Annotated in this window: 93 protein-coding genes, 1 tRNA gene and 1 riboswitch (2 of these 95 cut by a window edge); of the genes, 64 read left to right on the top strand and 30 right to left on the bottom strand. The window is 45.5% G+C overall.

Going from position 1 to position 115,343, the window contains the following annotated elements:
- On the top strand, positions 1-617 hold the final stretch of the coding sequence (locus AC0VYE_RS08695; RefSeq protein WP_076267838.1) for a dicarboxylate/amino acid:cation symporter. The gene continues 739 nt to the left of window position 1, outside the view; 617 of the gene's 1,356 nt are visible here — the last part of the coding sequence; its start codon lies off the left edge, out of view; its stop codon occupies positions 615-617.
- A gap of 171 nt (positions 618-788) precedes the next feature.
- Here the strand turns inward: AC0VYE_RS08695 and AC0VYE_RS08700 are convergent, their stop codons facing one another.
- Complete coding sequence (locus AC0VYE_RS08700) at positions 789-1,067, bottom strand: hypothetical protein (RefSeq protein WP_076267837.1); 279 nt, start codon at positions 1,065-1,067, stop codon at positions 789-791.
- 50 nt (positions 1,068-1,117) lie between these two features.
- Complete coding sequence (locus tag AC0VYE_RS08705) at positions 1,118-1,414, bottom strand: DUF3055 domain-containing protein (protein ID WP_179089790.1); 297 nt, start codon at positions 1,412-1,414, stop codon at positions 1,118-1,120.
- Between the two features lie 125 nt (positions 1,415-1,539).
- On the opposite strand from AC0VYE_RS08705, the gene AC0VYE_RS08710 reads away from it, so the two are divergent.
- From AC0VYE_RS08710 to AC0VYE_RS08740, 7 genes are all read left to right on the top strand, one after another.
- Positions 1,540-2,226 carry a GntR family transcriptional regulator gene (locus tag AC0VYE_RS08710; protein ID WP_475447300.1) on the top strand — a complete coding sequence of 229 codons (687 nt, stop codon included), beginning with the start codon at positions 1,540-1,542 and terminating at the stop codon, positions 2,224-2,226.
- Positions 2,227-2,383: 157 nt separating this feature from the next.
- Positions 2,384-3,538 (top strand): Gfo/Idh/MocA family protein, encoded by a 1,155-nt coding sequence (locus AC0VYE_RS08715; protein ID WP_076267835.1) that lies wholly within the window; start codon positions 2,384-2,386, stop codon positions 3,536-3,538.
- Between the two features lie 13 nt (positions 3,539-3,551).
- Positions 3,552-4,793 carry a DUF6807 domain-containing protein gene (locus AC0VYE_RS08720; RefSeq protein ID WP_475447302.1) on the top strand — a complete coding sequence of 414 codons (1,242 nt, stop codon included), beginning with the start codon at positions 3,552-3,554 and terminating at the stop codon, positions 4,791-4,793.
- A gap of 135 nt (positions 4,794-4,928) precedes the next feature.
- On the top strand, positions 4,929-7,145 hold the full coding sequence (locus AC0VYE_RS08725; protein ID WP_475449489.1) for a helix-turn-helix domain-containing protein: 2,217 nt from the start codon (positions 4,929-4,931) through the stop codon (positions 7,143-7,145).
- A gap of 261 nt (positions 7,146-7,406) precedes the next feature.
- Positions 7,407-8,300 (top strand): ABC transporter permease, encoded by an 894-nt coding sequence (locus AC0VYE_RS08730; protein WP_475449491.1) that lies wholly within the window; start codon positions 7,407-7,409, stop codon positions 8,298-8,300.
- Between the two features lie 10 nt (positions 8,301-8,310).
- Positions 8,311-9,183: a carbohydrate ABC transporter permease gene (locus tag AC0VYE_RS08735; protein ID WP_076267832.1), complete on the top strand. Its 873-nt coding sequence runs from the start codon at positions 8,311-8,313 to the stop codon at positions 9,181-9,183.
- Between the two features lie 124 nt (positions 9,184-9,307).
- Positions 9,308-10,894, top strand: coding sequence for an extracellular solute-binding protein (locus AC0VYE_RS08740; protein WP_475449493.1), 1,587 nt, complete (start codon positions 9,308-9,310; stop codon positions 10,892-10,894).
- Between the two features lie 73 nt (positions 10,895-10,967).
- Here AC0VYE_RS08740 and AC0VYE_RS08745 read toward each other — a convergent pair whose 3' ends face one another.
- A complete protein-coding gene (locus AC0VYE_RS08745) occupies positions 10,968-12,119 on the bottom strand; it encodes a family 8 glycosyl hydrolase (protein WP_475447304.1) in 1,152 nt (383 codons plus the stop codon).
- A gap of 370 nt (positions 12,120-12,489) precedes the next feature.
- On the opposite strand from AC0VYE_RS08745, the gene AC0VYE_RS08750 reads away from it, so the two are divergent.
- Entirely contained in the window at positions 12,490-13,488 is a 999-nt protein-coding gene (locus tag AC0VYE_RS08750; RefSeq protein WP_475447306.1) for an HRDC domain-containing protein, read from the top strand.
- Between the two features lie 43 nt (positions 13,489-13,531).
- Here AC0VYE_RS08750 and AC0VYE_RS08755 read toward each other — a convergent pair whose 3' ends face one another.
- Positions 13,532-14,542: a zinc dependent phospholipase C family protein gene (locus tag AC0VYE_RS08755; RefSeq protein WP_475447308.1), complete on the bottom strand. Its 1,011-nt coding sequence runs from the start codon at positions 14,540-14,542 to the stop codon at positions 13,532-13,534.
- 166 nt (positions 14,543-14,708) lie between these two features.
- Here AC0VYE_RS08755 and AC0VYE_RS08760 point away from each other — a divergent pair, with 166 nt between their 5' ends.
- From AC0VYE_RS08760 to AC0VYE_RS08800, 9 genes are all read left to right on the top strand, one after another.
- Positions 14,709-15,170 carry a chemotaxis protein CheX gene (locus AC0VYE_RS08760; RefSeq protein ID WP_054028542.1) on the top strand — a complete coding sequence of 154 codons (462 nt, stop codon included), beginning with the start codon at positions 14,709-14,711 and terminating at the stop codon, positions 15,168-15,170.
- 77 nt (positions 15,171-15,247) lie between these two features.
- Positions 15,248-16,021 (top strand): SDR family NAD(P)-dependent oxidoreductase, encoded by a 774-nt coding sequence (locus tag AC0VYE_RS08765; RefSeq protein ID WP_076267828.1) that lies wholly within the window; start codon positions 15,248-15,250, stop codon positions 16,019-16,021.
- Between the two features lie 25 nt (positions 16,022-16,046).
- Positions 16,047-17,465, top strand: coding sequence for a DEAD/DEAH box helicase (locus tag AC0VYE_RS08770; RefSeq protein ID WP_076267827.1), 1,419 nt, complete (start codon positions 16,047-16,049; stop codon positions 17,463-17,465).
- A gap of 112 nt (positions 17,466-17,577) precedes the next feature.
- Positions 17,578-18,816, top strand: a complete 1,239-nt coding sequence (locus tag AC0VYE_RS08775) for an S-layer homology domain-containing protein (RefSeq protein WP_475449495.1) — start codon at positions 17,578-17,580, stop codon at positions 18,814-18,816.
- 227 nt (positions 18,817-19,043) lie between these two features.
- Positions 19,044-19,123, top strand: a riboswitch (ZMP/ZTP riboswitch).
- A gap of 60 nt (positions 19,124-19,183) precedes the next feature.
- Positions 19,184-19,897, top strand: coding sequence for an IMP cyclohydrolase (locus AC0VYE_RS08780; RefSeq protein ID WP_475447310.1), 714 nt, complete (start codon positions 19,184-19,186; stop codon positions 19,895-19,897).
- 256 nt (positions 19,898-20,153) lie between these two features.
- Positions 20,154-20,885 (top strand): hypothetical protein, encoded by a 732-nt coding sequence (locus AC0VYE_RS08785; protein WP_475447312.1) that lies wholly within the window; start codon positions 20,154-20,156, stop codon positions 20,883-20,885.
- A gap of 162 nt (positions 20,886-21,047) precedes the next feature.
- Complete coding sequence (locus tag AC0VYE_RS08790) at positions 21,048-24,722, top strand: S-layer homology domain-containing protein (protein WP_475447314.1); 3,675 nt, start codon at positions 21,048-21,050, stop codon at positions 24,720-24,722.
- Between the two features lie 172 nt (positions 24,723-24,894).
- On the top strand, positions 24,895-25,644 hold the full coding sequence (locus tag AC0VYE_RS08795; protein WP_076267822.1) for an ABC transporter ATP-binding protein: 750 nt from the start codon (positions 24,895-24,897) through the stop codon (positions 25,642-25,644).
- Positions 25,644-26,894: an ABC transporter permease gene (locus AC0VYE_RS08800; RefSeq protein ID WP_475447316.1), complete on the top strand. Its 1,251-nt coding sequence runs from the start codon at positions 25,644-25,646 to the stop codon at positions 26,892-26,894. The genes AC0VYE_RS08795 and AC0VYE_RS08800 overlap by 1 nt, the downstream gene beginning before the upstream one ends.
- A 108-nt stretch (positions 26,895-27,002) precedes the next feature.
- Here the strand turns inward: AC0VYE_RS08800 and AC0VYE_RS08805 are convergent, their stop codons facing one another.
- The gene (locus AC0VYE_RS08805; RefSeq protein ID WP_076267820.1) at positions 27,003-28,307 is read right to left on the bottom strand and encodes an aminotransferase class I/II-fold pyridoxal phosphate-dependent enzyme; all 1,305 of its coding nucleotides are present in this window, start codon (positions 28,305-28,307) and stop codon (positions 27,003-27,005) included.
- 206 nt (positions 28,308-28,513) lie between these two features.
- Between AC0VYE_RS08805 and AC0VYE_RS08810 the strand changes: the two genes are divergently transcribed.
- Positions 28,514-29,299 carry a helix-turn-helix domain-containing protein gene (locus AC0VYE_RS08810; RefSeq protein ID WP_076267819.1) on the top strand — a complete coding sequence of 262 codons (786 nt, stop codon included), beginning with the start codon at positions 28,514-28,516 and terminating at the stop codon, positions 29,297-29,299.
- Positions 29,300-29,377: 78 nt separating this feature from the next.
- On the opposite strand, the gene asd is transcribed toward AC0VYE_RS08810, so the two are convergent.
- Positions 29,378-30,166 (bottom strand): archaetidylserine decarboxylase, encoded by a 789-nt coding sequence (gene asd / locus AC0VYE_RS08815; RefSeq protein ID WP_475447319.1) that lies wholly within the window; start codon positions 30,164-30,166, stop codon positions 29,378-29,380.
- Positions 30,167-30,241: 75 nt separating this feature from the next.
- On the bottom strand, positions 30,242-31,012 hold the full coding sequence (locus tag AC0VYE_RS08820; protein WP_475447321.1) for a TspO/MBR family protein: 771 nt from the start codon (positions 31,010-31,012) through the stop codon (positions 30,242-30,244).
- A gap of 153 nt (positions 31,013-31,165) precedes the next feature.
- On the opposite strand from AC0VYE_RS08820, the gene AC0VYE_RS08825 reads away from it, so the two are divergent.
- Together AC0VYE_RS08825 and AC0VYE_RS08830 are read left to right on the top strand one after the other, a co-directional pair.
- Positions 31,166-31,462: a hypothetical protein gene (locus tag AC0VYE_RS08825; protein ID WP_083681909.1), complete on the top strand. Its 297-nt coding sequence runs from the start codon at positions 31,166-31,168 to the stop codon at positions 31,460-31,462.
- Positions 31,463-31,578: 116 nt separating this feature from the next.
- Entirely contained in the window at positions 31,579-32,256 is a 678-nt protein-coding gene (locus tag AC0VYE_RS08830; RefSeq protein ID WP_475447323.1) for an HAD family hydrolase, read from the top strand.
- Between the two features lie 115 nt (positions 32,257-32,371).
- Here the strand turns inward: AC0VYE_RS08830 and AC0VYE_RS08835 are convergent, their stop codons facing one another.
- Genes AC0VYE_RS08835 through AC0VYE_RS08860 form a run of 6 tightly spaced genes read right to left on the bottom strand, consistent with a single transcriptional unit; the run spans position 32,372 to position 39,141 of the window.
- Complete coding sequence (locus AC0VYE_RS08835) at positions 32,372-33,550, bottom strand: YheC/YheD family endospore coat-associated protein (RefSeq protein ID WP_076267815.1); 1,179 nt, start codon at positions 33,548-33,550, stop codon at positions 32,372-32,374.
- On the bottom strand, positions 33,507-34,004 hold the full coding sequence (locus AC0VYE_RS08840; RefSeq protein ID WP_076267814.1) for a GNAT family N-acetyltransferase: 498 nt from the start codon (positions 34,002-34,004) through the stop codon (positions 33,507-33,509). The genes AC0VYE_RS08835 and AC0VYE_RS08840 overlap by 44 nt, the downstream gene beginning before the upstream one ends.
- A gap of 1 nt (position 34,005) precedes the next feature.
- Entirely contained in the window at positions 34,006-35,160 is a 1,155-nt protein-coding gene (locus tag AC0VYE_RS08845; protein ID WP_076267813.1) for a YheC/YheD family endospore coat-associated protein, read from the bottom strand.
- The gene (locus AC0VYE_RS08850) at positions 35,160-36,539 is read right to left on the bottom strand and encodes a YheC/YheD family endospore coat-associated protein (RefSeq protein WP_076267812.1); all 1,380 of its coding nucleotides are present in this window, start codon (positions 36,537-36,539) and stop codon (positions 35,160-35,162) included. Before AC0VYE_RS08850 ends, AC0VYE_RS08845 begins: the two co-directional genes overlap by 1 nt.
- On the bottom strand, positions 36,536-37,759 hold the full coding sequence (locus AC0VYE_RS08855; protein ID WP_076267811.1) for a YheC/YheD family endospore coat-associated protein: 1,224 nt from the start codon (positions 37,757-37,759) through the stop codon (positions 36,536-36,538). The genes AC0VYE_RS08850 and AC0VYE_RS08855 overlap by 4 nt, the downstream gene beginning before the upstream one ends.
- Positions 37,760-37,770: 11 nt before the next feature.
- Positions 37,771-39,141, bottom strand: a complete 1,371-nt coding sequence (locus tag AC0VYE_RS08860) for a YheC/YheD family endospore coat-associated protein (RefSeq protein ID WP_475449497.1) — start codon at positions 39,139-39,141, stop codon at positions 37,771-37,773.
- Between the two features lie 236 nt (positions 39,142-39,377).
- Here AC0VYE_RS08860 and AC0VYE_RS08865 point away from each other — a divergent pair, with 236 nt between their 5' ends.
- Both AC0VYE_RS08865 and AC0VYE_RS08870 read left to right on the top strand, forming a co-directional pair.
- The gene (locus AC0VYE_RS08865; protein WP_076267809.1) at positions 39,378-39,713 is read left to right on the top strand and encodes a YlbF family regulator; all 336 of its coding nucleotides are present in this window, start codon (positions 39,378-39,380) and stop codon (positions 39,711-39,713) included.
- A 90-nt stretch (positions 39,714-39,803) separates the two neighbouring features.
- Positions 39,804-40,088: a hypothetical protein gene (locus AC0VYE_RS08870; RefSeq protein ID WP_076267808.1), complete on the top strand. Its 285-nt coding sequence runs from the start codon at positions 39,804-39,806 to the stop codon at positions 40,086-40,088.
- A gap of 78 nt (positions 40,089-40,166) precedes the next feature.
- On the opposite strand, the gene AC0VYE_RS08875 is transcribed toward AC0VYE_RS08870, so the two are convergent.
- Positions 40,167-40,520 (bottom strand): helix-turn-helix domain-containing protein, encoded by a 354-nt coding sequence (locus tag AC0VYE_RS08875; RefSeq protein WP_076267807.1) that lies wholly within the window; start codon positions 40,518-40,520, stop codon positions 40,167-40,169.
- Positions 40,521-40,751: 231 nt separating this feature from the next.
- Here AC0VYE_RS08875 and AC0VYE_RS08880 point away from each other — a divergent pair, with 231 nt between their 5' ends.
- Both AC0VYE_RS08880 and AC0VYE_RS08885 read left to right on the top strand, forming a co-directional pair.
- On the top strand, positions 40,752-41,225 hold the full coding sequence (locus AC0VYE_RS08880) for a hypothetical protein (protein ID WP_076267806.1): 474 nt from the start codon (positions 40,752-40,754) through the stop codon (positions 41,223-41,225).
- 71 nt (positions 41,226-41,296) lie between these two features.
- Complete coding sequence (locus AC0VYE_RS08885; protein ID WP_256710874.1) at positions 41,297-42,676, top strand: DRTGG domain-containing protein; 1,380 nt, start codon at positions 41,297-41,299, stop codon at positions 42,674-42,676.
- 8 nt (positions 42,677-42,684) lie between these two features.
- Here AC0VYE_RS08885 and AC0VYE_RS08890 read toward each other — a convergent pair whose 3' ends face one another.
- The 3 genes from AC0VYE_RS08890 to AC0VYE_RS08900 form a co-directional block, all read right to left on the bottom strand.
- Positions 42,685-42,981, bottom strand: a complete 297-nt coding sequence (locus AC0VYE_RS08890) for a YtpI family protein (protein ID WP_076267805.1) — start codon at positions 42,979-42,981, stop codon at positions 42,685-42,687.
- A gap of 89 nt (positions 42,982-43,070) precedes the next feature.
- Positions 43,071-43,586, bottom strand: coding sequence for a sporulation membrane protein YtrI (locus AC0VYE_RS08895; RefSeq protein WP_076267804.1), 516 nt, complete (start codon positions 43,584-43,586; stop codon positions 43,071-43,073).
- A 3-nt stretch (positions 43,587-43,589) separates the two neighbouring features.
- Positions 43,590-43,916, bottom strand: a complete 327-nt coding sequence (locus AC0VYE_RS08900) for a YtrH family sporulation protein (protein WP_076267803.1) — start codon at positions 43,914-43,916, stop codon at positions 43,590-43,592.
- 141 nt (positions 43,917-44,057) lie between these two features.
- Between AC0VYE_RS08900 and AC0VYE_RS08905 the strand changes: the two genes are divergently transcribed.
- The 9 genes from AC0VYE_RS08905 (at position 44,058) to ppk1 (ending at position 56,070) form a co-directional block, all read left to right on the top strand.
- Complete coding sequence (locus AC0VYE_RS08905; RefSeq protein WP_475447329.1) at positions 44,058-47,729, top strand: DNA polymerase III subunit alpha; 3,672 nt, start codon at positions 44,058-44,060, stop codon at positions 47,727-47,729.
- A gap of 422 nt (positions 47,730-48,151) precedes the next feature.
- Positions 48,152-48,643 carry a phosphatidylglycerophosphatase A family protein gene (locus tag AC0VYE_RS08910; protein WP_076267801.1) on the top strand — a complete coding sequence of 164 codons (492 nt, stop codon included), beginning with the start codon at positions 48,152-48,154 and terminating at the stop codon, positions 48,641-48,643.
- A gap of 95 nt (positions 48,644-48,738) precedes the next feature.
- A complete protein-coding gene (locus AC0VYE_RS08915) occupies positions 48,739-48,930 on the top strand; it encodes a glutamate decarboxylase (protein WP_076267800.1) in 192 nt (63 codons plus the stop codon).
- 40 nt (positions 48,931-48,970) lie between these two features.
- On the top strand, positions 48,971-49,840 hold the full coding sequence (gene accD / locus AC0VYE_RS08920; RefSeq protein ID WP_076267799.1) for an acetyl-CoA carboxylase, carboxyltransferase subunit beta: 870 nt from the start codon (positions 48,971-48,973) through the stop codon (positions 49,838-49,840).
- Positions 49,830-50,900 (top strand): acetyl-CoA carboxylase carboxyltransferase subunit alpha, encoded by a 1,071-nt coding sequence (locus AC0VYE_RS08925; RefSeq protein ID WP_475447331.1) that lies wholly within the window; start codon positions 49,830-49,832, stop codon positions 50,898-50,900. Before accD ends, AC0VYE_RS08925 begins: the two co-directional genes overlap by 11 nt.
- 97 nt (positions 50,901-50,997) lie before the next feature.
- On the top strand, positions 50,998-52,752 hold the full coding sequence (gene pyk / locus AC0VYE_RS08930) for a pyruvate kinase (protein WP_076267797.1): 1,755 nt from the start codon (positions 50,998-51,000) through the stop codon (positions 52,750-52,752).
- 124 nt (positions 52,753-52,876) lie between these two features.
- Positions 52,877-53,344, top strand: coding sequence for an acyl-CoA thioesterase (locus tag AC0VYE_RS08935; RefSeq protein WP_475447334.1), 468 nt, complete (start codon positions 52,877-52,879; stop codon positions 53,342-53,344).
- A gap of 97 nt (positions 53,345-53,441) precedes the next feature.
- Positions 53,442-53,834, top strand: coding sequence for an FxsA family protein (locus tag AC0VYE_RS08940; RefSeq protein WP_076267795.1), 393 nt, complete (start codon positions 53,442-53,444; stop codon positions 53,832-53,834).
- Positions 53,835-54,003: 169 nt separating this feature from the next.
- Complete coding sequence (ppk1, locus tag AC0VYE_RS08945; protein ID WP_076267794.1) at positions 54,004-56,070, top strand: polyphosphate kinase 1; 2,067 nt, start codon at positions 54,004-54,006, stop codon at positions 56,068-56,070.
- On the opposite strand, the gene AC0VYE_RS08950 is transcribed toward ppk1, so the two are convergent.
- On the bottom strand, positions 56,042-57,589 hold the full coding sequence (locus tag AC0VYE_RS08950; protein WP_475447337.1) for a Ppx/GppA phosphatase family protein: 1,548 nt from the start codon (positions 57,587-57,589) through the stop codon (positions 56,042-56,044). The two genes, ppk1 and AC0VYE_RS08950, sit on opposite strands and share 29 nt — an antisense overlap.
- Positions 57,590-57,895: 306 nt before the next feature.
- On the opposite strand from AC0VYE_RS08950, the gene citZ reads away from it, so the two are divergent.
- The 7 genes from citZ (at position 57,896) to AC0VYE_RS08985 (ending at position 66,469) form a co-directional block, all read left to right on the top strand.
- Entirely contained in the window at positions 57,896-59,008 is a 1,113-nt protein-coding gene (gene citZ / locus AC0VYE_RS08955) for a citrate synthase (protein WP_076267792.1), read from the top strand.
- A 124-nt stretch (positions 59,009-59,132) separates the two neighbouring features.
- Positions 59,133-60,428: an NADP-dependent isocitrate dehydrogenase gene (gene icd, locus AC0VYE_RS08960; protein ID WP_076267791.1), complete on the top strand. Its 1,296-nt coding sequence runs from the start codon at positions 59,133-59,135 to the stop codon at positions 60,426-60,428.
- Between the two features lie 384 nt (positions 60,429-60,812).
- Positions 60,813-61,754: a malate dehydrogenase gene (gene mdh, locus AC0VYE_RS08965; protein WP_076267790.1), complete on the top strand. Its 942-nt coding sequence runs from the start codon at positions 60,813-60,815 to the stop codon at positions 61,752-61,754.
- A 126-nt stretch (positions 61,755-61,880) separates the two neighbouring features.
- Positions 61,881-64,034, top strand: coding sequence for a DNA helicase RecQ (gene recQ, locus AC0VYE_RS08970; protein ID WP_475447339.1), 2,154 nt, complete (start codon positions 61,881-61,883; stop codon positions 64,032-64,034).
- A gap of 221 nt (positions 64,035-64,255) precedes the next feature.
- The gene (locus AC0VYE_RS08975) at positions 64,256-64,678 is read left to right on the top strand and encodes a hypothetical protein (protein WP_076267788.1); all 423 of its coding nucleotides are present in this window, start codon (positions 64,256-64,258) and stop codon (positions 64,676-64,678) included.
- 49 nt (positions 64,679-64,727) lie between these two features.
- Entirely contained in the window at positions 64,728-65,684 is a 957-nt protein-coding gene (locus AC0VYE_RS08980; protein ID WP_475447341.1) for a sugar kinase, read from the top strand.
- Positions 65,685-65,686: 2 nt separating this feature from the next.
- Positions 65,687-66,469, top strand: a complete 783-nt coding sequence (locus tag AC0VYE_RS08985; protein WP_076267786.1) for a DeoR/GlpR family DNA-binding transcription regulator — start codon at positions 65,687-65,689, stop codon at positions 66,467-66,469.
- A gap of 69 nt (positions 66,470-66,538) precedes the next feature.
- Here AC0VYE_RS08985 and nagA read toward each other — a convergent pair whose 3' ends face one another.
- Both nagA and nagB read right to left on the bottom strand, forming a co-directional pair.
- Entirely contained in the window at positions 66,539-67,735 is a 1,197-nt protein-coding gene (gene nagA, locus AC0VYE_RS08990) for an N-acetylglucosamine-6-phosphate deacetylase (protein WP_475447344.1), read from the bottom strand.
- Entirely contained in the window at positions 67,736-68,461 is a 726-nt protein-coding gene (gene nagB / locus AC0VYE_RS08995; protein WP_076267784.1) for a glucosamine-6-phosphate deaminase, read from the bottom strand.
- Between the two features lie 491 nt (positions 68,462-68,952).
- Here nagB and fni point away from each other — a divergent pair, with 491 nt between their 5' ends.
- On the top strand, positions 68,953-70,008 hold the full coding sequence (gene fni, locus AC0VYE_RS09000) for a type 2 isopentenyl-diphosphate Delta-isomerase (protein ID WP_475447346.1): 1,056 nt from the start codon (positions 68,953-68,955) through the stop codon (positions 70,006-70,008).
- 73 nt (positions 70,009-70,081) lie between these two features.
- On the opposite strand, the gene AC0VYE_RS09005 is transcribed toward fni, so the two are convergent.
- Genes AC0VYE_RS09005 through AC0VYE_RS09015 form a run of 3 tightly spaced genes read right to left on the bottom strand, consistent with a single transcriptional unit; the run spans position 70,082 to position 73,598 of the window.
- Positions 70,082-71,173 (bottom strand): Ger(x)C family spore germination protein, encoded by a 1,092-nt coding sequence (locus tag AC0VYE_RS09005; protein WP_475447348.1) that lies wholly within the window; start codon positions 71,171-71,173, stop codon positions 70,082-70,084.
- Positions 71,170-72,270 carry a GerAB/ArcD/ProY family transporter gene (locus AC0VYE_RS09010; RefSeq protein WP_076267781.1) on the bottom strand — a complete coding sequence of 367 codons (1,101 nt, stop codon included), beginning with the start codon at positions 72,268-72,270 and terminating at the stop codon, positions 71,170-71,172. Before AC0VYE_RS09010 ends, AC0VYE_RS09005 begins: the two co-directional genes overlap by 4 nt.
- Positions 72,267-73,598 (bottom strand): spore germination protein, encoded by a 1,332-nt coding sequence (locus tag AC0VYE_RS09015; RefSeq protein WP_076267780.1) that lies wholly within the window; start codon positions 73,596-73,598, stop codon positions 72,267-72,269. The genes AC0VYE_RS09010 and AC0VYE_RS09015 overlap by 4 nt, the downstream gene beginning before the upstream one ends.
- A gap of 186 nt (positions 73,599-73,784) precedes the next feature.
- On the opposite strand from AC0VYE_RS09015, the gene AC0VYE_RS09020 reads away from it, so the two are divergent.
- Together AC0VYE_RS09020 and AC0VYE_RS09025 are read left to right on the top strand one after the other, a co-directional pair.
- Positions 73,785-74,534: a class I SAM-dependent methyltransferase gene (locus tag AC0VYE_RS09020; protein ID WP_475447350.1), complete on the top strand. Its 750-nt coding sequence runs from the start codon at positions 73,785-73,787 to the stop codon at positions 74,532-74,534.
- Positions 74,531-75,571, top strand: coding sequence for an MBL fold metallo-hydrolase (locus AC0VYE_RS09025; protein WP_256710873.1), 1,041 nt, complete (start codon positions 74,531-74,533; stop codon positions 75,569-75,571). The genes AC0VYE_RS09020 and AC0VYE_RS09025 overlap by 4 nt, the downstream gene beginning before the upstream one ends.
- Here the strand turns inward: AC0VYE_RS09025 and AC0VYE_RS09030 are convergent.
- Both AC0VYE_RS09030 and AC0VYE_RS09035 read right to left on the bottom strand, forming a co-directional pair.
- A complete protein-coding gene (locus AC0VYE_RS09030) occupies positions 75,568-77,181 on the bottom strand; it encodes a response regulator (protein WP_475447353.1) in 1,614 nt (537 codons plus the stop codon). The genes AC0VYE_RS09025 and AC0VYE_RS09030 overlap by 4 nt on opposite strands.
- A gap of 186 nt (positions 77,182-77,367) precedes the next feature.
- Positions 77,368-79,101 carry a sensor histidine kinase gene (locus tag AC0VYE_RS09035; protein WP_475447355.1) on the bottom strand — a complete coding sequence of 578 codons (1,734 nt, stop codon included), beginning with the start codon at positions 79,099-79,101 and terminating at the stop codon, positions 77,368-77,370.
- 268 nt (positions 79,102-79,369) lie between these two features.
- Between AC0VYE_RS09035 and AC0VYE_RS09040 the strand changes: the two genes are divergently transcribed.
- The 7 genes from AC0VYE_RS09040 to AC0VYE_RS09070 all read left to right on the top strand — a co-directional run bounded on the left by AC0VYE_RS09040 (position 79,370) and on the right by AC0VYE_RS09070 (position 94,675).
- Positions 79,370-80,224, top strand: coding sequence for an ABC transporter permease (locus tag AC0VYE_RS09040; protein WP_475449499.1), 855 nt, complete (start codon positions 79,370-79,372; stop codon positions 80,222-80,224).
- Positions 80,225-80,247: 23 nt separating this feature from the next.
- Positions 80,248-81,126, top strand: a complete 879-nt coding sequence (locus AC0VYE_RS09045) for a carbohydrate ABC transporter permease (protein ID WP_076267776.1) — start codon at positions 80,248-80,250, stop codon at positions 81,124-81,126.
- Between the two features lie 127 nt (positions 81,127-81,253).
- The gene (locus tag AC0VYE_RS09050) at positions 81,254-82,987 is read left to right on the top strand and encodes an extracellular solute-binding protein (protein WP_076267775.1); all 1,734 of its coding nucleotides are present in this window, start codon (positions 81,254-81,256) and stop codon (positions 82,985-82,987) included.
- 164 nt (positions 82,988-83,151) lie between these two features.
- Complete coding sequence (locus AC0VYE_RS09055) at positions 83,152-91,713, top strand: carbohydrate binding domain-containing protein (RefSeq protein WP_475447357.1); 8,562 nt, start codon at positions 83,152-83,154, stop codon at positions 91,711-91,713.
- Positions 91,714-91,963: 250 nt separating this feature from the next.
- Positions 91,964-92,935 carry a class II fructose-bisphosphatase gene (gene glpX, locus AC0VYE_RS09060; RefSeq protein ID WP_076267774.1) on the top strand — a complete coding sequence of 324 codons (972 nt, stop codon included), beginning with the start codon at positions 91,964-91,966 and terminating at the stop codon, positions 92,933-92,935.
- Between the two features lie 499 nt (positions 92,936-93,434).
- On the top strand, positions 93,435-93,764 hold the full coding sequence (locus AC0VYE_RS09065) for a transposase (RefSeq protein WP_475446268.1): 330 nt from the start codon (positions 93,435-93,437) through the stop codon (positions 93,762-93,764).
- A 5-nt stretch (positions 93,765-93,769) separates the two neighbouring features.
- Positions 93,770-94,675: an IS3 family transposase gene (locus AC0VYE_RS09070; RefSeq protein WP_475449501.1), complete on the top strand. Its 906-nt coding sequence runs from the start codon at positions 93,770-93,772 to the stop codon at positions 94,673-94,675.
- Between the two features lie 1,948 nt (positions 94,676-96,623).
- On the opposite strand, the gene AC0VYE_RS09075 is transcribed toward AC0VYE_RS09070, so the two are convergent.
- Positions 96,624-97,304, bottom strand: coding sequence for a TIGR00266 family protein (locus tag AC0VYE_RS09075; protein ID WP_076271638.1), 681 nt, complete (start codon positions 97,302-97,304; stop codon positions 96,624-96,626).
- 174 nt (positions 97,305-97,478) lie between these two features.
- Positions 97,479-98,018 carry a phosphatidylglycerophosphatase A family protein gene (locus tag AC0VYE_RS09080; RefSeq protein WP_076271639.1) on the bottom strand — a complete coding sequence of 180 codons (540 nt, stop codon included), beginning with the start codon at positions 98,016-98,018 and terminating at the stop codon, positions 97,479-97,481.
- A 131-nt stretch (positions 98,019-98,149) separates the two neighbouring features.
- Here AC0VYE_RS09080 and AC0VYE_RS09085 point away from each other — a divergent pair, with 131 nt between their 5' ends.
- The 3 genes from AC0VYE_RS09085 (at position 98,150) to rdgB (ending at position 100,890) form a co-directional block, all read left to right on the top strand.
- A complete protein-coding gene (locus AC0VYE_RS09085; RefSeq protein ID WP_441875698.1) occupies positions 98,150-99,202 on the top strand; it encodes a GerMN domain-containing protein in 1,053 nt (350 codons plus the stop codon).
- A 292-nt stretch (positions 99,203-99,494) separates the two neighbouring features.
- Entirely contained in the window at positions 99,495-100,232 is a 738-nt protein-coding gene (rph, locus tag AC0VYE_RS09090) for a ribonuclease PH (RefSeq protein WP_076271641.1), read from the top strand.
- A 7-nt stretch (positions 100,233-100,239) separates the two neighbouring features.
- Complete coding sequence (gene rdgB / locus AC0VYE_RS09095; RefSeq protein ID WP_076271642.1) at positions 100,240-100,890, top strand: RdgB/HAM1 family non-canonical purine NTP pyrophosphatase; 651 nt, start codon at positions 100,240-100,242, stop codon at positions 100,888-100,890.
- Between the two features lie 105 nt (positions 100,891-100,995).
- On the opposite strand, the gene asnB is transcribed toward rdgB, so the two are convergent.
- The gene (asnB, locus tag AC0VYE_RS09100; protein WP_339209540.1) at positions 100,996-102,840 is read right to left on the bottom strand and encodes an asparagine synthase (glutamine-hydrolyzing); all 1,845 of its coding nucleotides are present in this window, start codon (positions 102,838-102,840) and stop codon (positions 100,996-100,998) included.
- A gap of 141 nt (positions 102,841-102,981) precedes the next feature.
- Between asnB and AC0VYE_RS09105 the strand changes: the two genes are divergently transcribed.
- Both AC0VYE_RS09105 and AC0VYE_RS09110 read left to right on the top strand, forming a co-directional pair.
- On the top strand, positions 102,982-103,314 hold the full coding sequence (locus tag AC0VYE_RS09105) for a hypothetical protein (protein WP_076271644.1): 333 nt from the start codon (positions 102,982-102,984) through the stop codon (positions 103,312-103,314).
- Positions 103,315-103,535: 221 nt separating this feature from the next.
- Complete coding sequence (locus tag AC0VYE_RS09110; RefSeq protein WP_475447361.1) at positions 103,536-104,144, top strand: P-loop nucleotide/nucleoside kinase family protein; 609 nt, start codon at positions 103,536-103,538, stop codon at positions 104,142-104,144.
- 71 nt (positions 104,145-104,215) lie between these two features.
- Here the strand turns inward: AC0VYE_RS09110 and AC0VYE_RS09115 are convergent, their stop codons facing one another.
- Positions 104,216-105,109: a LysR family transcriptional regulator gene (locus AC0VYE_RS09115; RefSeq protein ID WP_475447363.1), complete on the bottom strand. Its 894-nt coding sequence runs from the start codon at positions 105,107-105,109 to the stop codon at positions 104,216-104,218.
- Positions 105,110-105,224: 115 nt separating this feature from the next.
- Between AC0VYE_RS09115 and AC0VYE_RS09120 the strand changes: the two genes are divergently transcribed.
- The gene (locus AC0VYE_RS09120; protein ID WP_475447365.1) at positions 105,225-105,689 is read left to right on the top strand and encodes an HPP family protein; all 465 of its coding nucleotides are present in this window, start codon (positions 105,225-105,227) and stop codon (positions 105,687-105,689) included.
- Positions 105,690-105,800: 111 nt separating this feature from the next.
- Here the strand turns inward: AC0VYE_RS09120 and AC0VYE_RS09125 are convergent.
- Positions 105,801-105,877, bottom strand: a tRNA-Arg gene (locus AC0VYE_RS09125).
- Between the two features lie 239 nt (positions 105,878-106,116).
- On the opposite strand from AC0VYE_RS09125, the gene AC0VYE_RS09130 reads away from it, so the two are divergent.
- The 7 genes from AC0VYE_RS09130 to lon all read left to right on the top strand — a co-directional run.
- Positions 106,117-107,022, top strand: coding sequence for a hypothetical protein (locus AC0VYE_RS09130; RefSeq protein WP_475447367.1), 906 nt, complete (start codon positions 106,117-106,119; stop codon positions 107,020-107,022).
- Positions 107,023-107,110: 88 nt separating this feature from the next.
- Positions 107,111-108,400: a trigger factor gene (gene tig, locus AC0VYE_RS09135; RefSeq protein ID WP_441875719.1), complete on the top strand. Its 1,290-nt coding sequence runs from the start codon at positions 107,111-107,113 to the stop codon at positions 108,398-108,400.
- Between the two features lie 228 nt (positions 108,401-108,628).
- Positions 108,629-109,222, top strand: a complete 594-nt coding sequence (gene clpP / locus AC0VYE_RS09140; protein WP_053374767.1) for an ATP-dependent Clp endopeptidase proteolytic subunit ClpP — start codon at positions 108,629-108,631, stop codon at positions 109,220-109,222.
- A gap of 16 nt (positions 109,223-109,238) precedes the next feature.
- Positions 109,239-110,495, top strand: a complete 1,257-nt coding sequence (clpX, locus tag AC0VYE_RS09145; protein WP_076271649.1) for an ATP-dependent protease ATP-binding subunit ClpX — start codon at positions 109,239-109,241, stop codon at positions 110,493-110,495.
- A gap of 205 nt (positions 110,496-110,700) precedes the next feature.
- Entirely contained in the window at positions 110,701-111,810 is a 1,110-nt protein-coding gene (gene ispG / locus AC0VYE_RS09150) for a flavodoxin-dependent (E)-4-hydroxy-3-methylbut-2-enyl-diphosphate synthase (protein ID WP_076271650.1), read from the top strand.
- A 704-nt stretch (positions 111,811-112,514) separates the two neighbouring features.
- The gene (gene lonB, locus AC0VYE_RS09155; protein ID WP_339207835.1) at positions 112,515-114,218 is read left to right on the top strand and encodes an ATP-dependent protease LonB; all 1,704 of its coding nucleotides are present in this window, start codon (positions 112,515-112,517) and stop codon (positions 114,216-114,218) included.
- A 37-nt stretch (positions 114,219-114,255) separates the two neighbouring features.
- Positions 114,256-115,343, top strand: the beginning of a protein-coding gene (gene lon / locus AC0VYE_RS09160; RefSeq protein ID WP_076271652.1) for an endopeptidase La. Its footprint extends 1,282 nt past the window's final position; 1,088 of the gene's 2,370 nt are visible here — the first part of the coding sequence; its start codon is at positions 114,256-114,258; its stop codon lies off the right edge, out of view.

A 115,343-nucleotide genomic window follows, 5' to 3' on the forward strand; every position in this document is an offset into this window, starting at 1 on the left:
TGTTAATTCTTGTAACTTATATCGCATTGCTCTTGCATTTTGTATTCGTCTTTGGCGGCCTTGTATCTTTTGTCGCTAAGGTTAATCCTTTGAAATTTTTCAAAAAAGCATATCCTACGGTAGCGGTAGCGTTCACAACACGCAGCAGCTTTGCGACGCTTCCAGTCAATCTTGAAGTTATTACGAAGCGCCTTCGCATTTCGCCAAAAATCGCGAGCTTTGTAGCACCGCTTGGCGCTACAATGAACTTTAACGGCTGCGGCGGGGTTTGGCCGGCTGTTGTAGCGGTATTCATCTCACAAGTTTACGGTGTATCGCTTACTGCAACAGATTATGTACTTATCGTACTTGTTAGCGTAATCTCATCAATCGGTGTAGCAGGCGTACCAGGTCCAGCTTCCATTTCGACAACAGTTGTATTGACAGCAGTTGGCCTGCCGCTAGAAGGTATTGCACTTGTTGTTGCTGTTGAATCTCTAATTGATATGGGTCGTACGGCTGTTAATGCTACGGGTACTACGGTTACTGCATTGCTTGTAGCAGATTCCGAAGGCGAATTCGATCGTGAAGCATTCAACCGCGGTGACGAAGATGACCTAGAGCTTAATCCCGCATAAACAAACTTATAAATAAGCTTGGAAAAAAGCCCTTGGAAACACGTGATATGACGTGTTATCCAAGGGCTTTGTTTAAATATAAGAAAGTATATAATTTTCTCATACTTATCTTATATTTCACCGTCAAAGCTACTTCAGCGTCTAAGGACGCCGAAGGCGTTTTTGCTTGGTTTAAGGTTCATCATGTACTTCAGGAAAATCGTGGTCGTATTCATCTTCACCCGGATAGTCACGAGGCAATCCTGCATGAAGCGCTCGATTCTCATAAGCGAAGCGATTGGATGGTCGCTGATCCACTCTCCAAGGCGTACTTTTTCCTAGCGATTCCATCAGCAGATCAGAGCCATACGGTCCATCCGGAAACTCCTCCGGAATGAGATCGTTGCGCTGCGATTCTACTGTTGATACATCTGTATAGGGCTGGCGATTTTCAGGAACAAATCGATCCATCAGCAGACTCCTCTCAAATGGTATTAGTTTACCATTTCAGTGTACCCTGATTAATCGGTAAAATGCACCGTTCCAACAACAAAGTATAAGAATTGAGCGAGCTCAGCCGCTTCTTCTTCTGTTAGCTTAAACGTATGTTCAAGATACCCTTCCTCTTCAAGGTCATCAGGACCGATAATCGCTGTTTTGCCAAATTGAAGGTCAGTAATTAGTTTTTTGCCGTAAAAACGGCTAGTTGAAGTAATAGCAAGGTCAAATCGCTTCAAGCTAGGTCCAATAAAAGTGACGTATCTTGTAGACGTTTCTTCCGTGGAATCGGACATAAAATCAAAATCAGGCAACAGCATAAAGTATAGCCTCCAATTCATTAATACACTCATTATACAATATTATGTTCTGCTTTGGCTTATTGCAGTTTATACAAGCTATGGTACATTAGTAATAGCAGTGCCATCAGGAGGGATGCAATGATATGAACTACAATTCCGAATCGTCGCGTGATGCAAAAGGATCTATTCGTGACTATGTATACGATAAGCTGAAATCAGATATATTGGATTTGAAACTGGAGCCGGGCCGTTTTATTTCAGAAAAAGATATAATCGAGATGCTGAAGGTGAGCAGAACACCAATCAGGGAGGCATTCGTTAAGCTTTCGCAAGAGGGACTTATTGAAACGATACCACAGCGAGGTTCATTTATTTCTCTTATTGATCTGGATATGGTGGAAGAGTCGCGTTTCGTGCGGGAAACGCTGGAAAGTACGATCGTCAGGCTGGCATGCGAGCAGCTTAAGGCTGAACAAGTACTGCAGCTGCTAAATTTGATTGCCCTGCAAGAGCTCTGTATCGAAGAAAAAAACTATAAGCGATTGTTTGAGCTCGACGATGAGTTTCACAAAACGATTATCATCGGATGTGGGAAGCTCCGCACTTGGAAGCTGCTTCAAGAGCTTAGCGCCCATTACCAGAGGGTGAGGATGCTGCGCCTTGCTGCAAACGATGATTGGCATATTATTTTGAGCCAGCACCGTGCAATCGTAGCGGCAATTAAGGACAAGGACGCAGATGCGGCGGAAAAAGTGATGCATGAGCATTTGAATCGTTTTCAACTGGAGAAGGATGAGCTGAAAGAGAAACACCCCGCGTATTTTAAGTAATCATGTACAATGAAACGGCAGGCAGCCTCATAGGAGATGTCGGCTGTTTTTTTGATTTTGCAATATATACTCATATAAAAAAGGCATATGCACTTGTCTGAATTAATTGTATACTAGTATTATCAGTTAAGAAAAATGACTAAGGAGATGGAATTATATGATTCGCGTTGCGATTATTGGAACCGGCTCTATATCGTCTGCTCATATCGAAGCTTATCTGGCACTTGGGAACCGCTGCAGTATTGTTGCTTTATACGATATTAATGATGCAAGCGCGCAGGACAAAAAAAAGAAATTTCAATTGAATTGTGAAATTGTAAACGATTACAAAAATTTGCTGTCGCGTGATGATATCGATTTGGTTTCGATTTGCACACCGCCCTATACACACGCTGATCTTTCCGTAGACTTCCTGCAAGCAGGAAAACATGTCATTGTCGAGAAGCCAATGGCTTCTTCGCTGGCTGAATGCGATAGAATGAACGAAGCCGCTGCCGCATCAGGAAAAATTCTTTCCGTCATAAGCCAGAATCGATTTGGCGATGCGGTCATGAAGCTTAAGAGCGTGCTTGATTCTGGGCTTGCAGGACGAATCGTGCATGCGCAGGTTGATTCCTTTTGGTGGCGAGGGTATACATATTACGATTTGTGGTGGCGCGGAACTTGGGAGAAGGAAGGCGGAGGCTGTACGCTGAACCATGCCGTTCATCACATCGATATGTTCCAATGGATGATGGGAATGCCGGATAAAGTGACGGCCATTATGGCTAATACTTCCCATGATAATGCGGAAGTTGAGGATTTGTCGGTAGCGATTTTGTCCTATCCGCGAGCGATTGCTCAAATTACAAGCTCCGTCGTTCATCACGGACAAGAGCAAAAGCTTATTTTCCAAGGTGAGAAAGCGCGTGTATCGATGCCATGGCAGGTGACCGCTTCATCTGCACAGGAAAACGGTTTTCCTATAGAAAACCCGGAATTGGAGCGGCAAATTGCAGCTGTTGCAGATGGTACAGCTTCCTTAACCTATGTAGGGCACAAAGGTCAGCTGGATAATGTTATATCCGCGATTGAAAACGGCAGCGGTGAAGTACTCGTAACGGGAGTGGAAGGAAGAAAAACGCTTGAGCTTATTACTGCTATTTATCAAGCTTCCAGCACAGGGACAACTGTTGAGCTGCCAATTCGACCAGACAGCCCTTTTTATACACGGGAAGGGATTATGGCGTCAGCGACCCACTTCTATGAGAAGAAAAACTCCGTTGCAGCGTTTAGCAGCAATCAAATTACGGTAAGCGGAGAAAGCAAATAGGAGGGGATCCGATATGACGTTCGACGAATCGCTGCAGCTTTCCATTCATGCAGGCACTCCGCTCCCAGCCGTTGTCCGAATAGAAATGGAAGAAAAGACGTTTAAGCGGCTTTTGGAATGGTCAGGAAATTGTAACCTATTCGCAGTTAATCATTCGGCAGGTCTTTCGTTTGCATGTCAGTTAAGCCCGTATGCCATGTCAGCAGGACCGCAAGGTGCAATTGCTGAATGTGCGCTTTATATACTGGTACAGGACGTTTCATTGCCGCTGGAGACCCATTTGTTTTTTGATTTAAAAGCTGCTTCAACTGCTGCTCCAGCAGATCGGAAGCATAATCCTTGGAGCGAGCTGCCTGGAGTGTATCTCGATCATCAGGAAGATAATGCAAGAGTTGTTGTAAGCATTGAGGGTAAACTTTTTACTCGGTACCTCTATGCGGTTACGAGTGCAAAACCTTACTTTTACCCCTTAATTGGGCCGCATGGAAAGACACTGATCCATGATGGGCCGGACGATCATCTTCATCATCACGGGTTATGGTGGGGACACGATGATGTGAACAGTCATAAGCTGTATCACGAGTTTCGCGGTGAAGGCAGGCAGGTGCACCGGACATTTGTTGTGCTTGCAAGCGGTCCTGTTTTTGGGCAAATGACGGCATTGATCGACTGGTTGGACGAGAATGGACGCCTTCTTCTAACGGAAGCTCGAAGTGTCCGTATTTATAATCTGCCTCCAGAATCGAGGTATATGGATCTTACGACACAGTTGTATGCCGTGAACGGCGATGTCCGGTTCGGAGATACGAAAGAAGGCGGATTTCCATTTATTCGCGTTAACGAGCAAATTAGTGGACACCATCGAGGTGGCCTCACGTCTGCCGAAGGGAAAAAAGGTGAGGCGGACATTTTTGGTTCTGTGACGGAATGGGTCGACTACAGCGGTGAACTGTTTCTCAGCATGAAGCGAGACGGAGATGAAGTGGTCAAGCAGTACACCGAGGCAGGCATTGCGGTTTTCTCCCATCCGGAAAATGAGACTTTTGCTTCGCAATGGTTTGTCCGTGATTATGGCCCTTTCACACCTGCGAATTTCCATTTCTGCGGCGGAAAGCTTTTGCCAGGTGGAGATGCAATAACGATGAAGCACCGTATTTACATCCATGAGGGAAACACAGAAAAAGGCGGAGTAAAGGACAGATACAGTGAATACGCCGAACATGACTGGCAGCTAGCTTCATGGTCTAAGGCATAATCAACAACTGCATGGAGGAGGCCGCGTATTCGCGGTTTCTTTCCTTTGCAGGTAGAGGTTGGATAGAAGCAGAAACTAGAATTTTTTCTAATTGTAAGCGCTTCATAAATGGACGGGAGGTTGGTTCATTTGAAGATGAACTGGTATTACCGGATGATGCTGTCGTATACACCGATATTTTTCTTTGTTATTTCATCAGTTATCTTTTTGTTTTTTTCAACATTAAATAATTCGTCTGAGAAGAAGTATTTGGAAACGAATCAAGCGATCGTGGAGCAGACGATGCAAAATGTGGACGCGAGCTTGCAACTGATTGAGCGCAATGTGGTAAGGGAAATGCAGACGGACAAAACGCTGCAAGCCTTTTTTAATGAAAAGCCCAAGTCACTGTATGATTACTTCGTCATTCAAAAAAAATTAGTTGAAATATCCTCATCTTTGCCGTTCGTTAATTCCATTTATATTTACAGTGATCATACTGGAAAAGTATTATCCGAAGCAGGGATGGTCAAGCTCGAGGCGTTTAAGGACAAAGCTTTTTTCGATTCGCATCAATCAAGATCGGCAGCAATGGGCTGGACGAGCCCAAGAAAGTATAGTCAATCTATCCTTGACGATTCCACTCGCAAGGTTGTTTCACTGGTAAAGACTTACCCATTCGCGTCTGATAAGCAGGGAGCGGTGGTCGTCAATCTTAACGTAAGCTCCATCATCGATTTTATGAATCAATTCAATGGATACGGCGGCACGATTCAACTTCTCGATTGGGAGAAGAAGCCGTTTGAGTCCACTCTGCCTTCTGCCAAGGAAGGCGGTATTTATGCCAGCTCCCCATACACCGGTTGGCAATTCTATGCAGACAGCGTGCATGCCAACGAATTTTCCGCCCTCTCTTTGTTTTCCAACATGTGGTTTATTATCGTATTTATCATCATCATATTAGCCTTAATATGGTTTACCTTTATTACGCATGTCTCTTACAAGCCGATCCAGACCATCATGGGTAAAATCGACGGATATGCGGCTCGCAAAAGCCAAGAGCTTGGCATTAAGATGCCCCGAAACGAGTTCAAATTCATCGAAACCGCCATTGATCATTTATTAAAAAAATCGATTGATTATGAGCATCTGCATAAAGAGGATTTGCTGCTCCGTCAACGGAACCTCCTTCAGGAGCTGCTTGTTGGACGATCCATGCTGACCGATCAGGAATGGAAAAAGCGGGCATCGGCACTAGGCTTGCCGCATTCCTATGAATGGCTTGGCGTCATTGCTCTAGAAATTGACCATTTTGCCGCATTTACCGATAAATATAAAGCCAGTGATCAAAACCTGCTGAAATTTCTTATTGAGTCCGCTTTTCGAGAGCTTATGCAGCAGAAGGAATTGCAGATCCAACATGTATGGACAGAGCCTCAGCGAATGGCTTTTGTTGTCCTTCTACAGCAAAGCTCAGAGTCTATTCAAGATAGGCTGGTACAAGTATGCGAGGAATTCCGCAAGTGGATGAACGAGCATTTGGAGTTAACCGTATCTTGCGGAATTGGAGACTTCGTCCATTCGATTCATGATATTGCTGCCGCTTACCGCAGCGCTGCTGAAAATGTATCCTACAAAGCTGTTTTTGGGACAAACAGCGTAATTGATAACCGGTTAAGATGTACAAAACAAACAGGAGAGACACTTCTTTGTTTTCAATCCATATTGGAGCTGTCACGCTCTTGCCGGATGGACGACGGGCAATGGGAGATTAAGCTGAGCCGAATTTTTCTTAAGTTAAAAGGCATGTTAATCTCGCGCGCGGATATTGAAGCGTTCATTCATAATCTAATCCGCCAGCTAGAGAAAGATATGGAAGCATTGCCAAGCGATATCGAGACGATATGGAGCAGCGAATACCGAAGCAGGTTCAGGCAAATCGCCCAGCATGCTGAAACGATCGACGAGCTTGAGATTCAGCTTGCGGCTGTTTTTACTGAACTTGCGGGCGATAGGGATAAGAAAAGGCTGAATGGCAAAAATCATACGATCGCCATCCAAACGAAGGAATACATCGACCAGCATTACACTGATCCGAGCTTGTCTCTCGTTCAAGTCAGCGAGAAGTTTGGTTTAAGCGCGAGAAGCGTTAGTCATTTGTTTAAAGAGGAGCATGGCGAAAACTTTATCGATTATTTGCTAAAGGTAAGATTCGCACATGCGAAGAACATGCTGCTTGAAACAGATGAGCCTATCCAATGGATTGCAGAACAGGTGGGCTACACACACGTCATTTCCTTCCACCGCGCTTTCAAAAAATTGTTTAATCTACCGCCAGGTGAATATCGAACCATTTATCGGTTAAACGAATGAATGGCAACAAATCTGCTGAATTAATCGGCAGATTTCTTTTTACTTCCGTAAAGGTTAATCGTCGGAAAATGGTAAAGTCCGCGTGAATAGAGGTGTTTCCGATTATGTTAAGCCTCTGATTCTTGTTAATATCCGATTTCTTAATCGCGTGTTACATTTGGAACCAAGCCGAAATATTTGCTTCCAATAAGAGTCAGGAGGTCATTCATGCAGATTGCAACGGAACGCCAGAGGAAGGTCAAAACCGTGCCGCGCGTTCATATGAAAGCGCTGTACAGGGATTGGCAGTTATACCTGCTGCTGCTTCTGCCCTTGGCGTATTTTATTATTTTTAAGTACACACCAATGCTGGGCGTCGTCATTGCATTTAAGGACTACAACATGTTTCAAGGCATTTTAGCAAGCCCCTGGGTCGGTTTCGAAACGTTCCGGGAAGTATTTCAGATGGATGGTTTTTACAATGCGCTCCGCAACACCTTTCTACTCAATTTCTTGGATCTTGTCGTAAGTTTTCCGATTCCAATCGCACTAGCGATATTGTTAAATGAGCTTCGTATAAAATGGTTCAAAAAAGGCGCGCAGACGATTCTTTATTTGCCTCATTTTATATCATGGGTCATCATCGGCGGGATGGCTATTCAGCTGCTGGCGACCAATAACGGGATTATCAACAATCTGCTGAAGTCGTTAGGGATGAAGGTCATTCCTTTCCTTACGGAGCCTGTTTACTGGGTGCTGACATATTTAGGCATAGGTATTTGGCAGAGTGCTGGGTGGGGAACGATCATTTATCTCGCTGCTTTAACGGGAATTAACAAGGATCTTTACGAAGCTGCAGATGTAGATGGTGCAAGCCGAATGCGTAAAATCTGGCACATCACGCTGCCGGGCATCAAGCCGACAATTATCATTCTACTCATTATTAATATTGGACATATGGCCAGCATTGGATTTGATAGACCGTTTGTACTCAGTAATCCTCTCGTCACCGATGTGTCTGAGGTTATCAGCACGTATGTATACAAAATCGGAATTCAGTCCGCACGGTATACAATAGCAACGGCTATCGGTCTGTTCCAAGCGGTTGTAGGTCTTATTTTCCTGCTGTCGGCCGATTATATTTCGAGAAAAGTTAACGATCAAGGCATTTGGTAGGAGGGCAGATATGAGAGCGTATGGAAATGACAAAATCGTAGATGCAATGATCATGGTCGTAATCATAACGGCGGGGCTCTTCTGCCTGCTGCCGCTGCTTCATATTTTTGCCTTATCGTTAAGCGCCAATGGGCCGATTCTATCAGGAAAAGTTACGATACTCCCCGTAGAAATCGATTTTTCCGCTTACAAGGCTGTTTTCGGGAATGCAGCGATGATCCATTCCTTGCTTTTTACTATTGGACTAGTTGTTTTGTTCACGGCTATATCGATGCTGATGACGATTATGGCAGCCTATCCCTTGACGAAGCCTAACCTAAAGGGAAGAAACTTTTTTCTTCTCCTTATCGTCCTGACGATGTTTTTCAGCGGAGGCATGATACCGGAATATTTGCTCGTGAAAAATTTGCATTTGCTTGATTCGATCTGGGCGCTCATTTTGCCGGGGATGGTTAATGCCTTTTATTTGCTCATCATCAAGACTTTTTTCTCCTCCATTCCAGTAGAGCTGGAAGAGTCGGCGCGGATGGACGGAGCCAACCATTTTAAAATATTGTGGCATGTCGTCCTGCCGCTATCGCTTCCGGTCATGGCCACACTTAGCTTGTTTTACGCAGTGGGCAGGTGGAACGGATTTATGGATGCCCTGTTGTACATTACCAAATCGGAGCTTTATCCGCTTCAATTGAAGCTGTACGAAATGGTTATCAACAGCCAGGTTAACGATATGGCGATAGCAGAGGGACTTAATGCCTCGGTACCGATACCGGAAAGTCTTAAAGCTGCTTCGATCATGTTCGCAACCATCCCCATTTTGCTCGTATATCCAGCACTTCAGCGTTACTTTATTTCGGGTATGATGATCGGTGCCGTCAAAGGTTGATAGTCACTCCCGGACAGGCTGGAGCCGAAAGCTCCCGTTTCATGGAGTTGCTATAGATTAAAAAAATGATAAAAGGGAGTTGAATGCATTGAGTAGAACGAGGCGTAAATTCACGATTATCTTTATGGCAGTGCTGTTGATCACATCCATGTTGTCTGCGTGCAGCAGCGGAAACGGAAATAAGGAGCCTGTCAAAGAAAAGGAAGCTGCAAGCAATAAATCGAGCAATTCAGGCTCTGAAGCAACCGAGAAGCCGAAGGGAGATCCAATTAAGCTCCGAATCGAGCTGTTTGACCGAAACAATACACCGGCAGGCGCTCCGAAAATTACCGACAACGACATGACAAAATACATTCAGAAAAATTTTGGTGAACCGAATAATATTACTGTCGAATTCGTTACGGTTCCTCGCTCAGAGGAGGTAGACAAGCTGAACGTGCTTATGGCTGCGAATCAGGCTCCTGACATCGTATTTACATATGACCAGCCGACGGTACAGCAATACGTAAAAAACGGCGGTCTGACAGATCTTGGTCCGCTGCTGGATGCGCATGGCCAAAAGTTGAAGGAAGTATTGGGTGAGGAGCTGCTCAGCTACGGAGTATTCGATGGCAAGCAGTATACGATTCCAGCTAAGCGCGTTCTGCAGCCTCAGAGTTCGACTTTTATCCGGCAGGATTGGTTGGATGAGCTCGGATTGCCGCTGCCGCAAACAACGGAGCAGTTCTATGAGACGATGAAGGCTTTTAAAGAGAAAAAGCCAGGCAAATCCGGTGATAAAGCGATTCCGTATGGGCAGATCGACTATTTCCATATGCATCCGATTCAATATTCGTTCTGGGAATGGGACAAAATCGCAGATGAGGATCTTTATGCATCAGCGGAGTGGCTCATTCCGGGCAATAAGGAAGCGTATCGCTTCTTGAATAAGATGTACAACGAGGGACTTATGGATCCGGATTTTCCGCTCCATATGGGCAAGGATACGCAGCAGTTTCAGAAGAACCTGCTGAACGGGTATATTGGTTCGGCAACAACAAATACCAACGAGCCGGTCTATATGGGCTATTATGCCGAGCTGCAAAAGAATGATCCGAATGCAAAGCTGGCGTTAATCGATCCGTTCACAAGCGCGGACGGCAAGACACCAAAGCCTATTTATTCGCCTAACGGCATATACATGATGGTACCAAAAGCAAGTAAAAATGCTGAAGCGGCCATTAAATATTTGAATTGGATGGCTGAAACGGACAATATTATTGCCCTTCAGAACGGTACGGAAGGCGTAACTTATGAGATGAAGGATGGCGTGCCGATCACGCTTGATAACGATCAAGCAAAGCAGACGTTATATAACTATTTTGATTACTGTATCATTCTTAACGGGAAATATGTCAGTACAACCGATGAGCTGCTGAACATTACGGCAAATGCGTCCGATCCGAATTTCAAGGATTTTACGGTGGAAAGCATCGCGACTGGAACGAAGGATGGAATCATTAAACCTCGTGTGGTGACGCCGATTCAATCGGAGATCAAGTACGCTACAACGCTGAAGGAAAAGGACGACGAAATATTTGTTAAAGTGTTAACTGCGAAACCAGCGGATTTTGACAAGGTTTACGATAAGGAAGTAGCGGATTATATGAAAATTGGCGGCAAGGAAGTAATGGAAGAGAAGCGAGCAACGTTTAAAGCTGAGAATCCGTAAGGAGAAAAAAGAACGTCCACCCTCCATCAAGGAGTGGTGGCCGTTCTTTTTTAAATTACGATGAGACAAAATGCTATACAGCAGGCATATAAATTTTAAAGCTGCCGCTAAGCGCTAACATGGCAAACAGATAGAGGCAGTTGTCGTAATAGCGGCGGTCGCCTGTGCGAAGCGGCGTGTTCCAAAATAAATCAACGCAAGCTTTGGCGTGCGGTCCTTCGAAACTGGCAAGCGAAGCCATTGCGTTTGTGGCAAGCAGCCCGACGGGATGGAGTGATTTTTCCTCAAATGGTTCGCCAGCTATCGTATAACGTCTATAATCAGATGGATCAATGCCTGAGAAAAACGTTTGAATCCGGTTCGCCTCATCATACTGCCATGGATCGACGCCGAACCATTCCGTATCAAGACCGATATTGGCGGCCACACGGTACGAGTCGCTGTAAAAATGGCCGTATCCGCGCTCGTTGTTTGGTGTTCCGTCGTAATAGGCGTACTCGGGTGCTAGTCCAGTAACAGGATGGCATGACAGCTTCAAATAATCTCTGCTCGCAGCTGCAGCTTCTTTCCAGAACTTGCGGTCTTCTGGATTAGCCCACAGCGCAAACAGCTCATAAAAGTGCGGCAAATGGTAGGATGGATCGGAATAGTCGCAATTAGGAATAAATTTGATTAATTTATTAGCGGGCTCCCACATTGGGTAACCGTCGTTATTTTCACCCTTATGCACACAGCTGTGAAGCAGGTTCCGAGCTTGCGCTCCGTAATTAAAGGGTACAGAGCCATCGCCCCATCGGTGTGATGCGAAGAAGAGAGCAAGCGCAAAATATTCCTCGCCGTCTGGCGCTGGACCGTATGATCTTTTGGTGCCATCGGTATTGCATGACCAAGCGAAATATCCGGCATTTTCACCTTCGCTCATATACATGTAAGTCATCGTCCATTTCCATATGCGGTCAAAGATATCTTTGCGGTTCATCTGCACAGCCATCATCATGCCATAGGACATGCCTTCGGTGCGCACGTCGATATTTCCGGTATCTAATAGATAGCCCATATCACTGCCAGCCTCGTAATAGATTCGCGTATCTTCATTACCGCCGAACAGGTTGTCCCAAGTATCCTCGACACGTCTCTCAATTTCTTCTTGGCTGTAACCGTACAGCTTAAACAAATTTCGGTAGTTCCCTGTGAAAAAAGCACCCGTTCCCAGCTTCGTCGACATCGTGTATTACTCCCTTTATATTAAATTTTACAGCATGGAAATGCCTGAGAAATTGACTTCACCAAAACTTTACCTCTTATCGTTCAGAGTTCCTACCCTATAAAGTTTATAGAGTACTGTAATTATTAAAGGTTTGGACTTATTAAGGAAGTTTGAGAGCATGATTTTGCAACAACAAAATACTTGTAATAAAGAAATCAATATGATAGCATGAAAGCAATCGAATCATTAAACGTGAGGAAGCACCTCCTTTGCCGCAGGCAGAGGAGGTGCTTTTTGTTGTTTTCCGACATTCTCCCTAATTGTTCGGACGCTTTCCTTGCCTTCAACCGATTCGCGACCACATCTATTTATTGGAGGAATGAGAAACATGCAAATCGTATTTTTGAACACGTTCGAGAAGCTTGGAGAAGGCCAGCGCATTGATAGCGCGCAGCTATCTATCTGTGAGAATCAAGGCATTTGGGCAGTGCTGTGGGTGGAGCTGAATGAGGAGAGCGAAGATCCGATCACTTGGTTTGAAGGAACGTCATGGGAGGAAATGATTGTGGCATTCCGTCATGGCATTGCAAGGGTCATGGGGGAAGGGTACGCGCCTATTATCGATGGCATGCTGGACGATCGCCGTTCTACAACGGGCAGCTTCGTAACTATGCTTCAATGCTACGGAGAGATTCATGCCAATCAAGAACTTTTTCAGAAGCTTCGTGAATGGCGGCGTACGAAAGCGATTGCTGAGAAGCGTTCGGCTTATCTTGTCGCTACTAATCGCATGTTGTGGATGATCAGCGCCTTCGTTCCGAAGACGGCAGATGAATTAGCACAAATTCCCGGTTGGGGAAGCGCCAAGCATGCATCCTATGGATTAGAAGTGCTGGAGATTACAAGTGAGGCTAACCGTGATACCGAGTTTCCGCTGCAATGGGTAAGTGACAAATTAGATTCAATCGCCTATACGCAGTGGCTTTATAAACAAAAGGAAACAAAATATAAATCTCAGATGGATCGCCAACAGGCAAAAAAACATATTTTGACGGCGGTACAGCAGGGTGGATCACTTGAACAGCTTGGCGTGGAGCTAGAGCTGTCAAGGCGCGAATTAATGGATCGAATCGAGCAATTAGAACAAGAGGGTTACGATATGGAATCACTGATTACGCGGGAGCTCGTAGAGATGCCAGATGATGAGCAGCAGCTCGTATGGGATGCTCTCTCGCTGGTCGGCGATAAATATTTGAAGCCGGTATTGCAGCAAGTATATGGCACTTTGGAAGCTTCGCAATTGAATAAGCCTGTTGATGTCCTTTATGAACGCTTGAGGCTCATAAGGCTGCGTTTTAGAAGAAGCCTGACAAGCAAGGCTGTATAGTTTTTTTTGGAAAAAGAGAGACAGGAGAAGGCTCCTTCATTACTCAAGGAGCCTTCATAATTCCGATTTGGTCAGTCCAAACCGTGTCTGCAAAACGGATCGTACTATTAAAGTCGCAATTAAGTCCTGTTTCATAGGAACGATTGTCTATAAGGGCGATGGCGTCTTCTCGCAGTAGACGTACATGATAACGCTCCTCTTTTGTAAACAGCGGCTGCTCATAGGCTCTTAGCCAAATGAGGATAGCGCTTACAACCTCGGCCGCATCATCTAAAGCTTGATTCCATAGCTGCCAAACGCTCTCATTGTGATAGGTGGCGCCGTCCACTGGATCAAGCCAAGGCTGCTCCTCTACATTTAATACGTCAAAGGGCATAACCCCTCTTTTATAAGTAAAAGGCTCGATTTGCCCAAATGTTAATATTTTTCGTATGCCAGTCGGATCATGAAATAAACGCTGCGCGGCAGTGAAATCACGATTCGCTTGGTTCCAATCCTCACGTTTAATGAGCGGGGCCAGCTCTCCATAATAAAGGGCAGCAATCGACTCGAAAGCGTCCACTACGGTTGCAGGAAATGCTCCCTTCGTATCAATATGCTTCCAGACTGGAGTTTTCCACGTTTCAATACCCCAAAGTTCACGCGCTATTATCGTATCCATCATAATTTCAAAACGTTGATGATCCCATTTGCGAAAGCCTGATTTGCTAAATACATAAGGATGAAGATTACGATCAAGTATGTGATGCAATACGAATCCTAGTGTGTATAGGATAGAAGAATCAGGACGTTTAGGGCAGGCGGGTCTGCCGACGACACTATCCAGCATTTCGACAAGTACCGGTCCGCAATTGCGATTATGCATTTCCGTTCCTAAACGATTTAAGGCTAGGCTGCGCTGCCAAGGGAAAAAACGATGATAGAACAAAAAGTCAGGTCCTTGGCATCCCATATTAAATATATTTTTTTTCTCGTCTGATTCAATTAATGCGCATTCGCCAAGCCGCTCGAATACAAGTTGTCCAAAAATGAAGTGAGCCCATACGTTAGGCATAGAAGAGGACCTCCATTCCTATCAATATTCTACAGATTTCGTTTTAAAATATAGTTCTAAAGATACATATATTTTATTTATAGTATACTTGTCCTAGTGAATTAAGTATAATATAAATTAAACAAGACAAAGCGCGAATTTTGTCGAAAAGGAGCGTATCTTCATTATGAAGGCAGAGTACATTAACCCGTTTCTTGAATCTGCAAAAATCGTGATTGAGCAAGTCGTTCAAATACGTCCAGCGACTGGAGAACTAGGTCTCAAGGATATCAAGTTTGTAGAGAACTATATTTGGATTCAAATTGGGCTCAACGGACAGATGAACGGTGACATTGTATTCGGGCTTAGCGAAGAGGTAGCTATGAAAATGGTTTCTGCGATGATGGGCGGATACGTAATTTCTGAAATCGACGAAATCGTGAAGAGTGCTATTTCTGAGCTTGGCAATATGATTAGCGGAAATGCCAGTACGATGCTGTTTAATCAAGGGGTGAGAGTAGATATTACACCGCCGAAGGTTATCCAGTCTGCTCAATCAGCTGGCTTCACCGCACAAAAAGCGTTGACGATTCCACTGATAATGGAAGGCATTGGGGAACTCGACATCCAAGTTTTAATCGCATCTTAGCATAGAAATGGCTCCTTAGGGAGCTTTTTTTGCGTCTGCAATACCAATCAAGTAAAATTGTAAATGGGTGATGATGGATGTTAAGAGGCAAAGTGATTTTCATCTCCGGTGCATCAAGCGGAATCGGAGCGTTAATGGCTAAAATGCTGGCTGAGCGGGGGGCGATCCCCGTTTTGACTGGACGCAACATCTCAAAGCTAAAGGAGATTTCCGCTGCCATAAAGGGGAAAAGCTCGTTCTATCAGATGGACGTGACCGATAATGAACAGGTGAAGCGAACAGTAGAAGCTGTCATTGCGGAATATGGTAAAATAGATGTATTGCTGAACAACGCTGGCTACGGCAAATTCGAGAATTTTATGAGCATGAATGTGGAAAGCTTTGAGCAAATGATGGACACGAACTACCTAGGCATCGTACGCTGCACGAAGGCAGTTGTTCCTCATATGGTGAAGCAAGGAAGCGGACATATTGTAAACATAGCATCTTTAGCAGGCAAAATAGGCACTGCCAAATCAACCAGCTACACAGCCACAAAGCATGCTGTGCTTGGCTTTACTAATGCGCTTCGCATGGAGCTTCGGGAGCAGGGAATTCAGGTATCTGCGGTTAATCCAGGTCCAATTGATACGCCTTTTTTCTCGCTGGCTGATCCTTCCGGCTCTTACGTGAAAAATGTTAATTGGTTTATGATGAAGCCAGAATATGTAGTCAAAAAAATCATTCGTTTAATCGAGCGGAGAAAAGCCGAGCTTGACCTGCCGAAAACCGCAGCTTTTGGTATTAAACTATATCAATTGCTGCCGCGAACCATTGATCGGCTATTCGGCGGTATGTTAAATCGAAAATAAAGGTTTAAATGAGAGAGGATTAAAAATGAGTAAGCACACATGGTATGAAATTGGAATTAATGAACTGCTGTCGGATAAGCTCACAGCAAATGGAATTATTGAACCAACGGATGTACAGGCAAATACGATTCCGATATTGCTTGGAGGAAGCGACGTTTCAGCGAGGTCGCAGACGGGCACAGGTAAAACGCTTGCGTATTTGTTGCCGCTTCTTCAGAAGCTGAATTCGCATTCAAGCGCGATTCAAGCGATTATTTTGGCTCCAACACAGGAGCTTGCGATGCAAATTGTTCGTGTAGCAGAAGTGTACGCGGAGCCGCTGAACATTCGCGTTCAGCAATTGATTGGCGGAGCTGCATTAAAGCGGCAGGTAGAGAAATTGAAGCTGCGCCCGCAGCTGGTTATTGGAACACCAGGGCGAATTCACGAATTGCTTAAGCTGCGCAAGCTCAAGCTGAATGATGTGAAAAATGTTGTAGTTGATGAAGCAGATCAAGTATTTCAGCTCGGCTCGACAAAAGAGGTAGAGATCATTTTGCATAGTGTCGGTAAAGAGCACCAAATTGCTTTTTTCTCCGCGACATATCCGGATCAAATGGCTCGCTTTGAAGGACGCTGGATGAAAAATCCGGAACGCATTCAGGTTACGCCGGAGCATACCGTATCACAAACGATCGATAATTATTTTATCGTTAGCGATAAGCGTGATAAAACCGATACGGCAAGAAGACTTGTTCGATTGCTGAACCCAGCCTCTGCGCTGCTTTTCCTAAATGATACCGACAACATTTCCAACTGGGAATCGAAGCTAAGTTATGAAGGCTTTACTGTTGAGGCTTTGTATGGGGATGCGGATAAACAGCGCCGTGCAGCAACATTGACACGTTTTCGCGAGGGTCGCTGCCAGCTGCTGCTAGCTACGGATGTTGCGGCTAGAGGCCTTGATATTGAAGGTCTGCCGCTCGTCATTCAGCTTGATCCTGCATCGGATGCGGATCATTATGTGCATCGTGCAGGACGCACGGGCCGTATGGGGCGTCCCGGTACAGTCGTTTCCATTGTTACGCCGCAGGAGCTGTTTATTATGGAGAAATTCCGTAAGCAGCTGGGCATCGAATTGACAGAACGGACGATGTTTAGAGGAAAGCTTCTTAGCGAGGAAGAGCTGCGAGAAGCAACAAAACCGTTTGCTGCTCGTCATGAAGCCAAGCTTGCAGATCGCTCAGAAGCGTTGCAAACGAAGCGAGCTGTAGAGAATAAAAGTGCAATTGCTGCTCCGAAACAAACGAAGCTTGTAGAGACGAAAGCAGTAACTGCTCCGCCGAAACCAAAGCCGGCAGCGAAGCCTGCTCCTAAGAAAGTGGAGCGAAAGCGCGAAGGTAAAAACAAAGGTGCTCCTAAGTGGTTGAAAGCGAAACGCGAGGCCGATAAGGAACAATCATAAAAATTTATTTTGAAAGCCACCCTCTTAAATCGATCTGCCTCTCCCGAAACGTATGGGCGAAGGTGAAAAATGCGGCAAAACCCGCAATCGAAAAAGGAGTGTGGCTTTCTTGATGAAACAAACAATGTGGAAAAAGACAGCAATTTCTTCGCTTGCGCTGCTAATGCTTGCAGGCGGTGCGACGTCAGCTTTTGCAGATGGCGGTAAAGGCAAAGGGCATGGTGGGGATCGTAATGATGATAAAGGCCGCCATGAGGACAAGGATGACAAGTATGACAAGGACGATAAACATAAAGTAACATGGCAATTCCAAGATGAGGACGATCTGAAGTGGGCTATGGAATACATTATGCGGCTAGCGTCGAAGGGCGTATTTACTGGCTACGAGGATGGTACATTTAAGCCTAATCAGAAAATCAACCGTATTGAAACGTTGACTGCTGCTGTCAGATTGATGGGTCTTCGCTCACAAGCGGAATCAGCAGATAAAATGAAAACGGATTTGCAATTTAATGACGGGGATAAAATCGCAAAAAAATACCCATGGGCTGTTGGTTACGTTGCAGTAGCGCTGGAGAACGATCTATTCTCCGAGACTGAATCGGAAGTGAAACCGGAAGCAAACGCAACAAGACTATGGTCTACGATTCTTCTCGTAAAAGCGCTTAAACTGGAAGACGAAGCGAAGGCGCTCAACAATACGAAGCTTGACTTTAAGGATGCAAAAGAGATCCCTGCTGGATCTGTAGGTTATGTAGCTCTTGCTTTGAAGAAAGGCATTATTACCGGCTACAATGATAAGAATGGAAAAACGTTCCGTCCTAATCAACCAGTAACCCGTGCAGAGCTGGCAGCGCTTCTCGATCGTACAGATACGGAAATGCCTAATCATGACGCACAAGCCATTACCGGCAAGCTAAAAGCAGCTCCTGCTGATGGCAAGCTGACGGTAGTTAAAGGAGATAACACGGAGGTTTCACTAGCATTAGACTCGAATGTGTTTATTTTCCGAGATGATAAAAAATCGCCAGTGAGCTCACTCCGAGCAGGTGATGAGGTACTCGTTCGTACGTATCTCAATCGTATCGTATTTATTGAAGTAACGAAGTCGGCTCCTGTTAGTACAGCTTTCTCGGAGAACGGAATTATTAATACATTAACGTTCAACAATCAGGCGAAATTAACGACGGTTTCTCTCATTACTCGATATGAAAACTCACAGGCAGTTGTCACTACATTCAGCATTGATCCAAATGTAGTCATTACAGGTGACTCCTCGCAGCTGAAGGTTGGTCAATATGTACAAGTAAAAGGCGACAATGGCTCAGTTAAATCAATTGAAGTGAAATAAGGTATAAATAAGTGAAGGGCTGTCCTGAAAGTAGATTTTTCTACTTTTGGAACAGCCCTTTTTTCATTGTTCAACAATTAAAATAATAGCTTGCGAATACAGCAGCGCTTAGTTTTCTGCATAATAAGCACGATACAGTTCGTTAGAAAATATACGTTAACTTTCATAGTTAGTCTGTAAAAGAGCTTGATTTCATTTGCGATATCGAACTATAATGAATGTAAATTTTAGGTAGGTGCAACTGGCGTAAACGTGGATGACCACGAGGGAGCACTTATTTCATATGTCGTACGCCTGGGCAAAGTATTTGATCGACGATCAAATGCTTTTTTTTATTTTCAGATAAAATAAAAAGGTTGAGGTGAGTATGTTGCAGTCCTATGAAGATCAGTTATTTAATAATCCGTATCCTGGCAGAACGATAATCTTGGGGATGAGCCCGTCAGGAAAACAATTTGTTCAAGTGTATTGGATAATGGGCAGAAGCGCGAACAGTCGCAACCGAATCTTTGAGCGTAATGAGCAGTTTGTAAGAAACATAGCATATGATGCGGCAAAAATGGAGGACCCTTCATTGATTATTTATGATCCGATAAAGAGTATAAATGGGATGCACATCATTTCCAATGGAGATCAGACGGAAACCATCTATGAAGCTTATGGCAAAAAAGAAACGTTTGAAGCTTCATTGAAAAGCAGAAAGTTTGAACCGGATGCTCCCCATTATACACCGCGTATTTCCGGTATTATTGATACTGAATCAGCTGCGTACAGCTTGTCCATTTTGAAAACAAGGCAAAACGATCCGTCATTTTGCATCCGTCATTTCTTTCATTACGACTCTTTTACAAATGGGATAGGTCATTGCATTCACACTTATAAGGGTGAAGAAAATGGTATTTTGAAATCTTTTGAAGGTGAACCGCTGGAGGTTCCTTTATTTGATTCAATGGATGAAACGGCTCATTTTTACTGGAGCAGCATAAACACAGATCATAAAATTTCATTGCTTGTGAAGTTTATTCATACCGATGATCGTAAGGTGGAATTTAAAATAATAAATAAAAATCAGACGTTTTAGTGTCTCGATAATTAATTCCGACAAAAACGATGGGAAAAATTTAAATAATCGTTGACAGGGTCGTTTTTGAGGAATAATATAGGAATATATTCAAAGTGAGTTGAAAAACCATTTTGTAGGATGACAAAAGAAGATAATCTACTGGACCACCAGAGATTCAATAGGAGCGCAGTTCTGCGCCTTGTTGGGTCTCCTTTTTTTATCCAAAAAAAAACAAAAAAGCTCAAAGAGCGAAGCGAAAGGGATGTTTACAATCATGAAAAAACTAACACTAACATTAATTTCTGCAACAGTAGCCTTCTCAGCCCTAACCTATGTTGTCGTATCTGCCAAACAGGCACAAGGTGCGCCTGCAGTGAAGGACAACGCTGCAATTGTTACCGAAGCAAAAGAAGAGAATCAATCCAAAATCATTACCGTTTCTGACACAGAGAAAAAATCAGAAGTAAACTCAGCTGCAGCAGAAGGCGAAAAACAACCGCAACCAAAAACGGCGGACACGATAGAGGCAAATAAACCTGAAGCAGAAAAAGCAGATGCGAAACAAGAAGATAAATCCAAAGTTACTCTTGCTGTTGATAAGAAGGAAGAGGCGCCTGCAGCTAAAGCGGCAGCAGCAAAGGAAGAGCCTGCGGCTAAAGCAAATACATCGGTTGAAAAAACAGCGACACAGCCGAAAGAAGCTGTCCAGCCTAAAGCAGCAACGACAGTGAAAGAAGAAAGCCAGCCTAAAGCTGCATCCGTTGTAAAAGAAGAGCCCAAAGCAGCGGCACCTGCTGCGAAAGAAGAAACACAAAAACCAGCGGAGCCAGCAGCGAAAGAAGAAAAGAAACCATCTAAATCGGTCTCATTCGTGAAAAAAGATACGGTACAGCCGAAAGCACCATCATCCTCAGAGGCTCCTGCTTCATCCTCATCCTCATCATCTTCTTCGTCTTCCGAAGGTCAACAGCCAGCACCATCGACGACGGAAGAAGAAATCTGCTAGAAACAAGAAATACGTATTCATGAGTTATGAAATGGGGGGGTCATAAGAGGCAGATCAGCCTCTTATGGCCGGCTCCCTGCACGAAATCTTGAAGCGACTAGTGGAGAATACATATTTCACACTTGGCACATCGACAAAATTTGATGAAAACGAGGAATGAACATGAAATTACAATTTAATACATCCAAAAGATGGTTAGCTCTTATATTGGCTGCATTATTAATTTTGCCAGCTGCCAATATCGTTAATGCCAATCCAGCTTCGGAAACTCTAGTAAATAGCGGCGCCAGCCATTATAACTATTTTAATAATGTGTATGATCATTTGGATGATGAGAACCATATTCTTCAAACGGTAACGTATGAAGATATTATTAATCTCTTTGACAGCGAAGGCACATATGTTGTGTTGTTTGGCGGAGCTTGGAGCGATAAAACACAAGCGAATATTGGCTTTATTAATCAGGTGGCAAAGCAATATGGTGTAAAAACCATCTATAACTTTGATACAAGGTTAGATGGCAAATCACTAGAAATTGCGGAAACGCAAACGAAAGAAATCAAAGTCGGCAACAACACTTTTGATTTTGCAGAAGCGTATGTCGAGCTGGTCAAAAAATATTTAACGAACCTCGATGAAGTACTTCCTGCAGGAGATATCGTTAGCTATACGAAAAAAGACAGCAAGGGCGCAGTAATTTCAGAAGGCTCAGCGAAAAAAATTGAAGCGCCATTCCTGTTTGTGTATAACAAAAAGAAAATTGTTTCCTCTTTGGCTTCAACAAATGTGTGGAGCGATTACATAACTAATGGCGTTTTGGACGCGAGCAAAGTAGATGCTTACAAAGCAAAAGTGAGTCAAGTATTTGAAGGAACCACTTCATTTGATACGATTAATCGTTCGAATTCTATCAAAGCAGCTTTCAATAGAAATGGATCAATCATTAACAAAAAAGAAACGGTTATTTTTGACGAATCGGACGGCGAGCTCGTATTTGAGCATGTAACCTATCACCAATTGACGAAGATTCTCGAGAGCGAAGGGAATTATACGATCTTGTTTGGCGGCTCTTGGTGCCCGAATACACAAGCAGCCATTAAGTTTATTAACGAAAATGCGAAAAAAAATAACATTGATAAAGTTTATTTTTGGGACACCAAGCTGGATTCGGGAATTTCGATCCTGGATCTTAATAAAGACCCGAACGCTGACCCGCATAACGGCATATTCTTTCAAACGAGAGATACGAATCATCCAAATGCCAATCTGTATGTAGATTTGATTAACAAATATTTGCCTGATATCAAAACACAATATGTAAAAGCAAGCAACAATGTAAAGTATACGAATGAGAACGGTGTAGAAGTAATCGCAAGCAAAGCTCAGGTTCCTTACCTCTTTCAATATAACAAAGACAACAAGGATGCTGATGGCAACAGAGCTCCAATTCTTGGGCATATTGAATTAATGTATTCTTGGACCAATATTCAACCTGACTATGTAAGCAGCGGGCTTACTGGTGTGAATTACAATAACTATACGAATGCTTTGAAAAGCTTATTTGCAAGAGTTGAGGCTACACCAACAGGGCTGACAGCGGTTAAACCAACCTCATCCGATGAAAATGATGGTCAAATAACAGGAACGAAAGGTAAAGCGCTTGAATACAAGCTTGAAAGTGAAACGGATTACAAGGCTGTAACTGGTGATGCAATAACTAACTTAGTGCCAGGTACTTACAATGTTAGATATGCATCCAAGCTTGGATACAATGGTCCTCATACAGTAGGAATTCCTGCAGCTGTTTCGTACAAAGCGGGCGATGCTGTAAACGTAGTGGTGCCATCCTTTATTCAAGATCAAGCTGCACCAACAGGGCTGGCAGGCGTTGCACCAACGACATCAGCTAACAATGACGGTAAAATTACAGGAACGACAACAGCGCTTGAATACAAGCTGTCTAATTCGTTATCCGATTATATTCGTGCAACAGAACCGTCTGTTACAGATCTTGTTTACGGTACTTATGATGTTCGTTACGCGGCCAAAGAAGGATATCGCCCAAGCCCTAAAGTAGAGGTTGTAATTCCGGCTTACGGCGAGGAAGCGCAAGAAGCGCCGACTGGCTTAACAGGCGTATCACCGACAACGATTGCTAATAACGATGGACAAATTACAGGAACGACTGCAGCTCTAGAATACAGATTAGATGGAACGGATGCTTACCAAGCGGCAACAGAACCAGCGATCACTGGTCTCGCAGCAGGCACTTATAATATCAGATTTGCAGCTAAACCTGGATTCAGTGCAAGCCCAGCAATTGATATCGTTATCAAAGCGTTTGCGCTACAAGAGCAGCCGGAACCATCAGGCTTGTCGGGTGTAGCTCCAACCTCTTCAGCTAATGATGATGGACAAATTACAGGAACAACGACAGCACTTGAATACAAGCTGTCAGGAGCTGAGTCCTATCAAGCGGCAACAGCGCCATCTATTACTGGTTTATCATCTGGAACTTACAACGTGAGGTTTGCGGCTAAGGAAGGCTATAATGCCGGAGCAGTGCTAGATGTCATTGTACCTAATTATGTATCCCCTCCAGCTGGTGGAAACAATGGCCCAAATCCAACGCCTACACCTACACCTCCAGCAGGTGGAGACGATGATGGTACAGCACCAACAGCAACGATAACAGCAACAACTGATGCTGCGACAGGAGCAACCGTAGCGAAAGCAACCGCAGCTTCTATTACAAGCCTAGTTGAGCTTGCTAAGAAAGCGGAAGCAGCAGGCAAAACCTCTGTCGTTGAGCTTAAGGTTGAAGCTACAGCTCAAACTAAATCTGTAGAGCTGAGTATTCCTAGAAAGTCGTTTAATGAAGTAGCTTCAAGCACAAATGCGGGTGTGAAGGCCAATCTTGGCGTTGGCACTGTCGTTTTTGACGCAAAAGCAATTGAAAGCATCAGCAATTCGGCTGAAGCGGGTGACATCAGCATTATTATTACGAAAGTAGAGCTGACTGACGAGGGCAAGGAAGCTTTGGGTGACAGACCGGTTTATGATTTCTCCGTATTCGCAGGAACTACCCAGCTTACAAGCTTTGGCGGCAGCAATGTGCAAGTTAGTGTGCCTTATTCTTTAAAAGCCGGAGAAGATCCAAATGCTGTAGTGGTCTACTATGTAACGGATGCCGGCAGCTTGGAAACGATCCGCGGGAAATACAACGCGGGTACAGGAACGGTAAACTTTGTTACGACACATTTCTCCCAGTACATTGTAGGATACAATAAAGTAAGCTTTAAAGATGTATCGGATGCAGCTTGGTATAAGGATGCCGTTTTATTCCTTGCGGCAAGAAGCATTACAACAGGTACAGACGAGGACCATTACAGCCCGAATGCGACAGTGACGAGAGGTCAATTCATCGTCTTGTTATTGAAAGCATACGGCATCGAGCCTAATGAGAAAGAGACAGCTAATTTTGATGATGCAGGGAATACCTACTATACGAATTACTTGGGAGCTGCTAAGCGCCTGGGTATTACGAAAGGTGTAGAAGGCAATACGTTTGACCCTAATAGCAAAATTACACGTCAAGATCTATTTACGCTTTTGTATCGTGCACTTGAAGTGTTTGGTGAATTGCCTAAAGCAGAGACAAATGTTGCGGTGTCCAGCTTCAGTGATTCCGCTCAAATTGCGAGCTATGCAAGCGACGCTTTCAAGGTGCTAGTTGAGGGCGGCATCATTACGGGGAACAATTCAAAGCTGAGCCCTAAAGATGTTTCTACGAGAGCTCAAGTGGCACAAGTGCTTTATAATCTGCTTTCAAAGTAATACGATAAGAACGCTAGTGTTTAAAAAATGGGTGGCCAATGGCTGCCCATTTTTTCGTTTTTGTGCATGCTTCTTGCTTTTGTACACAAATCATTGCTTTCTTTGATATTAGTCCGATAATTCGGTATGCTGTTTACAAGATAAACTAATTTACATAGTTGAAGGTGATAGGATGGATTCTATTTTACAGGTGAGTGGTTTAATCGGCGGTTACAGCCCACGAAGACCAGTACTGCATGATATCTCCTTTGAGGTAAAAGCGGGCGAGATGGTAGGATTAATCGGTCTGAATGGCGCTGGAAAAAGCACGACCATTAAGCATATTTTAGGTTTAATGAAGCCGCAGGCGGGGGAAGTAAAGGTTGATGGCGTTACGCTGGAGGAAGAAACCGAGCGGTACAGAAGCGCATTTGCTTATGTGCCGGAGACGCCGGTTCTATTTGATGAGCTGACCGTTGAAGAGCATTTGCGCTTAACGGGGATGGCCTATAGCGTAAAGGACAAGCAGTATAGTGATCGTGAGGACGAGCTGCTGAAGCAGTTCCAAATGACGCCAAAGCGTAAAGCCTTTGCAGCCCACTTATCCAAAGGCATGAAACAAAAGGTCATGATTATGAACGCGCTGCTCGCTGAGCCGCCGCTGTACATCATCGATGAGCCTTTTCTAGGGCTTGACCCGCTTGGCATTCGTTCCTTGCTGGAGCGGCTGGTTGAAGTAAAACAAAAGGGAGCAGCCATCCTTATGAGCTCGCATATCCTCTCAACTGTGGAAGCGTATTGCGATCGTTTTATCGTCATGCACCACGGTAAAATCGTTGCGATCGGCACGCTCGATGATATTAGACAAGCAGCAGGCATGGACATGCGCAGCGGTTCTCTGGAGGATGCCTTCTATAAGCTCGTTACTGGGGGCAATGTTTGATGAGCAATATAAGTAAGCTGGAGCTGATGTGGCAGCAAAGAGCAAAGGCATTCCGCGGGGAAACCTTGCCTTATTTTCGGTATATGGGGCAAAGCGGCTTCCCAGCTTTTATGTCTTTAATCTTGATCTCCTCCACGATTGGATACATAAATTTAATTCGACATATGCCAGCGAGCTTTCCCTTTGCGACTGTTGGTGTGATTGCATTAACGTTGGTGTTGTGTTGGAGTCCGCTTCGTACGTGGCTTGCAGCCGGAGACGTCGTCTTTATGATGCCGCGTGAGGCAGAGATGGCCGGTTATTTGCGCTTATCGTTCCGTCATACTTCAATTGCTTGTTCGATACTAGCTGCTATTGTGTTTCTTCTTTATTTGCCGATCTATAACCAAGGCCCAGCCATTAACGGCGCATTGCTTCTTGCAGTCGTGGCTGCCGCTCTGAAGGCGGGCAATGTATGGGGAGCATGGAAAGAGCGCCGAATGACTTGGGCGGGCATGCGACGTCTCATGCGTGTGCTGCGCTGGGCAATGACAGCATTGACGCTGGCTGCTTGGCTTACTTGTACCGCTTGGCAAGCAGCGGGGTTTACGCTGCTCATCGGTATACTGTCTATGCTGCTTTATCGTCTTCCAACAAAACATCCTTTTCCTTGGGAGAGGCTGATTGAAGAGGAAGCAAGGACACGTAAACGGTATTATGTTTTTTTTGGATTGTTTATCGATGTACCTACACTCCCATCGAGTATTGCAAGAAGATCTTATTTAAGCTGGATTCTGCGTACGATACCGTATTCGAATCGCAATACATTCGTTTATCTCTATACGGCATCTATGCTTAGAACCGAGATGGGCGGAATTATACTAAGGCTGCTTGTTCTCGGCTGCCTCATCACCTATTGGTTTGCTGAAGCCGTATCGCTATCTGGTTATGGCAGTGTTCTCGTATTTTTTATTTTTATGGGACTCATTGCTGTTCAATTAGGCGGCTTGCGTCATATCCATCGTTATTCGGTTTGGAAGCATGTGTACCCGTTGCCGGAAAAGCAGCGAATCGAGCAATATTTGAAAATCGATCGTTTGGCGATGGTGCTGTGCACGCTGCTGCTTTGGCTGTTTGTTGCTTTGCCGCTGGCTTTGGCGGGCGGCGTTTACGTCCCTTCGCTCATAGCTATTGTTCTTGCCGCCATGTATATCGGCATTCGTCCAGCGCGTTTGCGCAAGAAGCTTGCGAAAGATGAGGATGAAGACTAAGCAGGGCAGACGGAATACAAAAAAGAACCCCTGAGAGAAGCATTCGTAAAGAAATGCTGACTCAGGGGTTCTTTTTGCTATTATTCGCGAATGAAGTGCGAGTGTTTATTATACTTTTTGAGCAATCAAATCGTTAACCGCTTTGAAAATCGTATCGAACAGCTCTTCAAGATTTTCTTCCTCGATGCAAGAGAAAGCAACGCGAAGATCTGTTTCACCTAGAGCAATCGTTCCGATTCCGTATTGGTTCAACAGATGTGCACGTACGGACTCAGCTGTAACGCCGCTTAGGGTTAGACACATAAAGTAGCCGGAGTTGAATGGGTAATAGCCCCATACATCGCCATAACGGCCGCTGTCGAGCAACGATTTCACGCGATTGGCGCGGCGTTTCATAATATCGTATTTTTCCGCTTTTTGAGCTTCGAACTCAGGTGAAGTCAAAGCGCGCAATACGAATGTTTGTGATGGATGCGGGCCGCTGGAAATCGTGGCACGAATGATACCTATTGTTTTTTGCTCCAACGCATTCAGAGTAGCCGCAGAAGTTGAACCATACGTAATGAAGCCTACGCGGAAGCCCCATACGTACTCTTCTTTGGTCGCACCGTCAACTTTAACGGCAAGCACGCGCGGATGCAGATCAGCAAGCTTGGAGAACAGTGATTCTTGCATGGAATCTTCGAAAAATAAACCAAAATAAGCATCGTCTGTTACAACAACGACATTGATGCCAGCTTCCGCTGCGTCGTGAATGGCAGCGATGATTTCATCGCCTTCCTGTGGACCAGGCGTGTAGCCAGTAGGGTTGTTCGGAAAGTTCAGCACAACGATGGCTTTCCCTTTGTCCTTCTGAGCCAGCAAGGCTTCGCGAAGGCCAGCGCTGTTGAAGCGAGTTTGGTCGTTATACAGCGGGTATTCTACAATTTCAGCACCGCGGCGGATACCGAATGTCAATTCGTAGTTTTCCCAGTTTTTATTAGGGATGATTACAGCGTCACCCGCATTAGCGAATAGGTCAGCTACGATGCTAAGACCGTGGGTCAATGCATTTGTAACGACTGGCGTACCAAAGCCCTTTGATTCAAGGGAAGGGTTGTCTTTGATCATTTTTGTACGCCAAGCAGCACGAAGCTCAGGCTTTCCTGCAGGAGGCGCATATTCATATATATCTTTCGGATTGTAAGCAGAGAGGGTATCTTGGATGACCTTAAGGTGCATCGGTTGTCCGCCTTCTGTTGCAATTCCAATAGTAGCATTAAATTTAGTTGCTTTCGTTTTCGCTTCGGCGGACTGACTGAGAATGCCCTCCTTCGGGAAATAAATCGCTTTGCCTAAGTCTGACAACATCGCATAAACGTTAGGGCTTTCTGCTTGTAACGTCTCGTTTAATTGCTGAGCAAGTGGGTTCATGGACTTTATTCCATCCTTCCGAAATCATTCATTTGAATTTAGTATAATTAGGCGTTAGCCGTTTATTCTTGTCGGGTGCTATTATAACATTTTTTTTGAGATGGAAACCATTCACAAAGCAAATTTTTTCGTAACTTCATGTGGCTTGCGCAATAGTTTCTCCCTGTTGTATGATGACGGCATAGATTTGTACAGGAGGTTTCCTTATGCTGCACATTTCGCCTAATTCGTTCATCCTGTTACCTGCGTTTGCCAAAATCGTATGCGAGCCGGGTTGGAGATGGGCTAGACGCGAGAAGCCGATGGCCAATTTTGATTTATTTTATGTTTGGAGCGGAGAAGGGGAAGTCGAAGTCAACGGTACTCACTATGAGGTTGGTCCGGGAAGCTGCTTCTTGTTTCGTCCAGGCGACTACACAAGCTCCACTCATAACCCGCAGCGTCCGCTCGTATTATCCTATATTCACTTTGCCATTAATGAAACGATAGATGCTGTGCCGAGTCGGTATAGGCAATTGAATGACACGGTCGACTTTGAATATATGCTCTCACGCTATGTAAGGCTGTTTCTTGTAAAAACGTATGCAGCGGAAGAGGAGGCGCAGCTTGTTCTTAAACAGCTGATGATTCATTTGCTTAGAGAGGACAAGCAGCTGCCAGTTGAGAAGAAGGCAAGCAATCAATTGACGGAGGCCATTCATGAGGTGGCAAACTTTGTTCGGCAAAATCCAAGCATTGCGCACCGTGTAGAGGATCTAGCGATGCGGGCGCAGCTGTCGCCCCGATATTTTTCAATGAAATTCAAAGAGCTGATCGGCATGTCGGTGCAAACCTACATGATTCGCACAAGAATTGAACGGGCGCAGCATTTGCTCATGCACGCCGGGATGAATGTGACCGAGGTAGCGGATGCGCTGGGCTATCGGGATATCTTTTTTTTCAGCAGGCAATTTAAGCAGTATACGGGGCGAAGCCCCTCGGAGATCAGATAGGCTAACAAACGAAAAACCCCGAATTCACTCATCGCTGAGAAATTCGGGGTTTTTCGTTTTGAGCTAAGTCTGCTTCAGTTAGTTTTCGTGAAGCGATCCGAGCTTCTCACCCATACGCACCTTCGATCCAAGCATGTCGTTGTCACGCGGAGTAAAGGTTCCATCTTCAAGCAGCAGCACTACAGTAGAACCGAATTCAAAGTAGGCGAGCTCTTCACCCTTGAACATTTCATCCTTAAGGGGCTGTACGTACTGAATACTGCTTACGTTCATTGCGCCAACTTTGACAACGGCCGTTTCTCCTGCATGATGCTGCATATAGGTAATCAGCCGCTCGTTGCGGCTAAGCACTCTGCGCATATGGCGAAGACCAAAGTCATTAACCGGATAAACTTTGCCTTCAATATGCTCACGCTCTACAACACGACCGCTGACTGGCGTATGTATACGATGGTAATCGGTTGGGCTCAAATAAAGAACGAAATAATAGCCGTTCATATAATTGGAAGTTCGCGGAGACCGATTAAGAAGCTCCTCAATCGTGTAGTCCTGCCCCTTTACGTTAACAATCGTTCCGCTGCTTATTGGACCAGCTCCGGTTATGAGAGCATCAACTGGACTGACAAGCGAGTCCTCATCTGCATGCACATCACGCAGCCCGGGTTTTAATCGCCGTGTAAAAAACTCGTTTAACGTTTTATATTGGGCTAGAGGTTTCTCAGCTTCCTCAGTTTTAATGCCATATGTCGCAGCAAAACGGGAAATAAATCGACGGCTGGCAGCCGATTGAGCGAATTTTCCGGTTATGCGAGATATCCATTTGCGCGAGCTTAATTCTGTCATGGAACGAAGCAGCCATTTTATCATACGTGAACCGTCACGTCCTTTCCTGCAAGGAGGCATTCGTCCTCACACACATCAAACAGTGTGACATATCCGGTTCTATTTTTCAATATGCAACTGCTTTCCTTTCCTTGCCTGAACCCAAATAACAATGGCCGCAATCATTAAGATAGCAGCAGCGATGCTGGCGGAGAGACTAACCTCGGGCTGCTGATCCTGCTTTACGGCAATAGCTATAAACGACCAAACAAACACAAGAACAAAGGCCGGGTCCCCAAACCTAAAACCGATGACAACAGCAAGTAAACTGGCTGCAATGAGTAAAATAATAGTCCAACCAGCATCGGACAAACCAAGGCCATTCCACTCGGCGGCGTACAAAACGACAGCTGCATTTACAATAGAAGCTACGCAAATCCAACCTAAGTAAATGCTGAAAGGCAGCCGTACAAGCCATTGTTCCATAGGAGCAGGAGGCTGATTATTCTTTCGAATGGCAGTATAAATAACGATTAGCGAGATCAGCAGAGCGAACATAATGAATACGCTGCTGGTTAGTTTCTCATAGTGCCACAGGAGAATCCAAGCGACGTTGAACAGGCAGCTTATGATGAACCATGGGCCGATGTTCTGTACGGTTTTGCTCTTGTCAGCACGTGGCTTGAACTGATAAATGACGAAACCAATCAGCAGCAAATAAATAATAGACCAAATGGAGAAGGCATATGGCGCAGGAGTGATAAGCACAGGGTACTTGGCGGATATTTCTCCAGTCGTTTTCCCGTTGATAGGAAGCCACTGTGCAAGTCCATTAACTGCAAGCACGGCAGCGAGACCGGCAGCATTTAACCAGCGAATAAGAGTTTTCATAAAACATCCCTCCAAAATGTTACTTTTATTGGACTTCTTTATCATATGTAAACAAGCTTGGTCGCTTTTATTCGCTATATACTCATTCCATCCAAAAATGTGAGGTTTAAGTGTACAGCAAATGACCGAACCTATCACAAGAGGTGATGGCAAATGATGATATTAATTGGTGCGGCATTAGCCGTTGGCGCAGTTCTCATGGGCTGGTTGAGTCGGATGAGCGCCACAGTCAGTCGAGTTTTGGATGGGCTTGCGGTTACGGCGATCTTTTTATTTTTTGTAGCTGCAGCGGATGCCATAGCACAGACTCTCATGAATGATACGGTGTTTATGACGGAAGTGCATCGTGTACTCAAAAATATCGTTTTTTTAATAAGCGGCGCTTATCTTGGCCCTTATGCATTGGCAAGAATAGCGATGCAGTCTTCCGCTATGCATAGGCGAAATTGACTAAAGAATCTCTGTCGTTCACGAAGCATATGATTAACGATTAACCTTCATCAAGCCTTGCGATCATTTCCTATATTCCGTTATGATAAGAGCAGACTTTGAAGGAGGTTTCAACTATGAGCGTACATAAGCTGCGAAAGCCTGAGGCTGTTATATTTGATATGGATGGAACGTTGTTTGAAACGGATAAATTGCTGGTGCCTGTTCACCACCGCGTTTTTGAGACGCTTCGGGAAGAGGGGCTTTACGAGCATGAAACGCCGCCTGTTGAACGGCTGCTAAGCTGCTTAGGCATGCTGCTGGAGGATATTTGGCGGCAGGTTATGCCAGATAGTACTGAGGCTGCTCGGAAGCGGGCTGATGTCTTGCTGCTTCAGTACGAGCGCGAAGGCTTGGAAAGAGGCGAAGGCGAGCTGTACCCATTTGTCGAGGAAACGCTGCGTGAGCTGCATTCACGCGGGATTAAGCTGTTTGTAGCCAGCAATGGGCTTGAGGAATATGTGAAGGGCGTTGCTGAATTCAAAGGCATTGCGCCTCTCTTTGACGGCTTATACAGTGCAGGAGAATATGAGACTTCAACCAAAGTCGACTTAGTTGCTCGCCTGCTTAAGGATCACAATATCCAATCGGCTTGGATGGTAGGAGACCGCTCTTCGGATGTGGAAGCGGGCAAAGGCAACGGTCTTCAAACGATCGGCTGTGCGTATGCTACATATGGCCGTGCTTCAGAAATTGAGGGAGCGGATGTGCTGATTAACGATTTCCGCGAGCTCCTGCCTTTATTGGAACAATAATAAGCAGCTTGAATATAGTGCGAAGCGCAAAAAAACACCTGTTAGGGAGGCCTTATGATGAGGCCGCCCCTTGCAGGTGTATTTTTTAGCTATGGATTTTAAGTGTTCAGAGACATCACAGCTCCTTATCAGAAATGAAGCTCTCATCCACACGGGTAGTATCTGATACAGCAGCCTGCTTCTCTTTACCTTTCCTTCGCTTCTTCTGATTATAAAGCCAGATGGCATATTCCAGAGGTCTAATAATCGCATTGCGATAAACCTCTTTCTCTCCTGCCTGTGCAAATACTTCCCTAGCTGGCTTCGGATTTACCTCCAGCAGCCATATCCCGCCTTTTCGATCAATTGCCAAATCGAGAGCAAGCTCACAAAGTCTGCCGTAATTTTGCTCTAAGTAAGCGGCAATGCCGACCCCAAGCTTCTCTGTCTCTTCCTTAACCTGCGCGACCTTCGCATCATCGCGAAGCCATTCCTTGAGCAGGCTGCTCATCGTAGCGGCATTGCCGCCGCCGTGTAAATTAGAGGTAATGCTGCCAGATGCCCCGATTCTTCCAGCGCATCCGGTAACTTCCCAATTGCCTTCTCCGTTTTTTTGAACAAGCATCCGATAATCGTGCACACGTCCGCTAGCAAGCTTTATTTGAATGCCCTGCTGGGCGATGTAGCGATTGCCTTTTAAATTCCAAGGAGTCAAATAGCTGTTTAAACCTGCAGTGGAAATATATTGCGGTCGTATAATTTTCCTTGATTGATCCCGGCCTTGGATGTGAAGCTGACCATCCTTGCGCCGTTCGATTCGCAAAATTCCTCTGCCGCCGGTTCCGTTAATCGGTTTGAGATACACAAGCTGATGTTTTCGGATCATATCGGTAATATCTTGATTATCGGTGACATACTTCGTGGCAGGCAGATAGCTTTTATATCGAGAATCTTTCGAGAGAATACGATGGATGGTCCATTTGTTGCGAAGCGGGCGATTAAGGAATGTAAGATGTCCATAGCGTTCACGAAACTTTTTGAGCTGATCAAAGCGGTAGGTACGTTGGATTCGGCATCGATCATAAATCATATTTGGAAACGAGGTCCACCTTCGTGACCATGTTTGTGTGTCAAGATTGTAGAACTGCGCGTGAATTTTGTTGTTAATGTAATTGACGTCCTTTGGCGTAAACACGAAGACGCTTAGTCCCAGCTTTCGTCCTGCGGAAGTCATTTTCTGATAGATGGAACGTTCCTCCAGATGTCCGGCTTCATTGAGATATAGAGTCAGGATGCCTAGGACGGGCTGTTTCATTCGTGGTTCCCCTTTCAAAGCGAAGCGTCGGTTTGCCTGTTGGACCTCTATGCATGGAAACGGCTGTCATGCCTAAACGAAAACATAAAGCCATGCTTGCCGTATTGTCCGTTGCCACATTGCAAGTGAGTTTCCCTAAACGTTGAATCATGGCTTGAACGAGTGAACTGCCAATCCCAAGGCTTCGAGCTTCGGGATGAACGACGACCATGCACGCAGACTCGCCGCCGTCCTCTGCAAAACCGAAGCCGACGACGCGGTTGCCCTGCTTAGCAACAGCAGCAACCGCGCCGCATGGACGGCTCACTCCATCTTGTAGCAATGAAGGATCAAGCTTTCGGAGCGCATGAATAGTCGAAACTGCAAGCCGCTTATCTCCGAAGCGAATGGCAAAGCCAATGAGTCTTTTTTGTTCCGCTAACCATGCTTCCGGTGTAAGCAGCTCTAGATCCACGTTATGCGCCTCCTGCTTTTTCTAATTTCGTTCTAGCTAAATAAGCTCCATAATGAAATACGCGCTCTAACGATTTTTGACGAATATGAGGCTCGTCGAATTTCATAGGCTTAGAATTAGCTTCGAAAAACCACATATTCCCTACGCTGTCCACGCCTAAATCCAACGACATTTCGCCGAGTTGCTGGCCTGAGGCGCGTTCAATCTGCTTAGCGATAAGAACGGCCGCATTTTTTGCTTTTATAAGCAGTTTACGCGCCTGCTCTTCATTAAATGAATTAATGAGCAGCTTCTCAGGGTCTTCAATCATACCGCCGCGAGGAACATGGGTCGTAATGCTGGATGCGCCTGCAATTCGGGCACCTATTCCAGTAATATCCCATTGCCCTCGTTGGTTTTTTTGAACAAGCGCGCGAAGGTCAAATCTTCGGTCCTGGAAGGAGGCGAGCTTGATGCCTTGTTGAGCGATATAGGCCTCATTGCCGCTTTGTTTCTGAATACGACTCCAAAGTTTATGAAGGGTGGAGCAGTTGTAAGTCGTGCTCTTTTTGTTTTCTTGTATTCTTAGCCGATATGGGAGCTGCTTCTCAGCGTGAACCTTGATCGTCATTATGCCTTTTCCTGCTTTTCCGCTTTCTGGCTTTAAATAAAGATAGGAATGTTTTCGCATCATGCGTTCCAGACTCGTAACCGAAACGAGTTTTCGTGTTAATGGGATATAAGGTTTAGTCAATTTTGATAAACGAAGCCATTCGAATAAATCCCATTTGTTGAAAAAAGCCGGATTAAACAACGTGACTCGCGGATGCTTGCGGCAGGCGTTGATCTTTTGCCTTACAGACGGTTGGATCTCATCTTCGCGCAGCGGAATTCGGTTGTAAATTACGTCGGGAAAGGGCAGCAATCTTTGCTGCCAGCTGTCCTCAGCTTCATTGAAGACATATCCCTTTAAGCTGCTTCTGGTCAGAAGCAGGTTTTTTACGGTGAGGACATAAACGATGAAACCCATCGATTGACCCGTTCTAATCAAATCGACAAAATTGCTTCGATTGCCGCGAAAGAGCTGAACATCATCATCGATCGTCAAAATCGCCAATACGGTTCGGCCGGCACGCTGCTCTCTAACGTCTGCATCATCGGGAAGTAAGCTATCCATCAGCTGGTACCTCCCTCATCTTTGAAGCGACTGAGATATAAGCAATGCTCTAAGATGTAAGATAGCGAAGCGCGGCCCTCAGAGCGAAGCGCTGGATGCTTGAAGATTGATCGTCCAGGCTTGGCGTTCGCTTCGAACATCCATACTTCTCCATCCTTATCAATGCCGAGATCCAGTCCCAGCTCACCAAGTCTATGAGGGTAGTTGCGTTCGATCGCTTCTGATAGTTTAATGGCAGCCAGCTTTGCCTTCTCAAGAACGGCATCTGCTTGCGTGCCGAATGTTTTGCCAAGCGCTTGCTCAGGCGTCATGAGCGAGCCGCCATTTTTCACATGTGTCGTTACACTTCCTCGGCCTGCTTTTTTGGCACCAATTCCAGCAGGAACCCACTCGTTGCTGCCGTTCTTATGCATGTGGAAGCGGAAATCGAGCGGGCAGCTGTCAATCTCAACTAAGCGAATGCCTTGCTGAACGACATAATGATTCAAGCTGCTGCCATGTTTCGCCTGAAGCATCCGCATTAAGCTGCTGAATTGCGTGAATCGAAGCAGCACATTTTGGCTGCCCTTGCGATAGCGGGCGAAATACCCGCGCTTGGGGTGATAGGTCAGTCGGTAGATTCCTACTCCAAGGCTGCCTGCCGTAGGTTTGTAATATAGAAATTGATGTTTCTCCAGCATTTCCTTAATTTTTTCGGAAGATGGACCAGAGACCGATTCAGGCAAATGAGTCAGCGCTTCAGGATCATTATCAAGCAGCTTGTAGACATCGGCCTTATTGAAGAAGCTCCAATTAAAAAATGGGATTTTGCGGCGCACGAAGCGTTCGCGCAGTGAATTAATGGATGCGGATGTCTCCGCTTTGCGGCTCGGAAGACGATTGTACACAACGTCCGGGAGCGGAACGATTTTGCGATACCAACCGCCCTGCGGATTAAGAAAATAGCCGTTGACCGTTTCTTGCTGCCAGTTGATGTCGCTTGGTGTAAAGCCGAAAAGATAAGCTTTATGTTCACCTGTTTTAATGACTTGCTTGATAAATCCGGTACGCGCACCAAAAGGATTGCTCTCAGAGCGTGTCGAATTGTCGCTCAGTATGCCGACCAGCGGTCCGAGCTGAACCTCATTATCGCCTGAATTGAGCACGTAAACGTTGCCTGACTTCGGCACTTTAATTGATTGACGGATGGCAGTTGATAAATACAGATGATTGCCCGGCCGCTTCAATGGCTTGATTTCAGCTACGATTACCTCTTTGCCCAGCTTGAGGTGAACCGATTTTTTGCCTGAGAGCTTGAGCTGTTTGAGCAGTGGGCTGGATAAATAGACAATTTTATTCGATTGCTGTGAGAAATGTACGTTACAAGTTGTCAAACTCATCGATGAACCTCCTGAACGTTGAAAGGCCGTAATTGGTTGTCAGAACTTGAATGATGACGACGGCCATTTGCGAATTCATTGGCTACAAAGGACGGTGATAGTCGCCTAGACAGCATTCGTGCATATAGAAGCGGTCTTTCAATGGAAAGCCGCTCGGCCTCATGATCGCTTATGATTCGAAAGGAAGAGCGGCCAGGCTTCGAGTTCGCTTCGAGCAGCCATATTCGGCCGCTCTGATCAATGCCATAATCTAACCCGAGCTCGGCAAATCTGCCGAATTTGCTTTCCAGTCGTTCTGCCGTTTGCTTGCTTATTGTATGGATCATCTCTAGCAAACGTTCGGATTTTGACTCTCCAAATTTGGCTGACAGCAGCTTTGCCGCCGGGACCGCGCCGCCCCCGCCATGAAGATTGGATGTTAAGGAGCCCGCTTGCCCTGTGCGCACAGCGGCTCCCGAGATCGACCATCTGCTCTTCTCATCCTTTTGAATGAGCACTCGTAAATCAAATGGTTTGTTGTCATTGCCGCTAAGCTCCAAATAGGGCTGAATCAAATAGGAGGTTCCACTGATGAAACGATGAATCCATCGCTCAAAAGCCAAATCCTCCTTAAAGGAGAGCGAGAAGGAATGGTTTCTTCGGTTTCGACCTTTTATGAGCAGTGATTGCTCAAACGGGCTGCGCTTCACAAGGATGATGCCTCTGCCTTGCATCCCTGAGGAAGGCTTAAGAATGATGCCTCCTCGGAAACGATCAGCGAGCTCAAGAAGCTGCTGTGTCCTTTGCATGGGAAGAGTAAGCGGCAAATGCCTGCTCAGCATACGGTCTTCTTTGAGTGCTTCATACACATCGAGCTTCCCAGGAAGTTTTCCGTTTAGAAGCTGGTAAGGCTTAACTTGAGCAAGAGAACTGAGCATGCGGCGGCAGTTTATTCGCTGATTGGCTTGAGTAAAGAAACAGCGGTCATAGATAATGTCAGGAAATGGGACGTTCTGTTTAGCAAAATGTTCGTTCTCCAATCGATAGCCAACGAGAGATTCTGTATGCTGCTGAAAGTCTTCTGCTGTAACTACATAAACGTCCATGCCAAGCTGCTCGCCGGCAATGCTGAGCGCACGATAGAAAGAAGGCTCTGGCATTACCGGAATAAATGCATGCTCTGAGGCATTATCGTTGATTGAGGCCACGAGAATGGCAAGTTTGACCTTTCGATTCTGCATAGAAGCCTCCGTTAAAAGCCCGCTAAAAAACGGGAGTATTGAATCATCATGCGGACGGATGGACGAATTTTATTGTCATTTAGCGGTGTGTTATCATTTTTTGACGGTTTGGAATTTACTTCCAGCAGCCAGACGCGGCCTGCCGTATCCATTGCAAGATCGATGCCGAGCTCACCGAAATGTGCTGGTATTTGCGCATCAACGCCGCGCGCGATATTTAGCGCTGCCTGTTGGAGCCGCTGCGCTGCTTCCTGCCTGCTAACCCCTGCCTGCAGATTTGATTTTGCAACAGCTTCTCCAACCGTGCTGAGCGTGCCGCCGCGCGCTAAGTTTGAGACAAAATGATGAGTTCCGGCTGTACGGGCTACAATGGATGTGATCGTCCATTTACCGCTTGAATTTTTTTGGACGAGTGCGCGGAAGTCGACTGGCCGCTTCTGGATTTCAATGAGCTGCAATCCCTGTTGAATTTGGTATCTCACGGTTTTCATCTTCGCGGAAATCGTCGAGAAGAGCTTAACTAAGCTCGTATACTGCTGCCTTCGAGTACCGGCCGAAGTCGCATACATCACTTGGTAATTGCTCGAATCAAGATGAGTGATCCGAATAATTCCTTTCCCTAAGCTGCCGCGAACAGGTTTGAGAAAAACGCTGCTGTACCGAGAGCACATTGATTTCAGCATCGTATAGTTGCGCAGCAGATGCGACTCAGGCAAATAGCGAACCAAGCTTTCATCTTTCTTAAGCGCATCGAAAACCTCGGTTTTATCCAAAAACTTTTCATTGAAAACGGTAGTCTGATGGTGCTGTTTTACTTCTTTCATGAAATGTTGTACGCTGGGTCTGTTCTCCAATTTTCTTGAAGTAAGACGGTTATTTACGACGTCAGGAACGGGCATCGAGAGCTTCCGCCAGCCGTCGGAATAGATCCAGCCATCAATGTTGTCGATACTTGTGCCGATCTGATTAGGTGTGAAAAAATAAACGTACGCGCCTTGCGCTGTACAGGCTTCAACAAGCTCCCTGCAAAACATAGTAATGGAACCAAAGGGTTTATCCGGCATATGCGGATAATCTCGGCTAATGAGAACGCCGATTAAAGGCCCAAAAACGAGTGTGGCAGTGCTGGCTTTGTATTGCAGTCGGATCGATGTGCCATTTGTTAATCCCATCTGTCTGGCTAAACTTTGACTGATCCTCATTCCGTCGTACTTTGCGACAGGAATAACCTTTACATGCTGCCGAAAAGCACCAAACTTTACGAGAATGTGCTGGCCTTGAGGGATTTTCCACTGCTTTACTTGTGCTTCGCCAAGCATGAGCGTATCCTCCGGAAGCATACCGGAGCTGATCACCTGTACGGCTACTTTCGATTTGAGCATCATAAATCTCCTTCCAAGCAGGAGGATGACGATAAGAGGTTAGCGGCCTATAGGTGTTTTACACGAATTACTTCAGCATATGAGGACATCTATTCCTTTGTGAATCAGAAACGGTTCTGAAGCTTGTGTTGTTTTAGCATGCTTTTCCATCAAGGATTTGGTTCTTGTATAGAATAACGGGTATGATTGGACGTATTGAATACCAAATGAGAGCGATAAGAATGGGAGAGAGACGAATGAACATTTATGACAAAGCTTATGAATTAGCGAAGGCGCTTAAGGAAAGCGAAGAGGCATTGCTATTAAAGGCTGCGAAGCTGGAAGCGGAAGCTGATGCAGATGCAAAGGCAATGCTGGATGATTTTCGCGACCGGCAAAACTTTTTACAGCAAAAAATGATGGCTGGTGAAGAGCCTTCTGCCGAAGATATGGAGAAGATGAGCAAGCTCTATGAAGTAATTACGCTTAATCCGTTGATAGGCAAATTGATGGATGCGGAGCGCCGGTTTGCCGTTGTGTTTGAGGATGTTAACCGCATTATGTCCGATGTGCTGAAGTCCATTGTAGACTAATAGTAGACATATACCCTGTCCCTCCTTCATAGAATGATTATGCGGACAAGAATATAAGCCGCTTATGACCGTATGAAGGAGCTGAAGGGAATGTTAGCCGGAAAAGGCCGTCATGTATTGTATTTGCTTATTGCGCTGGCGATGCTTGTATATGCGATTCCGCGTCTCGAGCTGAATGCGCCTTGGAGCTTGATGAGTGTATTCGGATTAGTATGGATTTTGTTCTCTTTAATCATCATAACGTCACATGTCAATGCGCTGGTTATGACTGATGAGAGACGGAAGGAGCTCGCGCGCATTAAGAGAGCGAAGGCGCTGTTATGGGAGCAGAAGCTTGTTCAGAAGGCGACAACTGCCCGCAGAGCCCGAGGTTAGCATACAACAAAAAAAGATCCGTCGGTAATATACCGATGGATCTTTTTCTTGTTTATAACCATATTTGACGAAACCTTCTTATTGAATTTCTTTAAATTGAACAAGCTGCTTAACGAATTTATATACCGCTTCCTGCTCCTTTAAGCTTAAGCCGTTCATTTGGTGGGCAACCTTCGTGGCATATCCTTCATCGTCAGTATCCTCTGCAGCATCGGGGCTTGGAACAACGTTCACGATTCTCTCGAGCGGCGTTTGAAGCGCAAACGCGATTTTGCTTAGCACATCAATCGTTGGATTTTTTTCTCCCCGCTCAACCTGTCCCATATAGGAAGCATTTATATCAGCGCGAAGAGCAAGCTGTTCTTGACTAAGCCCTCTTTTTTTGCGCAGCAGTCGAATGTTCTCTCCTACAAGTCCTGCAATCCCACTCATTGATTCACCTCAGCCTAACGATAAAACTTTACTAGTCTATCAACAACATTCTATAGAGCATATTAAAAAGAGTGACTATAGTCATTGACTAATAGATGGTCTCTTTACTATAATTGTGTAAAAAAGTATCATTCTAATAATATCATTGCCTTTAAAGGATCAATTTACCATTTTAAATAAAAGTGGTAGGATATATAAGGGCAAAATCAGTGGACACGAGGAGGATGCAAAGTGGTTGACGAATTCGAATTTTTCAGAAAAGTTCGCGCATATTATAACAATGTTCCATTCCTTGTTCAGTTCACATACCGCTTGTCTCACCGTGTCGATAAGGCTTTGGCTGCTCGTGGCTCATTCAGCTGTCGCGTTAACCCGCATACCCAAATCGTTGAATATGTGCTTGACTTAAAATCAGATCCTATTTCTCGGCCGCACAGCGAGCAAAGCTCTTTTTTGTTCTCTAGCATATACGATGAAATTCCATCACAAGTGATAGAAATGAATCAATTCCTTATCCAATCACTGCGATATCCGATTCCAATTGAATATGATTGGCAAGCGTTTATCATGTCAGGCGCTGAAGATGCCATCAACGTTCAAACGGTACAGCAGCTGTTCAAGAAATGGCGGTTTAAAGGCTTGGAGGGTCAGCTGATCGATGGCAGGCTGCGTACGAATCAAGTTCTGCTTCAATGGCAGCTCTAGATTAGGCCCGAAATGAGGGTGAGCATGACTTGTTCCTCGCTTTCTCCTATAATAGGGAGAAACAAAGGCAAGTGGACGGAGGATATAAGGTGGCTTCAATCGGACCAGGCAACGAGACTAGCACGAAGCATGAACAAATTTTGATTTATATACAAAGCTTGAAGATTGGAACGAAAATATCCGTACGCGCGATTGCCAAGGAATTAGGCGTCAGCGAAGGAACGGCTTATAAAGCATTTAAAGAAGCGGAAAGCTCAGGGCTTGTCAGCACGAAGGAACGCATCGGAACGGTGCGAATTGATCGGAAACGGCGGGAAGCGCTGGACCAGCTTACATTTGGCGAGGTTGCCGAGATCGTGGAAGGCAAGCTGTTCGGCGGAGCAGCCGGCCTTGATAAAACGCTGCATAAATTTGTCATTGGTGCAATGGAGCTGGATGCGATGCTGCGCTACATTGACGAGGGCAGCTTGCTAATAGTCGGCAACCGTATCGGGGCGCATCGCTGCGCGCTTGAGGAGGGAGCAGGCGTATTGATTACAGGCGGATTTGAGCCGAGTGCGGAAGTAATCAAGCTTGCTGACGAACGCGTTCTCCCAATTATTTCATCGCGGCATGATACGTTTACAGTCGCCTCCATGATCAACCGTGCGATGTACGACCGGCTTATTAAGCGAAAGATCATGCTGATCGAAGACATCGTAACCTTTAGCAGACCCGCTGATGTGATGCGAATCGGGCAAACGGTTTTGGACTTCCATAAGATATCGCGGGAAACGGGTTATTCCAGATTTCCAGTAGTCGATGTAAGGGGCAAGGTTGTTGGCATGATGACGGCTAAGGATGCTGTGGGATCGCCTGAGGATAGCGCGGTAGATAAAGTGATGACAAAAAATCCGATTACAGCGGCACCAAATATAACGGTCACTTCGGCTGCTCATACGATGGCTGCGGAAGGTATTGACTTGTTGCCTATCGTTGACAGGCATCGCAAGCTGTTAGGCGTTGTGACGAGGCAAGAAGTGCTTGATGCGATGCGATTTGCAGGAAAACAGCCGGAATCCGGAGAGACATTTGAAGATTTAATGTGGACGGGCTTTATGGCTACAACAAATGATAATGTCATTGGCCAGGACGAGCTGGGCATTGCTTATAAGGGAATCATTACACCGCAAATGTCAGGCGCGCTTGGGATGGTGTCGGAAGGGCTTCTCTCTACGCTGATGACGCAAGCAGCTCGCAAAATGATTCGAGAAACGGCGAAGCGTGACTATTTGCTGGAGAGTATGACGACTTTTTTTGTTAGGCCGGTTCAAATTGACAGTGAGGTTACGATCTTTCCTAAAGCGCTTGAGATGAGTCGGAAGTTTACGAAGCTAGAAATCGAAGTGAAGGACAAACAAGGCTTGGCCGCCAAAGCGATGCTGACGGCCCAAATGATTGATCCGTATTAATTGCACATTTAATTTCTTGTCGAGCTGTACGCGCTGAGATTGCGAAGACCGGCAAACACATTAAATACGCCGATCACAAGGAATATAGCGCCAATTACGATGCGAAGCGTAGATTCTCCGGACAAGAACAACTGAACGAGAGCGATAAAAAGCAGCATGGCTCCCATGCTAATATTCATTCTAGCTGTGAAGAGGCCCCGGGTTCTCGCATCAGTGGAGCGGCGTGATTTAAAGCTGAATACAGCCGAGAGCACGAGTGTAATTAGGATGCCCGGCACAAGCAGCCATTGCATCAGTTGATCCATGGAAAAGCAACTCCTTTTAAGTTACGTATGTACAGCTTCGATCTTGTGAATAGACAGGCTCTATTGTATCACGAATCGCAGCTGTATGCTTAAGAAGGAGGCTTTGCATAATCACGCACCTTAATCCAGACATGCAGCACATTATCAACGACAAGAATAGTCTTAACCTCAATGGTATAGTCCTTGCTGTTCACATCCATATAGACCTTCTTCTCAAGGAGGTTGCGTGCGAATTTTGCGTCAGAGTCAATTTCATAAATGCTTTGTCCAAGGAAGACGCTCAAATCCCCTTTTATCCGCTTAATAATCAACGCCTCGGTAACTTGATCGAGATGGGGTCTTCCCGTATTTTGGCCGGCTTCTTTCTCTACACGAGGCAGGATGCTTTTTATAACGGTATGTTGATTCTTGAATTCATTTAAATGCTTTAAATCCGTTTCGTATTGCTCCAGCTTAACCTCCAGCTCACTCTTCAATGTGATTAAAGCCTCAAATTGCGCCAAATAAAGCGAATTGTACACAATTGCGCCAATGATCATCCCGAGTGTGAATACTCCTACCATTTGCAGTCCTCTCGTGAAACGGCTAAACGGCGGCACGCGCATCGCTTAGGTGGCCCCCTTGCAAATAAGCCGCACCAGCTCTGTGCCTAAATGCGCACCTAGAAAAGCGATAATAATAAAACAAATTTGCTGGGCTGCCGGCGATAACTGACCATCCATAATGTTGCTTTCAATGACTCGAACGGGATCAATCGACCCCCCGATTGCTGCGACGATTGCCCATATTTTCAGTTTTATGGCTGTATCGAGCATTGTATGGGCTGGCGGCATCAGCATAAACACTGATCCCACTGCTGCAAGCGTAGATCCACCTAACACAACGCCAAATGCGATAAAGAAATCAAGTCCTGCTTTGGACAAAAAATAGCTCACCCGTATCCCTCCAAAAATATAGTCTTATAGATTAACATCGCATGCTTGTATGCTCTGCTACCATTCTATGGGCGTGTCCATCGCTATTATGATAAAATAGAATTATCTTATTTTTGGACGAAGCGGAAAGGAACCGATGCGATGAGCGGCCATAATGAACAATCTTTCGTGCATTTGCACGTCCACAGCGAATATAGCCTGCTCGACGGCGCCGCCAGAATTAAAGATTTGACAGCTAAAGCTGCGGACCTCGGCATGAAGGCACTTGCGCTCACCGATCATGGAGTCATGTACGGAGCTATTCCTTTTTACCGGGCATGCCGTGCACAAGGAATAAAACCGATTATTGGGTGCGAGCTATATATGACGACTGGTTCTCGCTTTGAGAAAGGGTCGCGCAAGGAAAATCCAATCTATCATTTGATTGTGCTTGCCAAAAACGAAGCGGGTTATCGAAACTTAATGAAGCTCTGCTCCATAGCACATTTAGAAGGTTTTCACTATAAACCCCGCGTTGATTTGGAGATGCTGCGTGAGTACTCTGAAGGGCTGATTTGTTTAAGCTCTTGTTTGGGGAGCGAGATCTCTCAGCATCTGCTGCATGACCGCTTGGAGCAGGCGCAAAGCAGCGCTTTGCGTTATAAAGATATTTTCGGAGACGACTTTTATTTAGAGCTGCAGGATCATGGTCTTCTGGATCAGAAAAAAGTAGCTGTTGATATGATAAAGCTTGCAGAGGAAACAGGTATTAAGCTGGTCGCTACAAATGACGTACATTACTTGCAGGCTGAGGACGCTGCTATGCAGGATGTACTTATTTGCATCGGTACGGGCAAAACGACAGAGGATACTGATCGATTGCGCATGCTGACGGATCAGATGTATCTGAAGAGTGCGGACGAAATGGCGCTGCTGTACAGACATGTACCTGAAGCGATTGCGAATACAGTTGAGATCGCGGATAAATGTGAGCTTGAGCTGACGCTTGGACGCGCTGCGCTTCCTGTTTTTCGGCCGGTACCATCGGGTATGAGTTCATCCGATTACTTAATTACTTTATGCCGCGACGGTTTAGTTGCTAGATATGGCGGAAATCCAGAGTGGGTTCAAGATACTGATTATAGAGAAAAGGCGGAGCAGCGGCTCGAATATGAGCTGTCTGTCATCGAGAAGATGGGCTTCAGCGATTACTTTCTGATCGTTTGGGATTTTATTCGCTTCGCTCATGATTCAGGCATTAGAACGGGACCTGGACGGGGCTCGTCTGCGGGCAGCTTAGTTGCTTATACGCTTCGAATAACGGATGTTGATCCGCTGAAATATAAGCTTTTGTTCGAGCGTTTTCTTAATCCTGAGCGAATTTCCATGCCCGATATTGATATTGACTTCAATGATGAACGGCGTGACGAGGTCATTGCTTACGTGGCAGCCAAATACGGCGAAGAGCATGTTGCTCAAATCATTACATTCGGAACGATGGCGGCCAAGGCAGCAGTTCGGGATGTAGGCAGAGCTATGAACGTTCCGTTTCAAGAGGTGGACCGAGCAGCTAAGCTTATTCCAAACCAGCTGGGCATTACGATTGAGGAAGCGCTTCGCATGAGCAACGAGCTGCGTGAAGCAAGCGAGCGTCAGCCGAAGACGGCGGCTATGCTGAAGATGGCCTTGAAGGTTGAGGGCATGCCAAGGCATGCCTCCACTCATGCTGCGGGTGTTGTGATTTCACAGGAGCCGCTTACACACTATACGCCTATACAAACAGGAAGCGAGAGAATTCCGCTCACCCAATATTCAATGGAGCATTTAGAAGCTATCGGGCTTCTGAAAATGGATTTTCTCGGCCTGCGTACACTCTCCATTCTAGAGCGTGCGCTGCACGCGGTTAAGGAGCAGCACGGCAGAGTGATCGATTTCCACACCATTAGCGATAGTGATCCGGCAACCTATGCCATGCTGAGCCGCGGCGACACGACAGGAATTTTTCAGCTCGAGTCTGCCGGTGTGCGGCGAGTGCTGAAGGAAATGAAGCCAACGGAATTCGAGGATATCGTCTCTGTCCTTGCACTCTACCGTCCCGGCCCGATGGAGTTTATTCCTAAATACATTCAAGGCAAACACGGGCTCGTAACGGTCGAATATCCTCATCCGTCGCTAGAGCCTATTCTCTCTGATACGTATGGCATTATTGTTTATCAAGAGCAGATCATGCAAATTGCCTCCTTGATGGCTGGCTTTTCTCTTGGCGAAGCGGATTTGCTGCGCCGAGCAGTATCCAAGAAGAAGCGTGAGGTGCTCGACGAAGAGCGGGCTCACTTTGTGAAAGGTAGTCTTGCACAAGGGTATTCAGAAACGGATGCCAATCATGTATACGACATGATTGTTCGATTTGCCGATTACGGGTTCCCACGGGCGCATGCAGCAGCATATGGAGTACTCGCCTTCCAGACAGCATGGCTTAAAGCTAACTATCCTGTGCCGTTTATGGCATCGATGCTCGCTTCAGTTACAGGAAATCAGCGGAAGACCGCTGAATATGTGGATGAATGCCGGCGAATGGGCATTGCCGTACTGCCACCTGACGTTAATGAAAGCAGCGTATCGTTTACACCTGTTGAGAAAGCGGTTCGATTCGGGCTGGCAGCTATAAAAAATGTCGGCACACAAGCCATTGAAGCGATCTTAAAAGAGCGAAAGGATCGGCTCTTCGATAGCCTTCTGGATCTTTGCCAACGTGTAGACCTGCGCGTTGTGAACAAGCGGGTGCTGGAGTCGCTCATTCAGGCGGGAGCTCTTGATTCGTTGCCAGGACATCGTGCTCAGCTACTAGCTGCTTTGGAGGAGACGGTAGAGACAGCAATCAAATGGCGCAAAGACCGTGAAGAGCTGCAAATTGAAATGTTTGGTTTAGATGAGGTGCAGAACTGGGATGTCGAGCTGCCCGATATCCGTCCGTACACGACAGGGCAACAGCTTGATTTTGAAAGGGACCTGCTGGGGCTTTATTTATCCGGCCATCCGCTGGATGCTGCCGAGCAGCAGCTGTCGGCGCTAGGTCTTGATCGGTTGGTTGAGCTGTCTGATGCAAAGGACGGGGCGATTGCTATTGTAGGCATTATGGTCGTATCCATCAAACCTTTCACGAATAAGAAAGGCCTGTCCATGGGTTTCCTCGAGCTTGAAGATCGCATAATGCGTGTGGAAGCTGTCGTATTTCCAACGATCTGGAAGCGAATCGAAAGCAAGCTCAAAAAGGGCGGCTTAGCCATTATACAAGCAACGGTTCAGCAGCAGGATGATGATTATAAGCTCATCGTTGAGGATTGTGTACCGATTGAACATGCGGAGATGGAGCTTGCGGATCACGTAGGAAGGCTGCAGAAGCAGGCGAAGGCTCGCGCGGCAAGAACGGGCGGGAGCAGCTATACTTCTCAGGGCAGTACTCAGAAAACGCAAGGCCAAGCTAACCGAACGACGTCACCTAGCAATCGGCCAGCTTTCCAGACTAAGGCTGCTGATAATAATAACGTCAAACCCGGCCCTCAGTCCGGAAATAACCGTACTACACCTGCATCCGATGAGCGCAAGCCGCAGCGCGTATATATAAAAATTGTGGCGGAAAATGAACAGCCTGCCGTCCTTGAACAGCTGAAAAGTGTTTTGGCCGGTCATTCGGGACAACTCGCTACCGTGTTATTTTATGTACAAGGACAAAAATCGATTGCTCTCAGCGATAGTTATCGCGTTAAACCATCTGCTGAGCTTATCTCAGCCGTTGAGCAGCTCTTGGGTGAAGGCTCGATCATCGTCAAATGACAACAACATAAATATGCTGATGCGAGACCTTCTGCAATTGATTTCTCGCTTCTGGCAAATCAGAAATTAGATGCTGATCTTGTGCTTGAAAATATGCAATGGCGAGAATAGGTTTGAGCTGAGCAAACCGTGGTTTGTAATTATTTCGATAGTGAGATTATGCAAAAAAAATAAGAAGAAAAATTATTCTTTTGCCATGAATATTTGGTATTGATGCAATAGGATTTCTACCCTCCTGCTTTATCTTGCAAGCAACGGCATTTCGTATGCACATCAGAGCCTACCTGTGCATATGTTTAGAGATACATGTGAAGATGGCTATGGGGCTCGGAGAGTGCGAGCGCCGCCTGAGGACAATGTCATCTGCTCACGCCTATGTTTCCAAGATAAACGTACAAGCAGTTACGGGAGGGATGAGTCCTATGACAGGAATCGAGAAATGGCTCTTAAAACGAGGGGTATCCATCGATGATGTAACAGAAATCGTTTATACGCTGCAGCGTCCCTATAACGGTGATTTGACGATGGAAGAGTGTGAGGAAAGCGTAAGGGCAGTGCTTGGCAAACGAGAGGTCCAATATGTCATGTATACGGGTATGGCCCTTGATGAGTTAGCTGAGCGGAAGTTATTGCCAGAGCCTTTGCAATCGATTATGGAAAATGATGAGTCGCTTTACGGTGTGGATGAGACGCTTGCGCTCGGCATTACGAATGTTTACGGCATGATTGGATTGACGAGCTTCGGATATTTAGATAAAGTAAAACCCGGTATTATTCGTCAACTAAATATAAAAGGTGAACGTATTCATGTTTTTTTAGATGACCTGGTTGCTGGATTAGCCGCTGCCGCGTCTGCTCGAATTGCACATCAGGACCCGAAAGCGATCCAATATGATTTGCCGGATTCGCCTTAACTATGGTATCATTGTGAGATCATATGGCCTGTTACCGGGATAGCTGTGCTTAGTAAGTGAGCTTTGTGGAAGCAAAGTTTTCAGGAGGTACCATGATGTGGACGGTCATTTATATCGCACCAACAGCAAAAATTGCAGATAACATCAAGAAGCGGCTAACGGATGAAGGGTTTCTGGTGAAAATCCGCTCCGTCAATCTGTCCAAACAGCAATACGAGATACTAGTTCCGTCAGGCGAGTTGGAGGAAGTTCAAGAAGTATTCAACTCCATTATGCGGCCATTATGATGGACTGCTCTATACTATTGCGCCTTGAGAGGTGTCACACGTGCAAATAAAAGATTTATTTACTAAGAAAAAATATGCAACGATACCTTCGGAACCACGCAAGCGTGAAGTTCCTGAGGGCTTGATGAATAAGTGCTCCAAATGCGGCACGATTCAGTATAGCAAAGAGTTGGAAAAGAATTTGAAGGTATGCTCATCCTGCGGTTATCATTACCGTCTAAGCGCGTTGGAGCGTATTGCATTAACGCTTGATGATGGGCACCTGGTAGAATACGATGCCAATATGGAATCCATCGATCCTCTAAACTTCCCAGGTTACGCGAGCAAGCTAGAGCAGCAGAAGAGCAAGTCGAGTCTTCGCGAAGCTGTCGTAACAGGAGAAGGTACGATTGGTGGTTTTCCTGTCGTCGTAGCAGTCATGAGCTTTGATTTTTTCACTGGCAGTATGGGATCCGTAGTTGGAGAGAAAATTACAAGAGCGATCGAAGCGGCTCATGAGAAGAAACTGCCGCTTCTTATTTTCTCAACATCGGGCGGCGCCCGGATGCAGGAAAGTATTCTTAGCTTAATGCAAATGGCCAAAACGAGCGCGGCACTTTCAAAGTTTCAAGGTGCCGGGGGTTTGTTTATTTCGATTTTTACCGATCCTACTACGGGCGGGGTTTCGGCAAGCTTTGCGAGCTTGGGCGATTACAATTTGGCCGAGCCTGGCGCGTTGATCGGTTTTGCCGGACGAATTGTTATCGAACAAACGATTCGCCAGAAGCTGCCTGACGACTTCCAGACGGCTGAGTTTAACTTGCAGCATGGCCAATTGGATAAAGTCGTACACCGCAAAGATATGAAACCTACGTTAGCAAAGCTGCTTGATATGCATTGCGTAAGGGAGGAAACATCCTATGGCGGGTGAGCTGCCTTTTGAAAAACCGTTGAACGACTTGCGGCAGAAGGTAACTGAGCTTAAGACCTTAAGCGTGGAGAAGGGTATCGACTTCACGGAAGAAATTCGAGGTCTTGAGCTTAAGTGCAAGCAGCTGGAAGAAGAATTGTATAGTGAGCTGACTCCGGCTCAAAAGATGCATATGGCGCGTCATCATCAGCGTCCGACATCGTTAGACTTCATTCAAACGGTATTTACCGATTATATGGAGCTTCATGGAGATCGTCTGTTTGCAGATGATCTTGCCATCGTTGGTGGCCTTGCTAAGATAAACGGTGTTCCAGTAACTGTTATTGGACACCAGCGCGGCAAGGACACTCGTGAGAATATTGCTCGTTTCTTCGGCAGTCCTCATCCTGAGGGCTTCCGCAAGGCGCTTCGTCTAATGGAGCAAGCGAACAAATTCAAGCGGCCAATCATCACGTTTATTGATACGAAGGGTGCTTATCCGGGCAAAACCGCCGAGGAGCGAGGTCAATCGGAAGCGATTGCGCGCAACCTGCGGGAAATGGCCGGCTTCGGCGTGCCTATTATTTGTATCGTTATTGGTGAAGGCGGCAGTGGGGGAGCACTCGCTTTAGGCGTCGGAAACCGTGTATTAATGTTGGAAAATGCGATTTATAGTGCAATCTCGCCAAATGGAGCGGCATCCATCTTATGGAAAGATGCTTCCAGGGCAGATCAAGCAGCTGAAGCCATGAAGATTACAGCCAAAGACTTGTTAGAATTTGGTGTAATTGAGGATATTGTTCCAGAGCCGCAGGGTGGCGCACATAAGGACTTGGCATTTCAAGCGGAGCAAATTAAGGAAAAGCTGTGGCAGCATTTACAAGAACTTATGAAAATGAGTGCTGAACAGCTTATTGAAGATCGGTATAATAAATTCCGTAAAGTCGGTCAATTCAAGATCGTTGAAGAGCCCGGAGATGTGGCGGACGGAGCAGTTGCTGATACAAATATCGGTATAAAAGCGGACACGGTAAATGTTTCTCAGGAACAGGCGCCGGAAGCAACTCCGACCGTTCAATAGTGAATAATATGTAAAAATGATTATTTCACTGTACAAGCAGTGGGTTGTCATGTCAGTATAGTAAAGAATATCAGGCAGTATACGGAGGAAACTTAACATGCGTAAAACGAAAATTGTTTGTACTATCGGTCCATCCAGCGAATCACTGGAAAACACAAAAAAGCTAATCAATGCAGGTATGAACGTTGCCCGTCTTAACTTCTCTCACGGAGATTTTGAAGAGCACGGCAACCGTATTAAAAACATCCGCATTGCAAATGCAGAACTTGGTACTTCGGTAGCAGTTTTGCTTGATACGAAAGGTCCTGAAATTCGTCTTGGCAAGCTTAAAGAAGAGCCTATTGAACTTAATCAAGGTGAAATCGTTACGCTTACTACAGAAGAAATTTTGGGTGACCGCAACCGTGTTCCTATTACTTACAACAACCTTCCAAACGATGTAACAATTGGTTCAACTATCCTCATCGATGATGGCTTGATCGGATTGACAGTTGAAGAGGTTAAAGGCACTGAGATCGTTTGCCGTATCGTAAACAGCGGTCCAATTAAAAGCAAAAAAGGCGTTAACGTTCCTGGCGTGAAAATTTCATTGCCTGGTATTACGGAAAAGGATGCTAACGATATCGTATTTGGTATCGAGCAAGGCGTAGACTTCATCGCAGCATCATTTGTACGTAAAGCGAGCGACGTGCTTGAAATTCGTGAATTGCTTGAGCGTCATAATGCAGGTCACATTCAAATCATCTCCAAAATTGAGAACCAAGAAGGCGTAGACAACCTTGATGAAATTCTTGAGGTTTCTGACGGTCTTATGGTAGCGCGTGGCGACCTCGGCGTTGAAATTCCAGCTGAAGAAGTGCCGCTCGTTCAAAAAAATATGATCAAAAAAGGTAACCGTGTAGGTAAACCTGTCATTACAGCAACACAAATGCTTGATTCCATGCAGCGCAACCCGCGTCCAACTCGCGCAGAAGCGAGTGACGTTGCAAATGCGATTTTTGACGGTACTGATGCGATCATGCTTTCCGGCGAAACAGCTGCGGGAAGATATCCAACTGAATCCGTACAAACAATGGCTCGTATTGCTGAGCGTGCGGAAGCTGCTTTGGAATACCGTGAAATTTTCACAAAACAAGCCAATGCACAACAAGTATCCGTTACGGAAGCAATCAGCCAAGCTGTTGCTAACTCGGCTCTTGACCTTGGTGCAAAAGCGATCATCACATCGACACAAAGCGGCTTTACAGCTCGCATGGTATCGAAGTACAAGCCTAAAGCTCCAATCATTGCTGTAACGACTGATGAGAAGGTATTGCGTCGTCTATCTCTCATTTGGGGCGTATTTGCAGTGCTTGGTCCAGATGCGGATACAACGGATGAAATGTTCGAAAATGCTGTAAAAGGCGGAATGAGCACTGGATTTCTAAGCTTGGGAGATACAGTTGTTATTACAGCTGGCGTTCCAGTTGGCCGTGCAGGCACTACAAACCTTATCAAAATTCACCATATTGGTGAGCTTTTGGCACAAGGACAAGGTATCGGCAGCCAAACAGCTATCGGTAAAATTGTAGTAGCTCGTACACCTGAGGAAGCTATTGCAAAAACAACTCAAGGTTCAATCTTGGTAACGATCTCCACAGATAAAGAATATATGCCTGCATTTGAAAAAGCTGGCGCAGTTATTACAGAGCAAGGCGGAATTACTAGCCACGCGGCTGTAGTTGGCCTGAATCTTGGAATCCCAGTTATTCTTGGCATCCAAAATGCAACTGAATTGCTGCAAGATGGCATGGAAGTTACCATCTATGGCGAAACAGGCGTTATCTATCACGGCCAATCAAAAGTACTGTAATAAAACAGTGCCTTTGTTAACAACAATATAGTACAAAAACAAAAAGCGATGGTGATCTCACCGTCGCTTTTTGCTAATCATTTCGTCAAAGCATGTTCGTTTTGATAAAAATGGGGGGACATTTATGCTGTCAGCTTCCACTTGGGTTCTGCACCCGCTGCGCGTTCGTTATCAGGAAACCGATCAAATGGGTGTCGTTTTTCACGGGAATTATGTAACTTGGTTCGAAATTGGACGTACTGAATGGATAAGAAATGCTGGTTATGACTATAAAACGATTGAAGAGCAAGGATTGCTGCTGCCGGTTATAGATTTGCATTGCCGTTATGTGCAACCCGCTCGTTATGACGATACTGTAGTCGTTTGTACTCGAATTGCTGATTGCAGCCCGCTGCGCGTATCCTTTGAATCACAGGTAAGAAAGGTATCATTGGATGATTTCCATGCGTCAGTAGTATCAGAAAGCGAATCACTGCCTGGAGAGCTGCTCGTGGAGGGTGGAACCAAGCATGTGTGGGTCAACGAGTCATGGCAACCAGCGCGCTTAAACAAAGTCATGCCTGAATTGTATGAATTGCTGCGTACGAAGTAAGTTTGTCTTGCAAATTGCGATGATATTTTGCAGCTTAGCAAACCAAGCTTATGCTTACGAAGTAAGTTTGCTACGCAAACTTTTAGGAGGTCCAATCATGTATAAATGGCTGTTGGCAGTTTTAATTGTTGTTCCACTAGTTGAGCTTTGGGGAATCTTTCAAGTTAGCGGCTGGATCGGGGGCTGGAACACTTTTTTTATACTGATCCTCATGGGTTTGGCAGGCGCTTATTTGGCTCGAATGGAAGGGCGAAAAGTATGGGGCGAGGCTCAGCGTCAAATGCAAGCTGGACAAATTCCTGGCCAGTCGCTATTAGATGGATTATGTGTGCTAGCAGGAGGCATTTTGCTGCTGCTGCCAGGTTTTCTGTCTGACATCATAGGCATTACGCTGCTTATTCCATTTACAAGAACCTTTTATAGACTAATCATGCTGCGTGAATTAGAGAAAAGAATACGAAACGGCAATTTTAAGATCGGAAGATTCTAATATTTACGTGACATTTACAAAAGGTTAACATGGCAATAATAGTCATGCTTCATAATGAGATAGATATAAGTCGTTTCTTGTCGTCATCATTAGCATTCTTGATATGAGGCTAGACGCGTATGTTAGAAAAGCAGGTTTATTTCGCAAAATTACTCAGGAGGCGTGAGAAATGACCAAGCTTTTGTCCAACTATGTAAATCGTGACTTAAGTTGGATCGAATTCAACCGAAGAGTTCTTCAAGAGGCGCAGGATCTCAGCAATCCGCTGCTTGAGAGAGCAAAGTTTTTGGCAATTGTCTCAAGCAATTTGGATGAATTTATGAGCGTGCGAGTTGCTGGCATCCAGATGCAGATGAGAGCCGGCTTATCCAAAACTGATTTTACGGGCTATACGCCCTCTGGACTTTGGAAGCGGCTGATTAAGCGAGCAACCCAAATGGTCCATGATCAATATCGTACATACAGAGAAGTGTTCCGAAGCCTCAGTCGTGAGGGCATTTTTATTCGTTCGCTGGATGAGCTTAATATAACGCAAACGAAAGCAGTCTCGGATTATTTTCATGAAATCGTATTTCCAGTACTTACGCCGATGGCTGTCGATCAGAGCAGACCATTCCCGCTTGTTCATACGAAAGAGCTGTATTTAGCAGTACTTCTAAGACAAGAGAGTGATCCGTCTGAAGAGGAGCCGTTATTTGCGATTGTTCAAGTACCTTCTATTTTACCGAGATTTGTACCTGTTCCTGGACGAATTAACAGCAAGAAAACGGAGTTTGTGCTTCTTGAGGATTTAATTGAAAAGTTCATCGATACGTTATTCAACGGCTATATTCCATTCTCAGTGAACCCGTTCCGCTTAACAAGGGATGCGGATATTACATTGAATGAAGAAGATGCCGAGGATTTGCTTGAGGAGATCGAGAAAGAGCTGCGTCGCCGCCGCTGGGGAATTCCTGTAAGGCTGGAGGTTTCCAAGGGTATGCACCCTTATGCGCTCGAAATGCTTACCGAAGAGCTCGAAATCGAAGATAATTTATTTGAAATAGATGGACCGCTTGATTTAAGCTTTTTGATGAAGTTTGCAGGAGCGGTACCGGGCAATGATAATTTGCGGTATGAGAAGCTTGAGCCAATTTATCCAAGAGAATTTGACCACACGGACGATATGTTTGAGGTCATCCGCCAGCGCGATGTTTTGATGTACCATCCATATGAATCATTTGATGCGGTTAATGACTTTGTCATGCAGGCTGCTTATGATCCCGACGTGCTAGCGATAAAAATGACGTTATACCGCGTGAGCGGCCAGTCTGCGCTCGTTCAAGCGCTTGCTAAGGCAGGCGAAGCCGGTAAGCAGGTAACGGTCGTTGTAGAGCTAAAGGCGAGGTTTGACGAGGAAAGGAACATCGCTTGGGCGCGCCAGCTGGAGAAGGCTGGTTGCCATGTCGTTTACGGTCTAGTTGGTCTGAAGACACATGCGAAAATCTTGTTGGTTGTAAGACGAGAGCAGGGCACGCTGCGCCGCTACGTTCATGTAGGGACAGGGAATTATAATGACAGTACGGCAACATTATATACGGATATTGGACTTTTTACGTCACATCCAATAATCGGCGGCGATGCTTCGGCTTTGTTCAACGAGGTTACGGGTTATTCATCGCCTTATGAGTGGAAAGCTTTTGGCGTTGCGCCTTCTGATTTGAAGGAAAAGCTATATCGGTTAATCGATAGGGAAAGATTGAATGCAGCAGCCGGCAAGCCAGCTCGCATTATTGCCAAAATGAATTCTTTATCGAATCAAGAGATGATCGATAAGCTTTATGAAGCCTCTCAAGCGGGAGTGAAAATCGTATTAATCGTTCGCGGCGTTTGCTGCTTGCGGCCGGGTGTTCCTGGGCGCAGTGAAAATATTCAGGTAATAAGTATCGTCGACCGTTTTCTGGAGCATGCACGGATTATGTACTTCCACAATGGCGGGGAAGAAGAGGTGTATTTGTCGAGCGCGGATTGGATGACTCGTAATCTTACAAGAAGGATCGAGCTTATGTGTCCAGTATTTGATCCAATTTTGAGACAAATATTGATCAAGATGCTTCAGCTTAATATCGATGATAATGTAAAAGCCCGTGAATTGCAGCCGAACGGTACTTATGAGCATCTTTCTAGTGCTGATAAAGAGCCGTTCCGCAGTCAATTCGAGGCAAAGGTTATAGCGTCTTGGAAGGGACGTGCGTAGACGAAAAGTCGAGGCTCGGCGTGAATCCCCAAAGTTTCTTGAATTCGCTGGCGAGCTCCTCCACTTCACGGCGCTCAACTGCAAGCGTTCCTCGCGGCTGAATTGGGCGAAGCAGCAGCTGATAACCAGATAATTGGACATTTAGTTGAGCAATGGCTTGTGTTTCCCCGCGATCAAGCGCTGTCGACAGCTGAAGCAGTGAGCCAAGCTTATAAATGACTTCAAGGTCGGATTCGTTGAGCAGTTCCTTATATTCGGAAATGTGCTGACGAGCCCGGCCTTTGCTTTTGTAAGAAGCGATAGCTGCTGTCATAATCATTTCGCGATGCGTTAGCCCATTCAACTGGGAATTAACAATAAGGTAGAAGGAATGCCTTGCATATTCGTAATAATCAATGGATGCACCGATTCGGAATAACTGTGACGCTGTGTCAAGCAGCACTCTCGATTGAGGTGTCAATGGATGAACATAGTTCAGGACATCATAAATCTCTAGAGAGATTCGATTGACCTGCAGCACATGCTGCTTTGGTGCTTCCGGATGCAGGGCACTTAAATTTGTCAGGCTATATTTGAGCACATCATCTAGTTTTGGACGATTTGGGAATCTGGTTGCATGAAACAAGCCATCGCGCAGTCCAGCACCGCAAATTCGGTAATAAGTTGCTTTGGTTGCACGGAATAATACGCGTAAAATAGCGACACCGGGTACAACTACATCAGCACGATCCTTGGACAAGCCCGGAAGCTTACGTCTTTTATCAAGCGGAAGCTTGCGCATTTGATGGAAGAGCACATCAACGTGCTCGCTCGTAATCGGATAATTATGCGTTTGCGGAAAAGGGTATTTGTATGCGGCTTGATGCATTTTTCCTAATGCACGCACCGTGCCACCGACACCGACGAGAGGCAGTCCTGCTGTTTCTCCAATCCAGGTCTCGTTTCGAGCCGCTTCTGCAACGATAGCTTCAAGCGCCTTCAGGTCTTCATCTTGAAGCGTGCCTTTTGTGCCGAAACGTTTGTTGAAGCTTACGCAACCAAACGGAAAGGATACCGAATGAACGAGTACGCGGTTGCGAAATAATGAAAGCTCGGTGCTTCCGCCGCCGATATCAATGAGAAGGCCGTCACGTATATGGAGTGAGTTAATCATCCCGAGAAAGCCGTACGAAGCTTCATCCTCACCGGTGAGCAATTCGATGGATAAGCCTGTGGCCGAATGAATACGAGCAAGGATTTCTGAACGATTATTTGCATTTCGAATAGCAGCCGTTGCGACTGCTCGAATATGGCTTGTATGATTATGTGTGCAAATCATGGTAAAATGATTCAGTGTGTCGATCAGATCATCGATCGCTGCACCTGGCAGACATCCGTTTTCATCAATACGTTCGCTTAGTCTGGCAGGCCGTTTACTGCTATCCGCCACACGATGAGCACCATTTGCTGTCTTCTCGTAAACGACGAGACGGACGGAGTTGGAGCCTATGTCAATAATTCCGATGCGTTGTCCTGTCATGTTGCGCCTCCAATACGGCAAAATTTGCTCTGTAAGTTCTCTTTTTGACATTTTACCACTTTATCCGTTTCTGTAAAAATAGTTTATGCTGCGGCTAAAATTGGTGCGAATAGGGAAAAATGCAGTTTGAGTATACGAAGTGAAGCGGAGAAATAATAAGCGAAAAAAATATTGATGACGCTGATAAAGCATTTTTATGTCTGTATTTGTTCACATAATTGCCGAAATCATTTATGATTAAAGGCGATGGTACAAAAACGACCCCTTTTTATTGTTTACGATAACCATGTTAAAGGAGAGAGAACGATGACAGCAACTAAAGGTCTGGAAGGAATTGTCGCAGCGACGTCCTCCATCAGCTCCATTATTGATGGCGTATTGACATACCGCGGTATTGATATTGATGATCTTGCGGAAAACGCTACTTTTGAAGAGGTTGCCTACCTGCTATGGTACGGTAAACTACCGAATCGTTCTGAGCTTGATGGACTGCAAAAGCAATTGGATCAATTTGCAGCGCTTCCAGAAGGCGTAATTGATCAAATCAAGCTATATCCAAAAAATACAAATTCTATGGCTGCGCTTCGTACGGCAGTATCCAGCTTAGCATTGTACGATGAATCTGCAAACGATATGTCTCCTGAAGCGAATCAATTGAAAGCAATTAAATTGCAGGCGCAGCTGCCAACAATTATTGCTGCTTTTTCACGCATCCGCCTAGGACAAGAGCCTGTAGCTCCAAAGAAAGGCGTATCCATCGCCTATAATTTCTTGTATATGCTCACTGGCAGCGAGCCGGCTGAAGTTGCTGTTAAAGCACTTGATCAAGCGCTCGTTCTTCATGCTGACCACGAGTTGAATGCGTCGACATTTGCTGCTCGTGTAACCGTAGCAACATTGTCGGACATTTATTCCGGCGTAACGTCCGCGATTGGCGCTTTGAAAGGCCCACTTCATGGCGGTGCAAACGAAGCTGTAATGGTTATGCTTGAAGAAATCGGTTCTACCGCTAACGTTGAAAGCTTTATTAACAACGCGCTAGCAAACAAAGTGAAAATTATGGGCTTTGGACACCGCGTATACAAAAACGGCGATCCCCGCGCGAAGCATCTGCAAAAAATGTCCCGCGAGCTTGGCAAGCTGACAGGCAATATGGAGCTTTACGAAATGTCTGTTAAAATTGAAGAGCTGGTAACTGGACAAAAAGGCTTGAAGCCTAATGTGGACTTCTACTCAGCGTCTGTATATACAACGCTTGAAATTCCACGTGACTTGTTCACGCCTATTTTTGCAATCAGCCGGGTATCTGGTTGGAGCGCGCATATTCTTGAGCAATACCAAGATAACCGCTTGATCCGTCCGCGTGCCGACTATGTTGGTCCGGTTAATGCGAAGTACATTCCGATTGAACAGCGTTAATTCGTGATTTAAGTTACAATAGAGAGAGCGGATAAGCTCTACGCTCTCTGTTCTTTAAAAAAAGACATCATATTTCATTTATACTTGCTATAAAGCAGGTACAATTCTAAGGAGGATTTTATTCATGGCTAAGTTCGAAAAATTCGCGCTTCCAACTGAAGGCGAACAAATTACAATTGACAACGGTGTTCTTCAAGTACCTAACAACCCGATTATTCCTTTTATCGAAGGCGACGGCACTGGCCGCGACATTTGGAAAGCTTCGAAACGCGCACTTGATGCAGCGGTAGAAAAAGCTTATAACGGCGAGAAAAAAATCGCTTGGTACGAAGTATTTGCCGGCGAAAAAGCTTTCAACACATACGGCGAGTGGCTGCCTGCTGATACATTGACAGCAATCCGTGAATATATCGTTGCAATTAAAGGACCTTTGACTACGCCTATCGGCGGCGGCATTCGTTCATTGAACGTTGCACTTCGTCAAGAACTTGATCTTTACACTTGCTTGCGTCCTGTTCGTTACTTCACTGGTGTACCTTCCCCAGTAAAACGTCCTGAGCTTGTTGACATGGTTATTTTCCGTGAAAATACAGAAGATATCTATGCGGGCATCGAGTACCAAGAAGGTTCTGCAGAAGTGAAGAAAGTAATCGAGTTCTTGCAAAACGAAATGGGAGCTAACAAAATCCGATTCCCAGAAACTTCCGGTATCGGCATTAAGCCAGTATCGAAAGAAGGTTCGAAACGTCTTGTTCGCGCAGCGATCGAGTACGCAATCAAACACAGCAAAAAATCAGTTACACTTGTACACAAAGGCAACATCATGAAATACACAGAAGGCGCGTTCAAAAACTGGGGCTACGAAGTGGCTGAAGAAGAATTCGCTAACGAGACTTTCACATGGGGTCAATACGACCGCATTAAAGAAGCAGAAGGCACTGACGCAGCTAACAAAGCACAAAAAGATGCAGAAGCAGCTGGCAAGCTAATCGTTAAAGACGCAATTGCGGATATCGCATTGCAACAAGTACTTACTCGTCCGACTGACTTTGATGTTATCGCTACATTGAACTTGAACGGCGACTACTTGTCCGATGCTCTTGCAGCACAAGTTGGCGGTATCGGTATTGCTCCGGGCGCGAACATCAACTACTTGACTGGACACGCAATCTTCGAAGCTACTCACGGTACAGCTCCGAAATATGCTGACCTTGACGTAGTTAACCCAGGTTCCGTAATCCTTTCCGGCGTAATGCTTCTTGAGCACCTAGGCTGGCAAGAAGCGGCTGACCTTATCTATAAAGGTATGGAAGCTTCGATCAACAACAAAACAGTAACTTATGACTTCGCTCGTTTGATGGAAGGCGCAACAGAAGTAAAATGTTCCGCATTCGCAGACGAAATCATCAAAAATATGTAGTTTTATAAAAAGTAGGGGGGCAGATGCCCCCCTCATCTTATATTCCTTTGTTCTTCGCACCGTGAATGATGTCCCGCAGGGGCACATTCCTTTGTACTTCGTACTGGAAATGGCGTCCCGCAAGGACACATTCCCCATGCGAGCAACTGTTGAGCGTGTCCCGCAGGGACGAAAGCGAGCCACGCTCAACAGTTGCTAAGGTGCGCCCTCTGCTCTCCTACGTTAGTCCAATTCGCAGGTGTCCAAAGGGCGCAGCGCCCCTTAGGTCCTCCCTTGGAAGGGAGGATTTAGGTGGGTTCGAAAACGTACTTAAGTGGTTGTAAAGTGAAAATGGGGGTCAAAGGGGTCTCCCCTTCAAAATATGTTTTACTGGAGGTTTTACAAATGGCGATTAAGCGTAAAAAAATTACTGTAGTAGGAGCTGGCTTCACTGGCGCTACTACTGCACTTATGCTAGCTCAAAAAGAACTAGGCGATGTTGTTCTTGTTGATATCGCACCGCTTGAAAACCCAACTAAAGGTAAAGCACTTGATATGCTTGAAGCGACACCGGTGCTTGGAGTAGATGCAAACATTATCGGTACTGCCAACTACGAAGATACAAAAGACTCTGATGTTGTGATCATCACTGCAGGTATCGCTCGTAAACCAGGTATGAGCCGTGACGACCTTGTTAGCACGAACGCTGGAATCGTAAGATCCGTTTGCGAAAACATTAAAGAAACTAGCCCTAACGCTTATGTTATTATTTTAAGCAACCCGGTGGATGCGATGACTTATGCAGCATTCCAAACGCTTGGATTCCCTAAAAACCGTGTAATCGGTCAATCAGGCGTCCTTGATACAGCTCGTTATTGCACATTTATTGCGCAAGAGCTTAACGTATCCGTTGAAGATGTTCGCGGATTTGTGCTTGGCGGACATGGCGACGATATGGTCCCACTCGTTCGCTACTCAAATGTTGGCGGCATCCCAATCGAGAAGCTTATATCAGCAGAACGAATTGAAGCAATCGTACAACGCGCTCGCGTTGGCGGCGGCGAAATCGTAAACCTGCTCGGCAACGGCAGCGCGTATTATGCGCCTGCAGCTTCGCTGGTTCAAATGACAGAAGCCATCCTTAAAGACAAAAAACGTATTATTCCAGTTATCGCTTTGCTTGAAGGCGAATACGGTTATAATAACTTGTTCATGGGTGTGCCAACAATCATTGGCGGTGACGGCATTGAAAAGGTGCTTGAGCTTGATTTGACTGCTGAAGAGAAGGCTGCTCTTGATAAATCTGCTCAATCCGTGCGCAACGTTATCCAAGTAGTAACAGGCTAGCAAGCAAGCTCAATTGCTGCTTTTATAAATGAATGCGTTTGGGAGGACCCTGACAGTATGCTGCCAGGGTCCTCTTGTTTATTTTCAAGGTACAAAAGAAAAGGTTTACAATGGGAGGGGTACAGGTTGATCGAACAAGCAAGACAAGCCTTGAAACAGGTATATGGCTATGACTCTTTCCGTAAAGGACAGGAAGACATTATATCGGGGATTATGAATGGACGCGATACACTAGCTATTTTGCCGACCGGCGGCGGAAAATCGATTTGTTATCAAATTCCATCCATGCTTTTGCCGGGAACGTCTCTTGTTATTTCGCCACTCATCTCGCTCATGAAGGATCAGGTTGATGCGCTGAGGCGAGTCGGGGTATCTGCAGCGTTTCTTAACAGCTCGCTAGGAGCAGCTGAATATCGAGATGTGATGCGAAACGCGATGATGGGAGAATATAAGCTGCTGTATGTTGCGCCTGAACGACTTGATGCGCCGATGTTCCAATCGTTATCTGAGACGCTCACTATACCGCTCATTGCGATAGACGAGGCTCACTGCGTATCACAGTGGGGGCATGACTTCCGTCCCAGCTATCGTCAGCTAGCAGGCTGGATTGCTCGAATGAAAGATCGACCGCTCGTTGCGGCGTTTACGGCTACGGCAACAAACGAGGTAGCGCTTGATATTTCAGAAATGCTCAAGCTGCGTGAACCTAGCATTTTTGTAACGGGATTTGCGAGACCAAATTTGTCTCTATCCGTCGTTACAGGCGTGGATAAGAAAAAGTTTCTTGAGAGCTTCATATCAGGGCGTAAGGATCAATCAGGCATTATCTATGCAGCAACTAGAAAAGAAGTCGAAAATGTATATGAGCAATTAACACGCAGAGGCATTCAAGCAGGCAAATACCACGGTGGGTTGTCGGATGTTGAGCGCGCTGACACACAGGAGAAGTTTCGATTCGATGAAATTCGTGTAATGGTTGCAACGAATGCTTTTGGAATGGGCATTGATAAACCTAACGTACGTTATGTGCTGCATTGGCAAATGACTAGCGATATTGAATCCTATTACCAAGAAGCAGGCCGTGCCGGCCGTGATGGAGAGGAGAGCGAGTGCATTCTCTTGTTTGAACCGGCTGATATGCAGGTGCAACGCTTTCTGATTGAACAGGGCACTGGGGATTCAGATCGTAAATCGATTCAGCTCGCAAAGCTCCATACCATGATGAACTATAGTCGTACACAGCGTTGTTTACAGCAATTTATCGTTGATTATTTCGGAGAGACGGATGTTGTGGCATGCGGGAAATGCAGCAGCTGTCTCGATAAGAGCGAGCCGGTTAACCGGACGGAGGAAGCGAAGATGGCGCTCTCCTGCGTTGGTCGAATGAGAGGGCGTTTCGGTGTAACGATGGCAGCCAAGGTACTAAAGGGATCGCGTGATAAACGGCTGCTTGAATTTGGGCTCGATCGTTTGACTACCTATGGTTTAATGCGGCATTTGCCCGAGAAAGAGATAGCGGATTGGCTTTATTGGCTCGTAGCTGAAGGATACTTAAAGCTTAGTGAAGGGCAATATCCAGTCGTCTCGCTAACTGCGAGCGCACTGCCGGTACTGGAAGGCCGCGAATCAATTATGCAAAGAGTTAGAGCAACGGTTCGACAAGCAGCCTCTTCCGATTCAGCAGCTGCCTCACCTCTATTCGATGCGCTCAAGCAATGGCGCAAAGAAAAGGCAGCTACAGAGGGTGTGCCTCCATTTATGCTGTTCTTTGACGCAACGCTGCGAGAAATCGCTATGGCTCGGCCGCAAAACGAGAATCAACTGCTTAGCGTGAAGGGGATTGGTGCCGCGAAGGCAGAGAAATATGGAGAAGATCTGCTTTCGATTATTCAATCGTTCGGAGGCGAAGGTCAAGCCGAAGGAATGATTACTATTGCGGCTAGAGAGCCGTCAGTTGTCAAGAAGGCCGCAGCGAATGATGAGCAGCCAAGTCATTATGCTACGCTCAAGCTATTTCAAAGTGGGCTGGAACCTGATGAAATAGCGAAGGAACGAGGATTAACGAAAGTAACCGTTGAAGGACATATCATACGCTGCGCAGATGAAGGTGAAGAAATCGATTGGAGCAGAATCATTCCAGCAGAATATGAGCAATTGATCGTCCATGCCATTGGCGAGCAAGGAATCGATAAGCTGCGTCCCATAAAGGATGCCTTGCCTGAGGAAGTTACTTATTTTGCAATTCATGGGGTTATGAGTAAATACGGCTTTAAAGCTTAAAGCCAACCGAAAATCGATTAAAATGAGCTTTCTAGTTAAAGTGTGAAAATTTAGGGAACGAATTCGGAGCTAAATCAACAAAAAAGGGTATAAAACCTCGGTTCAGGAGCATAGTCATTTGAAAAAAATCTCGTTTCTGATAAACTATTTATAGAATTAATTTTGGCAATTGCGAATCGATGAATGGATGATTACGTTTTACCAAAACAGGAGGAGTTAAAATGTTTAAAGTAATGTTATTTTTGCACGTGATTGGTGCAGTAGGAATGGGCTTCTATATCGTTCTTCCAATCATGCTGGGTAGAGCTACTAAGCTTGCCGGAGTTGGACAAGGCGGATTAGCTGACGGCCTGCGTTCGGCAAACCGAATTGCGCAATATTTTCTAGTTTTGCAGCTGCTAACAGGTGGGTATTTGATGTCGCAAGCGGATTACAAGGTGGCATGGATGGTCATTATTATTTTGCTGTTCCTGGCAATTGCGGCACTAGGCGGAATTATTTCCAAGCCGCTTAAGCTTGTAGTTGCATCCATTCAAGAAGGCAAAAGCGCAACTGCACACATTAACAAAGCACGCGTGATGAGCATCATCGTATTGGTGCTATACATCGCTATTATTTACTTCATGAAGTTTCCGATGATCTAAAGCTAATATGGATAACGCCGATTATATAACGCTATAGGGGGATTTTTACGTGTTAGAATCATCGCCGCAAATTGTAACGTTTGGCGAATCAATGGCTTTGTTTATGCCAGAGGAGCATAAGTCAATCGAACGCGCCGCTAAGCTGGAACAAAGCTTTGGCGGAGCGGAAAGCAATGTCGCAATAGGACTTGCACGTCTAGGCTCCTCTGTTGGATGGTTTGGCGCTCTCGGCGACGATCCGTTTGGCAAAATTATTTTGAAGACGCTGCGGGGCGAAGGTGTAGACGTATCTCGTGCGCAGCTTAGCTCGGAAGCTCCTACAGGCATGATGTTTCGTGAGCATGTAGCGGGTAGAACAGCCGTTCATTATTTCAGAAAGCATTCGGCAGCTAGTCGGATGCTGCCTGAGCATCTTGACGAGAATTATATTCGCGGTGCTAAACTGCTTCATGTAACCGGTATCACAGCTGCGCTTAGCGAGGATTGCCGCAAGACGGTTCGCCGCGCTATCGATATTGCGAAGGAAGCTGGGGTGCTTGTCAGCTTTGACCCGAACCTGCGGCTTAAGCTGTGGTCAATCGAAGAAGCTCGTGCAGCACTGCTGCCGCTTGCAGCAGATGCGGATTACTTTTTGCCAGGATGGGACGAGCTTAAGCTATTGTACGAAACAGACGATTATGAGCATATTAAAGGCCAGCTAAATCAGTTAAAAGCGGTGTCGATCATTAAAGGCAGAGGCGACACGACGATTGTTCTAAACAAAGGACAGGAAGAAAGCTTGCCTTTCTATCCGGCTGAGCAGGTTGTTGATACTGTAGGCGCGGGTGACGGCTTTTGCGCTGGTTTCTTAGCAGGTATTATGAAGGGCTTATCCCCAGTAGAAGCAGTACGCCTTGCAAGTATTAATGGATCTTTAGTCGTTCAAATGCGTGGCGACTGGGAAGCTTTGCCGGAATGGAGTGTCGTCCAACAGCGGATGTCCGCCAAGGCTTGGGTGGAGCGCTGATAATGGCTGAATTGATCGGTAACAAGGGTCAGCGTCGCCGTGAAGCTATTCTGCAGCTGTTGAAGCAGCAGGGCAGGGTGACGATTTTGGAAATGGTTGAGCGCTTCGGCTGCTCTGAAGCGACGGCTCGAAGAGATCTTGAGCAAATGGAAGCTGATTATCCGGTTATTCGGACAATTGGCGGTGCGATGTACGATGGAATGAATTCAGTAAGGGATTTGCCTTTTGCGGAGAAGGAAGGTTTGTCGATTCTGGAGAAAGAGCATATCGCGGAATTAGCTGCTTCTTTAATTTTGGAAGGCGATGTGATTGGTCTCTCTGGCGGTACAACTAATTTCCTAATTGCAAAGATGATCAAATCGAGGCGGGGCATCACGGTAGTGACCAATGCGGTTAATATCGCGATGGAGCTGGCAGGCAGCGATATTCAGGTTGTCGTTACTGGCGGCATTATGCGCCATAACAGCTTTGAGCTGTGCGGCCCTCTAGGTGAGGGTATGGTCGCTCATTTGCATATCGGAAAGATGTTTATCGGTGTTGATGGTATATCTGCTGCTGGCGGCATCACGACCTACTCCGAGCAAGAAGCGCAAATTGCTAAAGCACTCATTAAGCGTTCGCAAGCGGCCTATGCCGTATTCGATCATACGAAGACAGATCGCACCTCATTATTTTCCATTGCATCCTTATCCGAGCTGAAAGGCGTCATTACGGATGTTCCGCTCACTGAAGAGCTTGCAGCTGAAATGAAGCAGCACGGTATTTCCGTATACGTGACAGATTAACAGTTATTAAAAAAGAGGTTCCGTGCTCAAAGGTTATCTAACCTTTGAACACGGAACCTCTTGCTTTTTTTACGCTTGCTTAGCTTCGTATATGGAACGGCCTTGCGCCCAAGTCTGTTGAACCTGCATTTGCGAGTCAATCCATACAAGATCAGCTTGTTTACCGCTTGTAATTGTACCGGTACGGTCGCTGATGCCAAGCTGTTTTGCTGCATTGCCGCTAGCAAATCGACTAATTTCAGAAAGCGATAGGTTAGTATGCTCATGGATAAAGCGTACGGCACCAATCATCGTTAAACAGCTGCCTGCTAGGGCGTTGCCATCTTTTAACCTTGCTTCGCCGTTTTTTACGATGACGGCTAAGCCTCCAAGACTATATTCGCCTTCCGGCATGCCTGCTGCGGCCATCGCATCTGTGATCAGTATAACCTTATCTGAAGGTTTAGCAGCGAGCACCAAACGAATTGCAGCTGGATGCACGTGAATACCATCGGCTATGAGCTCGGCCACAATACGGTCATCGGTCAATACAGCTCCTAGCGTACCAGGTTCACGGTGATGCAGACCACGCATTGCATTATAGGTATGAACAGCCTGCGTAAGGCCAGCATCAGCAGCAGCGATCACTTCATCATAGACAGCATCCGTATGACCGCAGGCTGTGACGATCCCTTGCTCAGCAAGCCAAGCGATGGTCTCAATCGCACCGCTTTTCTCAGGAGCCAGTGTAAGCTGACGGAGAAGATCGGGCCACTTGGCATGCCATTGCTGCATCCATTCCAGCTGAGGTGTTTTAATATAAGCTGGGTTTTGAGCGCCTGGCCATACCTCGCTTATGAATGGACCCTCTAGATGTACGCCGTACAAGGCTGCGTAAGGCATTTCACTGCTGCGGTAATCTGCAACGGCATGCAATACGTCTTCAATTGCTTCCTTAGGAGCAGTCATCGTTGTAGCAAGCATGCCTGTCGTACCTTGCGAGGCATGGAATTTAGTAATGGTGTCGAAGCTTTCACGGCTGGCATCCATAAAATCAGCGCCAAATCCACCGTGAACATGCACATCAATAAAACCAGGAAGCAGCCAGCCTCCCTTTCCGTCGATAGACAATTGTGCATCCGAAGCCTCGTTTGCTGCTTCGTTGTCATCTTGGGCAACAATTTTTGCAATCTTCCCATCTTGTACAAAAACACTGCCGTTAACTATCCCATCTTCAAGCACGATATTTACGTTGTGGATGAACCAGTTTGCAGAGTTTAGGGTCATTTAACTTAACATCCTTCCCGCCTCGCGGTCTAGTAGAACAATGACGCGCGCATGAGTTTGCAGCAATGAAGCCGGTACGTTAGTCGTAATTGGACCAGTCAATGCTTCTTTTACAATTTCTGCTTTGTCAGCACCACGAACAGCAAGCACGATCGTATTAGCTTTCAAAATAGAGCCAACACCCATCGTAATTGCATACTCAGGTACTTCATCCATTGAATCGAAGAAACGAGCATTTGCTTCACGCGTTTCCTCTTTTAATTTAACAACGTGAGTGCCGCCAGAAAGATTAACATCAGGCTCATTGAATCCAATATGACCGTTGTGGCCTAGACCAAGCAATTGAATATCTACTGGTCTTGCTTCTAACATTGCATCGTAAGCATTCGATTCCAGCTCAACATCCGAAGCCATGCCATTTGGCAAATGGATTTGGTTCTCGGGAATATCGATGTGCGAGAACAGATGCTGCTTCATGTAGTAGGCGTAGCTTTGGTCGTTATCAGGCTTGATTCCGACATATTCATCCAAATTGAACGTTGTCACATCTTTAAAGCTAACGTTGTTTTGTTTATGCAGTTCTACTATTTTGTCATAAATTCCGATGGGTGTCGATCCTGTTGCAAGGCCTAGTACTGCATCTGGTTTCTCTTTTACGATACCTACGAATAATTCCGCAGCATAAGCATCTAATTCCTGTTGTGTATCAAATATAATCATTTCCATGTTTAGTCCCCCTATAAGGCTTTTGTTAGTTATATTTTATATGAATTTCGACGGTTTAACAAGATAAAATGATTGTAAAATTCAAATAAATGATTGTAAAAATCATTTGTCTACTGAACTAGCCGTCGCTTCTAACTCAGCGGTCAGGCTCATATTTTTAGGATTGGGATAGTCTCTTTATAATGCCACATTTATTAGAAGAACTATTCTAGACGCCAGAGCGCATGCATCAGAATGGATGGATCAGCTTATGTGTCAATGTCGTGGAGTTGAGAGCGTGAATCAAAAAAATGTGCTAAACTAGTACATAGTTACTACGCTGAAAAGGTTATGAATTGTAAAGTGCAAGCAGACCTAATGGATACATATATGTTCAGCTTATTGATGAGGAAATTTACAAGTTGTATACGCAGGAATAGAAGATAGAGAAGCGAAACGAGAGCGGCGCTGCTATAAAAGGCGCTGGCCGTTTAAGCTTGGGAGGAACAAGCATGTCAGTAGATCAGCAAGCAGCAACTGCAAAGCGTAAAGGAGAACATATACGTATTTGCTTGCAGGAGCAAGTAAACAGCGTCGGCATTGAAACGGGCTTGGGGCGGTACCGCTTTAAGCATAATGCACTGCCTGAGCTTTCCTTCGCTGAAGTAAGCCTAAATACAGATTGGTTCGGCAAAAAGCTTGGAGCCCCACTGCTCGTAAGCTCCATGACTGGAGGAACGGATGAAGCAGGGGCTATTAATCGTCGATTGGCGGTTGTGGCAGAAACGAGGGGCTGGGCGATTGGACTAGGCTCCATGCGCGCCGCAATAGAAAACGAACAGCTCGCAGCTTCGTTCTCCATACGGAAAGATGCGCCTACCGTGCCTGTTATTGCTAACGTTGGTGCGGTTCAGTTGAATTATGGTTTTGGAGTAGAATCATGCCGCAGAGCTGTAGATATTGCTGAAGCGGATGCGTTAGTCCTGCATCTCAACAGCATGCAAGAGGTGTTTCAACCCGAAGGTGATACCGATTTCCGCAATTTATTGGTTTCGATTGAGCAGGTTTGCAGGTCGCTTAATGTACCGGTTGGGGTAAAAGAAGTGGGCTGGGGTATCGATGCGGAGACGGCAGCAGCGCTTGTGGGTGTAGGCGTTTCCTTTATCGACGCTGCTGGAGCGGGTGGAACTTCATGGAGTCAGGTCGAGAAGTTTCGCTCCACCGACGATCTAAGAAGGCAAGCTGCTGAAGCATTCGCGGATTGGGGCATACCGACTGCTGAGAGTGTGACAGAAATTCGCGCTGCGCTTCCCGAGGCTAATATTATTGCAAGCGGAGGTTTGCGTACAGGCGTTGATGCCGCAAAAGCTATCGCGCTTGGCGCAAATCTTGCGGGCTTTGGACGCGTATTGCTGCCGCAAGCGGCTAGCAGCAGCAAGGAAATTTCGCAGGAGCAATTGCTGCAGCAATTCGAACGCATTGAGTTTGAAATGCGTACGGCGATGTTTGGCATTGGCGTTGGTACGATTAATGAGCTGCGTCAAACAAACCGATTGATCCTAAAATAATATTTAACTATCATTTAAGGTGAGCCAGAAGCAACAAGCTTCTGGCTCACCTCTTTTGTTTGTTGTGCTAACCCTATTTGATAATACCTGTGCCTTCAATTTTGATATTGGTATTTACGATAAATTTAACGTTAGGGTAGATGGATTGCCACTGCTGCCAAGCCTCCTTGCCAGGATGGGTAGCCCGATAGCGCAGTCCGAAACCTATGGGGTCTACATTTGCTTTTTGGATTTTTTGGAGAAGAGCAAGACAAGATTTGGCATATTCCTTATTTAAATTTTGCTCAATCGGCTGCCACTGATCTTCATATATGCCTTTTGGCGCTTCCTCAAATACGACCCTGATCTTAACATCCAGCGTGATCGTGTCTTGGCCGTTTTGCTTGCCGAGTCGGAAGCTTGAGTGCATATCGGTAATCGCTACGACTAAATCCAAGCCTTCAAACATGCCATGCATCGAGGATTTGGTGAAATCTTCAGCGAGCTGATTATAAAGCTGCGATTCAGCTGGAGATAACATAAGCTTGACCTTTGTTTTGTCCAGCAGCGCTGTTCGGTTGATGACGAAGCTCTTTTTACCATCCTTTGTAATAACAGGCATCAGCGGATCAAGTCCTTCCTCGGAAGCACGCCTAGCGAAGTCTGATAAAGTTTCTACGTAAGTATAAGATGACTCGGTTCCATCTGCTCCAAAGCTTAAAAAAAGCGTGTTGCCTGGATAACGCTCTGACACAGGCTTTATTTTCAGCAGTGATTCCGCATCCGGTTTCCCGATAGCAATATCGGCGACACTTTGGATATCTCTTCTGCGCGACATCCATTGCAATATTTCCGTATAGCTTTGGCGGGCGATCTTCTCACCAATGAGAAACACTTTGCAATGCCCGAAATCCAGCTCCTTGTCGACGTAGGATTTCAACATTCGAATGCCTTCTGCGACGGTTTCTGTATCGATAGTCTCGATTTGCGTTTTCGATGCGCCAGGCTCGATCTTTGGAGACGGAACAGCAAGCAGCAGGGAAAGACGATACGGTTTTTTCTCATTATCTGATGCATCTATGCCAAGAGCGACCACGAAGAATCGTTTGTCGATATCCTTGAACCCGCAGCCGCCAAGCAAACCAAGAGAGAGGATTAACAAAAAGACTCGAAGGGTGATGCTCATACGGCTTTGGACCTCCTTTTGCTAAGCACGAACACCCAAACGACGATTAATATCTCCACGAAAAATCGGACAATGAGCCAATAGGAAGTAATGATCATGTTCATCTTTTCATTCGTCAGCATGAGATACAGGATGGAGAGCAATACAAAAATGCCGACGATGACATAGTTGGACATCGGTGTTTTGAGACTATCAAACTCCGGCCTATAGCTTGGAAAACAAGATTTCACAAACTCCATCGCCTGATGCCAGCCGGACATCGTATAAACGAGAGTCAGGTTCAAAAAAACGATTAGAAAAAGAAACAACACTCGTTCAATAAAGCCGTATTGCATTAGCAGGGAATCAGCAGTCTGGCTCCATATGTAAATGTATTGGTTTACGCCTTCCGTTCCATGAAAACCAATGGGTACAAAAAATGTAATCAATAAAATAACAGCGCCGGCTATCGGATAAATAAAGCGGAATTTAAAACGGAAATTTGGTGGAAATAGCCGATTGAACAATGAAAGATTAATATAACCGGTAAAAATGAAAGTAGAGGCTGCAATGCAGGTCAATGTTGGCATTTCCGTTATGTAGTTGGCTACGACATGAATCGCATCCCAATTAAGCTGGTTGCTTCGTACGGCTTTAAACAATATAAAGATTATGATTGGAGCATTTACGATCATGCCGATTTCAACGATGAACATAACGGAGAGGGTTGAACGTGTGGCAGCATAACCGCATGCAATAACGAGCATGGCTAGAATAACATTCGCATCCGCATCTGGATTGAAAAAACGATTAATAAGAATGGCGTAGGCAACAACAACGATAGTCGTTGCAAACCACCACATAACTGAAAAAAATAACATGGAGATCGTAACGAGCCATTGCGGTGAATGCAGCTTTAATATCTCAGGCAATCCTTTTCCGGGATAACGAGCCATTGCACTTGTATACATATAGACGAGTATCGTACCAATAACAATCCCGACCACAATTGAAGATACGGCACCGGTATAGCGATATTGAATAAGGATATGTGGGACATAAAGCAAAAGATTAATAAAACTTACGAGAATAAAGTTGTAATAGAAATAACGGTTCATTTAATCTTCACCTGCCCCACATCGCCTTCTAACGGCCTTAGTTTTCCGAAAATACGCATATATGGCTTGCCAAAGCTTCTTAGGCTGCATAAATAAGTGATATAGATAAACAAACCAACGGCTACACCGGTGATACCGAAGAAAATAGAGATGACGATTAACGGGTATTTCAAGAAGCGAACAGCAAATGACAATGAATTAACGGGGATTACGAAATTTGAAATAGCTACGACTGACGTTACGATAATCATAATGCTGCTTACGAGACCGGCTTGCTGAGCGGCTTGTCCAAGAATAAGTCCTCCAACGGTTGTTGCCGTGGAGCCGATGTACCTGGGCAAGCGAATGCTCGCTTCGATTAGTGTTTCGATCATAAAGAGCATAATAAATACTTCTATGAACGATGGATAAGGAACAGCAGAACGGCTGCCTGCAATAGAGAAAGCAAGCTGCACGCGAAACAGCTCTGGATTATAGGAGACAACGGAAATATAGAGAGCAGGCAAAGTGATTGTAAGCAAAGTTGATGTGTAACGTAGGAAGATTAGAAAACGAGTCATCCAATAGGAGTCGTAATCATCCTCTACGGCGTGCATAAAATCAAAAAATGTAGACGGCAAAATAAGAGCAAACATGTTTCCCTTTAAGAGAATGATTATTTTCCCTTTGGAAATCGCACTGGTAATGCGGTCAGGACGTTCTGTAATCAGAATAGTTGGAAACAAATGCTTGCGATTGCCGACTAACAGCTTCTCAAGCTCACCAGCGGAATGTAGCATTTCCACGTTAATCGTTGTTAACTTTGTACGTACATTATCAAGCACGGTAGGATCTACACGTCTCTGATCAAATAAGGCGAACACGGGGGTTTGGGACAATGTTCCAATTGTATGCTCTTCCACCGAAAGATCGGGGGAAGGGTACATGCCGCGGATCAGATTGAGTGATATATTTATATTTTCGCTTAATGCGATCTGAGGGCCCTGAATAGCACTTTCCACTTGAGTTTGTGAATTCTCAATACAGATGACCCGTTCAGCTTTGAATGAATAGACGACGCCATTTGCTTGAATTAGGACATGGCCGCGCAAAAGAAGACTTTGCCACATAGCGACATCTTCCAGTATTTCATAATCGGGATTTGTATCCAGCTGAGCTTGAAACGAATATTCCTCTTTTATAAAAGGGACGATAATGAAATCGCTTATTTTTTTCTCTTCGCATAACGGTTCGATATAGGCGACTTCGATACTCATTTCGCTATTTTTCAAATTTTCCAATTTGATATCGATTGCTTCTGCAAATAATAAACGAATACGTTCATTCATGCTGGTTCCCCCCTTCAAATGATGCTGAGCTGCAAAAAAATCTGGATAAGCTTCCATAGTTTGCACGTATAATTTGAAAACTATGCTTATTTGATTCGATTTTGCCAGTATGTTGGAATTCAAGTACAATAAAGTGATCATCATTCGCAAGCAATTCGCATGACCATGATGAAGGAGAGCATTAATATGAAACCATGGTACGAACAGAGCTTCGGCTCCGATTATATGCTTGTCTACAAACATCGCGATTGGGAAAATGCAAATAAGGAAGCTTCCAAAATGATCGCTTGGCTAGAGCTGGCGGAAGGTTCTCATGTACTTGATATAGGCTGTGGGATGGGAAGGCATTCACTCGCTTTAGCAAACCTTGGCTACACCGTTACAGGTATGGATTTATCGACTACATTGCTTGATGAAGCTCATCGTCATGATGAAGATGGACTTGTCGAATGGGTTAAAGGGGATATGCGTCAGCTGCCGTTTGAAGCGGAACGTTTTGATGCGACTGTCAATTTATTTACCTCATTTGGCTATTTCACAGCAGAGGAAGATAATGTGAGCGTGCTTCGGCATATACGTAGAGTGCTGCGTATAGACGGTTGTTTTTTAATCGATTTCCTTAATCCTATTTATGTGGCTCAAACCTTAGTGCCCCAATCGGAACGTATCGATGAGGAGACAGGTCTGCTTATACAAGAGGCAAGATCCATTGCAAATGGCTGGGTGCAGAAGGGCATTTCAATTTTCAATCCGGACAAAGAAGAGAAGCCAAGACAGTATTTAGAACAGGTAAGGCTGTACAACCTAGACTGGTTTGAAAATAATCTAGATGCTTGCAGTCTTAGAATAGACAAGCTGTACGGCAATTACGATGGTTCGAAATACGATCCAGAGGCTTCTCCGCGAATGATTATGACAGGGAGAGCTAAAAGATGATATTTGAAAACAAGGATTCAAGCAGCATGCCGTCTTCAAATGAACAGGAGTTTTTACATACGGTTTCGTGGCAGGAAGGATGGCTGCAGGTAAAGGTCCCGGTTCCCTTTTCCCTCAAGTGGGTTAACAGCTATCTTATACCCGAAGAACAGGGATATACGCTTATTGATCCGGGACTGCGAACGGACGAAGCCATTCAAGTATGGGACAAAGTCTTGCAGCATCATAACTTGGAGTGGCGCAATGTTACAAGAATCATTTTGACGCATCAGCATCCCGATCATTATGGACTCGCTGGTTATGTGCAAGAGAGAAGCGGGGCGCCCGTTTTTATTTCACGCAGGGCACATGACTATGCAATTAGGCTGTGGGGAGAAGAAAGTGAGTTCGGCGGGCAGCTGCAGGCTCTGTATGCGAAGCACGGAATGCCGATTCATCATAGAGAGGCTATTGCGCAAAATCTTGAAACCTTTGTGGAGATGGTATCCCCTCAGCCGGAGGTAACCTATATCGAAGCGGGAGATCAAATCATAATTGGTGGAATGAGCTGGGTCTTAATTGACGCGCCTGGTCATGCAAACGGACAGCTATGTTTCTATCAGCAAGAACGCAAATGGATGGTATGCGGGGATCAGGTTATGCCTCATATTACCCCGAATGTGAGCATAGTGCCCGGCGAGGATGGCGATCCATTGGAAGCATTTCTAGGCAGCTTGCAGGAGCTTGCTCATTATGAGGTTCAATTGGCTTTTCCAGGACATCGGGATCCTTTTACCAATTTCCATGACAGGATATTGGAGCTGCAGCAGCATCATATGCGGAGGCTAGACAAAATGGTTCGGATGCTCGAAGAAGAGCCCCGCACCGCCTATGGCATGTGCGAGGCTCTATTCGGCAATCGTCTGAACGGGAATGCGCATCAGCTCAGATTTGCAATGTCTGAGACACTTGCGCATTTGGTATATTTGGAGCGTCAAGCTCGAATCTCTTCTACTGAAAAAGATGGCATTTATAATTATTTTGCGATCACCGCTTAACGATCACGGAATTCCTGCGGGGTAATGCCGTATCGATCTTTGAACACCTTTATGAAATAACTCGTTTTCAAATAACCGACTTTAGCTGCTATCTCGTAAATTTTGTCTGTTGTCGTGCGAAGCATATGCGCTGCCGTTTCCATTTTTAATCTGGATAAGTAGTCGCTTATGCCTTCGCCGGTTTCCAGCTTATATATTTTTGACAAGTAGGACGGATTCAGAAATACATGGGAAGCAATCGATTGCAGTGAAGCGTCTTCTAAATGGCTTGAAACATATTCTTGAACCTTCTGAATCGTACTGGAACGAGAATGCTGTACTTTGCTAGTCATATGGTTTCTATAGTTATCAAGTATGCCAGCCGTCCAAGTGCGAAGCTGCTTAATCGTATGAAAGTGGGGACCGCTAAGCAGTTGATTGAACTCAGATCCCATAATGTCGGACATCCACAGCTTGTTTTTATGAATGGAGAAACTTAACGAGCTGGCAATCATGAAATAGGTTTCCAAAATATGCTCATGCGACTCGCCCCATTTAAGCTCCAGCTCCTCAAACGCAAGATTTAGTTTCTCCTCGATCGCGACCCATTGTCCTGCCTCAAGCAAATGAATAAGCAGCGGCGGATTGTATAAATGAGAGAGAGAATTTGCTTCTCCTTGCTGTGATTCTTCTGTCAGTGTGAGGAGAAATCCGCGTTCACTGCCAATGCGCTGTCTAAAGTTGATAAGCGAGAAATCATAGGTTTCGCGCAGCTCAAGCGGAAATACATCCTGCTTCGTAATGACTAACGATACGGTCCCCTTTAAATACAATTTCACATAATGCTGAAGCTGCGCTGCTTTTTGCTCAATGAGATGCAGCATGGAAGCTTGTTCTTGGCGTTGCTTTTCTTTGCCCATAATGAGAAATACAAAGTAGCCATGCTCGTCCTTCGTATGCCATAGCCTATATTCCTCTGTAAATATTTCCTCCGCGATGTTGCACACGGCGTATTCAAGCAGCGAGCTGTCACGTTCGCTTTGCTCATAGAAGTAGTCCTCCATCCGCATAAGCATCATACAATATGGCTCTTTTGGATGAAAAGATAGATTCAGAATATTGAGCTTTTCTTTTAATTTTTCGTCGCTGTAGGCCTGTCCCTTCAGAAGAGAGAGCAGAAGATGATTTCGTAAAATAGGGACGTTTTCTTTCAAAGAGGTTAGCGCGCTTTGATGCGAGCTGACCTCCTTCCAATGTTCTTCCAGCTGGGAAGCGGCTTTCCGAACGGCTTGCAGCAGCTCTTCGTCTTCAGCGGGCTTCAGCAAATAGTCGCTTGCTTGGAACTGAAGTGCTTTTTGGGCATACTCAAAATCATTATAGCCGGACAATAAAATACATTTCACATTGCTCCATGATTCTTTGATTTGTTCGATTAAATCAAGGCCGGAGAGGCCGGGCATATGAATATCTGTAATGACGATATCAATAGGCGTAGCCTGCATAATATCAAGCGCTTCCCGCCCAGAGTGTGCAAGGTAGACGGAATCAATGCCAACGGAGCTCCATGGCAAATTACTGGCTAAATCCTCTACGAGATCCGGTTGGTCATCCACTATTAAAAGTTGATACATGTGAACAGCTCCTATTCATTCATCTAAGGCGTGTCTGAGAGCTCTGAGGAGAGCAAATTTTGCCGAATTTTCGTTCCATGCAAGGCGCGTTTGTGAAGGCGTACCGGGGGTACGACAAGCAAACGGAACGAAGCAGGGGGCGAAAAGGCGGTGAAAGGTGCCACTGAACGGGTTTTCAGACACGCCCTAGTTGGCATAGTTTTCATGCGGCCAAGACAGGTACACAGCAACGCCGCCTTCTTCGCGAATTCGGAAGCTGATTGAAGCCTCAGATCCAAATTGGAACAGCATCCGCTGCCTAATATTCCACAGCGCGCAGCCGCTCGTATCATCAGGAGGATTGATAATTTTTTTCTCCAGCTTTCGAAGGGCTTCGTCCGTCATCCCCATCCCGTTATCTTCCACAATAATCGTGTGATAGCGATCATTGCTAACACCTGAAATGGTGATGAGCCCATCACCGTCAAAACGTTCAATCCCGTGCAGCACCGCGTTTTCAACGACAGGCTGCAGGAGCAGACGCGGAATCTGAGCACCAAGCATCGAATCAGGCACCTCGATGCGATAGGACAGGTGCTGGATATGAAATTGTTGAATTTCCAAATAGCTCTCAACAAGCTGCAGCTCTTCCCTCAGCGTTGCGGTCAGCTTCTCGACCCTTGTCGTATAGCGATAATAAGTAGACAAGTGCATGGCAAGCCGCATGACAGATTCCTTCTTATCCAGTCTAGCAAGGCTGCGTATGAGCGCGAAACAATTGTATAAAAAATGCGGATTAATCTGGGATTGCAGCTGTTTCACATTGGCTTCACGCCTCCGAAGCTCCTCCACATAAACCTTCTGAATGAGCTGTTCCGTATTCGCAGCCATATCGTTAAATCTTTGAAATAAATAAGTAAATTCATTTTTGGGGTTTACCGTTATTCTTGCGGAATAGTTGCCTTCCTGCAGCCGTTTCACACTTCGAATAAGCAAACCGATTGGGCGCTGTACATTTCGATAAAGCAAATAACCTGCGAGCAAGCTCATAATGAGCAGCAAACCGACGGAGCCGTAAAACAAATTTTGGCTTTTGACGATTGGTTTCAACACATTTGCAATCGGTACGTAGTCAATCAAATACCAATCCAACGTTTTTACATGCGCAGAGGTGACGAGAAAATCATCCCCATTTATCGTCATAATTTGATTGGACGCTTCTGGGACGGTCATTTTTTTGAGCAGCGCTTGAATGCTCTTGGTCATTTCTTTATCGGCCGTTTTATTTTTTATCATGCGCCCATCGGAATGGACGAGAAACGGATCGCCTTTGCCTGCCAGCTTGAAAGTATCCAAATCCTTTATGAGATGCTCCTCTGGAAAAGAAATCTCTACGATAATACCGGCTTTCTCTATATCGGTGATTTTGCTTTTTGGCTTGACGATATGGCGTACGAAACGATTTTGCTTTATGTTTTGAATCGTCATTTCCTCGTACTTCCAGGTCGGCGTCAATATTTTTTTGATCGATTCGAGGTCATATGAGAGATACGTATTTGTTGATACGAGCTGCTTGCTTGCCGGCGCTGTAATGCTGTATTGCGTATCCCAGCGCTGTGCGACATTGAGCAGGCGAAGCCTCTCGAGAATGCGCAGCTTCTCATCGTTTCGCTGGTATGTGCTTTCAATTAAATGTAAATTTTGCAGCTGCTGGATATGGATATCTTCGCTGAGCAGAAAGCCAAGCGTCGATAGCGTGGTTACGCTTTTATCAACCTCGCTCGCTAGAAAGGTAATGTCCTTCTGCTTCAACGATTTCATTTCTTCCGTGATAACTCCGATGCTTGTCCGTATAGAAAGCGTATACAAAATAATGATCGGGATAAGCAAAAGGACGATCAATGTAATCATTTTGGCAAATGTGTTTTCTCTTAAACGCATGCTGGAGTCCTCTCTTTTTATGAAAATAATGATACATAAGTAAACAAAATGGCATGCTTCCAAAGATCGTGGTCTATAGAACAGGAGAGACTGCTGGTAAAATTAATCATACAGGAGAGATGAAAAAACTCAAATCAAATTTTGTTTGGAAAGGGGCAGAACAGTGGAAAGTGCGCTAAACAAACCGCTGCAGCAAGAAAAAAAACCAAGACAACAAAAGGATAAAAGAGCGAGAGAACTATTTAGTCGTACTTGGCCCTTGCATCTCATGCTGCTTCCGGCGGCTATTGTTACCTTTATATTTGCTTATGTACCAATGAGCGGGCTAATTATGGCCTTTCAGGATTTTAAACCTTATAACGGCATGTTTCATTCGAAGCTTGTTGGACTGGAGCACTTCCGCTTTATGTTTGAGTATCCAGACAGCAAACAGGTCATTTGGAACACTTTAATCATTTCGGGCTTAAAGATCGTTTTTGGCTTAATCGTGCCGTTTACGTTCGCGATTCTGCTTAATGAGGTTCGAAAAATGCTGTTTAAGCGAGTGGTACAGACCTTGGTGTACTTGCCGCATTTTATATCATGGGTAATTTTAGGTGCGATCCTTACTGACATGCTGGGCAGTAAAGGAATCGTGAATCAGACATTCAACAGTCTCGGTATAGATTCTGTGTTCTGGCTTGGGAACGGGGATTGGTTCCGTTTTACCGTTATCGTAAGCGATATTTGGCAAAACTTCGGTTTTAACACCATCGTATTTCTTGCGGCACTGGCGGGTGTAAATCCTTCATTGTACGAAGCGGCTGAGGTGGATGGCGCCACGCGCTGGAAGCAGACGCTGCATATTACGGTTCCGTCGATGATTCCAATCGCGGTTGTCGTAGGCACGTTGTCCCTCGGCAATATTTTGAACGGGGGCTTCGATCAAATCTTCAATCTATACAATTCGCTTGTATACGATAAGGGTGACATTATCGATACGTTCGTCTATCGGACAGCGATATTGAATGGTCAATACAGCTTTGGAACAGCTGTTGGTTTGTTTAAATCTCTAATCGGTTTGATCATGATCGTCTTCTCTTACCGAATGGCATACAAATACGCAGGTTATCGAATTTTCTAGGAAAGAGAGGGGCGAGAAAAAGCATGTATCACAAAACAACAGGTTATAAAGCTTTTTCAGTATTTAACTATATTTTGCTCGCGGTCATTTGTATTTCTTGTATTATTCCGCTCGTTCATATTCTAGCTGTAAGCTTAAGCGCAAGCTCCCCAGCCAACGCGAATCTGGTCAAGCTATGGCCGATCGGCTTCAACCTTGAAGCCTATTCCAAAACGCTGAATAACGATAATTTTCACAATGCTCTTTTTGTAGGTTTTAAGCGTACGGCGCTCGGCACGCTCGTCGGCATGACTTTGATGATTCTAGCGGGTTATGCATTATCCAAAGATGGACGGACATTTAAGAGCCGTTCGGTCTATACGTGGTATTTTCTCTTTACGATGTTGTTCAGTGGTGGTATTGTTCCTTCGTACATGCTTATTCGCAACTTGGATTTAATGAACTCGATTTGGGCGCTTGTTCTGCCAGGGGCGATCAACGTATTTAATATGGTGCTTCTAATGAACTTTTTCCGGGCAGTACCGAAGGAGCTGGAGGAAGCTTCGGTCATGGATGGAGCAGGACAGTTCCGAACGCTTTGGAGTATATTTTTACCCATTTCAATGCCGGCTTTAGCTACGATTTCATTGTTTACCATGGTTACACATTGGAATTCATGGTTTGATGGATTGTTATATATTACAGATTATAGAAAATATCCATTAGCAACCTTTTTGCAAACGATCATTGTACAGCAGGATTTTAATAAAATAAATCCCGATGTCAACGAGCTTAAGCATATCTCGCAGCGTACCGTTAAATCCGCGCAAATCTTCATTGGTACATTGCCGATATTGCTTGTATACCCCTTTTTACAGCGATATTTCGTGAAAGGGATCATCATGGGGGCTGTCAAAGAATAGTGCAAGAAAAAGGCATCAATAACAAAATTGTGGTCTTTCGGAGCTGTAAAGCGAGCTGTATATTGGTAACAAGCGATATTACAAATATCGTTAATAATAACAAAAATTAACTTACGGGGGTAAAGGCATGAAGAAGTGGCTTTCGGTCTTATTGGTACTATCATTTATGCTCGCAATCGCAGCTTGTTCTGGAAACAACACGAACAAGGGGACTAACAGTCCGGCAGCAACAAACAAAGCGAGCAACGAACCAGCCAAGGTTGAAGAAGGAAGCACTGAAGGCTTTGCGGATGGCAAGTATACGACACCTATTACGTTAACGACAGTTTGGGGTCTTAACCAAAATGGTTCAATCTTCAAAGAAGGCGAGTCCATTGAGGATAATGTTCATACTCGTCTTATCAAAGAAAGACTTGGCATTGACATTAAATACAACTGGGTTGTAACGAATACGAATGATGCTTACAAAACAAAGCTTCGCCTTATGCTGTCATCAGGTGAGGAAATGCCGGATGTTGTCACTTACCGCGGAGATATGGAAACGGTTAATATGTTGATCGACTCCGGTCAATTTATGCCGGTAGGCGATTTGGTCGACAAATACGCAAATGATACTTACAAAGCAGGCCTTGATCTTGATCCAACCATCTGGCTGCCAATTAGCCGGGGCGCTGACAAAATGGCCTTGCCTATTCTAGATTATGCCTACAACGCAGATCATGTCATGTGGATTCGTGAGGATTGGCTGACAAAGCTTAACCTTAAAGCTCCAACAACGCTTGCAGAAATGGAAACGGTTATGGAAGCATTCGTTAAGAATGATCCAGACGGAGACAGCAAAGCGGATACAATTGGTCTTGCAACAGGCTTCAAAAATGGCTTCGCTAACTGGATGACTGATATCGGCTTCGTGTTTGGCGCTTATGGCACAATGCCTGGTCAATGGAATCAAGCAGCGGATGGATCTTTGGCGCATGGTTCGATCAATCCAGCAGCTAAAGATGCATTAACAAAATTAAAAGAATGGTTAGACAAAGGCTACATTTCACAAGATTCAGCATTGCTTGATGAATCAACGGGCTCGGAATTGTTTACTAAAGGCGAAGCGGGAATTATTTTTGGACCAAACTGGCTTCCAGCATGGCCTTTCCCAGATCTTCTGAACAACGTTCCTGGCGCAAAATATAAAGCGTATCCAATTCCTGCTGGTCCAGATGGTAAAATTGGTTCCGCAGGCGGCAACCCGCCAGCAAACGGTTATGTATTCGTAAACAAAAAAGCTAAAAATCCTGAAGCTATTTTGCACTACTATAACTGGTTCTTCGATAATATGGCTAACCCGCAGCCGGGCAGCGAGTTCGAGAAGGGCTTCGCAGAAGGTTATGATTATGCAACACTTCCAGACGGCTCTATTACTGCTGATATTGCAAAATACCCAGACCTATTCCCTGGTTTGAAGGATCAAACAGCACCACCGCTATACTACACGCTCACTTTTGAAGGCGCTCGTATTCCTACTCTTTATGCAGAAACGCATGTTAAGCTTGCTGGCGGCGCAGAGCCGGTAACGCCATACGAGAAACAAGAGTTTAATACACGTCTAAAAGAGAATACAGATGCGATGAAAGTAGTTATGGACCAAAATTCGATCCGTATGAAAAACTACTATATGGGTCCTTTGACGGAAACGATGCAAAGTAAAAACGAGCTTCTGAACAAGCTGCTTAATGAAACGTTCAGCAAAATCGTATACGGACAACAACCAGTTGATTCGTTCGATACGATGGTTGAAAACTGGAAAAAATCAGGCGGCGAACAAATTACGAAAGAAGTTAACGATTGGTACAACAGCGTAAAATAAGGAGATATTTTCAGCTGAGGCATCATGTAAAAGTTTAATAGATCGAGCAAACAGTCTGTCACGTTGCAGTTTATCATTTAGCTGTAAGGGGCAGGCTGTTTCCTTGAAAAGACAAGTAAGCGTTATCATTTTATTTCATGATCCTGAAAGGATGTAGGAGAAGCATGAATAAACGGTTTATTTCGATGATATTGGTGTTCATGATGCTCACGAGCAGCTTGCCGGCTGTCAGTGCGGCGACAGCCACAGATGAGAAGGGAACGGCACATTGGGGCGAGAAAGTGCTGGAAAAATGGATTTCAAAGGGGATGCTTAGCGGATATCCGGATGGCAGCTTGCAGCCTGATCGTCAAGTAACGAGAGCTGAATTTACAAAGCTGGTTCATGCTATCTTTCAGTTTGAAGCTAAAGGCTCGAATACTTTTACAGATGTAGCCGCTGACGCATGGTACAGCAAGCAGGTTGCTGCTGCGTTGGAAGCTGGAGTGATTACTGGTTACCCGGATGGCAGCTTTAAGCCTGACGCACCACTTACGAGGCAGGAAGCTGCGAAAATAACAGCCGAACTGTTTAAGCAGGCTGCGGTAGATGGGAATAAGCTCTCCAGCTTTACGGATTATAATCTAGTACAAGCTTATGCAAAAGCACCGTTAGAGCAGCTGCTGGCAGGAGGATACATAACGGGTTATCCGGATCAAACCATTCGGCCGAAAAAACCGATTACTCGTGCAGAAGCCATCACATTGCTTGACCGAATTGCTGGTGAAATCATTAATACAGCCGGCACCTATGAAGATTTGAAAATAGCCGGAAATGCTGTCGTAAATACAGCGGGAGTAAAGATCAACAAAACTGCTATCGATAAGGATTTGTTCTTAACGCAGGGAATTGGCGAAGGCGATGTCTTTTTAACGGATGTGGATGTGAAAGGAACGGTCTACATCAATGGGGGCGGAATCAACAGCATTCATTTTATAAATTCGAAGCTGAATAAGCTTATTGTGAATAAGCCTTATGGAAAAGTACGCGTCGTACTTACAGGCTCTTCGCAGGTGCAGCAGCTTATCGTGGAATCGGGATCTGACATTCAAATTGATGCTGGAGCAAGCAGTCAATTACTTACGATTTCGGATACAGCGGGCGGAACCGCAATTCAGGTAAATGGTACTGTAAATCAAATAGTTAATACAGGTTCAAGTACGACATTAAATGGCAATAGCTTAGGCAAAAGCAGTGATGTGAGTGTTCAGAACGGAGTTGTAAAAACAGGACAACCGACTGGCTCAGGTCCAAGCGGTGGTGGCGGTCAAACGACTCCGCAACCAACTCCAACAGCAGCACCGACAAACTCCCCGACACCTTCGCCTACGACAGAACCGACGACGACACCAACAACAGCACCTGTGGATGAATGGGAGCTTGTATGGAATGATGAATTTGATGGAAGCGGCGACAACGTTGATACTAACGGCGTTAACCTCGACAAATGGGCTTATCAGTTAGGCACGGGCTCTCAATATGGTCTTGATGGCTGGGGGAACAATGAAGAACAGTATTATCGCTCCGAAAATATTAAGGTAGCGGACGGGAAATTAACGATCACCGCTGACGATGATGGTTTTGGCGGCAAGAAATATACATCAGGCAGATTATATACAGAGCCTACCTTTAATAAAACGTATGGAAAATTTGAAGCTCGCATGAAGCTGCCGGTAGGCAATGGCATTTGGCCTGCCTTCTGGATGATGCCGAAGGATAGCGAGTATGGGGTTTGGGCTTCATCTGGAGAACTCGATATTATGGAAGCGCGCGGCCGCTTACCGAACAAAGTCGGCGGTGCCATTCATTACGGTAAAAACTGGCCGGCAAACAAGTCAAAAAGTGCAGATTACATTTTTGGAGAAGAAACGGATATTACGGACTATCATACTTACGGTGTAGAGTGGGAGCCTGGTGAAATTCGCTGGTATGTTGACGGACAATTATTCCAGAAGCTTAATAATTGGGATAGCTGGGGAGCAGATCAACCTGCAAAATATGCGTTTCCCGCTCCGTTTGATAAGCCGTTTTACATGATTTTGAACTTGGCTGTTGGCGGTAATTTTGACGGTGGGATAACACCCGACCCATCACTGCTGCCAGTGAAAATGGAAGTCGACTATGTTCGTGTCTATGAGCTAACTGGCAGACCGTATAAGACGCCTGTAGAGCCTAGCGTCGACTCAGAGCCATATCCAGATCAATATAAAGAACCGATTGCAGGTAATTTTATTCATGATAATAGCTACAGCAAGCCGTTCACAACCATTGCTGAGGCGAATCAAGCTTTAGATACGAATTATTGGAATTTTGTACATGTAAGCACATTCCAAGGTAACGGCTCGATTTCTGTTGAAGCTTTAAATGGTGTAAATTATGCCAAGGCGGATATTACGAGCAGCGGGAATGCCATACATGCGGTTCAACTCATTCAGAATGTAACGCTTGGTAAAGGCAGATGGTATAAGCTTACTTTTGACGCCAAATCGAATGCAAATCGAAATGCCACCGTCAAATTTGGCGGCGGGGAAACACGCGGCTGGACGACGTACTCCGATATTATGGATGTAAAGCTGACAAATAATATCCAATCTTATGAAATGATATTTCAAATGGGAGCCGAGACGGATACGCTGGCTAGACTCGAATTCAACCTTGGACTAAGCACGAATCCGGTCTGGATTGGCAATGTGAAGGTTGAAGAAACCGACTCCCCAGATCCGTTTCATGATAACGATCCTAAAGAGCCGTTGAACGGCAATCATGTGTATAACGGCAGCTTCGACCTAGGTCGAATCGATCGTCTGACTTATTGGAATTTCAATAAGGCTGGAGGCAACGCTGCAGCATCGGTGAATGCTGACACTAGAGAACTTAAAATATCGAATCTTGATGGCGAAAAAGAGCCGAAGTCGATCTCGCTTACGCAGTCGGGTATCAATCTACTGAAAGAAAACGATTATAAGGTAACATTTAAGGCTAGAGCAGCTACTGCACGCACCATTCAGATTGGTGTGTACAAATCAGATGGTACGGCTTATGCCGCTCCAGAGACGATCTCGCTTGCCTCTGAGATGAAGGAGTATACATTTCAGTTTGCGATGGAGCAGTCCAACGATATTAATGGACAGTTGGTATTTTTATTAGGCGGCCATCAGGCTGAAATCTATTTAGACGATATTAAGATGATTCGATTGACTAACAACAACACGGGCGAATTGGCGCTGGCAGATCAATTTCCAGTGAAAAATGGCGACTTCTCGAGTGGCAAGGTGAGTTGGAGCGAGCATGTGCAGGGACGTTATGACGGTTGGGGCTCAAGCGCGGACTTTAACGCTCAGAATGAAGAGATGAAGATTGCGATTGCGAGCGAAGGTGTTAATCCTTGGGACGTCATGCTGATGCAAAATAATATTAATCTATTTAAAGGCAAAACGTATACGGTGACTTTAGATGCAAGTTCATCCAAAAACCGTGAAATGGAAATTGTTATTGAAGTAGGCAGCACGCGTTATTTGTCCAAAAAGGTGCAATTGACGCAGACGAAACAAACGTTCAGCTACGAGCTGCTTGTTCAAAGCGACATTACGCCGACGTTTAAGCTGCTGCTAGGTAAACTGGACGGTGCAGCTGTCATAGGCGAGCATGATGTATTAGTTGACAACATACATGTGGAGCAGCAGGATGCACGAAGTAAAGCCTTCTTGATCAAAAATGGATATTTTGATGCAGGAATGCAGGATTGGAGCACGCATATTCAGGGCATTTATGATGGCCCCTCGAGAGCAGCCATTAAAGATGACAATGGTGCGGTGAAAGTCGCGATAGCGAACGCTGGCTTGAATGCGTGGGATATTGTTTTGCAGCAGGGCTCATTGGCGCTAGTTAAAGGCAAAACGTATGTCGTTACCTTTTTGGCCAGAGCAACTTCGCCGCGTACCATTGAAGCGGTTGTTGAGAACAGCGCTTATAATCGTTTCTTAAATGAAAAGGTGCAGCTTGATACGGTTACTAAAATGTACAGCTACGAGTTCACTATGGCAAAGGATGACAACGCAACCTTTAAACTGCTTTTTGGAGTGCAGCCCGATGCTCCTTCTGCGGCACATGACGTATTTATCGATAATGTGCATCTTGAACTGAAAGGAGCTAAGGAAGCGGCAGGCGAGAAGGCTCGCAGCTCAAATAATATTATGCTGCTGCTTCCTCCCGTGCTTTCAAAAGATGTATCCGATAATGAAATGGGTCAAAATATCGACATTACCTTTAATGATAATGAGGCTTGGAGAAATGCGACAACTGATGTATTTGTCGATGAATCGAAGCTTCCTAAAGAAGCATATCAGCTTGCCTCAGGAAAACTAACAATCGATAAGACCCAATTCAGTGCAGTTAAATCATACACGATCACGATTAGGTCAACTGGTTATGAGCTTGCTCAAGTGATTCAAAGTATTCAAGAGAAAAACATATGGAGTCTCGTATGGAATGATGAGTTTGACAGCGTAGGAGAAAATCTGGATACAAACGGTGTCGATCTTGACAAGTGGGCGTATCAGCTTGGCAACGGCAGTGAGTATGGCGTAGGCGACTGGGGCAATAACGAGCTGCAGTTTTATAAGAAAGAAAATATAAAGATCGAGAATGGCCAAATGATTATCGAAGCCAAAAAAGAGAATTTTGGCGGTAAACAATATACGTCAGGCCGGCTTTGGACCAGTCCAACTTTCAGCAAAGCTTATGGCAAATTCGAAGCGCGGATTAAGCTCCCTGCGGGTCAAGGCTTATGGCCGGCGTTTTGGATGATGCCGAAGGATAGCGAGTACGGCGGATGGGCTTCCTCTGGTGAAATTGACATTATGGAAGCTAGAGGACGTGTGCCAGGCGAAGTTGACGGCACTATTCATTTTGGCAAAAATGCTCCAAATAACAAAATTACCGGTGCGCAGTATGAATTTCCGCAAGGTGAGGACATCACGGGTTACCATACTTATTCTTTAGAGTGGGAACCAGGCGAGCTGCGCTGGTATGTGGATGGGAATTTGTTTCAAACACTTAATGATTGGAATAGCTGGGGAGCAGATCAACCCGAAAAATATGCTTTTCCTGCACCATTTGATAAGGAGTTTTACATTATTCTCAATCTAGCTGTAGGAGGCAATTATGACGGCGGGTTGAAGCCTGATCCTTCCTTGTTGTCAGCTCAGATGGAGATTGACTATGTGCGTGCTTATGAGCTTACTGGCAGACCTTACAAGGTGCCTGTTGAACCGATGCTTGTAAAGGATTCGTTCCCGCAAAATGGGAAAGCGGCTGTAGATGGCAATTTTATTTATGATCCTGCTTATACTCATGGCGTTAAGAACATCACAGCAGAAAATCCGGTGATAGATATGAATTACTGGAATTTCCTTCATGGAGCTGAATTTGGCGGAGCGGGTGAGGTTTCGGTGGATACGGTAGACGGGACACCATTTGCCAAAGTAGACATTTCGAATGGCGGGAATGTGCCCTATTCCTTGCAGCTTGTCCAGTATGTGACCCTTGTTAAAGGTCAGGCTTACAAAATTAGCTTTGATGCAAAAGCATCAGCGCCGCGCAGCATGAGCTTGAAGTTTGGCGGCGATGCGAACAGCGGCTGGGGAATTTATTCTGACAACTTTGAAGCATCCTTGAAGGATCAGGTCGGTCATTATGAGTATCGCTTCCTCATGACAGACAAAACAAATGCTGCTGCAAGGTTGGAATTCAATTTAGGTCAAAACGTAAATGATGTGTGGATCGGAAATGTTTATTTAGAGGAAATCGATGAGTTAATTGAACCAGGCGCTGCAAAAGCTCCACTGAATAACGGCAATCACATTTATAATGGAGGTTTTGATCTAGGGACGATGGATCGTTTGCTCTATTGGAATACAAAAACAACGGATTCGGCTGCTGCTGACATCAGTGTAGATCCAGTATTGCGCAGGTTAAACGTTAATATTTCAGATGGTGGTACTAATGCTTCGTCTATAAAACTAACCCAACAGGGCATTAATCTGCTGCAAAAGGATTCGTATGAGCTGACCTTTGATGCAGAAGCTTCGGCCGCTCGGACCATCACCGTACAGCTTAAGAGCAAAGACGGCTCAACGATTTATTCAGGTCCACATGCGATTCAGCTAGATCCATCGAATAGTTCGCATAAGCTCTCATTTACGATGCCACCTAACGTAACAGACGAGGAAGCGCAGCTTGAGTTTTTGTTAGGCGGCAGCAACGCTGGGGTTCAGCTGGATAACATTAAGCTTATTCGCACAACAAATTTGAATGTTGATTTTACAGGCGTCGATTTGTTTCCGCTTAAGAATGGAGATTTCTCCAATGGGCTAAGCGGCTGGGAGCCGTTTACGCAAGGAGGTACAGCAGCATTCACGGAATCGAATGGAGCTGCAAAAATAGCGGTAACAAACGTAGGAGGGGAAGCTTGGAACGTAATGTTTAACCAGTCGAACCTTAAGCTTTCCAAGGGGATGACGTATGTGCTCTCTTTTGATGCGAGTTCGACGGTAGCACGGGACATCGAAGCGGCTCTCGAAAATGCTGGTTATACAAGGCGTTTTTATACGGGACCTTTGATGCTGACACCTTCGATGCAGCATTTTGAATTTACATTTAAGATGATGACCGATGATAATGTTGCGCTTAAGTTTTTACTTGGCAAAACTCCAAAAAGTGCAGCTGCACCGCACGAAATTTTCTTTGATAATGTTGTGCTTGAGGTGAAGGATGCGCCAATGCTGCGCCCGCCAACCTTAATACCAGATAAAACGGATAACCTAGTAGGGAGCGCGGTAGAAATCCGTTTTGTAGATAACGAAGCGTGGAGAACGGCGATTAGTGCAATTGAAGTGAATGGAGCTGTACTTGCTGGTGCAAAGTATACGCTTCAGCCTGGCAGCATTATGATTGATCAATCTGTTTTTGCAAGCGATCAATTATATACGATTAATGTCAAATCGACGGGCTTTGCGGATACAAGTGTTAATCAATTAATGCTTGCAGCAGATGGAAACCTTGTACTAAACGGTGGAATGACGAATGGGTCAGCTAACTGGGTTCATTGGTTTGGTGATGGGGGAGATTCGAAATATACACCTAAAGATGGTGTTGCCCAAATCGACATCTATTACCATGGGGGCATGCACCCAGAATGGAATGTTCCTGTAGGCTGGTCCACACAGTTTAACCAAAGCGGAATCAAGCTAGAGGCAGGCAAATCCTATGAGCTTTCCTTTAACGCATGGTCAACGGTTAATCGTCCGATTGCAGTGGAGCTGGGTGGATACAACAACACTGAAAGCGTACATTTTAATTTGACTAGTGATTCAGCTGCCACTTATAAGAAAAGTTTGCGGCCAAATAGCAACGTGGATTTGACTCTAAAGTTTTTGCTTGGCAACGTCGTAAATGGTGCTTTTGTTACGCCTGATGGCGAGCATACGATTTACATTGATAATGTCGCTATTCGTGAAGTAGCAGCACCACCGGTATTAGTGGCCGATTCGACTGAAAACAAAGTCGGACAGACAATTGAGCTGACATTTGCAGACTCTCCTGCTTGGCGTGCCGCAATTACGCAGCTTACGATTGACGGTGCAGCTGTCCAGAGCAGCAGCTATACGGTTGAGGCAGGAAAAATCAAGCTTAATGCAGATTTATTTACAAGTGTCAAAACGTATCTCATCACCGTTGCCGCAGCAGGATACGGCATCAGCGAGGTGCAGCAGCAGGTGAAGACGGCTGCCGCAAACATTGCTCTTCATAAAGCTGCTGCTGCATCATCAGGCAATCAACCAGCAGCTAACGCTGTAGATGGAGCGGGCAATACGAGATGGGAGTCGGAGTCATCAGATCCTCAGTGGATTTCTATTGATTTTGGCGCAGTCTATAAGCTGGAAAGTGCTGTCCTGAGCTGGGAGGGAGCATATGGAAAAGCCTATAAGCTGCAAGTATCCTCGGCGGCAGCGCCAGGAGAAAGCGACTGGACGGATGTATTCACAGAAGCCGCAGGCAATGGCGGGCTCGACAACATTACATTAAACGGGCAAGAAGCAAGGCATATTCGAATGGTTGGATCTGCTAGGGGCACCATTTACGGTTATTCCCTGTGGGAGTTTGAGGTGTATGGCACTTGGGTAAGCGGCGGCGAAGGAGGAGGAAACGGAGGCAATCCGGATCCTGGAACCACTCCGAATCCAGTGCTAGTGAACCTGGCGCTTAACAAGCAAGCTGTTGCATCAAGCTTTAATGCCGTTTTTCCTGCTCATTTGCTAACAGATGGCGATAAGGGTACAAGATGGGAAGCAAAATGGAGTGACAATAATACAGCTCCTTATCAGGCAGAATGGTTCTATATTGATTTGGAAAAAGTTCATTCCATTAATAAAATCATTTTGACTTGGGAAGCTGCGTATGGAAAAGCGATTGATATTCAAGTTGCTGCAGCAGGAAGCGATTTATCGGCAGCAAGCACAGATTGGAAGACGGTACATTCCTTGAACAGAGAATTGAGAGCGGAAGACTTTGTTGAAACAATCACCCTTGCAGACAGTGCGGAGGCTAGATATGTTCGTATTTTAGTGACAGAAAAAGGTCTTCCTCCATATGGTCCATCGCTTTATGAAATTGAGATTTATGAATAACTGTTTTATTTAGAGTGATAAAGAGAGCATGCTTTTACAGGGAATCCTGTGAAGTATGCTCTCTTTTCTTTTTGACGAACGATGGTTGCTCTTAAGGTAAACGTTTGTTTATTAATGATGATTTAATGAAGAATGGTAAATATATATTGCGACATATATAAATATATGATACATATTAAATAACGGAAATGACCTCAAAATGTGTTCTAATTATTTATTCCGTCATATGAAAGCAAAGGGAGACTGGATCATGGAGAGAGAATTAGCATTAGAGCTTGTACGTGTAACGGAACTGGCTGCGCTCGCATCGGCGCCTTGGATGGGAAGAGGCGATAAGAATAGCGCTGATGGAGCAGCAACATCTGCGATGCGCTCCATGTTTGATTCAGTGTCCATACGCGGTACTGTCGTTATAGGCGAAGGGGAAATGGATGAAGCGCCGATGTTGTACATTGGGGAGGAAGTAGGAAGCTTGAATGGCCCCGAGGTTGACGTAGCGGTTGATCCGCTGGAAGGTACCGAAATTGTAGCCAAAGGACTTAACAATGCAATGTCCGTGCTTGCAGTGGCAGGGAAAGGTCAGCTCTTGCACGCTCCTGATATGTACATGGAGAAGCTCGCTTTCGGTCCTGCTCTTGTTGGCAAGCTGTCGATAACTGATCCGATGGATGTCACGCTCCGTAAAGCGGCTGACGCTTTAAACAAGAAGGTTTCGGATTTAACGGTTATGATTTTGGACAGAACGCGCCATGAAGCGATCGTCAAGGTGCTGCGCCGAGTGGGTGTGCGTATAAAGTTTTTGTCGGATGGTGACGTTGCAGGCGCGATGGCACCTGCATTTCCGGAGGCAGGCATTGATTTGTATGTTGGTTCGGGAGGTGCACCAGAGGGTGTACTGGCTGCGGCAGCGCTGAAGTGTTTAGGCGGCGAGCTGCAAGCAAGGCTGATGCCGGCGGATAGCAATGAGTACAATCGCTGTGTTCAAATGGGCATTGCAGATCCGTATCGGGTGCTTACGATGGAGGATATGATTGGAACGGGCGATGTTTATTTTGCAGCAACAGGCGTTACGCCAGGCGAGTTTTTGGGCGGAGTACAGTATTTTCCTGACGAGAGGGCAGAAACGCATTCCATCGTAATGCGCGCTAAGACCAAAACGATCCGATTCGTACGTGCTATGCACTATTTGCCGAATAAAACATTTTTAAATAATGATAAATAACTAGGAATGGTGTGGTCGGCCGCTAGGCCGACCACTCTAGAAATAACATTCTAATAATGAAATGATCAGAAAGAATATAATTCAGCTGATTGGAAATTAACGGACATCAGATCCGTTATTTGCTTGAAATCCTCGTTTTTAAAGAGCTAACGGACATACAGTCTCTTATTTGGCTTCAAAAGCCGTGATTATGCTTCAATTTGCATAAATAGCGTATCTGATGTCCGTTAGAATTGTATTTGAGCTATATTTACCATAATAGCGGAACCTACGTCCGTTAGAGTCAAACTTGGTCTAATCTCGCTAGCCCCCTGACCCCAACGCCCCCGAACCACCACCTAAAACTAATATTGATTTCGTGCTGGAAACGCTGCTACTAACCTTTACTGCGAATACAAATCTGCTTAGGAATTAACGGACATCACTATATAGCCCCCTAATCCATTTGGACACTCCCACTCCTTTCAGCTACACTAAATTTATGGTGGGGGAATGACCAGTGAAAAGACGATTTAGATGCCCGGTTGAAGCGAAAAAGGAGCTTGTTGTAGAAGTGTTAGCTGGTTACCGTACGGAGGTTGTGGCCAGAAAACACGGTATGTCTCCTAAGACGCTTAGCTGTTGGGTTCGTCAATATCAGGATGAGGTGGGGGAACTTATGGCGAAAAGACATGACGATGAAAATAAACTAAAAAAGGATGCAGCCAAGCTGGAAGCCTTGCAGCTTAAATATGATCAAGCAATAAAACAGCTTGGAGAGAAAGAATTGGAACTAAGCATTCTCAGAGATTTGGTAAAAAAAAAGCACCCAGACTGGAGACAGCGTTAACATGGATTGAGCGAGGCTATCCCGTCCGAACGGTATTGCGCATCTGTGACCTACCTCGTTCAACGTATTACTACCGCCTTCAACATCCAGATCGATGTCATCCCAAAGGAAAGGGGCGGCCAATTCCGGGCTATTCCTATGATAAAAGTGGCAACGTCGTCTTGGATGCTCGCATTAAAGGCTGGCTTCGTGTTCTCATCAAAGGACCTAATGCTGCATTCGGCTACCGTAAACTAACCGTCCTATTACGTCGAAAATACCAACTCGTCATTAATAAGAAGAAGATCTATCGACTGTGCAAAGAGCTCCAAATCCTTGCTCCTCAGCGAGAGGCAGCGAATCCCGTACCGAAACGAATAGCCAATAACCGCGTAGTGGACGGTCCTAATCAACTATGGCAGCTGGATATTAAATACGGCTATGTAGCTGGTCAACGGCGACACTTCTATCTGGCAAGCATAATTGATGTATTTGACCGTGCCATCATCTCGTATCATCGAGGCAAAGCCTGTAATACGAACGACATAATAACGGTGGTACAAAAGGCGATTTTGAAGCGCAACATCCACGAGCAAGCACACAAATTGGTTATCCGAACCGACAATGGTCCGCAGTTTATAAGCAAGGCTTTCTATACGTATTGTGAGCAAGCCCCGCTTGAGCACGAACGTATTCCGAACCGTTCACCTAACAAGAACGCCTACATCGAATCGTTTCACAGTATTTTGGAACGAGAATGTTACCAACGTCATTGCTTTGAGACCTACGAAGAGGCATTCACGGAAGTAGATCGGTTTATCCGTTATTACAACCAAGTCCGTATTCATGGAAGTCTTCAGGACTGGTCGCCTTACGAATATTTACAGTTGATACTTTCTGAAAAACTAATGCCTAAAAAAATTGCATTATAATGCGATTGAAAAAGAATGAGTGCGCATGTGTCCAAATTTAGGGGGTTAACCCGATCAGATCCGTTATTTGCTTGAAATCCCCGATTTTAAAGAGCTAACGGACATACAGTCTCTTATTTGGCCTCAAAAGCCATGATTATGCTTCAATTTGCATAAATAGCGTATCTGATATCCATTAGAATTGTATTTGAGCTATATTTACCATAATAGCGGAACCTATGTCCGTTAGAGCTGAGTGGGCGAGCTTAACCTGTCAAACTTGGTCAATTCTCATCAACCCCATCAACCCCATCAACCCTCTTGCCTCCTGAACCCCCACCTAAAACTAACATTGATTTCGTGCTGGAAACGCTCCTACTAATCACAATTGCGAAAACTTATCTGATTGGAAATTAACGGACATCAGATCCGTTATTTGCTTGAAGTCCCCGTTTTTAAAGAGCTAACGGACATATAGTCTCTTATTTGGTCTCAAAAGCCGTGATTATGCTTCAATTTGCATAAATAGCGTATCTGATGTCCGTTAGAATTGTATTTGAGCTATATTTACCATAATAGCGGAACCTATGTCCGTTAGAGCTGAGTGGGCGAGCTTAACCTGTCAAACTTGGTCAATCCCCATCAACCCCATCAACCCCATCAACCCCATCAACCCCATCAACCCCATCAACCCCATCAACCCCATCAACCCCATCAACCCCATCAACCCTCTTACCCCCCTGAACCCCCACCTAAAACTAACATTGATTTCGTGCTGGAAACGCTCCTACTAATCACAATTGCGAAAACTTATCTGATTGGAAATTAACGGACATCAGATCCGTTATTTGCTTGAAATCCCCGTTTTTAAAGAGCTAACGGACATACAGTCTCTTATTTGGCCTCAAAAGCCATGATTATGCTTCAATTTGCATAAATAGCGTAACTGATGTCCGTTAGAATTGTATTTAAGCTATATTTACCATAATAGCGTAACCTATGTCCGTTAGAGCTTCGCTTGAGCTTAACCTGTCAAACTTGGTCTAACCTCGCCAACCCCAACGCCCCCCGAACCCCCACCTAAAACTAATATTGATTTCGTGCTGGAAACGCTGCTACTAACCTTTACTACGAATACAAATCTGCTTAGGAATTAACGGACATCAGATCCGTTATTTGCTTGAAATCCCCGTTTTTAAAGAGCTAACGGACATACAGTCTCTTATTTGGCCTCAAAAGCCGTGATTATGCTTCAATTTATATAAATAACGTATCTGATGTCCGATAGAATTGTATTTGAGCTATATTTACCATAATAGCGGAACCTATGTCCGTTAGTGCTGCGAGAGGGCTTAACTAGTCTAACCACTATAACCCGAACCCCCGAACCCCCCGAACCCCCGAACCCCCCGAACCCCCCGAACCCCCCAACCCCCGAACCCCCCAACCCCCGAACCCCCGAACCCCCGAACCCCCGAACCCCCGAACCCCCGAACCCCCCGAACCCCCGAACCCCCCGAACCCCCCAACCCCCGAACCCCCCAACCCCCGAACCCCCGAACCCCCGAACACCCCCAACACCCCAACACCCCAACACCCCAACATCCCAAGCCCCCAACACCCTCATCAAACCCCACCTAAAACTAATATCAATGCTGAGCTCGATTCACTCTAGTCACTCATCATTCGATGAGTTAGGTGGCATATTACTGAAAAAACTCCCGTCAATTCGAGTACATCCTCTCCTTAGAGTAGATGTTGTCGAATAAGCGGGAGTTTTTTTAAATTAACCGATATGAAGTCTGTCACTAATGAGATTTGCGGAAGGTTTTCCTGTTAGTTTTCCTGTGAGGTGGCTGCTTACTTTTAGTGCTTCATTGTGTGTAAATGCTCTCACATCTGAATGGGACTTCTTCCGTAAAAGTAACTCAAATGCTAAGTAGAAGTGCTAATGTTGACTATGAGTACGTTAGTTGCCGCCTGGTATGAACTTTTTCAACCAAGTTCCAAAGCTGGATGGATTGCGAGTTTGAATCAGCACGACACCTTCACCGCGGAAGCGGCATACGAGACCTTCGCCGCTCGTAATGCTGGATAACCAGCCTTTAGACGCTTTTTCTATCGTATAGTTCATATAGCCCGGCCAAGCAACTAAATGACCGTTATCGATGATGACTTCTTCGCCATGGCTCAAGTTTAGAGCATGGATCGCGCCATATGAGGAGAGAAACACCGTGCCTCGGCCGCTGATTTCTACAATAAAGAAACCTTCGCCCGATAAGAGCCCCTTGCCTAGGTTTTGCATTTTTGTATTGACCTCTATGCCGCTGGTGCCAGCTAAGAAACCATCCTTTTGCACATAAAGCTTATAGGAGCCGTCGAGTTCAATCGCTTCAATATCACCGAGAGAAGGAGGGGCAAGGTGGACTTCACCTTGACCCCGATTTGCTGTCATCTCTTGGAAAAAGAACGTCTCTCCGCTTAACATTCTTCCGAGTCCGCGCATAAACCCGCCGTCTGTTGTCCCTTTAAGATCGATGGTAGGGGACATGGACACCATTGCACCCATTTCGGCTTTTACGCTCTCGCCGGGATTGAGCCTCACCTTCAGCATGGCAAAGGCGCCTTTATAAAAAATATCATAGTTCATGTATTAACCTCCTCAAAGGTTTTACCTAAGCAATATCTACTTCGCATCCATCGCAACAAGCTCGCGATGTAAAACTACGCTTCGCATCCATCGCATCAAGCTCGCGATGTAAAACTACGCTTCGTCTCCATCGCATTAAGCATGCAATGTAAAACGAAGCCTCTTAAATTCCATTTAGTCAAGCGGAGGCTGTGTCACGCCTTCGCGCTCTGCTTGTCTGCGATGAGCCATCCGACTTGCTGCAGATGCAGCGATAGCCCCAACGATATCGTCCAAAAATGTATGGATTTCTCCATCGGTTTTGTCGTTCAGCTTGACCAAAATGCCTGGCTTCAGCTTATCGACATATCCGAAATTCGTAAACCCGATGCTTCCATACACATTGACAATGGACAATGCCAAAATTTCATCGCATCCATAAAGACTCTCGTCATGCTTGATCATATCCTGCAGCGGAGCCATAAGCTTGCCTTCCTCAGCGAGGATATCAAGCTGGATGCCGGTCAAAACGGCATTTTGCACCTCGCGCTTCGATAGGACGGCATCAATATGGACGATACAATCCTCAGGCGTTAAGCCAGGGAAATAGTCTTTTTGCAAAAAATGCACGAGCTCGGCGATAGCCAGCTTTGTTACTCCGCGTTTGAGGAGCCATTCGTCTGTAGCCTCAGCCACTTTGCGGCTGTTGAGGCTATAAGTTTCGGGATTGGACATGTTTTTGTTCCCCCTTAGGATTTTATGGACAAAACTGGTCTAAAAAAGGGAAGGGCTCGTATACATAGTACTACAAATAAGGAGTTGTACAAAGCCGCTAGGCAAAACTTGATTAGGGAGGAAAGGTCAATATGATTCAAAAAAGATGGATTAGGGGTGCTGTACTTTCGGGGGTTCTCGTGCTGCCCATTCTTACTTCGGGTTGTGGTCTGTTTTCCAAGCAGACAAGCCAATCAATCGATCCGCCGCAGGTTGAGGTTAAGGATGGAGTAGAAGGTGCAGAAACTGGACAGGCAATCGGAGTTGGTGAAGAAGCGCAAATGACGGTATACCTTGAAGACCGTAACGGTTATTTGGCTCCAATCTCACTTCAGACCTCGCTCGGAGCGAATGAGCAAGCCGCACAAAAAGCGCTGGAAATGATGGTCGAGAATGGGGCGTACGCAAACCAGCTGCCTGAGGATTTCCGCGCAGTTATCCCGCAAGGCACTCAAATTAAATCGTATAAATACGATAAAGAGCAAAAGCTTGCTAAAGTAGAATTTTCTGAGCCGTTCAGTGACTACAATCCACAGGACGAACGTACTATCGTTGAAGCGATCACATGGACTCTGACAGCTATGCCGGGGATTGAAGGAGTAGAAATTTGGTATGAAGGCGCTAAGCTGCCAGAAATGCCACAAGACGGCTTCCCGCTTGACAATACGCTGACACGTTCAGTGGGCATTAATATCGAAGCGGCAGACGGTGTGAACTATGCGCAATCAACGCCTGTAACGTTGTACTTCTCCGCTCAAACGTTAAACGATGAACAATATTATGTGCCAGTTACAAGACTAGTCGCTCGCTCGGAGACTCCGACGAAAGCAGCGCTGGAACAGCTCATTTCGGGTCCGCTTAACAAAAAAGAGTTGACCAGTGTAATCCTTCCGGATGTACAAGTGAAGGATGTTGTACAGGAAGGTGATGTTGTCACTGTAGATTTGCAGGATGAAGCGTATCAGCAAGGTCAGAAGCTTCCGTCCGAAATGCTTCAGGCGCTCGTTCTTTCTATCACTGAAAATACGAAAGCAGCAACGGTTCAAATTAAAGTAAATGGAGAATCTAATTTTACCGACGAAGCGAATAACTCCTATAGCGAGCCTGTAGGCAGACCGCATCACGTCAATGCTATTAAGTCATAAGAGATAACACCGTAATGTACAAAGAGGCCGATCAAAAGTGAACGCTTTTGAAAAGCCTCTTTTGTGCATTTATTAGCATGTATTCGGTCTGAACGGTTTATTTTAAACAGAAGCAAGCATGCAAAAAACTTCCACCAAACAGCTAAACTTGTACATTCATGATCGCTTCACTTTTCTTTTTCACGGGCAGCGGATGCAATTCACAGGTTACTTTGTTAAAATAGGAAAGATTGCAGGATGGGATACTTTTGTTTTCTAATCGAAAAACGCTAGCACTCAGGAGGAAATTAGAATGAGAAACGATGGTCGGCAACCGAACCAGCTTCGGCCGGTAACCATAACGACAGGTGTCAATAAATACGCAGAAGGATCGGTTCTCATCGAGGTTGGAGAGACGAAGGTCATTTGTACAGCGAGCGTGGAGGATAGAGTACCTCCATTTATGAAAGGGCAAGGCAAAGGCTGGATTACAGCTGAATATGCAATGCTGCCTCGCGCAACACATACACGCAATATTCGTGAAGCGGCTAAGGGTAAGCTGACAGGTCGGACGATGGAAATTCAGCGCCTCATTGGTCGTGCTTTGCGTTCGGTCATTGATTTACAAGCACTAGGTGAGCGGACTATTACGCTTGATTGCGATGTCATTCAAGCCGATGGCGGTACTCGTACGACATCGATTACGGGTGCGTTTATCGCACTTTCCATTGCAATTAACAAAATTTCCGAGAAGGTACAATTTGCAAAATATCCGATTACAGATTTTTTGGCGTCGGTAAGTGTAGGTGTCATCCAAGAGAGAGCGCTGCTTGATCTGAACTACGAGGAAGATTCCAAAGCTAAGGTTGATATGAACGTTGTTATGACGGGAAGCGGCAAGTTTGTTGAGGTGCAAGGAACTGGCGAGGAAGCACCATTTTCGCGCGATGAGCTTAACCAATTGCTGCAGCTTGGAGAAGAGGGTATTCACGAGTTGATCAGCAAGCAAAAGGATGTTCTCGGTCCTTTGGCGGCGCGAATCGGAGGTTAACATTCTGATGAAACATTCCATATTAAATCATGCTGTTATTGTTGTAGCTACAAAAAATGCAGGTAAAGTGAAGGAATTTGCGCATGCGCTTCAGAAGCTTGATAAATCGGTAGAAAGCTTGCTGGATTATCCGCAAATTCCAGATATCGTGGAAGATGGCGATACGTTTGCCGCCAATGCTCGCATCAAAGCTAAGACGACGGGAGACATTCTTGGCGTTCCTGTGCTGGCTGATGATTCAGGCTTGCGCGTTGCAGCGCTGAATGGCGATCCAGGTGTCTATTCCGCTCGTTATGCAGGTGAGAATGCGACTGACGGTGAAAACAATGCCAAGCTCATTCAGGAGCTTCATCAACTAGCTGATCATGCAGAACGAGAAGAATTGCAAGACGGGTCCAAAATACTGAGCAAAGCGCAGTTCGTATGCGCGTTAGCGCTGTATGATCCGGCGACCGGTTTGTTTCTGGAATCGGAGGGTACAGTGGATGGCGTTATCACGGATAATCCTCACGGCAATGGAGGCTTCGGTTATGATCCCCTGTTTTGGCTTCCTAGCTTGAATCGCGGGATGGCCGAGCTGTCTAAGGAAGAGAAGCAGCAGATCAGCCATCGCGGCGATGCATTAAGAAAGCTCCTTCCGTTGCTTGAGCAAGCATAATAAGTGAAAAAGCAACCCTATCCACGAGCAGCTGAATGCAGCGGCTTTTAGCGGATGGGGTTGCTTTTTTTTTGTGATGAGAACAAAAACATTATCTTTGTCAGCTTATGATATGACGACTTTATATTCCTTCAACCATAAATTTACTTGATATAAATAAGCGAATAGCTGCGGACCAGACATCAATTGACCAAACCAAGGGGTGTTCGAGCTTGCGGATTCCGACTCGGTTAGCGCTCTAACCTTTTCTACATTAATTAATGGAAGGAGCGGAGAGCTGGAATCGTTCAGTACATCTAACAAAAGCCCTTTGACTGCGGCCAAATAGTTCGGATTATGCGTTTTAGGATAGGGGCTTTTTTTACGAGTCAATACGTCCTCAGGCAATACACCGCGCAGCGCCTTGCGCAATATTCCTTTTTCGCGATCGCCGGATGTTTTGATCTCCCATGGGATATTCCAAACATATTCAACTAACCGATGATCACAGAAAGGGACACGAACCTCAAGGCCCGCTGCCATGCTCATTCGATCCTTGCGGTCTAGAAGCGTTGGCATGAAGCGGGTAATGTTCAAATACGACATTTGACGCATCTTACGCAGCTGCTCAGATTCGCCATCTAGATGAGGAACCTCTGCTATCGCTTGGGAATAACGATCACCAATGTAGTCAAGCGGTTTAATCCATGCGGCAACGTCAGGTGCGAGCAAATCAGCACGCATAACTGAAGCAAGCGACCAAGGGAAGGTATTGGCATTTAATGCCTCTTCGCGATGAAACCAAGGATAACCGCCAAAAATTTCATCGGCAGCTTCGCCTGATATTGCTACGGTTGCATCTTTTTTTATTTCATGGCAAAAGAGCAGCAACGAAGCATCAACATCGGCCATGCCCGGAAGATCGCGAGCAAAGGTGGCTGCTTTTAATGCGCCAACCAAATCAGGTGTATCAAACTGTATAGGATGATGAATTGTGCCCAGATGCGTCGTCATTCTCTCGATCCATGGCGCATCACTATTAGGCTGGAAGGCATGTGCCTTAAAATGTTTATCGTTGTCCGCATAATCAACAGAATACGTGTGGACATTCCCTTGCCCGTTCTCATTGTAATAATTGACAGCGAGTGTAGTTAGCGCACTGGAATCAAGGCCGCCAGACAGCAGGGTGCATACAGGAACGTCCGAAACGAGCTGCCGCTCAACGGTATCTTTTAGCAGCGCTCCTACTTGTTCAGCTGTTTCTTCTATATTTTGCCCATGGGGGCTGCTCTCAAGCTGCCAGTACGTAATCGTCTTCACGCCCGCGTGATTGACGGTCATACACTTGCCAGGTCTAAGCTCATTGATTTGCTTATATACACCATGGCCTGGAGTGCGTGCTGGTCCTAAAATAAAAATCTCAGCAAGCCCTTCCGCTCCAACCTCCGGCTTCACGGCAGGGTGTGCCAATATACATTTTTGTTCGGAGCCAAAAATAAACAAACCGTCCTGTGTGCTATAGAACAGCGGTTTGACGCCAAGCCGATCACGCGCTAGAAATAGTTCTTGCTCTAATACATTCCATATGGCAAAAGCAAATATTCCATTAAAACGCTCTACGCATGACTTGCCCCATTCCATAAAAGCGACCAGCAGCACTTCTGTATCACAATTTGTCGTAAAGATTCTGCCCCTGCTTTCTAGCTCCTTGCGAAGTTCTGGTGCATTGTACAATTCCCCGTTATAGACAACGACATATTTGTCGTCGCCGGTATGGCGAATCATTGGCTGTGCCCCGTTCTCCGGATCAATGACGGATAAACGTCGATGGCCTAAAGCGCAATGAGCTGATATCCACGTACCGGAAGCGTCGGGACCGCGCGGTGCAAGGGTGTCTGTCATCTTCTCTAAGCTTTCACTTTGCTTAGTCAGATCACGGTTCCAGTCGATCCAGCCGGTAATTCCACACATTGATCTCATTCCTCTCTTTTGCTGGTCTCAAAGTAGCGATAATATCAGTTATATGCAGAATAAGGGATAAAATGTCTGTCCGACGGGGGATGCTAGAAGTGGCTGTGAAAAGTAATAAACGCAGGAAGGAGTGTGCGATTGATGGCAGAGCAAGAAGCAGGCAGTGAAGAACGCAAGCATTATTTCGTTTCTGTTCAGGCGGGACAAATATTAGAGGATCCGCAGGCAGCTGCGTATGAGCTTGAGATTATAATGAACGAAAATGAGCATACGAAACTTAGAGAGCTGTTTGATGAGCTGTCCAGCATGGATGAAGCGGAGATGTTTCATTTCTCGCACAGTCCGTTTGGCTCAGCAAGCGACGGCGAAATCAATGCTGGCTACGATCAGTTGATTGAGCGAATTTACAGGCAATTGTATGAGTTTGGAACGGACACGACGAAGCAGCATATCGAATCGATGCAGTTTTTTTAATAAGCGGACAAGCAAGCATAAACAGGGTGTTGCAGAAGCTGAATAGCAGCGGCAACATCCTGTTTTTTTATAGAACAATAAATAAATATAAGATGATTGATACTATAAAAATGAATATGAGTGTTTTTTCCAAATTATATCGCTGCTTTTACGTAATCATTTCTATTATATTGCTGCAAAAAATGATATACTTCTACAAAAAATAGTGGAGGGTTTTCGTTTTGCAAAAGTTAGTTTTTTTTGTCGGAGTAGCGGGGACGGGCAAAACAACGGTAGCTAGAAAGTTGTCTGCTCGCGTTCCAGCTGCTTTTCTTGACCGGGATACGATAGGCGGTCGTTTTGTTGAGGCTATATTGGAGATAAATGGCCTGGATAAAAGAGATCGGGATTCTGATTATTACAAAAAGCATTTGCGTGATTTGGAATATGATACGGCGAAGGACGTATGTATCGAAAATTTGGCTGCTGGTCAAAACGTATTTATGATTTCACCTTTTACGGCAGAACTGAAAAACAAACAGTGGATCGAAGAGGTTGTTGAAGCAGCAGGCCTCACAATGAGCGAGGTAGACGTTAAAGTGGTTGTTGTCACGCTGCTGGATATGGAGCTGCAAAAAAATCGGATCATTGGGCGTCAAACAGAGCGCGATCAGTGGAAACTGGACAACTGGGGCGACTTTGAGAAGCGGATTGCATTTGTTCCGCAAATCAACTGGGATATTCCTAACTCCTCCATCCTCGTGTTTGATAATAGCGGAGAGCTAACGGAAGAGAAAGCCGAGCAATTATTCCAATTTGTTAATGAAAAGCAGGCAACATTATCCGTTTAATATAATTAGAAAAGGCGGCTTTATTTGGGGAATTTCCCTATGAAGCCGCCTTTTTATTTGTGATTTTGGGATTAAACGGTTTTCAAAAATGATTTCAATTGCTGGATAAAGGCTTGTGCCGCAGCTTTAGGCTCACGTGCTTTATGTGTAATAATGCCATGCGTCAATAGGAGCTCTTGGTTCAAGGGCAATGACAGCAGCGTACCTGCGGCTACCTCATTAGCTACATTTGATTCTGGTACGAATGAGATGCCCATTCCGCAAGCAACCGTCTGCTTAATGAGCTCAACACTGGAGAAAGACAAATGATCGGCAAGCTCAACATCGACTTCTCTCAGCATATCGCGTCCATAAGTGTGGTAGATACACTGATCCCCGAAGCTAATGAAGGCGTTGTCGTGCAACGCTTGCCATCCAAGCTGCGCGAAGCGCTCTTCCAGCGCAGGAGCACAGATCAGCAAGAGCTTCTCTTCTATTAAAGGTGCAAATAGAAGGTCGTCACGTTCCGGAGGCTTGGGGACAATGCCAAGGTCAGCGCGATGATTTAAGACATGTGCGGTAATATCATGCTGCAGACCAGGCGTTAAATGCAGCTTGATCTTGGTGTAATGCTGGAGAAAGCTGGTTAAAAAAAGCGGCAGATGAGAGATGGCAAACGACTCTAGAGCTCCAATTCGAACGATACCAGACGGCATGCCAGACTCCGAGAACGCATCCTGAAGCGAATGTCCAAGCTGGATAAATTGATACGCATAGGGAGCTAGCAGCAAGCCTGCTTCTGTTGGCTCTACGCCGCGCGGCAAACGATGAAATAGCTTTTTGCCGCTTGCTGTTTCCAAATGTCGAATATGTGAGGTTACCGTCGATTGAACGTAACCGAGACGATCAGCGGCACCGCTGAAGCTTTTCTCCTCCAGCACAGCAGTAAATGTAACAAAAAAACGTCCTTCCCAAGACTCCAGCATGTTAACTCCCCTTAGGTATCGGAATTTGAAATGGGTTCCATTGTAAATATTCAATTTTCGAATGATTCCTCTTATGATAGCATGATGTCATAATAATAGAAACGGGGAATGAAAAATGCTGAGAAATAAAAATTGGAAGCCGCTGGCGGCAGCGGTTGTTGGCACCATTGTTATCGCATTGCTGCTGACCATGGGCGATTTAATGTCGATTACGCTGATGATGGCTCCATTTGGGGCCAGCTGTGTTATCGTGTTTGTTTTGCCAGATAGTCCGCTTGCCAAAGCCAGAAATGTTGTTGGAGGCCATTTGATCAGCACTGGAGCTGGTCTTGTGATGCTTCATCTCTTCGGAGATTCAACATGGTTCATTGCACTATCTGTTGGATTGTCCATCCTTCTGATGCAGCTTACAAGAACCGTTCATCCACCAGCAGGTGCTGATCCGCTTGTTGTCATGCTAAGCCATGCGGGGTGGTCCTATCTGTTTACTCCGGTCCTATTCGGAGCGGTGCTGATCGCGCTTGCCGCTTATGGTTATAGGAAATTATTGGCGACCAAGTCAGCAGCTTTGAAGTCATAGAAATAAAAAAAGGGCTGATCCAGTTGGTAAATACCGGAATCAGCCTCTTTTAAATAGATCAGTATATAATAAAAAAACCACCTGAGTAGGCGGCGTTAATGGATATTAATATGGCGTCCCGGAAGAGATTCGAACTCCCGACCGACGCCTTAGAAGGGCGTTGCTCTATCCAGCTGAGCTACCGGGACACAAGAAATAATATAGCACACATCATTAAAATATTGCAAGCACTTTTTTGAATTTATATTCTTTTTATTATAAAATAAGATTTATGAGTTGTCGGAATACTACATTTGTTTTTTCTTTTGATTGTACATGGTATAATCGTACGCAAGATTGTCCGAATGAACAAAAGGCGCGACCATAAGGCGGTGTTATCATTACAACTCCCAATGACACACAAGGCGACAACAAGGATAACGTTTACTTGTTCCCTAGCATGCTGGACCATTATCAGGTACAGTTAACCCGTATGCTGGAAGCGGAACAATACGGGGAGGCCAAGGAGTTGCTGCGCTTTTTGCTGCAATGCCAGGGCGAGGATGCTCGCCATTATGAAGAGTGGGACAGCTTACTTACGTGGCTTGACATGGCTTTTCCTGGAGAAGGAAATGATGGAGAAGTTTCGGGATTCCTATCGGCCAAGCGAGAGAAGGAAGAGGACGAGGCGACTATGCGCGAGCAGCTTCTTAATCCTCCTGATCAAGATGAAGCTTATGTGAACCAAGTGCTCTACATCATGCAAAATCATCCGATGATCGATCAGCAAATTCTTGCTCTTGAACGCGCTGCTTATATTCAGACTCCAGAAGTGGATGATTCCATTAAAAATTGGCTGGTAACCCAGCAGGTTCACCCTGTCGTTCAGTTTAAGGCACTGCAATGCTTGCGCAAGCGAGGTGCTGCCGGTTTACTGACACTGGAGAGACTTGGTGAAACCGTAGAGCTTGATTTGGAAGCGACGCCTCTTTCTATGGATGAATTCCCTTCGCCAATTATTAGGATATTGGAGCGGACAGAGCAGGTTGCCGAGGTCGATGATCCCACATTGCCGCATTTTGCTAGAGAGCTTTGGAAGGAAAGTTTACAGTTTTTGTATGGTACGGCTGCTTATCATTGGATGTTGAGAGAAGACGAGGATACAGTCGATTATTTTGCAGCTGCGCTGCATTTGACGCTGCTTCTTACCGTTTACGGCTCGGCTAACGATGACGATATTCGTGATACATACGGCATTACCGAAGGTTTAAGGTTCCGTTATGAGCAAGCATGCAAGGCGCTTAGACAGGTTGCCGTTTTGCAGCAATCGGGAGAAGATGAGCCAGAGTCTTGATAATCTGGGCTAGCTTGTTTATAATAGAATGGTTTATGAAACGTGATAACTACTGATGCATGAGCATTTTCGGAGGGGAAGGCATAAAATGAAAGCAACTTGGGAAAAAATAGACAAGAACATCGTGTCGATCGACGTGGAGGTAGGGGCGGAGAAAGTCACTGTTGCTCTTGATCAAGCATTTAAGAAAGTCGTTCAAAAAGTAAACGTACCTGGATTCCGTAAAGGTAAAGTGCCTCGCGGCATGTTCGAATCCCGTTTCGGTATTGAGAGCCTGTACCAGGATGCAATTGACATTCTGTTGCCGGATGCTTATTCCGATGCGATCAAAGAAACTAATCTTGAGCCGGTTGACCGTCCTGAGATTGAAGTTGAGCAATTCGCAAAAGGCGAAACATTCAAATTCAAAGCAAAAGTTATCGTTAAGCCAGAAGTTACACTTGGCGAATACAAAGGCTTGGAAGTTGAATCCGTTGTTTCTGAAGTTACAGAAGAGGAAATCGCAGCTGAACTTGAGCGTTTGCAACAGCGTCATGCTGAGCTTACTGTTGTTGAAGAAGGCGCAGCGGCTAATGGCGACATCACAGTTATCGATTTCGACGGTTATGTAGACGGCGAAGCGTTTGAAGGCGGAGCAAGCGAGCGTTATTCACTAGAGCTTGGTTCGAATTCCTTTATTCCAGGTTTCGAAGAGCAAGTGGTTGGCATGCAAATCGGAGATTTCAAGGACATTGAAGTTAATTTCCCTGAGAGCTACCATGCAGAGCACCTTGCAGGCAAACCAGCTGTGTTCAAAGTGAAGCTTCACGAAATCAAACGCAAAAGCTTGCCAACGCTAGACGATGAGTTTGCAAAAGACGTAAGCGAGTTCGATACGCTTGAAGAGTACAAGCAGGATCTCGTTAGCAAACTTAAAGAGCGCAAAGATCAAGAAGGCGAACAAGCTCGCGAAACAGCAGTTGTTGACAAAGCTACGGCAGCAGCAGATGTTGAAATTCCAGAGCCAATGATCGTGACTGAAACGGATTACATGATCAAAGATTTCGAAAACCGTCTTAAAATGCAAGGCATGAACATGGACCTATACTTCCAATTCTCCGGTCAAAACGAATCTGTTCTTCGCGATCAAATGCGCGCAGATGCTGAGAAACGCGTTCGCAACAACCTTGTGCTTGATGCAATTGCTAAAGCAGAAAACATCGTTGCAAACGACGAAGATTTGAACGAAGAGCTTGAGAAGCTGTCCAAATCATACAACCGTCCTTCTGCTGAGCTTCGCGACATTTTTGAGAAAAACGGAAATCTTAGCAACTTGCAGGAAGATATTGCACTTCGCAAAACAATTAAGTTCTTGCTTGAAAACAGCAAAGCTGTTTAATAGCCACATACGAATAATTGAATAAATGCTTCACTCAGGATAAGGCACGTCGTTGATACGTGCCTTATTTTGACCCTACATATGGAAATGTGCTTGTTTTGGAGGCTAAACTCCGTACATATCGAACGGCCGGCGTCGTATAATGTATTAGTGGAAAAATGACATGAATACGATGACGTGTTACAATAAGTAAGTAACCAAAGTCATAAACGAAAAGAGGTTGGTCGCATGAATCTAGTACCGATCGTAGTCGAACAAACGAATCGCGGGGAACGTTCTTACGATATTTACTCCCGTTTGCTGAAGGACCGTATCATTTTCCTTGGGAGCGCAATCGATGATGATGTTGCAAACTCCATCATTGCACAGCTGCTGTTTCTGGCGGCCGACGACCCAGAGAAAGACATTCATCTATACATTAACTCTCCCGGCGGCTCCGTGACTGCGGGAATGGGTATTTTTGATACGATGCAATATATTAAGCCTGAGGTGTCCACGATTTGTATGGGCATGGCAGCAAGCATGGGTTCGCTGCTTCTTACAGCGGGAGCGAAGGGCAAGCGTTTTGCGCTTCCTAACGCTGAGGTTATGATCCATCAACCACTTGGCGGCGTACGCGGTCAAGCATCTGATATCAAAATCCATGCTGATTGGATTTTGAAAACGAAACAAAAGCTAAACCAAATTTACGTAGACCGCACCGGACAGCCTTATGAAAAAATCGACCGAGATACCGACCGTGACAACTTCATGAGCGCGGAAGAGGCTCTTGCCTACGGTTTGATTGACAAGGTGATTACTGCACCGGTATCGACGATTTAATCGAAGGGGTGATTACATGTTTAAATTCAACGACGAAAAAGGCCAGTTGAAATGTTCTTTCTGCGGCAAATCGCAGGATCAAGTACGTAAATTGGTTGCCGGTCCTGGCGTCTATATATGCGATGAGTGCATTGAGCTTTGTACCGAAATTGTTGAGGAAGAACTCGGCAATGAGGAAGAGCTTGATCTTAAGGATATTCCGAAACCGAAAGATATCCGGGCTATTCTGGATTCTTATGTCATCGGTCAAGAGTTTGCGAAAAAATCGTTGTCTGTAGCGGTTTATAACCATTACAAACGGATTAATTCCGGAAGCAAAATCGAAGACGTAGAATTGCAAAAAAGTAACATTTTGCTGCTAGGTCCTACGGGCTCAGGTAAAACGCTGCTAGCTCAAACGATGGCTAAAATTTTGAATGTTCCATTTGCAATTGCAGATGCAACTTCGCTAACAGAAGCAGGTTATGTGGGCGAAGATGTTGAGAACATTTTGCTTAAGCTCATTCAAGCTGCCGATTATGATGTGGAAAAAGCGGAACGCGGCATTATTTATATCGATGAGATCGATAAAGTAGCTCGCAAATCGGAAAACCCATCCATTACGCGCGATGTTTCTGGCGAAGGTGTTCAGCAAGCATTGCTCAAAATATTGGAAGGTACAGTTGCATCCGTTCCTCCGCAAGGTGGACGCAAGCATCCGCATCAAGAATTCATTCAAATCGATACAACGAATATTTTGTTCATTTGCGGCGGCGCATTCGATGGCCTCGAATCATTGATCAAACGTCGTATCGGTAAGAAAGTAATCGGCTTTAGCTCTACAGGCGAATTGCAGAAGGATCTTAAAGCTGGTGAATACCTCACGATGGTATTGCCAGAGGATCTGCTCAAATTCGGTTTGATTCCGGAGTTCGTAGGCCGTCTGCCTATCATTTCAACGCTTGAGCCGCTTGATGAGCCTGCACTCGTTCGGATTTTATCCGAGCCGAAGAACGCGCTTGTGAAGCAATATCAGAAGCTGCTTGAAATGGACAATGTGAAGCTTGATTTCGAACCGGCTGCACTTGATGCTATTGCGAAAGAGGCAATTAAGCGCAACACCGGAGCACGCGGCTTGCGTGCGATTATCGAAAGCATTATGCTGGAAGTTATGTACGAGGTACCATCACGCGATGATCTAAGTACATGCCTAATCACAGAGCAAACCGTTCAAGAAAAAATCATGCCTGAGCTTACTGCTAAGAAAAGCAAGAAAAAAGAAGAGAGTGCGTAAGCCAGCACTCCAATATAAGAAGCTATAAGTTTAGGCTTATAACTTAACTTATATATGACCGCGAAACGAGCTGTTTCCGCTACATTGTAATGGAATGGGAGCAGCCGTTTACGCTTGACTACCGTCATTGTTTCCACCCAGCCGCGCGGTTTCTAAAACCGCCAGTCAAAGGGTGGACTTTGCCGTTCATGGGAGAGATAAGCTTATGTACTTACGTCAAGATACGGTACCGGTTAAAGTCGGCAATCTAACGATTGGCGGCAGTAACGAAGTGATTATTCAAAGTATGTGTACGACGAAGACTGCTGATGTCGAAGCTACTGTTGCGGAAATACTAGGACTTGAAGAAGCTGGCTGCCAGCTTGTCCGGGTTACTGTCAACAACAAGGAAGCGGCGGAAGCGATTAAGGAAATCAAGAAACGCATTCATATTCCGCTAGTTGCGGATATTCATTTTGACTATCGTTTGGCACTGCTTGCTATCGAGAACGGCATCGACAAAGTACGGATTAATCCGGGCAATATCGGTCGCCGCGAACGCGTCGAAGCGGTTGTTAAGGCTTGTAAGGAAAAAGGCATTCCGATCCGGATTGGCGTTAACGCCGGTTCATTAGAAAACCATTTGCTAGAAAAGTACGGTTACCCGACGCCGGAAGCAATGGTAGAGAGTGCGTTGTTCCATATCGGTATTTTGGAGGAGCTCGATTTCCACGATATTATCGTATCTCTCAAAGCATCGGATGTTCCAATGGCTATTGCTGCGTACTCGATGGCGGCAAAAGTCATTAAGTATCCGCTCCACCTGGGTATTACAGAAGCTGGAACGCTGCACACAGGCACGATTAAGAGCTCCGCTGGTATTGGTGCTTTGCTCGCGCTTGGCATTGGCAACACGCTGCGTATCAGCCTTAGCGCTGACACGGTAGAGGAAGTCAAGGTTGCACGTGAGCTTCTTAAGACCTTTGGTCTAATTACAAATGCTGCAACACTCGTTTCCTGCCCTACTTGCGGTCGTCTAGATATCGATCTGTTTTCGATTGCAAATGAGGTAGAAGATTATATTTCAAAAATTAAAGTGCCAATCAAGGTTTCTGTGCTTGGTTGTGCGGTCAATGGTCCAGGCGAGGCTCGTGAAGCGGATATCGGTATCGCTGGCGCTAGAGGCGAGGGCATGCTTTTCCGTTACGGGGAGCTCATTCGCAAGGTGCCAGAAGCTGAATTGCTGTCTGAGCTAAAGAAGGAAATTGACGAAATCGTACGCGTTTTTGAAGCGACTGGCGAAATACCTGGCCGCAAGCATCATACACCTGCATAATCATTTATGAAAAGGTTTATTTACGTCATTTGCAGACGTGAGTAAGCCTTTTTTTTGTTGATAAAAAGGAGGGAAGTTTTGTTTAACTCTTCCTATGATAAATGTGATGTTAGGTTTATATTGAACTTTATTCATTTCGTGATAATAGGATATTCCTCAAAGTGACGAGCTTCGCTAAAGTAATTTCCCCTTTCCCAAGCCGAGGATTCAAAATAAAGAGAATTGCTTGTGAAAAATAACAGCATTAACGGTTATTACCACATCGTAGAGGCAATACTATTTTATACGCATGTTTATTAAGGTTAGCTATGTACATTGAAATCAACGAAGCAGGTCTAAGTTCTTCTCTTAAGCCTTCTTGTAGTTGCATGATGAGCTAGAAAGGTATGAAAATGAAGCAAGATATTTAATTATTATTTCCATTTAAGGATTATATTCCTGCGGAAATGATCGTTACTATTCAAATGGCTGCAGCCGTTTACGCTTGAAATATAAGAATGAAAATAGCTGATCATTTCCATAAGAATCTTATATTTCTACGTGAAACGAGCCTACACTATTTCATCGGCTACAGCTGTTTACGCTTGAAATATAAGGATGAAAATAGCTGATTATTTTCATAAGAATCTTATATTTCTACGCGAAACGAGCTTACACTATTTCATCGGCTACAGCCGTTTACGCTTGAAAGGAGCGGATTACTAATGAGTTTAAGTGTTGTATTAATGTTGATTCAAGTGTTTTTTGCAGTTGTTATCGGCTTGTATTTCTGGAATTTGCTGCGCAATCAGAAGACGAACCGCTCGGCCGTTGATCGCGAGTCTCGCAAGGAGATGGACAAGCTCAGAAAGCTTAGGAGTGTATCGCTTACGAAGCCTCTATCAGAGAAGACAAGGCCGCAGGCGATGCAGGACATCGTTGGTCAGCGTGACGGTCTGCGTGCCTTGAAGGCGGCGCTGTGCAGCGCAAACCCTCAGCATGTTATCATTTATGGCCCTCCAGGTGTCGGGAAGACCGCTGCGGCGCGTGTCGTGCTGGAGGAAGCCAAAAAAAATCCATCCTCGCCGTTTTTGCCTGAAGCGAAATTTACAGAGATCGATGCGACAACCGCTAGGTTTGATGAGCGCGGAATAGCTGATCCGCTAATCGGCTCGGTTCATGATCCTATTTATCAAGGTGCAGGTGCGATGGGTGTAGCAGGTATCCCTCAACCTAAGCCAGGTGCTGTGACGAAGGCGCATGGCGGGATCTTGTTTATTGACGAAATAGGTGAATTGCATCCGATTCAAATGAATAAATTGTTAAAAGTACTGGAAGATCGTAAAGTGTTTCTGGAAAGCGCGTATTATAATTCTGAGGATTCGAATATACCAGTGTATATTCATGATATTTTCCAAAACGGCCTGCCTGCTGATTTCCGTCTAGTCGGTGCAACAACGCGGTCGCCGCAGGAAATTCCGCCAGCTATCCGTTCGCGCTGTATGGAGGTGTTTTTTCGTCCGCTGCTTGCTGAGGAAATTGGCTTAGTGGCTGAAAACGCAGTGAAAAAAATCGGCTTTGCACCTTGTCCTGAAGCGATCGATGTCGTCAAGCGATATGCGACGAACGGACGTGAGGCGGTTAACGTCATTCAGCTTGCCGCGGGTGTTGCTCTATCCGAAAAAAGGGACAGCATCGCTGCGGGCGATATTGAATGGGTTGTGAACAGCAGTCAAATTCCACCGCGTCCTGATCGCAAGGTGCCGGATGCACCGCAAATCGGTTTCGTAAATGGCCTTGCTGTATATGGTCCGAATATGGGCACGCTGCTCGAAATCGAAGTAAGCGCAATTCCTGCTGCTTCTGGCAAAGGTTTGTTTACAATTACAGGCGTTGTAGACGAGGAGGAGCTTGGCGGAGGATCGCGGACGCTAAGAAGAAAAAGTATGGCAAAGGGCTCAGTCGAAAACGTAATTACGGTTTTGAGACGTATCGGGCTTAATCCTCAGGACTTTGACTTGCATATCAACTTCCCTGGCGGTACGCCGATTGATGGCCCTTCTGCCGGTATTGCGATGGCAACAGCTATTACATCAGCAATTAAAGGCATACCAATTGACAATAAACTGGCTATGACAGGTGAAGTTGGCATACATGGAAACGTAAAACCAGTTGGCGGCGTATTAGCTAAAGTTGAGGCAGCTTTCCAAGCTGGTGCTAAAACAGTCATTATCCCAAGGGAGAACTGGCAAGCGATTTTTGCAGACTTGGAAGGTCTTAAGGTCATTCCTGTCGAAAAGGTGGAAGAAGTGTTCAAGTTTGTGTTCCCAGATACTGAAGTGTCCCCTGTGCGGGTCGAAGCTCCGCTTGGAACCGATCTTTTTATCGCTTCAGCCGTTCCGTATTTGCAGGCTGATTCCGTAGAATGATAAACTAGGGTAGACGTTAACAATTGGAGGTGCTGGTGTGGGACCTAGTAAATCGAAAGGTCGTCGGCTGCCCTTGCTTCCGCTTAGAGGGCTACTCGTTTATCCCAGCATGGTGCTCCACCTTGATGTGGGTAGGGACAAATCGGTTCGAGCGTTAGAACGCTCGATGGTCGAAGATCATATGATATTGCTTTGTTCACAGTCTGAAGTGAACATTGAGGAGCCGACTGAGGAAGATATATATAAAGTTGGCACCATAGCAAAAGTAAGGCAAATGCTGAAGCTGCCTAACGGCACGATCCGTGTGCTGGTGGAAGGCGTATCGCGTGCTGAGATTTTGGACTATTTGCCGAACGACGAGTTTTATGAAGTATCTGTAAAAGAATTGCCGGAGCAGGAGACGGATGATCCTGAAGTCGATGCGCTTATGCGCTCGGTCTTAAACCAATTCGAGCATTATATTTCATTATCGAAGAAGGTTACGCCTGAAACCTACGCGGCGGTTTCCGACATTGATGATCCGGGCCGCCTTGCGGATGTCATTACAAGCCATCTTTCGCTGAAAATCAAGGATAAGCAGGATATTCTTGAAACCGTAGATGTCGGAGCTCGACTAGAGAAGCTGCTCGACATCTTAAACAACGAGCGTGAAGTGCTGGAGCTCGAGCGCAAAATAAACCAACGCGTCAAGAAACAGATGGAAAAGACGCAAAAGGAATATTATTTGCGCGAGCAAATGAAGGCGATCCAGAAGGAGCTCGGCGAGAAGGAAGGCCGTGCTGGCGAGGTCGAGGAGCTGCGTGCGCAGCTGGCCGAGGCAGGCGTGCCTGATCTCGTGAAAGAGAAGATCGAGAAGGAAATTGATCGACTCGAGAAAATGCCGTCCACCTCTGCAGAAGGCGGCGTTATTCGCAATTATATCGATTGGCTGCTTTCTTTGCCTTGGAGCAAAACGACCGAAGATGATTTGAGCTTGAGCAAAGCCGAAGCGATTCTTAATGATGACCATTATGGCCTAGAAAAGCCGAAAGAGCGGGTGCTTGAATATTTGGCGGTTCAGAAGCTTGTCAAGCAGCTAAAGGGTCCAATCCTATGCTTGGTAGGCCCGCCGGGTGTTGGTAAAAC

The sequence above is a fragment of the Pristimantibacillus sp. Z349TD_6 genome (assembly GCF_056173205.1).

Coding starts and splice junctions, on each gene's coding strand:
- AC0VYE_RS09025 (WP_256710873.1), top strand. CDS start 74,531: ATGATATTTGAAAACAAGGATTCAAGCAGCATGCCGTCTTCAAATGAA.
- AC0VYE_RS09115 (WP_475447363.1), bottom strand. CDS start 105,109: ATGCTGGAGTCTTGGGAAGGACGTTTTTTTGTTACATTTACTGCTGTG.
- AC0VYE_RS08975 (WP_076267788.1), top strand. CDS start 64,256: ATGTTTAAAGTAATGTTATTTTTGCACGTGATTGGTGCAGTAGGAATG.
- AC0VYE_RS09080 (WP_076271639.1), bottom strand. CDS start 98,018: ATGTCCAATCCCGAAACTTATAGCCTCAACAGCCGCAAAGTGGCTGAG.
- AC0VYE_RS08915 (WP_076267800.1), top strand. CDS start 48,739: ATGTGGACGGTCATTTATATCGCACCAACAGCAAAAATTGCAGATAAC.
- AC0VYE_RS09045 (WP_076267776.1), top strand. CDS start 80,248: ATGTATCACAAAACAACAGGTTATAAAGCTTTTTCAGTATTTAACTAT.
- AC0VYE_RS08795 (WP_076267822.1), top strand. CDS start 24,895: ATGGATTCTATTTTACAGGTGAGTGGTTTAATCGGCGGTTACAGCCCA.
- asd (WP_475447319.1), bottom strand. CDS start 30,166: ATGATAAAATGGCTGCTTCGTTCCATGACAGAATTAAGCTCGCGCAAA.
- clpX (WP_076271649.1), top strand. CDS start 109,239: ATGTTTAAATTCAACGACGAAAAAGGCCAGTTGAAATGTTCTTTCTGC.
- AC0VYE_RS08835 (WP_076267815.1), bottom strand. CDS start 33,550: ATGAAACAGCCCGTCCTAGGCATCCTGACTCTATATCTCAATGAAGCC.
- nagA (WP_475447344.1), bottom strand. CDS start 67,735: ATGACCCTAAACTCTGCAAACTGGTTCATCCACAACGTAAATATCGTG.
- AC0VYE_RS08875 (WP_076267807.1), bottom strand. CDS start 40,520: ATGAGTGGGATTGCAGGACTTGTAGGAGAGAACATTCGACTGCTGCGC.
- AC0VYE_RS08760 (WP_054028542.1), top strand. CDS start 14,709: ATGAAGGCAGAGTACATTAACCCGTTTCTTGAATCTGCAAAAATCGTG.
- AC0VYE_RS09105 (WP_076271644.1), top strand. CDS start 102,982: ATGGCAGAGCAAGAAGCAGGCAGTGAAGAACGCAAGCATTATTTCGTT.
- AC0VYE_RS08890 (WP_076267805.1), bottom strand. CDS start 42,981: ATGGATCAACTGATGCAATGGCTGCTTGTGCCGGGCATCCTAATTACA.
- AC0VYE_RS09085 (WP_441875698.1), top strand. CDS start 98,150: ATGATTCAAAAAAGATGGATTAGGGGTGCTGTACTTTCGGGGGTTCTC.
- AC0VYE_RS08720 (WP_475447302.1), top strand. CDS start 3,552: ATGACGTTCGACGAATCGCTGCAGCTTTCCATTCATGCAGGCACTCCG.
- AC0VYE_RS08845 (WP_076267813.1), bottom strand. CDS start 35,160: ATGGATAGCTTACTTCCCGATGATGCAGACGTTAGAGAGCAGCGTGCC.
- AC0VYE_RS08925 (WP_475447331.1), top strand. CDS start 49,830: ATGGCGGGTGAGCTGCCTTTTGAAAAACCGTTGAACGACTTGCGGCAG.
- AC0VYE_RS08785 (WP_475447312.1), top strand. CDS start 20,154: ATGAAAAAACTAACACTAACATTAATTTCTGCAACAGTAGCCTTCTCA.
- tig (WP_441875719.1), top strand. CDS start 107,111: ATGAAAGCAACTTGGGAAAAAATAGACAAGAACATCGTGTCGATCGAC.
- fni (WP_475447346.1), top strand. CDS start 68,953: ATGTCAGTAGATCAGCAAGCAGCAACTGCAAAGCGTAAAGGAGAACAT.
- ppk1 (WP_076267794.1), top strand. CDS start 54,004: ATGACCAAGCTTTTGTCCAACTATGTAAATCGTGACTTAAGTTGGATC.
- AC0VYE_RS08740 (WP_475449493.1), top strand. CDS start 9,308: ATGGCAGTGCTGTTGATCACATCCATGTTGTCTGCGTGCAGCAGCGGA.
- AC0VYE_RS08780 (WP_475447310.1), top strand. CDS start 19,184: ATGTTGCAGTCCTATGAAGATCAGTTATTTAATAATCCGTATCCTGGC.
- rph (WP_076271641.1), top strand. CDS start 99,495: ATGAGAAACGATGGTCGGCAACCGAACCAGCTTCGGCCGGTAACCATA.
- AC0VYE_RS08850 (WP_076267812.1), bottom strand. CDS start 36,539: ATGAGTTTGACAACTTGTAACGTACATTTCTCACAGCAATCGAATAAA.
- AC0VYE_RS09005 (WP_475447348.1), bottom strand. CDS start 71,173: ATGAGCATCACCCTTCGAGTCTTTTTGTTAATCCTCTCTCTTGGTTTG.
- pyk (WP_076267797.1), top strand. CDS start 50,998: ATGCGTAAAACGAAAATTGTTTGTACTATCGGTCCATCCAGCGAATCA.
- AC0VYE_RS08865 (WP_076267809.1), top strand. CDS start 39,378: ATGAACATTTATGACAAAGCTTATGAATTAGCGAAGGCGCTTAAGGAA.
- AC0VYE_RS09035 (WP_475447355.1), bottom strand. CDS start 79,101: ATGCGTTTAAGAGAAAACACATTTGCCAAAATGATTACATTGATCGTC.
- rdgB (WP_076271642.1), top strand. CDS start 100,240: ATGAAACATTCCATATTAAATCATGCTGTTATTGTTGTAGCTACAAAA.
- AC0VYE_RS08725 (WP_475449489.1), top strand. CDS start 4,929: ATGAACTGGTATTACCGGATGATGCTGTCGTATACACCGATATTTTTC.
- AC0VYE_RS08700 (WP_076267837.1), bottom strand. CDS start 1,067: ATGGATCGATTTGTTCCTGAAAATCGCCAGCCCTATACAGATGTATCA.
- AC0VYE_RS08745 (WP_475447304.1), bottom strand. CDS start 12,119: ATGTCGACGAAGCTGGGAACGGGTGCTTTTTTCACAGGGAACTACCGA.
- AC0VYE_RS08800 (WP_475447316.1), top strand. CDS start 25,644: ATGAGCAATATAAGTAAGCTGGAGCTGATGTGGCAGCAAAGAGCAAAG.
- AC0VYE_RS08810 (WP_076267819.1), top strand. CDS start 28,514: ATGCTGCACATTTCGCCTAATTCGTTCATCCTGTTACCTGCGTTTGCC.
- glpX (WP_076267774.1), top strand. CDS start 91,964: ATGGAGAGAGAATTAGCATTAGAGCTTGTACGTGTAACGGAACTGGCT.
- AC0VYE_RS08770 (WP_076267827.1), top strand. CDS start 16,047: ATGAGTAAGCACACATGGTATGAAATTGGAATTAATGAACTGCTGTCG.
- AC0VYE_RS08985 (WP_076267786.1), top strand. CDS start 65,687: ATGGCTGAATTGATCGGTAACAAGGGTCAGCGTCGCCGTGAAGCTATT.
- AC0VYE_RS08895 (WP_076267804.1), bottom strand. CDS start 43,586: ATGCGCGTGCCGCCGTTTAGCCGTTTCACGAGAGGACTGCAAATGGTA.
- nagB (WP_076267784.1), bottom strand. CDS start 68,461: ATGGAAATGATTATATTTGATACACAACAGGAATTAGATGCTTATGCT.
- AC0VYE_RS08950 (WP_475447337.1), bottom strand. CDS start 57,589: ATGACAGGACAACGCATCGGAATTATTGACATAGGCTCCAACTCCGTC.
- AC0VYE_RS08910 (WP_076267801.1), top strand. CDS start 48,152: ATGACAGGAATCGAGAAATGGCTCTTAAAACGAGGGGTATCCATCGAT.
- ispG (WP_076271650.1), top strand. CDS start 110,701: ATGTACTTACGTCAAGATACGGTACCGGTTAAAGTCGGCAATCTAACG.
- AC0VYE_RS08860 (WP_475449497.1), bottom strand. CDS start 39,141: ATGCTCAAATCGAAAGTAGCCGTACAGGTGATCAGCTCCGGTATGCTT.
- asnB (WP_339209540.1), bottom strand. CDS start 102,840: ATGTGTGGAATTACCGGCTGGATCGACTGGAACCGTGATCTGACTAAG.
- AC0VYE_RS08710 (WP_475447300.1), top strand. CDS start 1,540: ATGAACTACAATTCCGAATCGTCGCGTGATGCAAAAGGATCTATTCGT.
- AC0VYE_RS09050 (WP_076267775.1), top strand. CDS start 81,254: ATGAAGAAGTGGCTTTCGGTCTTATTGGTACTATCATTTATGCTCGCA.
- AC0VYE_RS08935 (WP_475447334.1), top strand. CDS start 52,877: ATGCTGTCAGCTTCCACTTGGGTTCTGCACCCGCTGCGCGTTCGTTAT.
- AC0VYE_RS08870 (WP_076267808.1), top strand. CDS start 39,804: ATGTTAGCCGGAAAAGGCCGTCATGTATTGTATTTGCTTATTGCGCTG.
- AC0VYE_RS08775 (WP_475449495.1), top strand. CDS start 17,578: ATGAAACAAACAATGTGGAAAAAGACAGCAATTTCTTCGCTTGCGCTG.
- AC0VYE_RS09015 (WP_076267780.1), bottom strand. CDS start 73,598: ATGAATGAACGTATTCGTTTATTATTTGCAGAAGCAATCGATATCAAA.
- AC0VYE_RS08715 (WP_076267835.1), top strand. CDS start 2,384: ATGATTCGCGTTGCGATTATTGGAACCGGCTCTATATCGTCTGCTCAT.
- AC0VYE_RS09020 (WP_475447350.1), top strand. CDS start 73,785: ATGAAACCATGGTACGAACAGAGCTTCGGCTCCGATTATATGCTTGTC.
- AC0VYE_RS08825 (WP_083681909.1), top strand. CDS start 31,166: ATGATGATATTAATTGGTGCGGCATTAGCCGTTGGCGCAGTTCTCATG.
- AC0VYE_RS08755 (WP_475447308.1), bottom strand. CDS start 14,542: ATGCCTAACGTATGGGCTCACTTCATTTTTGGACAACTTGTATTCGAG.
- mdh (WP_076267790.1), top strand. CDS start 60,813: ATGGCGATTAAGCGTAAAAAAATTACTGTAGTAGGAGCTGGCTTCACT.
- citZ (WP_076267792.1), top strand. CDS start 57,896: ATGACAGCAACTAAAGGTCTGGAAGGAATTGTCGCAGCGACGTCCTCC.
- clpP (WP_053374767.1), top strand. CDS start 108,629: ATGAATCTAGTACCGATCGTAGTCGAACAAACGAATCGCGGGGAACGT.
- AC0VYE_RS08940 (WP_076267795.1), top strand. CDS start 53,442: ATGTATAAATGGCTGTTGGCAGTTTTAATTGTTGTTCCACTAGTTGAG.
- AC0VYE_RS08830 (WP_475447323.1), top strand. CDS start 31,579: ATGAGCGTACATAAGCTGCGAAAGCCTGAGGCTGTTATATTTGATATG.
- AC0VYE_RS08855 (WP_076267811.1), bottom strand. CDS start 37,759: ATGCAGAATCGAAAGGTCAAACTTGCCATTCTCGTGGCCTCAATCAAC.
- lonB (WP_339207835.1), top strand. CDS start 112,515: ATGAGTTTAAGTGTTGTATTAATGTTGATTCAAGTGTTTTTTGCAGTT.
- AC0VYE_RS08705 (WP_179089790.1), bottom strand. CDS start 1,414: ATGCTGTTGCCTGATTTTGATTTTATGTCCGATTCCACGGAAGAAACG.
- AC0VYE_RS08765 (WP_076267828.1), top strand. CDS start 15,248: ATGTTAAGAGGCAAAGTGATTTTCATCTCCGGTGCATCAAGCGGAATC.
- AC0VYE_RS09120 (WP_475447365.1), top strand. CDS start 105,225: ATGCTGAGAAATAAAAATTGGAAGCCGCTGGCGGCAGCGGTTGTTGGC.
- AC0VYE_RS08905 (WP_475447329.1), top strand. CDS start 44,058: ATGAGCGGCCATAATGAACAATCTTTCGTGCATTTGCACGTCCACAGC.
- AC0VYE_RS08820 (WP_475447321.1), bottom strand. CDS start 31,012: ATGAAAACTCTTATTCGCTGGTTAAATGCTGCCGGTCTCGCTGCCGTG.
- AC0VYE_RS09010 (WP_076267781.1), bottom strand. CDS start 72,270: ATGAACCGTTATTTCTATTACAACTTTATTCTCGTAAGTTTTATTAAT.
- AC0VYE_RS08805 (WP_076267820.1), bottom strand. CDS start 28,307: ATGAACCCACTTGCTCAGCAATTAAACGAGACGTTACAAGCAGAAAGC.
- AC0VYE_RS09040 (WP_475449499.1), top strand. CDS start 79,370: ATGCTGCTTCCGGCGGCTATTGTTACCTTTATATTTGCTTATGTACCA.
- AC0VYE_RS08735 (WP_076267832.1), top strand. CDS start 8,311: ATGAGAGCGTATGGAAATGACAAAATCGTAGATGCAATGATCATGGTC.
- AC0VYE_RS09030 (WP_475447353.1), bottom strand. CDS start 77,181: ATGTATCAACTTTTAATAGTGGATGACCAACCGGATCTCGTAGAGGAT.
- AC0VYE_RS09075 (WP_076271638.1), bottom strand. CDS start 97,304: ATGAACTATGATATTTTTTATAAAGGCGCCTTTGCCATGCTGAAGGTG.
- AC0VYE_RS08790 (WP_475447314.1), top strand. CDS start 21,048: ATGAAATTACAATTTAATACATCCAAAAGATGGTTAGCTCTTATATTG.
- AC0VYE_RS08730 (WP_475449491.1), top strand. CDS start 7,407: ATGAAAGCGCTGTACAGGGATTGGCAGTTATACCTGCTGCTGCTTCTG.
- icd (WP_076267791.1), top strand. CDS start 59,133: ATGGCTAAGTTCGAAAAATTCGCGCTTCCAACTGAAGGCGAACAAATT.
- AC0VYE_RS08750 (WP_475447306.1), top strand. CDS start 12,490: ATGCAAATCGTATTTTTGAACACGTTCGAGAAGCTTGGAGAAGGCCAG.
- AC0VYE_RS09055 (WP_475447357.1), top strand. CDS start 83,152: ATGAATAAACGGTTTATTTCGATGATATTGGTGTTCATGATGCTCACG.